The sequence below is a fragment of the Terribacillus sp. FSL K6-0262 genome (assembly GCF_037977385.1).
Lineage (GTDB): Bacteria > Bacillota > Bacilli > Bacillales > Amphibacillaceae > Terribacillus.
On the sequence record NZ_CP150277.1, the window covers coordinates 807,402 to 922,744 of the forward strand.

Consider the following 115,343-nt stretch of genomic DNA (forward strand, 5'->3'; position numbering starts at 1 on the left):
CAAAGCACTCAAGTTATAGCTGCCAAGATCCGTCACCTTTGCCATCAGGCGGTATTCTGTCGGGGTACAGCAGAGCACATTGATTTTATAATCCTCCAAAAGGGAAAGATACGTTTTGGCATCAAAACGCCCCATGTAGACAAAGCCAGTTGCCCCTGTGCCCAATACGGATAGGAATGGGCTCCATACCCATTTCTGCCAGCCCGGTGCTGCTGTTGCCCACACGATATCCCCTTTGGAAGCGGATAGCCAGTTCTCAGCTGCTGTACGCAAGTGTGCGTAGCCCCAGCCATGTGTATGAACCACACCCTTTGGATTCCCTGTTGTACCGCTCGTATAAGACAGCAGCGCTAAGTCGTCTCTTGATGTCCGCACTGTTTCCAGCTCATCCGATGCTGCCGCTTTAAGCACTTGGAGTTCCTGCCATCCTTCAGCCGGCCCTCCGACAGAAAGCTTGATCAAACTCTCTTGGTTTTCGATTGCGTCGAATTGCTCTGTGAATTTATGAAAGCTGATGATCCCCTTCACTTTCCCATGATCGATACGGTATTGTAAATCCTTCGTTTTCAGCATTTCGGAGCTAGGGATGATCACAATTCCAAGCTTCAAGGCTGCAGCATAAATATGATATGCCTCCACGATACGCGGTACCATCACCAAAATGGAATCGCCTTTTTCCAAGCCCAGTTGTTTCAGAACATTACCTGTGCGGTTGACATCCTGGAATAACGCCTTGTACGTCACTTCCTTCTTATTGCCCGCATCATCCATCCAAATGAGCGCTTTACGATCTTCGTCTGTAACATGTCGCTCCATTTCATCAACGATGTTGTATTGCTCTGGTGCAATCAAATCTTTTCTATCCATACTTTCGCCTCCTAAATGGCTGCCTGATTTAACTAATGGACTTATTATAGCAGACTGAAGCACGACTTCCCAGCAATAATTGTTACCAAATTATAAAACTTGATATTAGTATCAGGTCTCAATACTTCTCCAAAGCGTAACAGCCGCATAACTACGGTAAGGAGCCCATCTTTCTCCCCGCTCATGTATTGCTGCTGGCGTCGGCTTTTCGGCGAGGTTATCGTAGAGCTTCAATGCTTTTTGTATCCCGATATCAGCAGCTGGTAATAAATCAGCTCGCCCTAAACCGGACAGCATCCAGTTCTGTGCCGACCAGCTGCCAAGCCCCCGGATTTTCGTCAATTCTGCAGCTATTTCCTCATCGGATGCCGAAGCAAGCTGCATGAGATCCAATTTCCCCTCTGCAATCAGGCGGCTGGTATCGATTACATACTCTGCCTTCCGCTGCGAAAACTGCAGTTTGCGTAAGGCATCATAGGATAAAGAAGCAATCTCCCCAGGCGACGGATAGAACCAGATGTCTTCTACTTTTGTCCCGAAATTCTCCACAAATCGGTTCGTCAGCGTGTAGGCAAACTTCAAATTCAATTGCTGGTGGATGATTGTTTTCATCAAGCTATAATAGACGTCCGTATCTTTTACGATCGGGGTTCCCGCATGTGCGTAAAACAGCTGTTCCAAATCCGAACCGGCAAAATGTGCAGCTACATCGGCAAGATCAACCTCCCACTGCAGCCACTTCTCCACCCAAGAAATTATTTCCGCCTGCCTGGAAGGATCCGCCGAAGAAACTTTAACGGAAGGAGATGTGATTGGTCCGCTGAACTGCAACCGAACGATATGCCGGGCCCCATCCCCTGAAACAACCGGAAGCTTCACTGTTTGACTTTCCGGATCAACCGAATTCAATTGATCCATACTCCATCTTTTCATTAAATAATGATAATCGTATGTATGTGTTCCTGTAAGCTCTGTTTCCCACATGATCAGTCTCTCCTATTCCATATGCTTCCTGGCAAATTCAATGACATCCTGTATCACCTTCGTCATTCGCTTGTCTTTATGCCAAAGCAATTTCGTTGTAGGCTGTTTGATTGGTACATCCAGTCTGACTGCCTTTAATTCCCCTGATTCCAATTCGTTTTGAACCGTCATAAGCGGCAAATAAGAAAAGCCCAGCCCCGCTTTCACGCATTGCTTGATTGCTTCAATGCTGCCGAATTCGATGATGTTTTCTGCATATAGATTCTGTTCCTCCAGAACTTGCTCCAATTCCATCCTGTAGGAACAACCTTTTTCGGTCAGTATCAAGGGATGTTGCATCACCTCATCCAAGCCAGCAGTGGATTGAACGGATAATGGATGGTTCGGGGAGCCGATCAGGACGATATCCTCCTCAAATAGGGAAACGGATTCCAAAGAACCATATTCCCGATCCCGATCCATGATAAATGCCACATCCAATTCGCCTTCCTGCAGCATCTGTTCCGAAGTTTTACTGGATGGCACAGGCTTCAGGATGACTTGCACCTGCGGATATCGAGAACGGATGAAACGAAGCAATGCAGGCAGACGGTAAATGCATTGACTCTCACAGGCGCCGATCAGGATCGTGCCTTTTTCCTCCATCCCTTCCTCGAACTCCTGTCTCATCTCATCATGCAATGTCAATATCCTCTTGGCATAGCTCTGCATCTTTATTCCCGCTTCAGTCAAATAAATCCTCTTTCCAAGACGCTGGAATAATTCGATGCCATATTCCTTTTCCAAAGCCTTTATTTGGGCCGTGACACTGGATTGGGCATAATCAAGCCGCTGAGCTGTCTTCGTGAAATTCAGTGTGTCTGCCGCCACAGCAAACGTCTTTAAATGATTGATATGCATATCCACCCACTCCTAAATCGCATTTTCCGATCATTATAATCAAATAATTCAGCTTTTCCTATGCATGAGTGCAGTATACACTTTTTTTATGAATATTGGAAAGGTCGTGAGAGATTGTCTATTGGATTGATTCTTGGCAGCAGCCGCATAAACAGCAACAGCAAAATACCGGCAGAAGCTCTTACAGAAAACATGGAGCATGGAACGATGGATAGCAGCGAGTTATCCTTGACGGATGTTGAGGATTTCCGCCATGAAGCTGCCCCCGCTCCCTTGGATGGCCGAAATAGCATGGCTGCGGAGTTAGCTGCAGGAGGAGGGCTATCATGAAGAATACAGCGGATAAAACATGGCAGGATTACTTCTTGGAAATCGTCCATGCAGTCATCCAAACAAAATAAAAAAGCTGATCCGAATGAAGATCAGCTTTAGAACTGCGTAATCGCCTGTGGCAGGATATCCTGTTTGACCAAGTCATCCAATGTCCGGAATGAATATCCCTGTTTCTTCAATTCAATGATCAGTTTTTCCAGTGCGATGGCATTATCTTCAGAAACGGCATGCAGCAAGACGACTGCTCCCGGATGCATCTGGGCCATTACTTGATCATACGCATACTGCCATCCTTTTTGTTCACCCGTCCTCCAATCCGCATAGGCGAGTGACCAGAAAACATTCGTATAACCAAGCTCTTCCGACCATTTAAGCGAGCGGGCGCTGAAAGTACCGCGGGGAGCTCGCAAATAATGCATCTCGTCCTGGTCCGTCAAATCAGCTACAGCATCCTCCAGCATCTCCAGCTCTTGCTTCATCTTCTCTTTGGAGACCTTGGTCAAATCAGGATGATGATAGGAATGATTGCCGACGATATGCCCTTCATCCACCATTCTTTTCACCAGGTCAGGTGCTGATGAGACATAATGACCCGTGATAAAAAAAGCAGCTGGGACATCATGCTTCTTCAATACATCCAGGATATCCCCGGTATAACCTTGCTCATATCCATTGTCAAAAGTGATATAGACTGTTTTCTCCCCTGAATCATCCAGATAATAGCTGTTGTATTCATCCAATAGCTGCTGGTATTTGCCGATCTCCGGGATACTGCCATCCTTGCTTTTTACAAATCCCCATCCATAGCTGACAGAGCTTTCAGCCCATACAAATGATGGTGCTGCGATAAGCAATAAAGCAAGCAGGGGCATGATTGTTTTCCATCGCATATGACACACTCTCCTTACCGATAGATTGCGCCAAATCCCATCCCTCTATGCGACGAAAACATAGAAAAGACCATGCCAAAAGCATGGTCTTCAGGCTGTCGAGAAAGTCTCGACAGCCTTTTTATTTTGAGTTCACTTCTTTTTCTTACTTTTTTATAATAGAAGAAACGACTAAAAGGCGGTGCCAAGATGTTAAATTCCAGAGAGAATGACCAAACAGCTCTTGAAATCGTAACTATAGAAGAACTTGTCCCTGAAAACCACCTATTGCGTAAGATAGAAACCCACATAGATTTCTCCTTCATCCGTGAAAAAGTTCGTCCTTATTATTCGGCGGACAATGGCCGTCCTTCCCTAGATCCTCTTGTCCTCTTTAAAATGATCTTTATCGGCTACCTTTTCGGTATCCGTTCCGAAAGGCAATTAGAGAAAGAAATCCAGACAAACATTGCTTACCGTTGGTTTTTAGGACTTAAACTCACGGACCCAGTCCCTCACCACTCTACAATAAGCTGGAATCGTTGTAATCGATTCAAGGGCACAGATATCTTCCAACAAATCTTTGATGAAATTGTAGAACAGGCAATGAAGCATCGTATGGTTGGAGGACGCGTCTTATTCACTGATTCCACCCACTTAAAAGCCAATGCGAATAAAAGAAAGTTCATCAAGAAGGAAGTACAGGAAGCTACTCGTTCATATCAGGAAGAATTGGATAAAGCAATCCAAGAAGAACGTACAAAACAAGGAAAAAAGCTTTAAAGTCACGAGAGGAGGTGACAGAAACGAAAGTAGTGAAAGAAAGCACGACTGATCCAGAGAGTGGCTATATGTATCGAGAAGGAAAGCCTGAAGGCTTTTTCTACTTAGATCATAGAACTACGGATATGAAATATAATATTATTACCGATGTCCATGTCACGGCCGGAAATGTGCACGATTCACGGCCTTATTTGGAGCGCCTTGAACGACAGAAGGAACGCTTTAATTTTGATGTGGAAGCTGTCGCTCTGGACTCCGGTTATCTCACTACGCCAATCTGTCACGCCTTGAATGAACAGAATATTTTCGCTGTCATCGGTCACCGACGTTTTCATCCTACTAAAGGATTAATGCCTAAATGGAAGTTCAAGTATGTCCCAGAGAAAGATCATTATGTTTGTCCAAACGGACAAACATTACCTCTGCGAACAACAAATCGAGAAGGGTATAAAGAATACGCATCTGACCCTAAACAATGTACTGCTTGCCCACTGTTGGCCACATGTACGAAATCAAGAAATCATCGAAAAGTTATCACAAGGCATGTTTGGGAAGGTAGTAAAGATTGGGTGCGGGAAAATCGCCTGAGCCACTCAGGAAAGTTATTATATAAATTGCGAAAAGAAACGATAGAGCGAAGCTTTGCGGATGCGAAACAACTCCACGGGCTTCGCTATTGTAGGTTACGAGGAAGAGAAAAAGTGCAGGAACAGGCGCTGATGACAGCGACCTGTCAGAACATAAAAAAGATAGCCAACCACCTAGCAAAGCTAGGATAGGTAGGTGGCTGGCTATCTTTTTTATAAAACAGCCCTTTAAAGAAAGCAGAAGAGTATCGAATAAAAAAAGATTGTAGAGAAACTGGGATTTCTCTACAATCTGAAGACCATGCCAAAAGCATGGTCTTACTTTAATTTATTTTCCATTTCATCAAGCATTCGGAGCATTTCATCGATTTCATCCAAGGACGTCTCTTCTGGTTCGATACTATCCAAATAATCCATGAATGCAGCCAGACGCTGCTTCAAATCATCCACTTTACTTGCTGCCAACTGTAAAACCCCTTTACCGCTTCATCTGGCTCTTAGTATATCACAGCCTCGTTCGTTATTGAACGTTGAAGGTGAAGGACAGATGGTCTTGAATCGGGATCCAGGCCCCGATTCCCTGTTTGGTCACATTCCTGACAACAATCTGTTTTCTGGAGCCCTTCAATTCCAGATAGACTTCCCCGAACGTGATCGTTCCCTTCTCATTGACTGCCGGTGCATAAGCAGTAAGGATCCCGGACTTATTCAAAGGAACACCATAGGCATTTTCCTTATTCGTTCCTTTTCCGATGACTGTCTGGAAGGATAGCGGAAGCTTCGTGTTCTTCTGTGCCTGCTGGAGCATCATTAGCTTGATGTCCTTCGGATTTTCGATCTCAGCTGTCAGTCCGCCTTTTACGTAGCGTTCTTCCTGCTGCTCGTAATTCATCTGCTTGGCTGATTCGCCGCCGGCATTGCTCAGCTGATTCGTATTCACTTTTTGATACTGCCAGTTGATATTCGTTTCGGCAGACTGGTATTCCAGCGGCCAATGCCCCATATAGATCATGCCGCGGTATCCGATTGCAAGCGGTGAAGGTTTCAGCGTCGATTCATTGAGAATGCGGATCAGTTCGGGATTTTGGATGATAATATCACTTTCTTCCGTCAGCTCCCTGACAAGTTCACTGGGCTCTAGCACAATCTGATCCTTATTTGAATTCGGATAAGTATTTTCCTTGGATATATTCAAAACATGATTCGGGATTTCAGTATCCTTCTTCTGTACTTTCTCCGCTTTCCCAGCTGCGGAGAAAGGAAAAGTCAGCAAAGTCAGTGCCATGATTGTTATGAGGATTCTAGCGAATTTCATAAAGAAAAGCCCCTGCCTTTCAGATTTTTTTCTAGTATCTGAAGTCAGGAGCCATCCTATACATCTCAATAATGATTCAAATGATTCAGATGGACTAGGTCCAATCGCTCTTCGATTTCAATGCTATCCTTCACCGTCTGCACCATGGAACAGTTTTTTCGGGCAAGCTCCAGATTCTTCTCCAGCTGCCCTCTATCCAAATGATAGCCGCGCACAATGAAAGTCAATGTGATTTTGGTAATGCGATTAGCTGCCAATTCATCGCGTTCCACTTCAGCCTCCACTTCCAAATCAGCTATTTCAAGACTTTGTTTCTTTCCGGAGGCACTGCATCCTGCTATCGAGGAAACCATCAGCTGATAGGGCGGAATACCAAAAAGCTCATTTCCGTCGATATCCAATGTTTGATGGGGCAATTCGGTACGGAAACCATGCTGTTTCATTGTAAGCCTCAATTCCTTCACCTCTCCTTGCTGGATCTTTAAAGGTATATATTCCCGGCCCGTGCAGATTTTAACCCTGAACCTTGATTGACCAAATCCAGGAAAAACTATAGAGTAGGATTGGGAAATCATCTTACATACAGGGGTAATGACATTATGAGAAATGCATATAGTTTTTGGATTCTTGTCAGTATTGTGGCAGTTTCCGGTTTCAGCCAAGGATTGCTGCTCCCGCTCATTGCCATCATATTTGAGCAAGACGGCCTTTCCTCCTCGATGAACGGATTGAATGCTGTCGCTATTTATATCGGAATTCTGCTTGTATCCCCCTTCATGGAAGCCCCTCTGCGTAAATACGGATACCGACCAGTCATCATGGGAGGCGGGCTGATCGTTGTTGTGGCATTGCTGGCCTTCCCGCTTTGGAAATCCTTTTGGTTCTGGTTTGTCCTGCGGTTATTGATCGGTATCGGGGATAATGCGCTTCATTTCGGCACGCAGACATGGATTACATCGTCATCACCGGAAGCAGTCCGCGGACGGAACATTTCCATCTATGGACTCTTCTTCGGGATTGGGTTCGCTGCAGGTCCGCTCATGACATCGCTCGTCAAGGTTTCGGAGTCCTTGCCATTCATCTTATCCGGCGGACTTTGCTTGATTGCTTGGTTCACTCTTTTCCAGCTGCGCAATGAATTTCCGGTCGAAGAAAATAACCAAGCAGTCCAGCAGCAAGGATTGATACAGCGCTTCGGCTCGACTTTGAAATATGCTTGGGTTGCTTTTTTGCCGCCGCTGGGATATGGCTTTTTGGAATCCTCTTTGAACGGAAGCTTTCCTATATATGGATTGCGTCAGGATATCGGTGTATCGGAAGTGTCCATATTGCTTACCGGCTTCGCCCTCGGTGGTATTGTTTTTCAGATTCCGCTTGGTATGCTCAGTGATAAATTCGGCCGTAAATATACGCTGCTGACCGTCATGCTGCTCGGTACGGTGTGTTTCGGGACAGCTGCATTGACAGAACAGCATTATATTGCCTTGCTCATCTGTTTATTCGCAGCGGGCATGCTGCTTGGTTCGACCTTCTCGCTCGGCATAAGCTATATGACCGATTTGACACCGCGGCACTTGCTGCCCACCGGAAACCTGCTTTGCAGCATCACCTTCAGCATCGGGAGCCTTGGCGGTCCTTATCTCAGCGGTGTATTTATCGAAAAGATGCCCGATGTCAGTTTCTTTCTTATCATGACAGTCATCTTCGCTGGCATATTCACAACCTTGCTCCTCCATGCAGTTTTCACCAAACATACAATAGCTGCAGGACAGCATTAAAAGGGATGCACCCAGGCAGGCGCATCCCTTCTTTAATTGATATAACGGGAGAATCGCTTCTCCAGCCGTTCCTGGAAATAAGAAATGATGATACATAGCGGCCAATATACAAGCGCCACTGTAATATACATCGTCATCGAATCAAAAGTCCGGCCAGCCACTATTTGGGCCTTCTGGAACATTTCCGGCACTGTAATGACCGCTGCGAGGCTGGTTGCCTTCACTAAATCAAGAAATACATTTGTAAGCGGCGGCATCGCCACCCGAGCTGCCTGCGGGACGATGACCCTGGTCAAGGTCTGCCAATAATTGAGACCAAGCGCATAGGAAGATTCCCACTGGCCATACGGAATACTGTTCAATGCCCCTCTATTCACTTCTGCAATATAGGCTGCACTATTCAAACCGAAGGCAAGGACAGCACAGGTGAACGCATCCAATCGGATTTGGACAACCGGCAGCCCTTGATACAGGATGAATAAAAAAACGAGTATCGGCGTCCCGCGCATAAACGAAATATAAAAGCGCGAGGGCCATCTGAGGAAAAAGAATCGGGAACTGCGGCCGATCGCCAGGAAAAAACCGAGGATCAGCCCCATCCCCATACCGGCGAAAGCAACAGCTATCGTCATCGGCAATCCTTCCAATATGAAAGGCAGGTTCTCCCATGCCAGCTCCACATCAAAGAATTTCCCAATGTTCACCGCATCGAATGGTATCATTTTTCTTCTTCCTGCTGCTGTTTCAATACTTCATCGATCGTCGGGATATCCTCATCCGGTTGTTTGGAAACGTCCGCTCCGCCGAAGAACTCCTCGGAAAGCTTCGTCAGTGTACCATCTTCGCGCATCTCATCCAAAGCCTTGTCCACTTGTTTTTTCAATTCCGGGGCATCTTTTGGCATAATGGCAGCATTGGCTGTTTCATCGAATTTGAAATCCGGGTGGATGGTGATATTAAAGTCCGGGAAAGCTTGCAGTGCCAATGACTGCAAATAATAATCATTGATGATCAAATCAGTGCGGCCATTATCGACATCACGCAAATAGACATCGTTGGTGGTATTGCCATATGCCACTACCTCGGCACCAAGCTCTTCTGCGATCTTGCTGTACCCCGTTGTCGCCTCACCGCCAGCCTTCTTGCCTTTTAAGTCTTCCAGTGAATGGATCCCGGAAAGGTCATCCTTGCGTACGATCATCGTTGTATATGAATATTTATACGGGTTGCTATAGGCGAACTTCTCTTTACGCTCATCCGTCACACCGATATCATTTGCTGCCATATCGACTCGTCCATTCTGGACGGACGCAAGCATATTATTGAAATCGGAGGTTTTGAACTCCACTTCCAAATCAAGTCGCTTCGCAATTTCCTTCACCACTTCCACATCGTATCCAGTAATTTCGTCCGAACCTTCCGGATAGTAGCTTGCCGGATACAATGTACCTGAAGTGCCAACGGTAAGCTTTCCAGAATCCTGAATGGCTTCCCACACTTTATCCTCTGGCGCTTTCCCGGCACTGTCATTATCAGGAGAACCGCAAGCACTCAAGATAAGGACGACCAGCAAACTGCATAATACAAGCATTCGTTTCTTCATGATGATGTTTCTCCTTTATCGATTCACTTATTTCCTTCTTGTTCCATTAGCTCATCCACTGTCGGCAATTCTTCCTCCGGCTTTTGGGAGACATCCGCCCCGCCATAGAACTCCTCCGACAGCTTAGTCAACGTACCGTCTTCTTTCATTTCATCAAGTGCTTTGTCCATTTGTTTCTTAAGCTCAGGGGCATCCTTGGAAATGATGGCACCTTGCTCAATCTGATCGAACTTGAAATCTGGATGGATCATGATGCTGAAATCAGGAAAAGCCTGCAAAGCCAATGATTGTAAGTAATAGTCATTGATGATGAGGTCTGTCCTTCCATTATCGACATCCCGCAAGTACACATCATTAGTTGCATTGCTGTATGTGACAACCTCTGCCCCAAGCCGTTCTGCAACCTTGCTGTGGTTCGTCGAAGCTTCCCCGCCGGCACGTTTTCCTTTAATATCCGCCAGACTGTGGATGCCAGACAAATCGTCTTTACGTACAATCATGGAAGTATAGGAATACTTATAGGGTTCCGTGAAAGCGAATTGCTCTTTTCTTTCATCGGTGATTTCGATATCATTTGCCGCTACATCTATTCTGCCATTTTGTACAGATGCAAGCATATTATTAAAGTCAGATGTCCTGAATTCCACTTCCAAATCCAGACGCTTCGCAATCTCCTTGATTACTTCCACATCATAACCTGTCAGCTCATCGGATCCATCTGGATAATAAGATGCCGCAAAGAGAGTACCGGATGTACCGACTACAAGCTTGCCGGACTCCTGGATCCTCTCCCATGTTTTATCATTGCCAGCGCTTTCAGAATCTTGATCTCCACCGCTGCCGCAAGCCCCTAGAAGCAGCAGCATCAAAAATAAACTACATATAATACCTAATCCCTTCCCCATGAAGCTATACACTCTCCCCTTGTTATATTTTCATATATCCTAAAAGATAACAGGTAACCTCCACTATTTCAATATTTTTATTAACTGTTTCATTTTTATTTTCTATCTGTTATACATACCGGTAAAAATAATTCCTATTTTATATTGATTTTAAACTAATCCTATAATATAGTGTAATTACTATTACATTATAATTATTATAAACAAGCTATATTTGAATTGGAGGTTTTAACCGAATGAAGAAACACTTTGAACTGCTTGCCGCGTTAGTTAGTGGTGCAATCATCATCATTACCTATTTCCTGTTCCGCGACACCGAAGCTGCCCCTTTCCTTTATAGCGCCGCATATTTGATTGGGGGATACTGCAAAGCGAAAGAAGGAATTACCGAAACGATCCTGGAGCGGAAACTGAATGTAGAGATGCTGATGATTTTTGCCGCTATCGGAGCTGCTATAATCGGTCATTGGCTGGAGGGCGCTTTGCTCATATTCATCTTCGCCCTTTCCGGAGCCCTGGAAACCTACACCGAGAACCGAAGCAGTCAGGAATTACGCGCTCTGCTGTCACTTCAGCCCGATGAAGCGACCCGAGTGACCGATACCGGAAAAGAAACCATCCCTATCGGCCAGCTTCGAGTGGATGATCGAGTACTGGTACTGCCTGGGGAACGTATCCCAGCTGATGGCATCATCTTAAAGGGAACAACGAGCATCGATGAAAGTGCCATCACCGGCGAAGGGATACCAGTGACCAAATCAGAAGGACATGAAGTATTCGCCAGTACCGTCAATAGCAGCGCCGTCTTGGAAATCCGTGTCTCAAAGCCCGCGGAAGATACATTGTTTCAGCGAATCATCACAATGGTGCAAACTGCCCAAGCACAAAAATCACCGGCTCAGCACTTCATCGAACGTTTCGAAGGACCTTATGTCAAAATCGTCCTGTTGCTAGTATTGCTATTATTCCTGGTTCCTCCTATCCTTACGACCTGGTCCTTCACCGAATCATTTTACCGGGCGATGATCCTGCTTGTTGTCGCCTCTCCATGTGCCCTTGTTGCCTCAGTGATGCCGGCGACCCTATCCGCTATTTCCAAAGGCGCAAGAAATGGGATCCTGGTCAAAGGCGGCGTGCACCTGGAAGCGATTGGACAAGTGAAAGCGGTCGCCTTTGATAAAACTGGCAGCCTGACTGCCGGAAAACCATCCGTAACAGATTTTCTTGTCAGTGAATCGGCAGACGCTTCCCTGGTGCAAAAGGCGGCTCATGCCATTCAGTCCCAATCCTCACACCCCCTTGCCAAAGCAGTGGCAGCATATACAGAAGCTGACTCTATCGAACCAGCCAAGCAAGTGACAGATGCTGCAGGACACGGCATGGAAGGGATATGGCAGGGACAGAAATGGCGGATCGGCAAAGCAGCTTATATGAATAATACGGCTGATCAAGAATTCGCAGAGCAAGCCGACGCATTGGCTGCTGAAGGGAAATCGCTGGTTTATATAGAAAATGAAGCTGGAGTTGCCGGGGTATTTGCTCTTCAGGATACATTGCGACCAGAAGCCAAAGCAGCCATCCGTTCTTTGACGAAGCTAGGTATATCGACTATCATGCTGACAGGTGATAATGATCAAACCGCAAAAGCAATAGCCGCTCAAGCAGGCATCACCACTTATCGCGCCAATTGCCTGCCAGAAGAGAAAGTTGCCGAAATCAAGGATCTCGAAAGGAATTATGGAATGATCGCCATGGTAGGAGATGGGATCAACGATGCTCCTGCCATTGCTACGGCAGAAGTCGGGATAGCTATGGGGAATGGGACAGATGCAGCACTGGAAACAGCGGATATGATCCTGATCAAGAACGATTTGGGAAAACTGGCCGATGCCATCAAGCTCTCGAAGCGGATGCGCCGAATCATCAAGCAGAACGTCGTTTTTTCCGTCACTGTCATACTGCTGCTGATTTTTGCAAACATCAGTCAATATCTTGGATTACCACTCGGTGTGGTGGGACACGAAGGCAGTACGATTCTTGTGATTTTGAATGGATTGCGTTTATTGAAATGATGAATTGTAATATTAAGTGCGACACCTTTTGAAAATAGAAAAGCCCATGTTTCCTCGTGTAAGATGAAGTTACCATACCTAATCTTAAACGGAGGAAAACATGAGCTATTCCCATCTTACTACAATTGAACGAGGAAAACTAGAAACACTATACAAGCTTGGCTGGTCTGCACGTCGTATCGCAAAGGAGTTAGGGAGACACCATTCGACTATTTCCAGAGAATTGGAGCGTAACAGTGAGGGCAGCTATAAAGCTGACTCTGCTGACAGAATGTATCAAAAACGACGGGAATTTTGTATTCCTAAAGGTAAATGGAAAGAAGAGCTTAGAGTGGTTATTGAGGAGAAATTAAAGCTCACTTGGTCACCTGAACAAATTCAAGGAAGGCTGGGTATCATCAGCTTCAAAACCATCTATCGTTGGATGAATCAAAGACGATTCTCTGTCGATCATCAGGTCTTCCGTCAAAAAGGAAAAAGGCAAAAACCCCGGGAAACGAGAGGTCGATTCAATATTGGTACGTCGATAAAGGAGCGTCCAAAAGATGTGAAGGACCGAAAATCGGCAGGCCATTGGGAACTAGATACAGTAGTATCAAGCCGTGGAAAAAGTAAAGGATGCTTCGGAACGTTTGCCGAACGCAAAACGCGTTTCTTTCTCGCAGTTAAAATGAACGATCGAAGTGCACGCTCTATGAAGGAAGCTATCTCACAAGTGGCAGCTTCTATGCCTAAGGAAATATTTAAGACAGCGACCACAGATCGAGGGAAAGAATTTGCTTGTTATCAAGAAATCGAAAATGAAATGGATATCTCGGTTTACTTTGCCGATCCGTATGCCCCATGGCAGCGAGGAACCAATGAAAACAGTAACGGGCTGCTTCGGGAGTTCTTCCCAAAGAAAACAGACTTAGCCTCTGTTTCAGAAGATGAAATCCACCAAGCACTATACCTAATTAATCATCGCCCGCGAAAAATATTAGGATGGAAAACTCCTTACGAGGCTTTCCAGGAGGAACTGTCGCATTTAGATTGACAAACTATCAAATAAAAAAGGCTTCCTTGAATCAGGAAGCCTTTTTCGCTTTCTTCCGCTCCTCCAGCATGGCATTGATTTCACCGCCGGTAATGATGATGATACCGGAAAGGTAGAACCAAATCATCAAGACGATGACTGCACCAAGGGATCCATATGTTGCGGAATAATTGCCAAAGTTATCTACATAAAAGGAAAATAACAGGGATGCGATCATCCAGCCGACGGCCGCAAACGCTGCACCGACCATCGATTCTTTGATTGAAAGTCTCTTACTTGGGGCAAGCACATACAATGCAAGCAGTACGATGAAGAATATGACAAAGGAGATCACCCAGCGCAAAGCTCCCCAAACAGTCAGGAAGCCTTCATCCAATCCGAAAATCGAAAAGATATAAAGTCCAATCGATTTACCGAAAATCGGGAGCAGGAATGCGACTGCGATGACGAGTACCATCGCGATTGTCAGCACGACGGCTACTCCCCTGGCTACAATGAAAGATCGGTTTTCATTGACACCGTATGCCTTATTCAAAGCACGGATGATGGCATTGACGCCATTCGATGCAGACCAAAGCGTTGCCAAAATACCAATGGACAATAGTCCGCCATTCCGGTTGTTGACAAGACCCGTTATATTTTCTTCCAATAAATCCATGGTAGATTCAGGTGCAAATGTCGATAATGTATTCATGATATCTTGCTGACTGATCGGTAAAAAGGCGACCAATGATAAAAGAAAAATGATAAATGGAAATAGCGATAGTAATAAAAAATAAGCCAGCTGGGCAGACAGACCAGTCACTTCATCATTGCCGATCCGCTGCCCCAGCTGTTTCAGAAAGCTCCCCATGGCTTCTCCTCCTTCTCTCTCTATACAGCTTTTTCTTTATCTAGCTGCAGTCGTTCCAGTGCCTGCCAATTGTTTCGGACTCTCTCCGGCAGGCAATTCGATCTGATCATCCAGCCTACTCACTTTTTGCAATGCATGCTGGACTTCCTCCAATCCTTTCAGGCCCTTATCAGCCGAGGTGGATAAACTAGTCGCCACTCGCGCATAAGATGTTTTTACATCATCCACGAAAACGCCAGGATTGCGGAGATAGAAAACCGCTTCAGATCCTGCACGCATCAAGTTGCCGCGTACATGCGTCCTTGTCTGTGCATCACATAACGAAACCAAGCCGCCGACAGTAGCACCAATCGTTAAACCTAACGTGAACTTACTTTTCATCAAATCGGCTCCTTCCATCGTATCTGTTGTTTTATTGTCTCGCACAATTCCGCACACCCAGCATCCAGCTGTTCAAATACAGCTTCAAATTCACCAGTGAAGAACGGATCTGCGATATCCTCGCCTTCCCGTCCATTGATGAATTCCGAGAAAAGCCGATAACGGGACGAATAGGCAGGTATCATAGCTGATAAATCCTGCAAATTAAGCCGATCCATCACAATGATGTGATCATACGCATCCAGCTGTTCCAATTGTACTTGCTTCGCTGTTTTTTCGACAATCGGAATGCCCTTTTGACCCAGAAGCTCACGAGCGGAAGGATGTATCTTTTTTCCTTCATGCCAGTGACCGATTCCGGCAGAGTCCACAGCAACAAGCCCTGATAGGCCTGCTTCCTCTATTCGTTTGCAGAATATCGCCTCTGCCATCGGTGAGCGGCAGATGTTGCCTAAACAAATAAACAACACGTTTATCATTCACCCAACTCCCTCGTTTTATAAATGCGATTACAGATATCTGCTATTCCATTCCCCGCTCAACATTTGTTCAAACTGTGGTGCTCCCATGCTATAATATGGAAAAGAAAGGGTGATGCTGATGCCGATCATCTATCCACATGCTCTCACAGCCGACTCCACCTTTGCAATCACTGCACCATCCAGCGGGGTTCCCGCTTCCTTGCATCCCCGGATACATAAAGCAAAAAAGCAGCTGGAGAAGCTGGGAAACCGCGTGATCATAGGCGAGACAGTCTGGACCCAGGAAGCTGCCAGAAGCAGCTCTGCCGAAATCCGGGCAGCTGAACTGATGAGCTTCCTTACCGATCCTGAAATCGATGCCCTCATGCCGCCATGGGGCGGGGAATTGCTTATTCAAGTATTGCCAAGACTGGATTGGGACAAGCTAGCTTCAAGCAATCCAAAATGGCTGATCGGTTATTCTGATACAAGCACACTTCTTTGTTCCTATACGCTCCGGACAAATATCGCTACAGCCCATACAACCAACTTCTTCGATCTGCATATGGCATCACTCGATGGAACGACAAGGCAGTGGCATAAGGTTTTATCTGCACCATCACGCAAAAACTTTATCCAGCATGCTTCGGCCATGTATCAGTCTTCTTGGGATGCACTTTTCGAACAAGACGATGCAGCGGGATTTGATCTGGACAGCGAAACGGAATGGAAATCCACTACTGGTAAACCTGTTTCCTTTACTGGCCGATTGATTGGCGGCTGCCTGAATACATTGACGGTCATTGCCGGGACAAAGTATGCCCCGATCAAGAAATGGCAAGAGTCTTTTGAAGAAGATACAATCGTCTATCTCGAATGGAGCGATTGGAGTACAGCAGAAGCCTACCGGAATCTTTGGCACCTGAAGGAGCTCGGCTGGTTCGATCGGGCAAGCGGTGTATTATTCGGCAGACCCGCTCGAAGCACACCTTCAGAGGATTACACAGACGAGCAAATGATCCGGGAATTCGCCGATGAAATCGGATTGCCGATCATCTTCGACACTGATATAGGACATATGCCGCCGCAATTGACATTGATCAACGGTGCTTTGACAACGGTTTCGTATCAGGATGGGACTGGCACATTGACTTATCTGGAATAGGAAAGAGGAGCTGATGGTTCAGCTCCTCTTTCCTTGTTTTGCCGGATGCGTCCCGGGGAGATGCGGATGTCCGAATAATTTCTCCCGGAATGTACCTCCTGCATAGTCCTTTTTATACAATCCCCGCTCTTGCAGGATTGGCACAACCAATTCGACGAAGTCCTCCAAGTCCCTCGGCGTAATATAATGGGTCAGGTTAAAGCCATCCACTCCGCTCCTCACAAAAAAGTCCTCGATCCTGTCGGCCACCTGTTCAGGGCTGCCGATGATGATCTCCATTTCAGCTGGTTTGCTGAATTTCTCTTGTATCTCTTTGACCGTGAATGGCCTGGCAGCGTCCTTGGTCAAATATGCAGCTCGTGATTGCCCTTGTTCCGTATGCTTGTACGTGAACAGTTCATCCTCATCTTCATAGGATGCCAAGTCATAACCAGTCGATCCACCATACTGGGCCTTTGCTGCATCTGCACTCCAATATTTCTTGATTTCTTCATATTTCGCATATGCTTCCTCTTCCGTTTCAGCAACGACTACATTCAGGAAAGTGAATGCTTTGATTTCATCACGGCTTCTGCCGTATGCTTCTGCACGCGTTTTGATATCCTCGATATAGTAGTTGATTTTTTCCGGTGTCGGTCCGCCGACAAACACACATTCAGCATGTCTGGCTGCGAAATCGCGCCCTTTTTCAGAGGTTCCCGCTTGGTAAAGCACTGGCGTACGCTGCGGGGATGGCTCACTGACATGAGGCCCTTCAACGGAGAAGTATTTCCCCTTGTGCTTGATGCGATGTACCTTATCCGGGTCCACCAGAACGCCTCTTTCCGGATCTGAAACAACCGCATCCTCTTCCCAGCTGTCTTCAAGCAGCTTATAAGAAACCTCCAGGAATTCCTCTGCTATCCGGTAACGTTCATCATGCTTGACCATTTTTTCCAGCCCGAAATTCCGGGCCGCATTCGGTAAGTAGGATGTAACGATATTCCAAGCGACACGCCCCTTGGTCAAGTGGTCGAGAGTCGAGAATTTACGCGCATTATGGAATGGCTGCTCGTAGGATGTACTGACCGTGACAGCGAAGGAAAGGTTCTCCGTCACAGCTGCCATTGCCGGGATGGCAAAGGCAGGGTCATTCAGCGGCACTTGGACTCCGTCGCGCAAAGCAGCCTTTTCATCCCCGCCATAGACATCATAAACGCCGAGTACATCAGCGAAGAACACCGCATCGAACTTGCCTTTTTCCAGCAGGCGCGCATGCCCGATCCAGTAGTCAAGCGACTTATACTCGCGATGCCTTCTGCTCTCGGGATGCTTCCATAAGCCGTGGGAATTGTGCATAGCTGCAGTCATATCGAAAGCTTGCAGGATGATTTGTTTCGTCATTATCTCTCACTCCTTTAAAATATGTAAAAAAGCCTCTTCCGTTTTACAGAAGAGGCTCCTTATCCAAGGCGAAAAGCTCCTCTTATCTGTCAGACCATCGTCTGCTGGAATTGGCACAGTGCATCATTGCCTGTTGCCGAGGCTTCCAAGGGCCAGTCCCTCCACCTCTCTTGATAAGAAAATACTATTTGATTATGTTAAATTGCGCTCGATTTGTTCCCGGTATTGACCCAAGGTGCTTGGCGAATGCTTCTTGAGCTTTTGCAGCAATGCTTCGTATTGAATCTCCTTTTCGCTGATCCGTTTCCGATAAGCCGCCCGCTCTGAATCATCCGTACAAACACGCAGTAAATCACGTAAGGCCACAATCTCTTTTTGCAGCTCCATTTCGGGCGGGACATAGCCGGCATTCTTCAGGATCTTATAGCTCATCCGCATATCCTCTGGTACGCCGGATAAATCCTCCAGTTCCAGAGGTTTCCCTGCACCGGGAAGGTTGCGGAATTCTCCACTTTCTTCCGCCTTCTTGATCCGTTCTTCGGCAAGCAGCGAAATCAGATCCATACAATCCCTCCCAAAAATCAAAAAAGCAACCGATTCCGCATCGGTTGCTTTTCATTATACAATAATCTGAATTATTTACCAATGAATTGCTGTGTCCAATAGTTACCGTTTTCCACGTACCCTACACCGATGTTTGTATAATCAGGGTTAAGGATGTTTTCACGGTGACCTTGGCTGTTCATCCAAGCTTCCACAACTTCTTCCGGAGTCTTTTGACCTTGGGCGATGTTTTCACCTGCAGTCTGATAGGAGATACCGAAAGATTTCATCATGTCGAATGGAGAACCGTAAGTCGGGCTGTTGTGGTCGAAGTAACCATTGTCAGCCATGTCCTGGGATTTAGCGCGTGCTACTTTGCTTAGCTCAGCATCTGCTTTCAATGGCTTGAGACCAGCTTTTTCACGCTCTTGGTTAGTCAAGTCCACTACTTGCTGTTCAAATGCGCTCAGCCCTTCTGCAGCTTGCTTGTCTTCTGTCTGCTTGCTGTCAGAAGCAGTTTCTTGTTTTTGTGCTGGAGCTTGTGCTTTTTGTTCAGTTGCTTGCTCTTCAGCTTTTTCTTCTTTTTGCGGAGCAGCTTTTTGCTCTTCTTTATTAGAAGCAGGTGCTTTTGCTTCCTCCTGCTTAGGTTGAGCTTGTACAGGAGTCTGTGCTGTTTCTTGTTGTGCTGGCTGTTGAACATTGTATTTCGCTAGCAAGCTATCAACATCGATGTGAATGTTATAAGCTGATAGATAATCATTCACCCATTTATTCAAATCTTCGATAGAAGAGAAAGATCCGCTTTTCACTACATGTGCTACGTGCACTTGAACTTCTTCTTTAGTTGGCTGTGCCGGTGCAGCGTTTGCTGTGCCTGCCAAAGCGCCTCCTGCCAGGATAGCTGTGGATAGTGTTGTTACTAATACTTTCTTGAACATGATGTTGCTCCTTTCGGGATGTATGTGTTTTCTTGATGCAGCAACATCATAGCATGCGTTTTTATGTAATATTGCAGCCTGGATTTTCCAATTGGCTCTCCTTCCCGAAGTCTCATGCTAAAAGTCGGTTCCTATGCGAAATCGCACCCGCTCATCTTGCTTTGAAACTAGCAATAAACAGCCACCCTGCTATATATTGGATGAAAATCAGGATTGACACCTTTTTTCCTTCCTAGTTTTTGTAACAATCCCTCATTATTTGTAATCTATCTGTAAATTGACTTTGCGTTTGTCTCTTCATATAATACTATCTTCCTAAACTTATTAGTTTATTCTGCCAAATTAGGATAAAGGTATCTCTTTAACACCTCTATACCAGGTGATAGAATGAACTATGTCGAAATTAGGAGCTTTTCGGCTCTTTGACGCATCCACCCCCATAAAGTAAATATCGGGGGAGAATGAATATAGTAGAAATATGTCATCATTGGAGGAAATATAATGTTTGCTAATCCTGAAATCGGAATAGACCTTGGCACTGCAAATATACTTGTGTATACAAAACAAAAAGGAATCGTATTGAATGAACCTTCCGTCGTAGCGATCGATTTGGAAACAAAAAATGTTGTGGCGGTTGGAGCCGAGGCAAAGGAAATGGTCGGTAAGACTCCCCAGAATATCGTACCGATCCGTCCATTGAAAGATGGCGTAATCGCTGACTATGACGTAACAGCTCAATTATTGAAAGAAATTCTGAAAAAAGTAAGCAAGGTGATGGGCGCTTCCCTTCGCAAGCCTACCATTGTTGTCTGCACACCGTCCGGCAGTACTTCCGTTGAAAGACGCGCCATACATAACGCAGTCAAATCCTATGGTGCCAAAAATGTTCATTTGATTGAAGAACCGATTGCCGCAGCTATTGGAGCGGACCTTCCTGTTGATGAGCCAGTGGCCAATGTGATCGTCGATATCGGCGGCGGTACAAGCGAAGTTGGCATCATCTCTTTCGGCGGCGTGGTATCCTGCCGTTCCGTGCGTATCGGCGGGGATTCCATGGATGAAGAAATTGTCCAATATATCCGCAAGCACTACAACATCTTGATCGGGGAAAGAACTGCAGAACAAATCAAGATGGAGATCGGTCATGCTTTGATCGAGCACGACGAGCTGATGATGGATGTCCGCGGCCGCGATATGGTAACTGGACTGCCTAAAACTGTCGGGATTTCCTCTAAGGAAGTACAGGTGGCACTGAAGGAATCATTGGAACAGATCCTGGAGACAATCCGCATGACATTGGAAGATTGCCCGCCGGAACTAAGCGGGGATATCGTTGACCATGGTGTCATCTTGACTGGAGGAGGAGCATTGCTCAAAGGCATGCAGCAGTGGCTTGCTTCTGAAATTTCCGTACCCGTGCACCTGGCTCCGAACCCATTGGAATCCGTTGCAATCGGTACAGGCCGTGCCTTGCAAATGATTACAAAACTGCAAAAAGCAGCAAAATAAAAACAGGCGTATCAGTCAGCTGATACGCCTGTTTTTTTTTATGGAAGGACAGCTTGAAAATGGAGAATTTTATCGCTTAAGCTGCTGTTTCTGATCATTGGAGCCAGACTGTACCAATCCAATGCCGATTCCGGCCGGGTCGTCCAAATAAGCAAGATAGAAAGAACCAGAACGACAATTGCCCTTCTGCTTTGGCCGCTTGGATAGCTTTATCCAAATCCTCCAATTCAATCTGAATTCTGGTTCCATGCGGAAAATCATGCGGTCCCTTACGGATGCCGCCATCGATTCCTCCATCCGTCTTCACCTCATGATAGCCCCAATTCGGCGTCCCGATCTTCCAGCGAAAACATTGGCGTAGAAACTTGCTGCTTTGTCAGGGTCTTGACTATTCAGCTCAAATCCAAGACTTTGCCACGGATGTTCTCCATGCTCCCTCTCCTTATCTATGCAAAAGCTCGCGAATCTTATATGCATGCTCCTCGATCACCGGCCGCAATCCTGGATTATAAAACACAGATGCAGGATGATATGTCGGGAATATACGATATATTTTCTCCGAAAAAATGAAGGAATCCTCCCCCAAGCTTTTTAATTGCTGAATGGGTTGTTCTACTAGCTTTCCGGCAGCTTCCGTTATTTTCTCTTTCGAACCGGTTACCCTTTCCCAGCCTATTTTCCCTAATGTCACAAGGATATCCGGCTCTGCATGAGCAATTTCATAATCGAGCACGGGCGCATGCGCAAGTATCTCGGCCTTAGTCGGTGTCCGATTATATTTCTTGGTGACCGTCTTTCCGCGGATCTGCTTTGTCTTATATTGATAAGGTCTGCTTCTGACTGAGCTGGAGATGAATACTTCTGACCTGTTGACCCCTGCCCGTTCCAAAAATCAAAACCACCAGTGTGAACTGGTGGTTTGTTCTGCGGCTAAAAGCCTTTGTTACCGGCCTAGGCCTCAAAGGCCCGCTGAATGGGTTCCCTCTTGCACCACATCTACTCACCAATTCTAAAGAATTTCTTTATTTCTTCCGATTTTTTTCTCCTGTAAATGGATCGTACTCTTCGAATAATGTCAATTGATCGCCCATATAGTCCTCTTTTAGCTGATTCCTAATATATTCTTGTATTTGTTTCTTATTTCTCCCGACTGTATCAACATAGAATCCTCGACACCAAAATTTTCGATTTCCATATCTATATTTTAAATTGGCATGACGATCGAATATCATTAAACTACTTTTCCCTTTTAAGTATCCCATAAATTGTGACACACTTAATTTCGGCGGGATACTTATCAACATATGAATGTGATCCGGACAAGCATTTGCTTCATGGATAATCACACCTTTCCGTTCACATAAATCCCTAATAATTTGTCCGATACTCTTTTTGTATTTTCCGTAAATAACCTGCCTTCTGTACTTTGGCGCAAATACTACGTGATACTTACAATTCCATGTTGTATGTGCTAAACTGTTCATGTCCTTCATAGGGCACTCCTCCTTCTATGGCGAGATAAAGTGGTCGGGAAACCAACTTTATCCTACCATGAAGTGAGGTTTTTTTATTACCACGCTTGAAGCTTTCTGGAACCCCCGGCATAGCCAGGGGTTTTCTAATACATATAATAAATCAAGCTCCTTGCCAGCTCGCCCGCTGAATGGGACCAAATTATGTATTTCTGTCTCACCCGGAGCTTCCCCAACAAAGAAAAGGACAGGGTGCTTCGGCCCTCTTCCAGGCAAGAAACCCTCACAAGGATAGGGAGCCATCCTTTCTTTGGCTAGCCGAACCAATTCTTCCGGCAGCATGTCAATCAAGCCTCTGCAGCAGATCGCGCAATTCACTGACTTCTTCAGCTGACAAAGTGATTCCTTTCCCCATCTTTTCGTGATCCGGGGCCCAGTCCCTGATATCATACTTCGGCTCACGGCCATTCCAGCTAATCAGATTCAGCTCCTTCCGCCATCCCTTCGGAGATACAGATAATACCCCTATTTCCTTGACTATTTCATAAGATAATTCAGCCATACATACTCCCACCTTTTCCCTTTTCTAAAGTCTAGCAGAATTATTTGTTATAATGAAACGAAATATGCAATGGAGGGAAAACAGATGCAACAGCCGATTGAATTGAATGAAAGCCAGCGCAGCGAAATGATCCGTTCCTTGCAACATTATTTTGAGCAAGAAAAAGACGAGCAGCTAGGCGACCTGGCCGCAGGTCTGCTGCTCGAATTCATCGTCAGGGAACTGGGTCCCGTTTTTTATAATGCCGGAATCGAAGCATCCTATCAGTTTATGAATGAGAAGATGGAGGATTTATTCGGCTTACAGGTGAGGGAGCGTTGAGTGCTCCTCAACTCTCCAGTAAATCATCCATTTCTTTTTTGACAGTCGCTGCCTGCGATCCAATGATGATTTGCAGATTATGCTGATCTACTTTGACAATCCCATGTACCCCCATTTGCTTGATTTTGGCTTGATTCACTTCATTCAAGTCTTTTATTTCAAGCCGCAGCCGCGTCATGCAATTATCATTGATGAGGATGTTCTGTTTTCCACCGAGATTTTCAATCAGCTTCTGTGCCATGTATCTGTAATTATTATGGGAAAGTGCCAGATCCTTCTCTTCCTCTCCTGCTACTGCTTCATATACCTTATCTTCTATCTGTCCGATTATGGCTACTTGACGTTTTTTGATGACATAATAAAAGGTGAAATAATACAGCAGGAAGAAAACGATACCCACCGGCAGGATAATAAGCCCTCCATCGCTCAGCCCCAAGTTCACGACATAATCGATTAGTCCAGCTCCCCACGAAAAACCATGCCTGATATGCAAAACGTATAAAACTGCACCTGCTAATCCTGTATAGACAGAGTGGATGAAATACAGCAATGGCGAGGTAAACAAAAATGTGAATTCAATTGGCTCTGTTATGCCTGTTACAACTGATGTGGCAGCACCGGATGACATCAGGGTTTTTGTTTCCTGCTTTTTATACTTAGCTGTTCTTGCTATTGCCAAAGCGATAGCTGGTATCCCGAAAAGCATGGTGATATAAAATCCGCCAATGAAAAATCCAGCCAACGGATCTCCACTTAGGAATCTGGTGATTTCGCCAGTGACCACTTCACCAGAAGGAGTCGTGTACTCACCGAGCCCAAAATAAACATACGTGTTTAATACATGGTGCAAGCCGAATGGCAGCAGGAATCGATTCAGGAAGCCGAAGATGAACACACCTATTGCCCCCAAGCCCATCAGCATCTTACTGAAAGCATCAATGCCCATCTGAGCATACGGCCATAACCAGCTCATCAAACCCGCCACTAGTACCATTGTGAAAATAATGACCGTAATCGGAAACTTTTCTCCGCTGAAGAAGGCAAACATATTTGGCAGTTTCGTATTTTTGAATCTGTTATAGATGAAAGCAGCTATTAAACCGGCAAGCACTCCACCGAACACACTCATGTTCAGTTCCGGATTCATTAATGCAAGGCCTTCTTTCAGCACGATTATTGCAAGGAATCCAGTCAACGCCGGTATACCTTTATCCTTCGTTTTAGAAAGTCCCATAGCTATACCAATTGCAATCAACGCATCCATCTGTGTCAATATGACACCAGCTGCTTGGAATAGAGGGATATCCAGCAAGTCTTCAGCAGTGAGCCTATAAAGAATCCCAGCAATCGGTAAAGCTACAATCGGAATGAGCAATGATTTCCCTAACCTCTGCAAGAAATTGCGCATGCTTCCTCATCTCCCGGTATTATATACTTTTGAAAGTAGCGAGCTTCACATCCTTACAGTTGCTTAAAACTTGTTTTACTTTATCCGAGGTTAATAACTCCAATTCATCCAATCTCGGATACACATAGGAAGACCCTTCTGTGACACTCTTATCTATATATCCCGGATGACACATCACTTCCACTGTATCCGCATTGCTGAATGCTTTAGCAATACTTACTTCATCCTGCAGAATTTGCTCTACATAGTATTCGAAACGGTCAGGATGCCGAAGACGAATTGAATATTCCATATTTTTCCTTACTGGCAACCTATATTCTTCTGCAAGACGTACAAAAACTTCCCGTATTCCCTCATACGTGTTGATATGGTGATGACTATCAAGATGCGTCGGTTTGATACCGAACGCTAGAAAGCGCTCGATTTGCGCCTTCCATTCATCATAGACCTCATCCAACTCTATATTAAAAGCGCTTTCATAAAAGGACAGCTTTCTGAATTTCCCATCGACATCCACAATCGTCCTATGATTTTTTAAAATGGGGTTCCCGCATGTCAAGACTAGATGCACTCCCACTCCTAAATCCTGATTTTGCTTTGCTAGTTCGGCAGCATGGGCTGCTCCAGGCATATTCGTCATCAGCGTAGCTGAACTTAGAACACCATGCTGGAAACAATCGATGATACCAAAATTGATTGCCCTTGAATAACCGAAATCATCTGCATTGATAATAAGCTTCTTCATTTGATTTCCCCCTATTGAAAAGTTGGCCAATATTCATGGTTTGCTTCTTGAAGATCATGCAGGATACGCTTTGCTTTATCTGCGTCTATAACCGTACGATTCAATGTCATCGCTTGTAATAACTTATGATAATCTTGTTCAAAGTAAGCTTCACAAACCAGCCGCTCATATGCATATTGCCCCTCTATCAAACCTTTATGAAATACAGGTATCTCTCCTACGGCAAATGCTTGTATACCATTTGCCGTGAGTGATGCAGGTACTTCCACGATTGCATCCGAGGGCAAATTTGGAATGATTCCATCATTCTCCACCATCACGATATATCGTTCTTTTAAGTTGTATGCAAGGGAAGCAGCAGCCCTTATTATGAAAATGCCATGAATGTCGGCTTTTAAATTCTCCGCAGCAGCTGACCCTGCTGCTGCTATCCGTTTGCACATATCATGTACACGCTTTTGTCTCCCTTCCATGACCTGTCTAGCACGTGTATAATCCGGATTCGACTTTTCCACAATCTTATCCGGATAAAGATAATATTGTAAGTAAGTATTCGGTAAATAATCGGGGAAATCCAATAAAGTCTGACGTGCTTGAGCAAAAGTCTCCTGCCAGGAAGCATCATTGGCAATCTCTTCATCTTCTGGCCTGAAGCCTTCCTTAATGATCCGTTCTTTCAGAAGCTCTGTATAATCAGTCCCGTCTGTATGTTCTATTTTGGTAAACCACCCGAAGTGATTCAATCCAAAATAGTCTGCGGCCAAGTCCCAGATTTCCACTCCCAGTAATTTCGCATAACTAATCATGATCGCAATCGGCATATCACAGATATTCAATATTCGGTTATCTTCAGGGAATTGCTGTTTCAACGCATAAGCAACAATGGCAGCAGGATTTGTATAATTCAATATCCATGCATCCTTTGAGATGGATCTGATGCTTTTAACCAGTTCTGTCATATCCTTTATAGATCGAATTCCATAAGCCATACCTCCGGGTCCACAGGTTTCTTGACCTACAACACCATGAGATAATGGAATTTTTTCATCCAACTCCCTCATTTCCAAACCGCCTGTGCGTATTTGTACAAATACAAAGTCAGCATCTGTACAAGCTAGTTCTAAATTGGTTGTGCTTTTGAATGTGAGATCATCGGCATATTGCTCTTTCAGCAAGATAGCAGCAGCATCAGCTATGACTGATTGTCTCTGTTTATCCAGATCATACAGTACCAGTTCTTTTAATGGAAAAGATTCTTTTTCGGCAATTAGACTCTTAATCATACCCAGTGTATAAGTACTTCCTCCACCTATGATTGCAATTTTCAGTTTTTCACGCACCCAGCTCACCCCCTACCAAATTAATACAACTATAATACAAATATGAAAACCAATCAATATAATGTATGGTAGTTGTATGTTTTTTTATGATTCATTACAATACAACTCAGAGAGATGCAAAGGATAGGTGATGTCTGGAAATGAAAAGTATGCCCCTTTATCGTCAGATAGCGAACGAAATCAAAAAAGATATTGCAAGAGGTCATATAAAAAAAGATGAAGCCATTCCTACAGAAATGGAACTGGCTGCTTCATTCAAGGCAAGCAGGGTAACAGTACGACAAGCATTACAGCTATTGGTGAAAGAAGACCTGCTTTATAAAGTGCACGGAAGCGGTACCTATGTGAAACAGCAGAAAATCGAACATGATATTTATCGATTACAGAGCTTTACAGAAGAAATCCTCAAACTTGGAAAAGTTCCTTCGAATAAGTTATTGACTTTTACCATCATGCATCCGGATGAGGAAATCAGGCAGCGTTTACAATTATCATCTGAAGCTCAAGTTTTCTATGTAAAACGACTGCGGTATGCTGATGATGATCCAATTATCCTAGAAGAGACCTTCATGCCGATTGCCATGTTTCCCGACTTGACAGAAGAAATCATGATGAACTCTAAATATGCCTACTTAGAAAGCAAAGGATTCCTTATAAAAGAAAGAGTGGGAGAGATCATTCCGGCAATGCCTTCACCGGATCTTATGAAGCTTCTCAAAATCGAAGAAACAGTGCCTATACTATCCATGCAGCTATGGGCTTATCTGGAGAATGATGTTCCATTTGAATATACTCGATTATATTATCGCAGTGATCGCTACACATTCAAATTCAGTTCCAGGCGGTACTGAAAGAGCACATCTGCCTTTTAAGATGCGCTCTTTCTATCCCAATGGCATTCCCCACAGCATCCCCTCGCACAATCCGCAAAACCGCTCCGGCAGTTGCTTCATCATTACACTTTTTTATGCAGATTCCTTTTTACCATGCATTTTAAAATATGCTGCTGCGCAACTTAAGAAAAGGTTTTTGCATACTCATATACACCGCACTGAAAGAACCGAAACATGAAGGCATTCGTCCGACCCTAAAATAAATTGCACAGCCTGATGACAGATGAAGCGTCACTTTTTACATAATGACATTTCTCCAAACCCTCCCACCATCCCTTTCCAATCATGACAATCTCGTCATTTAAAAATAAAAGACCGAGCGTTTCGCTCGGTCTTGTCAATTTGGGATATAGGCTGTATTGGACGCTGATTCCGATTCGTCTAGTTCCTTCAATTCTTCTGTCAGCTGCAAGAACCAGTCCTTGTCACCGGAAATAAGGGATAAATCGATCAGGTTCAAAATATGTGCCCTGCTCGGCTCTGCACTTGGCGGGAAATACTTGATTTTGCTCTGGAAAGTTTCGATCGTTTTGCCGATCGTATTTTTATGATCACTTTCTGTAACGTATACTTTCACCGTATTCAGTTTTGCATTCACCGCTTCCACGAAGCCGGTGAATAATTCATCATTTATCGATTGTCCTGTTACCCAGTCACCAACAGTTACAAAGCTTTGATTATCAGACATATCGTTGTCCTCCTTCAGCTTAACCGGCTGGCTAAGCAATGGTGATTGTTGTAGGTTGTTGAATACTATAAAAGATTCAATCCAAAAGCGCAATACTTTTGCATATAAAGTTTTAAAATATTCAGACAAATACTTCTTCAGCACTTTCACAGCAGTTACAAATATTGGCTGTCTATTCATTTTATACCCCGTGGCCCTTTTCTTTAATCCAAATTCCTGCAGCTGCCATTTTCTCTCTGTCTGCGAATACGTTATAATGTGGCTATATATTGCAGGAGGTTGTACCATGATACGCAGCATAGCGATGACACGTGACAAGAAAATACGAAAAGATCTGCCGTATCGTGAATTGAATGATCCGGATATAGAATGGTACTGGGTTGATTTCAGCGTACCGACAAAGTCTGAATCGGATAAACTTGGCGAGGTATTTCAATTTCATCCATTGGCAATCGAGGACTGCTTTCATTTCCTTCAGCGGCCGAAGCTTGATGAATATGATGGGTATCACTTCCTCGTCCTCCATGAACTGAATCATGAAACCTTTGTCTCGGATGAGTTGGATATTTTCTTGTCCGATCGCTATGTCGTCACTTTCCATCTGGAAGAATCGATGGCGGCAGATCATGTCTGGGAACAGGTTTCCAAAGAAGATCCATCTGCTCATTCCCCTTCCAATATTGTCTATCGATTGATTGATAAGCTTGTGGATGATTACTTCCCACCTCTTTATAAGATGGAGGATCGATTGAACGAAATCGAAGATGAGGAAAGTCATAAATCACCGCAGACTCTCATTAATGAAGTCTTTGATATTCGCAGCGATTTGCTCAGGGCACGCCGGACGATTGCACCTATGCGGGATTTGATTTATCGGTTGCTCAGCTTGCAGAAATTCGATTTCGTACAGGAGCAAAAAGCTTATTTCAATGATATTTATGATCATCTGCTGAAGCTTACGGAAATTGTCGACTCCAATCGGGAGCTGACATCGGATATGCGGGATAGTTACGAGTCCATCAACTCCAATCGAATGAATGCCATCATGATGACCTTGACTATCGTCTCGACCATTTTCATTCCGCTCACTTTCATCGCCGGCGTATATGGGATGAATTTCACGCATATGCCAGAGCTTGACTGGAAATATGGGTATCTCGCAGTGATTCTATTGATGGCTGCCATTGCATTGGGGATGCTATGGCGCTTTAAACGAAAAGGCTGGTTCAATATATTCAAATAAGAAAATGCGTGCAGAAAATCTGCACGCATTTTCTTATTGGTCGTCCACTACTTCTTTTAACAGCGACATAGCTTTCAGCGAAGGAGGGAACCCATTCAATAATGCACAATGTTGGATTGTCTCCATTATCTCTTGGACCGAGATGCCGGATAGGAGAGCCACTTCGAATTGCTGCCGAAGTGCACGCTCATCTCCATTCGTAACGAAAACGGCGATGGTGAGCAATGCCCTGAACCTACCGTTCAGTCCGGTATATCCCTTCTCCCCACTGTCTGCAGCAAGGTTCTCTTCTTCCTTCATCAGCTTGGCCACCAACGCCCAACCTTGATCTTTCGCTTCCTTCATCGACGACCCTCCGCATAATCCTTCCGCAAAACTAGATCTATTTTCCTAGTTCTGCATTTTTATTATCGGTTGAATCCATCACTTATGAACCGTTTGGAAGAAAAAAATCAATTTGGGAAGTGCAGCATCAAAATCACGGCCTGGCACTCCATGGCTGGACAGTTCCGACGATATAGCGGGGCTGCCGCTGTTTGACTGCTTCCCTGACACCAGCTGCTATTTCCTGATTGGTTAGCCATCTGGAATTTTCTCCTCTTATCCGAAAACCAAGGATGACTTCATGATAATCGATATTTTCGGCAACTGCAGGAATATAGTTATGCTTGGAATCATGCGCTCCGCTTCCTTTTATATGGAAAAATGATATATGCTTCTGATGTTCTCCATAAAGATCGCACATGGCTTGTGTCGCTTCATTGCCGCTATTATGAATCCAGCCGATAATGATATCAGGACTCGGTATTTTTTTCAGCTCGTTTTGGAAACTTGCCGGCTGAAGATAATCCGCTTGTATCGTATGCAGATGCTCTGGATGGGCAGCTTGCCTGGATAATCGCAGGAGGCTCTCACTCGTTCGGGCAACCACAGTCACCTCATGGCCCTCCTCGTTCCAGTCGAGGACAGCTGCCTGCAGCATGCCCGTTCCCCCGATAACCAAATAATGCGTCATATTATCTCCTTTCGAGAGCCAAAAGCCTGCCCTTGGCAAACTCTGAACCCATTCATTTCCAAGACTCAGGATACACATTCAGGTCGAGTCCCCATAATGGTCCAACCAATGCAAAGACACCCAATATGAGAAGGATGAGGGTGAAGATGTTCAGAGTAAAACCTGTCTTCACCATTTCGGCAATCGTTATTTTTCCAGATGCGAATATGATAGCGTTCGGCGGAGTTCCCACTGGCAGCATGAAAGCACAGTTGGCTGCCATCGCTGCAGGCACCATGATCGCATAAGGATGAACATCCAAAGCCAAAGCCAATGATGCCATCACCGGCAGAATCATCGTAGCGGTTGCTGTATTGGATGTAATTTCTGTCAAGAACAATACCAATGTCGTCGAAATGATGATGATCAGGAAAATATTCAAGCCTTCCAAGACTGTGAGCTGATCGCCGATCCATTGAGAAAGTCCGGAACTAGTGAAGCCTGCCGCAATCGCAAGACCTCCGCCGAATAACAGCAGCACCCCCCATGGCAACTCTTTCGAAACGTCCCAATCGAGGATTCTTTGTCCTTTTTTATTTATACTAGGAATCAAGAATAATAACACCCCTGCCAACACCGCAATGAATGTATCGCTGATACCAGGTATGGCGATGATCTCCAGCACGGCATCCGCTTCCCAAAGGAATGTGCGGCTTACCCACATAAAAGCGGCAAAAGTGAATACAGCAAGCACTGCTTTTTCCTCGAAGGACATCTTACCAAGATCCCTTTTTTGTTTGAGGATCAGATCCTTTCCTCCTGGCAGCTCCTTCATTTTCACGCGGAAGACAACCTTGGTGAGGTAAATCCATGACGAAAACAAAAGAACGACTACAATCGGTACCGCAATCAGCATCCAGCCGCCAAAGGAGATTTCCACTCCGAACAAACTGCTTGCCATTGCCGCCAGGATGATGTTCGGAGGTGTTCCGATCAGTGTCCCCAAACCGCCGATCGTCCCCGCATAACCGATTGCGAAGACAAGTGATTTTTCGAATTTCCGATTATCCTCTCCGATTTCCTGTTTGCTTGCTTTGGCTGCTTGAGCGGCTTGATAAATGATTGCGCTGCCAATAGGAAGCATCATCATGACAGCTGCCGTGTTGGAGACCCACATCGAAAGGAAGCCGGTCGCAATCATAAAACCAAGCACAATACGAGATGTACTCGTACCGACAACACTGATGATATTCAGTGCGATACGTTTATGCAGATTCCATTTCTCCATTGCCATTGCAATCAGGAAGCCTCCAAGGAAGAGGAACACGATTGGATCCCCATAGCTTGAGGCAGCGGTATCCCCATCCAGTCCTTGGGTAACGGGCAAAAGGATGAGCGGCAGCAAGGAAGTCGCTGGTATCGGAATTGCTTCCGTGATCCACCATGTCGCGACCCACAATGTAGTAGCCAATACCATGCGCCCTTCATAGCTTAAACCTTCGGGGTAATAAAACAAAATGACAGTGAGAAACAAGAGAGGACCTAAAAACAATCCTATCAACTGAGGACGCTTATACGTTCGAGGTGCTTTGTTCGCAGGGCCAGATTGTTCAGAGATTTGATTTCGCTCCGTATTTTTTGAAGTTGGTACGGCAAATGACAGTAATCGTTTTGTCTTGTCATGCGCATGCCATAAACCATTCCATACCGATGAGATACTGGATTTCATCCCGTCGCCTCCTTTGGTTAAGCGCTTACAAAATGCTGTAAGCAGATAAAGATAATTACATGATAAGCCTATTCGACCACAGGTCGTCCTGTCAAATGTTTGTACAAAAAAACAGCAGGCATTTGCCCGCTGTCATGTTGTCAGCTTGGAATTCGAGTCTCGACGGAAAGCTGCTTCTTCAACTCCCCGCCTTGGATGACTGTATGAATATTATCCGTATTCGCAAGCGAAGCAATGTTTTCCAACGGATTATCCTTCACGATAATCAAGTCTGCCAATTTCCCTTCGGCTATCGTACCGATCCTCTCTTCCCAGCCCAAGCATTCCGCAGCGACCTTGGTGGATGCCAAAATGGACTCCATCGGACTCATGCCGATATCGCACATCAGCTCCAGTTCACGAAGATTCGTACCATGAGCCATCACTCCTGCATCAGTACCCATTGCAATTTTGACACCTGCTTCATATGCTTTCGCCACACTCCGCTGATGGATTTCCATGACTTCTTTTGCTTTATCGACCGCATAAGCAGGCATGCTTTCATTTGCTTCACTTGCTTCGACGACACTGACAGGAGCAAGCAATGTCGGGACGAGGTATGTCCCATGCTCGAGCATCAGCTCGATTGCTTCATCATCGAGGAAAATGCCATGCTCGATGGAGTGGATACCAGCCCGTACTGCTTGTTTCACTCCTTCAGCTCCCTGTGCATGTGCCATCACTTTCCGTCCTTTTCGGTAGGCAGCTTCTTCTACGATGATACGCAGCTCCTCCATGGAGAATTGCGTGAATTCCGGATGGTCGGTCGGACTCATGACACCGCCTGTCGCATGCACTTTAATGATATCGGCACCTGTCCGCAGCATTTCCCGAACCTTTTGCCGAACCTGCTCCGGTCCATCACAAATACCTGATGGAAAGCCAGGATAAGCTTTATTGGTCAGATCCATATCGGACACCATCCAATTATCTCCATGTCCTCCCGTAATCGTGAGCGGATTGACGCTGATTTGCATACGCGGTCCGCTGATAAGACCTTTTTCGATGGCCTGTTTGACCCCCAAGTCTGCGTAGCCGGCATCCCTTACGGTTGTAATGCCGGCCTCAAGTGTTCTTTTCATATACGTCAAAGCTTCATAGAACCTCATGGAAAAAGGGGTGACCAGCGTTTCACGCATATCCTTTATCTCCATCATCATATGCACATGCGTATCGATCAAACCCGGCAAGATATAACTGCCTTGGGCGTCTATGACTTCCTTGGCATCGATCCCGATAAAATCAGAAGCTGACCCGAGTGCGGCGATACGATCATCTTTGATAGCAATGACGGCATCCTTTATCATTTCTCCTGTTCCATCGATGACGACACCGTTGCGTATAAACTTGTCCATTTTCATCCCCCTTAAAGTGTTTGTATAAGAATGCTGGCTATGACCACCGATCCAATGGATACCGAAGCAAATCCGCCCATAAGCATCGGCGGAAGCAGCTGATTCATAATCATTGCCTCTTCTTCCTTATTCCTGCCGACACTTCTGCCAACTTCCTGGGTTATCAAATAGTCCCCGGGGAATCCATACATCGCTGTCAGCACGACTGGTATCCCTTTGTTATAGTCCCACTTGAACAGCTTCGAACCAAGGAACCCACCTAGCAGCAAACCAATGGTACCGATGATCAGAATCACCGAAACTGCTGGCAATACTGCCAGGATATCCGCTACGGTCACATCGACGAGTGATTCCATCACGACAAAGATCAATCCGATCATTGCGATACTGAAACCGTTGGAACGCTCCAAAGCTTTTTCCGGGAAAAAACCGATGGCAGATCCAAGGATTCCGATTGCCAAGCCGAATAGACTGTAGCTTATCCCAGTAAGCTCACCCAGCCAGACAGCCAAAGCAGAACCGATGAACAACAGGAATAAAACGAAGAAGTGACTATCCATCAGTTTTTCTGGAAATAAGCTTTTTCGTTTGGCTGGTTCCTCCTCATCCCTGTTTGCATCTTCTACCGTCGCAGCCACAAAGACCTTGTTTTCGTCCATGTCTTTGAGAAGCTTCATCCCATGGCGGCGTAGCATCCAAGAGCTTAATGGCATTCCGATCAACTGCTGCAAAGAGAGGATGATGGCAGGAATCGCAACCAAAGCTGTCAGACCCTGTGCCTGTAACCCTTCTGCTGTAACAAGATAGGCAATGATACCGCCCGTGAGCGGTCCTGCCCCAGCGACTGCAGTTTCATAATCAAAAAAGATCGATACTGCAGCCAGCATCATGATACAGGAGATTGTGATTCCGATCAGTGTGATGATGACGGCTTTATACTGCTGTTTCATGACCTTCAAAGGAATCAGCGTTCCCATATGCACGAGGATGGCCGGCTGCAGAACAGCCCCGATCACAGTAAAAGTGGAAGCTGCCAGTATATCTTTCGGCAGTACACCGATTTGCAACAGGGTAAAGAATACCACCACGACCACAAGCAAAGTTGGAATCTTTGCCCGGGAAATAATCGAAAAAACTTCTCCCAGGGCGATGATCGCCAAGATGATCAGCGTCGCCATTACAGCACTCATGAGAACTCCCTCCTATTCCAGCACCAAGTCTTCCGCAATGGCGAGGAACATATTGGCTCCATCGGCCAAGGCCGCTTCGTCGATGGTGAATTTCGGATGATGATGCGGTGCCGGTGACTGGTTATCGGGGGAACAAGCGCCAACGAAAACAAAGCAGCCTGGAACATCATTGGAAAAGGCAGAGAAATCCTCGCCTCCCATGATGGCTTGCCCTTCAACTGCTGCCTCGTCGCCCAATTTTCTCCGGATGGCGTCAAATGCAATAGCAGTTGCTTTCGAATCATTGATGACAGAATCATAGCCATACGTGTAGTTCAATTCGTACTGGCAGCCATTCGCTGCGGAAACGCCTTTGATGATCTGCTCGATCGCTTCGACTGCCCGTTTCCGTACATCCTGGCTGAAGGAACGGACAGATGCCCCGATCTTCACTTCTTCAGGGATGACATTGACTGCATCTCCTGCTTGTAAGGTCGTGACAGATACAACCAATTCATCCTTCGGGCTGGTGATACGCGAAACGACTGTCTGCAGGCTGGTGATGATCTGCGCACTCGTAACGACCGGATCGATCGTATTCTCCGGCTGCGAGGAGTGACCGCCTTTTCCTTTGATCGTGACATGGAACATGTCCGAATTGGAAGTAGCCGCTCCCGGTGTAATCGTCAGCTGGCCCAATGGTGTAAGAGAAGAAAGATGCAAACCGAATACATAATCCAATCCTTCCGTCACGCCAGCTGCAACCATTTCCCTGGCTCCTCCCGGAAGCAGCTCTTCTGCGTGCTGGAAGAAAAAGCGGATCTCGCCATGGATTTTCTCCTGCTGTGCACTTAATGCTTTGGCGACACCAAGCAAAATAGCTGTATGTCCGTCATGCCCACAAGCATGCATGACACCTTCATTTTCGGATGCAAAAGGAAGAGCGGTTTCTTCCTGGATCGGCAAGGCATCGATATCAGCCCGGAATCCGATTGTCTTTCCTGGTTGCGCCCCCTTGAGGACAGCCATCACGCTTGTTTCTGTTGGTCTTGTCACTTCCAAATTAGGGAAAGTGCTTAATGTTTCATAAAGGAAGGCAGCTGTCTTATGCTCCTGGAACGACAATTCAGGATGCTGGTGCAGATACCTCCTCCAGCTGACTATTTCTTCCATCTGTTCATTGGACAATTCAATTTCGGTCTGTTTCGTTAGCATATGATCTCCCCTTCGTATATTGAATAATTAAATATTTCAGAAAATTATATGCTCACTATGATAGCACTCCTGCTTTTCCCTTAAAACCCCATAAACTAATATTCATTCAACAATCCTAATAAACAAGCAGATGGAAACCAGTTGTTTTTATGTCAGGAACAGATGACAAAAAATCCATGAACTGCAAGAGCATCTGACAGCATTCCTCTCTAGAAATCCGCAAAAAAAAGAGGAGTGCAATGACTCCTCTTTAAAAAACAAGCTCCTCCGCGATACCAAGAAAGTATTGGACACCATCCTGCATCGCATCTTCCTCGATACGGAATTGCGGATGATGATGGGGAGCCGGGGATGGATTATCTTTTTCCTTTGCACCAACAAAGACAAAGCAGCCAGGGACGGCATTGGCAAAGGCAGCAAAGTCCTCTCCCCCCATGATTGCACTGCCATGAAGCACAGCGTCCTCTCCAAGTTTTCGCTTAAGGGCACGTTCTGCTATGGCAGTAGCATCCTCGTCGTTGATGACCGAATCATAACCGTATGTAATATCCAGTTCATATTCAGCCCCGTTAGCTTCGGTTATGCCTTTCACCATGCGCTCCAATGCATCCATCGCATTTTTCCGTACATCTTGCGTAAGCGAACGCACGGATGCTCCAATACGCACTTCATTCGGTATGACATTGACCGCCTCACCTGCATGCAGTGTCGTAACGGAAACAACCAGCTCTTCTTTCGGACTGGTCATCCGGGAAACTATCGTTTGCAAGTTGGTAATGATCTGAGCACTGATGACAACTGGATCCACTGTCTTATCAGGCTGTGAGGAGTGCCCGCCTTTTCCCTTTATCGTTAATTGAAACTGATCGGAATTGGATGTAGCCGGTCCATAAATGACACCAACCTTGCCTTGCGGGAGCTGGGATGCCACATGCAGTCCGAATACCATATCCACGCCATCAGTGACGCCAGCTTCCACCATTTCCTTAGCACCGCCTGGGAACAATTCTTCTGCGTGCTGGAAATAAAAGCGTATTTCCCCGCTCAGTTCTTCCTGCTTGGCACTCAGGATTTCTGCTACAGTCAGCAGGATTGCGGTATGGGCATCATGGCCGCACGCGTGCATCACACCATCAACCTTTGAAGCGAAGGGCAAGTCTGTTTCCTCCTGTATCGGCAGTGCATCCATATCTGCACGGAAACCAATCACTTTACCAGGTTTCGCCCCCTTCAGCTTCGCCATGACACTTGTCTTCGTCGGTCTGCTCAGTTCCAGATTGCCGAATGACGCCAGTTTATCGTAGACAAATTGAGATGTACGCTCCTCCTGGAACGAAAGCTCCGGATTGGCATGCAAATGTCTCCTCCACTCTATTAAGTGCTGTTTGTTGCTTTCATTGACTATCAAGTCCTTCTTGCTCATCATGATCCTCCCTTTATTACTCTCTCTTTTATTTAACTCAAGTGAATTATTTAATTGTATAAATTATATAAGCAAACTACAAGAGACAAAGGATCGAGTACTGCCGCCTAGATTTTTCCCATTAATTTCCTCGATGATTCCTTGCGATTCTCCCCTCACCTAAAAATGGAATGGAAAAAAGCAGAGCAATGTTTGCTCTGCTTTTCGAATTATCTTGATTTAGATGTGAATAGCTTCGGAATATCCGATACGAATCTAAGCGGCATACCATTGACTGGATGTTCAAAATTCAGCTTGCGTGCATGGAGGCAAAGTCGTTTTATCGTACGATCCTGCGCGCCATACTTCTTGTCTCCCGCTATCGGATGCCCGATATCCTGCATATGGACACGAATCTGGTTTTTGCGTCCTGTTTCCAGGCTTATCTCCATCAATGTAAAGTCCTTGTTCCCCTGAAGCACCTGATAATGGGTCACTGCCTTCTGACCGTCGTTTTCAAATTTGCTGGAATACATCTTATGCGTACTCGTTTCCTTCAGCCAGGAAGTAATGGTTCCTTCCGATTTGGAGACATCTCCTTCCACGAGTGCAACATAAGCTCGTTCCTTCGTCGTTTTCCACGATTCCTGCATTCTTTGTTTGATTTTCTCCGATCGGGCGAACACCATCACACCGGATGTATCGCGGTCCAGCCGATGGACGACAAAAATCTTATTATCACTATGCTGTGCCTTTACATAATCAGATAATTGGCGGTAGGCTGTATTCGTTTTTTCATTATCGGAAGCGATTGACAGCAGGCCTGATGCTTTCTCGATAACGATGATCGCATCATCTTCATACATGATCGTGATGCCTTGAAGCGGAGCTGCTTCCGTTACCATATCTGTCCTGATTGTCACTTCCTGGCCTGGCTTCAGCTTGTCGTTGAATTGCGTGGAAACTCGTCCATTGATTGATACCTGGCCGCGAGCCAAGATGGATTTGACTGAGTTACGGCTCTTGCCGACCACCTTCAATAAGAAAGGCAATAATTCTTCTGCTTCTGACACTTTATATACTTTCGGCTTCTGAGGTCGGAACCCTCTGGAGCGCGGACGTTTATTTTTCATGATTGGATCCTTTCTGTACCATTCGTCATGGCGTCATTCGTGCATCCTTTCATCTTAATTGTTCTCGATTGGAAATACAAGCTCTGTTCTTCTAGATAAAGGAATTTCTCAAAGATTCCTATACATTTTGTGTAAAAAAATATAAGATGGACAAGTATAGAACGGCAGGAGTGAAGGAACATGAATATTGACGGTCTGGAGTCGTTTTTGGCAGTAGTCTCCAATAAAAGTATATCCAAAGCATCAAAAGCCTTACACATTACACAGCCTACATTGAGTACACGAATACGGAAATTGGAAGAGGAACTCGACTTTGTCTTATTGAATCGAAGCTGGGATGGCATCGAGCTGACGGAAGAAGGATACTTTTTCCTTCCCTATGCCATTGAACTGCTGGGGGAGCTGCAAGATGCGTCATTTGCACTCACCGGGGATAACAAATTAAGTTATCAGCTGCTCAGCAAAATCAATGCCGGGAAAAATGAATTCAGGATTGGAATAAATATATGGTTGGCACCGGTATTCAACCATATCATCATCCCCTACATGCGGGAACACTTTCCGCATATTCCGTTCAAATTCATAACGAGACCGACGAATGTTTTGAAGAAACTATTGGAATATGGCAGCATTCAGTTTTCCGTCCATTATGAGAATATGGCAAAGGCTCCTTTTCACTGTGAACCGCTGCTTCAGGATGAATTTGTCATCTTTTGTCATAAGGACGATGTACCGGTACTGGATGGCAAGCTTTCAAATGCCAGCAAGCTGGATAAGAAATTGATTGTCTTCGAGCATGCGGCATTGACGAATAATCTTGAAAAAATCAGTTCACTTTTAGGGTTATTACAGGCCAAGGATTATCAAATGGTTGATGATGTGCAGAACATGCTTTCTTTTATCGAAAGCGGCTATGGATACACAGCACTTCCGCGCTCCATCCTATACCACATAAGCGAGCAAAGAATGCCCAACATCACCATCCTCCCCATAAAAGATCTGGATCTCACAGCTTCGATAGCACTTGAGTATAAGGATAACAGCCGATTCCAGGATGCCATCGGCGGCTTGAAGAATGAACTCAAGCATTTCGTCCAAGTCATGTACAAAGAAAAAGAGCTAAGCGAATGACTCGCTTAGCTCTTTGTTTTGGACTGTCCTTAGTGATACACCGCGGCATTATTGCATGCAAAATCCCCGTACATCTCTTCGCTTCTCCAATGAATGAGCTTTTATAATACCTCAAGCGCTAATGGATTTTTTTGTTTTTAATTGATGGTATGTTGACAATTTTCTGAATATGGTTTAATTTTTACTAATATTCTTACATAGAAACTGGAGGAGGATGTACATGTGGAGTGAGATCGGTAACAACCCCGTCATGATCACCTTATTATTGATCGCTATATTAGGTTTAGGAGAGCTCATCTCCATTTGGACGAAAGCACGCATCCCGATGCTGCTGGCTGCTTTGCTGCTTTACGTTGCACTCCTGTGGATGGGCATCATCCCGAATGGTCTTATGTCTGATTCCATCATCACCGCATTTGGATCACTTATTGTCGCTCCATTCATCGTCCACCTTGGTACACTTGTTCCTTTCTCTTTGATCAAAGGGCAGCTCAAGCCCATCCTGATTGCCTTGATTGGTTCTCTCACTGCTGTGGCACTCGTACTAGCCATTGTTCCATTATTTTTTGATTACGAAACGGCAGTGGCGGGAGCCGGTCCTGTGGTCGGCGGTATCGTGGCTTATCTTGTCACAAGCGAAAAGCTTACCGAATTAGGATTATCCAGCCTTGTCATCATTCCGGCGCTTGTGCTGAGCATCCACAAGCTATTCGGTATCCCGCTTGCCTCCTATTTCCTGAAAAAGCACGCCATCATCGTGAAACAGCAGGTACAGACACGTCTGCAAAGCGGTGCTGCGCTGGAAAAAGAAGAAGCTGCCGAAGCACAGCCCAATAACGTAGTCAAAGCTCAGAATGCACGAAAACCGCTCCTGCCGGAGAAATACCAGACATCCCTGATTTTCATCCTGCAGCTTTATTTGGGCAGCGGTATCGCCGTCATCCTTGATGCCCTGACCGGCATCAACTACACCATCTTCTGTCTGATCATCGGGGTCATCGGCGCCTATATCGGCTTCTATCCAGCGAAAACGATGGAGAAAGCCAATGCAACCGGATTTGCCATGATTGCGGTGATCTTCATCGTCATCTCTTCCATGGATGATGTGACACCAGCTGCCCTGGCTAGCTATATCCCGGAAATCCTGTTGATCTGTGTGCTTGGTACAGCAGGTGTGACGATCGGTGGATTATTAGCTTCCAAATTGTTCGGCGTCGGCAAATACCTTGGCATGCCCGTCGCATTGACGGCACTTTTCGGCTTCCCTGCGGATTATATCCTGTGCGAGGAAATCAGCCGGGAAGTCGGGGAGACAGAAGAAGAACGGGAAGCAATCATGAATGAGATTGTCACACCGATGCTCATGGGCGGATTTACAACCGTGACTACTTGTTCGATTCTAATTGCCACCGTATTGATTGGCACACTTAATTAAGATATAAAGGAGAATTCGATGGACACGATTGCACTAAAGGACTATATCCAAACAAATAAACAGGATTTCCTTGATCAGCTTTTCATCCTGCTCAGACAGCGCAGCATCAGCACACAGAACGACGGAATCGAGGAATGCGCGGAGCTTTTGAAGAGCATGATGCAGGAGCTGGGAATCGAGACAAAAATCATCCCTACCGCCGGGCATCCCGTCGTCTATGGGGAAATGATCAAAGACTCCAGCGCATTCACTTTGCTCATTTACGGCCATTATGATGTACAGCCGCCAGAGCCTTATGAAGCCTGGGACTCTCCGCCATTCGAACCGGAAATCCGCAACGGCAGAATCTATGCCCGAGGTGTCGGCGATAATAAGGGACAGCTGGTGGCCCAGCTCTTTGGCGTGAAAAGTTATCTGGATACAGTCGGCGAACTGCCGATCAATATCAAATTCGTCTTTGAAGGAGAAGAAGAAAAAGGTAGTACGAATCTAGCCGCATTTGTGGAGGAACACAAAGATTTGCTCAAGGCCGATCTCGTCTACACTTCCGATGGCCCTTCCCATAACAGCTCTTCCCCCCTCGTACTGCTTGGGGTGCGCGGTATGCTGTCGATTCAATTTGATGCCAAAGGAGCTGATCGGGATAACCATTCCGGCAACACAGGGAATATCGTTCCTAATCCTGCCTGGAAACTGATCGAACTTATGCACACCATGCGCGATGCGGACGGACATGTAAAAATAGAAGGGTTCTATGATGCGATTCGCCCGTTTACAGCCTATGAGGAGCAGCTGCTCACAAAGCTTCCTTATGACCGACAGACCTTGGGCGAAAAGATCGGCTATCCAGCTCTGTCCCTTGACGGACCATTCTACTATCGGAAGATGACGGGCGAACCCACTTTCAATATCTTTGGAATGGAAAGCGGCTATACAGGAGAAGGAACAAAAACGATCATTCCTTCGACAGCCAGACTAAAAATGGATATTCGTCTTGTCGTCGATCAAGATCCCCAAGATATTTTCAATAAAATCAAAAAGCACGTCCAGATCCATGCACCGGATGTAGAAGTCACTTATCTGGGCAGTATGCAGCCATCCCGTACCAAAGCTGAACTTCCAATCGTTCAAAAGGTCGTCAGCGCTGTAGAGGCCGCTTACGAAACAGATCCACTCATCCAGCCGAGCATGGGCGGTTCCCTGCCGGATTATGTGTGGACAGGAATTTTGGGCTTGCCGTCCGTCATTGTTCCCTATGCGAACTTCGATCAGCATAATCATTCCCCCAACGAGAATCTGGATGTGGATTATTTCCTGAACGGTATCCTATGTACAGCCCATGTGATTCACACATTGGGAACCTCTAAATAGCCATGTAACTGATGAAGCCATGCCCATTCCGGCATGGCTTTCAAAATATTTACAACCATATTTGAGAATGCCCAGCCCTGTCTAATAAGAATCAACCTCTCCCTTGCATTAAAATGAAAGCGCTTTAATAAAAAGGAGAGGAATGGTTATCTTGAAAAAATGTCTGCTATTGCTGCTCGTCCTGCTTCTGACATTCGCAATCCCCTTCTCTGCCGATGCCAAGAAACTGCCTAAAAGGCAAATGGAATACTTGGAACGTGGCGCTGTTGCCGTCCAAACAGAGGATGGTATCTTCTTAAGCTGGAGATTCCTTGGGAATGATACGAAAAAAACCTCCTTCCACATTTATCGTGACGGTAAGAAAATAACTCGGAAACCTGTGAAACACAGCACGAATTTCCTCGACAAAGACGGTTCTGCAAATAGTGTCTATCGTGTAGAAGCAATCGGAAAAGGCGCAGATCAGGATAATATCAAGGTATGGCGAGACAATCAGCTGCATATCCCCCTCCAAAAGCCAGCTGATGGCAAAACTCCAGATGGCAAGTCTTATACTTACAATGCCAATGACGCCAGTGTCGGCGACTTGGATGGTGACGGCGAATGGGAAATCATCCTGAAATGGGATCCATCAAACGCACAAGATAACTCCCGATCCGGGTACACAGGCAATGTATTGATAGATGCTTATGAATTGGATGGAACCCATAAATGGCGGATCGACCTCGGCCACAATATCCGGGCAGGCGCTCATTATACGCAAATGCTGGTCTATGACTTCGACGGTAACGGAAAATCCGAACTCGTAGTCAAAACAGCTGATGGCACGACAGATTCGAAAGGAAACATCATTGGGGATAAGGACGCCGATCATCGGAATGCATCAGGCTATATCCTCGAAGGACCGGAATACCTGACCGTATTCGAAGGCAGCACCGGAGAAATCAAGGAAACCATCGATTATGAGCCTGCCCGAGGCAATATTTGCGATTGGGGCGACTGCTACGGAAACCGGGGCGACCGTTTCCTTGCCGGGGTCGCATACCTGGATGGCAAAACACCTAGCATCATCGAAGCAAGGGGCTATTATGAAAAAACAGTAATTGCCGCTTATACCTTTAAAGATGGCAAATTGAATAAGCAATGGATGTTCGATAGCGAGACACCGGGGAACGAAGCTTATGCACAGCAGGGGAATCATAATTTGAGTATCGGAGATGTGGATGAAGATGGCAAGGATGAAATCATCTATGGCGCCATGGCCCTCGATGATGATGGAACCGGACTATACTCAACCGGACTTGGTCATGGCGATGCCATGCATCTCAGTGATTTGGATCCTGCCCGGCCAGGCCTGGAAGTATTCCAAGTTCATGAATCGTATCCGAATGAAGCCGGTATCGAATTTCGAGATGCCCGTACAGGAGAACTGATCTGGGGCATCCCGACAAATATAGATGTAGGACGCGGGCTTGCGGCTGACATCGATCCTCGCTATCCCGGGGCCGAAATGTGGGCAATCGACGGCGCATGGAACAGTCCGACAGGCGGTCTTTATACTGCCTCCGGGGAGAAAATATCCACCAATATCCCTCCTGCCAACTTTGCTATCTGGTGGGACGGCGACTTGACTCGCGAAATCCTGGATCATACTTTCGATGAAAGCATCCAGACTGGCATTGGCTTGATCGGAAAATGGAACCCGGAAACAGAAAAACTGGATACGCTGCTGAATGCCGAAGGAACTTACTCCAATAATGGAACAAAAGGGAACCCCACACTGCAAGCGGATTTGATCGGCGACTGGCGGGAGGAAGCCATCTGGCGCACAGAAGACAGCAGCGCTCTTATCCTTTATACAACAACAGACATAACCGAAGAAAAACTCCCTACCTTGATGCACGATCCGGTATACCGCTTAGGCGTTGCTTGGCAGAATGTCGCTTATAACCAGCCGCCACACACAAGCTATTTCTTGGGAAATGATATGGAACAGCCCGAGATGCCGCGGATTGACGTGATAAAGGCTAAATGATTCAGAGTGAAGCAATTTGCTTTTCCGGCAAGAACGTACAATAGGCATCGGCATAGGATAATGTATATCAGCATCAAAGGAGAAGAAAAGATGTATTATAAAGATCCACGCTATCCTTATCATCCAGCTTCAGGGCCCTGGCGCAATCCACAGTGGCCGCAACATGACTACAATCAGCAGCCAGCCCATGATTACGGGAATTCCCCATATGTCGTCGATATCGAACAAGCAACAGAGCAAAACCACTTTTTCCGTACAGCACTGTGGACAGGAAAACACCTTCAATTGACATTGATGAGCATCCGTCCTGGAGAAGATATCGGATTGGAAAGACATCCGGATATTGATCAGTTCCTCCGTATCGAATCCGGTCACGGACTAGTACAGATGGGTGTCAGGAAAGAAAACTTAGATCATCAGCAATACGTCCAGGATGATTTTGCCATTTTCGTTCCAGCCGGCACATGGCATAACATAATCAATACCGGTCATACACCTTTGAAGTTATATACTATCTATGCACCGCCAGAGCATCCATATGGGACTGTCCATCGAACCAAACAGGAAGCCTTGGCTGATGAATGACAGAAGACCCACAGCCTTCCATGCTGTGGGTCTTTTGCTCTTTAGCTGTAAGGATATTGTCTGCGATCATGCTGGATGCTGATCCATTTTGTTGTTGTGAACGCATCAAGGCTCCAGTCACCATTCAGACGACCAAGACCGGAATTCTTCACGCCGCCGAATGCGACAGTTGGTTCGTCATTGATGGTCCCATCATTGATGTGGATCATGCCTGTATCCATTTGCTTCGCCAGTTCTGCGCCGCGCTCCACATCTTTCGTGTGGATTGCACCGCTCAAGCCATAATCACTGTTATTGGCATAAGCCAGCACTTCTTCATCATTTTTGACTTTCATGATGGAGACGACTGGTGCGAATAATTCTTCATTCGCCAGTGTCATATCCGGCGTCACATCCCCGAACACGACCGGCTCGACCACATTTCCTTCCACTTTCCCTTTGATGAGCGGCGTGGCACCTTCTTCGATACCTTTTTCAATCAACGCAACGGTCGTTTTCACCTGCTGTTCATTGATAAGCGGTCCGATGATTGTGCTTGGATCTTTTGGATCGCCGCAGGTAAGCGTGGAAACCTTCGCCAAGTATTTCTCCACAAACTCCTCATACACATCTTCATGCACAATCAGTCGGTTGGCAGACATACAAATCTGACCTTGGTGAGTGAATCGGCTGAAAACGGCCGCACTTACCGCAAGCTCCATATCCGCGTCTTCCAAAACGACCAAGGCACTGTTGCCGCCAAGCTCCAAATGCGCCTCTTTCAGATTCTTACCGGCCACCATGCCGATATGCTTACCGACTTTAGTGGAACCCGTGAAGGAAACCGCACGCGGAATCGGATGCTCAACGAAGTTATCCCCGATTTCACTGATTTCCGTCACGATGACATTCAAAAGACCCTTCGGCAGTCCAGCTTCTTCAAATAGCTTTGCAATCATTGTACCGCCAGTGATCGGCGTATGCTCATGCGGCTTCAGCACGACTCCATTACCAGCTGCCAATGCAGTCGCAACGGATTTCATCGATAGGAAGAATGGGAAGTTGAACGGGCTGATGACACCTACCACACCTACTGGCACGCGATAGACACGATTCTCCTTGCCATCGATCGGAGACGGCAGAATCTGACCGTTCATGCGGAATGGGAATGTAGATGCTTCCTTGATGATATTTGTCACAAGACCGATTTCAAATTCAGCTTTTAGTCTGGTGCCGCCGATTTCTTCCACGATAGTCTCCACAAACGCTTCATGGTTGGCTTCAAGATACGCAACCGCTTTTTCGAAGACAGCACGCTGTGCCACCGGGTTGGTATTCGCCCATTCCTTCTGAACGCGTGCAGACGCTTCATACGCTTCATTCAAATCAGCCAAATTCGCAGCTTGGTAAGTCGCGATGAGTTCCCCGTTATACGGATTGCGATTCTCCATCTTCACGCTGCTTTGACCTTCCCGCCATTCTCCGTTGATATACTGACTATTCAAATGCTTGAAATTTTCCATGTCGGTCACCTCTATTAGTCTTTGATCGTGATATTCTCTTTTGCTAGTTGTGCCAGAGTTTGCACATTGGCATTTATTTCTTCCATCGTTGCTGTCAGCTCTTCAATGGCAGCAGATTGTGTATCCGATTCTGCATTGGCTTCCTGAATGGAATTACTCAGTTTGCCGATAACAGCCTTTATTTTTTCTGTGATTTGATGAATTTCGGTAACCTGTTCCTTGGAACCAGCTGCCATTTTTCGAATTTCGTCCGCCACCACACTGAAGCCGCGCCCATGTTCCCCTGCGCGAGCCGATTCGATCGCAGCATTCAGCCCAAGTAGATTGCTTTGATCTGCAATCCCTTTTACAACATTGGATACTTCCTCGATTGTATCCACGCTTTCCGTTACTTCCGAGGCCTTCTTGGATATGTAAGACATGCCTTCTGCCAAACCGGAAATCGATTGTGCCATATCCTGGATCGTTGCCGTAACGTCACCAATGACCCCAGAAAGATTGGAAGCAATAGTGGATAACTGATTGGCACTTTCAATGCTCAGCCCTACACCGACACCGCCAATGACATTCCCTGCTTCATCGTGCAGCGGAATTGCCCTGGCAATGATACTGACACCGAAAAGCTCCTCTGGCACTACTGCATACTGATTCTTATTCTGACGGATAGCTGCTGTTACGATATCCCCTTCCATCAATGGGTCCCCCGGTGTCACATTCAGCGAGAAGGTTTTAGCCGGAAAATTGATGATCAGCTTTTCTGTATTATAAATACCGATTGTGACATCATCATTGATTAAATCCTGGAGAAAAGGCCCTGCCTTTACAAAGGCCTCCAGCATCGGATGCAATGCCTGTTCTGTTTCCTGTACTTGCATGCTCATCAGATCAAGCCCCTATTCATAAAATTTCATTCCATTACTATATATCGGCAAATTCCCATATTTGTGAAGATTTTCGGGATAAATGAAATTCCCGCAATATTCCCGATTTGGTATTATGGTATGAAAAATCAACCAGAGCCAAATCATCAAACTAAATCTTAAGACCTAAACCCAAACAGGAAACACCAGGTAATATTTTCCTGCACATCTTCAGCACAGCAGAATGACATATCCACTGAAGTTATAAATAGGTAAAACAAAAAAAGCCTCAGCAGGCTTCTTTCATCTTCCGGTATGTCCTCTTTTTTTGCGTTCCTTCACAATACGCCAATACCCCATCTGGAACAATACTATCCCAATTACGATGATCACTATCCCTATGATGATGGCAAGCATGTCATCAACTCGCCAGAATATAATCAATAGAATACCGATCGCTTCCAACAATAGGCCGGCTATAAGCAGCCATTTATTCATCATTAACCCTCCCCTTTACATGAGGTCCCGAGGGTTAATGATAGCAAGAGTTTGATGATCCTGCCACTTTCCATTGATTTTGACGTTTTGCTTGGCGATACCTTCCTTATGGAACCCTGCCTTCAGCAATACCTTGATCGAGCCGAGATTATGCGGCATGACACCTGCCTCCAACCGATGGAATTCCAATTCGTCAAAAGCAATATCCACTACCTTGCGGACAGCCTCTGTCATATAACCTTTACCGTTCTGTTCCTTATCCAAAAAATAACCGATCCAGCAGCTTTGCAGATTCCCGCGCACCACTTCAGACAGCATGACAATACCGATGATTTTATTGTCCAAAAGAATCACATAATGATAGCCAGTATCCTCGCCGGCTGATGCAATTGCCCGATTGATACGCTCGCTTTGCCCGGCCAGTGTGTAGAAATTCCCTTCACGCTTACCTGTATAAAGCTGAAAGAATTCTTTATTACGCAGTTCCAGCGATAAGAGCTCCGCTGCATCCTTTTCTTCGACTAACCGTACTTCAATCATGCCCGCCACCTCCTGACACCTCATCCCAATCTTCTCATGCCCCTTGAAACCCGAATGTGCAATAAAGTGATCTAGCTCGATAATTCTGATTCGCCACCACGAGATAAAGCCGATGCATGGCCTTGTCGAAACAATGCTTGTTCACCATGCTGAATCAAAGCGACAGCTACACCTTTCCCTTGTCATTCCGGACATGTCGCCACATAGGCCAGTAAAGGAACATTTTGGTACAGCGTCACCATCGTGACACCGATTATTCCTTCCTTGTATTCGAATGAAAAAGAACAAGAAGGAATGAATACAATATACTTCCCTTCCATCACTCTATTAATATAATGCCATCAGTGGCGTTGAATCGTTTCATTGTGCTTATCTCCCCATCAATACTCTTTTTTCCGTCCGAAGCGAAGCACATAAGCAGCCAGCGACAGCACAATCGCTGCACAAATCAACAGATCCGGTATCCACAGGACATATCCATCCAGATTTGACCGGATTCCAATCAAATAGATAACCGTAAATACCCAAAAACCGATTTCCTTCAGTACTTGGATTGTCCGCACCTTGCAACTCCTCCCGTGATCTTATATGTCTGATACGGAAAGTAAATGGAAATAGTTTCAAAAATCACACTGTTTAAAATCACTATTCCGGCATTTAGCTATATGAGATACTAGAAAGGCAAAAAAGGGGGAGTTTCATGTACGCTTATTTCAATTTTGCTGATGCAGACGGGCAGACACAGCATCGCCGATTCACGGGACAGCATGCATTGCTGACTGCTCACACGATGGAAGAAGTCATACCCTGCCTTGAGCAGGTGCAAGCATATACAAAAAAAGGATTTTATGCAGCCGGCTATCTATCCTACGAAGCTGCAGGAGCATTCGATCCAAACTATGTCACTGCAGAAGGGGCAAATCTGCCGCTGCTGCAATTCGGCATCTATAAAAATCATTGTAAAGAACAGCCAGCAGCAATTGGCACAGCACCAGAAAAACTGAATTGGGAGCCAGCCATCCGAAAAAAAGAGTATGAGCAGGCTATCCGGACGATCAAAGAGGAGATTGCTTCCGGAAACACCTATCAAACAAATTATACGATGCGTCTGCGCACACATTATGCCGATGATCCCGCCGCCCTTTTCCGCCAGATGCAGCAAGCGCAGCGTGCAGATTACACTGCCTATCTTGATTGGGAAGATACAGCAGTATTGTCTGCTTCTCCAGAGTTATTTTTCCGCTGGGACGGGAAACGCATCATCACGAAGCCAATGAAAGGCACAACCAAACGCGGGGATACATACGAGCAGGATCTTAAACAGCGGGAAACCCTCGCAGCATCCGCGAAGGATCGTGCTGAAAATGTCATGATCGTCGACCTTTTGCGAAATGATATCAGCCGGGTCGCCAAGCTGGGGACTGTCCAGGTCCCAGCTTTGTATACAGTCGAGAAATACCCGACCGTCTACCAGATGACCTCGACCGTCGAAGCGGAAACCGTCCCGGGCACAACGATCATTGACATCATGCGCGCACTTTTTCCATGCGGATCGATCACAGGTGCTCCCAAAGCCAGTACGATGCAAATCATCTCCAATCTTGAGCCGGAACCACGGGAAGTCTACTGCGGTGCCATCGGCTATATCGAGCCAAATGGCGAAGCTGTCTTTAATGTACCCATCCGTACGGCGATAGTCGATAAAACGAAACAGCAGGCTACGTACAGCGTCGGAGGAGGCATCACCTGGGACTCCACTGCCGATGGGGAGTACGAAGAAGCAATCGCCAAATCATCCGTGCTGCAGGAACAGCTTCCTGAGTTTGAACTGCTTGAAACAATAGCGTATGAAGATGGTGCTTACGTGCTGGAGGATGAGCACCTGCAGCGACTAATGCAATCTGCCGATTATTTCAGCATTCCAATCGAGGAAGCAGATATCCGTGATCTCCTGCGTCAGCATCAAGCAGCGTATCCGGGACAATCCCATCGATTACGCCTTTTAGCTGATCAACGCGGAAAGCTTGCGCTTTTTCATAGTGAGCTGCCAGCTCCAATGAAAGGTAAGCAAAAATTCGCACTTGCTGACACACCTATCGACAAGACAAATCGATATTATTACCATAAGACGACTTATCGCCAAATATACGACGACTACAAGCTCAAGGAACCGGATATTTTTGATACGCTGCTTTGGAATGAAGCAGGTGAGCTGACAGAATTCACGATCGGCAATCTAGTCATGGAGCAGGATGGTGAACTGCTGACACCTCCAGTATCAAGCGGCTTGCTGCCAGGCACATTGCGGGAAGTTTTAGTGAAAAAAGGTACGATAAAAGAAACCATCTTGACGAAAGCCTACCTCCAAACCGCCTCCCGTATATGGCTGATCAATAGTGTTCGCGGCTGGGTGGAAATGGAGCCCGTCCATTAAGGACGGGCTGTTTTTCTCGCCTTCAAAATCAAAAAAGACGGCCGGCGCAGCTCATGCTCTATCCGCGGAAGCTTGGCAATGGCAGCTCCATCCGGAACTGGTTCGATTACTTCTTCCAGGCTGAAACCGTTCCGGATAAGCCCATTGCACAAAGCCGCAAACGATCGATGGTAATAAATCACTCCATCCACATACCATTTGGTCTCGCGTCTGTCTTGCTCGTGGTAGTTATCAACGGCGAAATGGAGCCAGTTCCCTTCTGTATCCGTGATCCATTTCTTCCCTTCCTTTCTGGCAGTGACAATTGGATGCTCAGTGGAGAATAATAGGACAGCCCCTTCTTTCAAGGCCGCATGGATGGATCGGATGACTGCTTCATAGTCTGCAACGTAATGCATCACAAGCGAACTGACCGCAACATCATAGCTTCCGCTGGCAAACACTGCATCCTCCAACGCTGTTTGAACGTATTCTATTGCAGGATGGGCATTTCTGTTTTTTGCTTCCCGCAGCATATTACCGGATGGATCAATCGCTGTCACACGTAATGCTCCCTGTTCGGCACAATACCTTGCCAAATCCCCCATGCCACAGCCAATATCCAAGACACGCTTGCCCTCTAAATCAGGCAGCATCCGTTTGATTTCCGGCTGCTCCAGCAGTTCATTGTAATTCACCGGATTTTCCCGGAGAGCCTTGTAATTTTCAAAAAATAACTCGTTGTCATAAATATTCTGCTTCATGATAACGCCTCCTAATCTATAATCGAATACAATTCCATTTTGGCATCAATTTAATAAAATACTAGACTTATAATTCTGATTTTTGTATCATTTAGATTGAGGCGTATCTTCTTTAAGATAATAAAAAAGATCACCATCGTGACCTTTTCATGATTTATCCCTCAGCTTTTCCATCTCTTTTTTCATCTGTTTCTTCAGCTGCTTGAACAGCTTTTCCCGCTCTTTCTTCACTGCTTTTTTCACTGCATGCGAGATGAGCTTCTCCAGTTCCTCAGAGGTCATGACCAGTTTTTTTGTGTCCGGCTCATACTCTTTGGTCTTGCTTTGCCCAGTCAGCTGCTGGATTGCATCAGCAAATGACAGTTTTTCTCCAAGTAATCTCTTTAATTCCTCCAAAGTGGCAATGTCTTGTTCCGTATATATCCGTTGTCCTTTCTCATTTCGTTCAAATGGATAATGGGCACCTTCCAATGCGATAGCCCATCTTCTAAGCGTCGAGGTCGTTACATCCAATGAAGCAGCCAGATCCTTTGCCATGTACTGCGTTTCTTGCCCGGACAAATACATTCCCCCTTGCCGTATGTATACTGGAAACACTTTCCTAAAGTATACTATAGGAATGGCAGAATCCAAAGCCCGGATAGTCTAAAATGACTCGATCCACTGCCGGAGTGCGCAAGCCTGATGCTGGTGAAACAAATGATTCACTGCTTCCTCCGGTTTCAGCCAGATCAATTCATGGTCTTCCTCCGCTGGTTCCATCTCTTTTAAACCAATCGAGCAGCTATAAAAACTTGCTACATTCTGTATGTATCGAGCATCCCTGGACTGGAAAAATTGTGTCCCGGTACATAGAAATGATGGCTTGTTTATCAAATAGCCTGTTTCCTCCAAAACCTCCCTTCGCAGGGTTTCCACTTCATCCTCGCCATGCTCCATTCCTCCCCCAGGCAGGAAAAGCAGTTGATCATATGTCAGCCTTATCACTCCTATTCTTTTGGATTTGTCGTGGATTATCCCATAGACCGCCCGCCTTTCTTTATATTCCTGGCCGGGCTCTTTGCTACCGAATACATGCATCGTCTACCTCCTTATCATTGGTAAACATTAGTATACAAGAAAAAAGAAAAGCCCATGAGGGACTTTTCTCAGGATTGGGATAGACGAATCGTCTTTATCTCATATGGAGTGAAGGATAACTCTATCGTTCCTTCCTGCGGGCTTTTATCTATAACTCTTTCCCGCAGATCACATTCCTGCCAGCTCGTATACGCAAAGACAGGCTGGATCGTCACCTCCTGTGTCCCCCCTGTGTATTCATGCAGACGGATGACGATATCGTCATTATCTTCTGCTTTTTTCATTGCATCCAGCTGCACATGAGGATTATCAATGACAAATAGCTTATCTGTGTTTTTCTCTTTACCTCCGCAGCATACTCGGAACGGCTGATTGAGCTTCCAGGCTTCCTGTACCGTATTTGCTTCCACCCATCCTTTTTCATGCGGGTAAAGGGAGTACGTAAAGAAATGACGGCCCTGATCTTGCTCGATATCCGGTGCAATCGCGGACTTAATCAAAGACAATCGAATCGTATGATCTTTGATATCGTGTCCATACTTGCAATCATTCAGCAGGCTGACGCCATAATTACGCTCGGAGAAATCCACCCATTGATGGGCAACCGATTCGAATCTGGCTGCATCCCAGGAAGTATTCCAATGCGTCGGCCGCTTGACGTTGCCATATTGGATATCATATGTTGCTTCCGTAGCACGGATACGAACCGGAAAGGCTACTTTCAATAATTGCTGACGTTCATGCCAATCCACTTCTGTCTTAAAATCGATCACTTTCCGCTTGCGGTAAAAAATGATGTCCTGATGAATCGTCGAACTGCCATAATGCCAGTTTGCTTCGATGACAAGCTGCAGCGGTCCTGCTTCCTTCAGAGTGAGATCAAGAAGATTCGTAATCTCTCTCTTTTTCTCCTGATAGAACAAATCAATATCCCAAGCATCATAATCCAGCGGCTTATCCTCAAAAACCTGGAACACATTCACCGTCTCTGCCTGTGCTACTACCTGCCGTTTCGCCTTTTTATCATATAGGGATTCGATTTGTCCAACTTCATTGAATTTCACTTCATAAAATGGAGTCACAAGCTCCCGACCCTTCCATTCGAACCACCCTTCCCCTGGTTCGGTGTCTGCCTTTTCCGTATTCAGATAGATTTGTTTACATCCCGTCCCTGGAACATCCGGTACATCGACCAGCCAGCCGTCCTTGCCCTTTTGGGCCAGTAAAACCTCACCGTCTTCATCCTCCCATACACCTTCATCCTCTGTCTTTATCTTGACGATGCCATCCAAATTCCAGGATGAGGAATTGACGATACTCCATGCTTGCTTCTTATCTGCAGCCAGGCTGTCTGCCGCTTCTTTTTGTAAGATTTGCAGTTTTGCACGGGCTTCCTCATATTCCTTCTTGCTGTCTTCATATACTTCCCGAATGGAAGAACCCGGAATTATATCGTGAAATTGATTCCGCAGTACGGTCCTCCACACCTCTTCCAGGGTATCGGATGGATAATTCAGAAAATCATTTGCCTGTATTGCTTTCCATACTTGGATGAATTCCGTTTCACGCAGCTCCAATTCCATTTTGCGATTCATTTTTTTATTGTAAGCCTGACTTGTATACGTACCGCGGTGATACTCCAAGTATAGCTCCCCATCCCAAACCGGCATGAATTCCGATGTATGCCGGGTTTGATGATGCAGCGATTCAAAGTAACTTTTCACATCGCCTGTTTTGACATTGGGGAGTCCTGGTATACGATCGAGTCTCCGTCTCATCTCGAGCATCGTGCGGTTTACGCCGCCCCCGCCGTCTCCGTATCCATAGGAAAGGAGGAGCTCCTTCGTCAGTGCTTTGTTTTTATAGTTATCCCACGTACCAGTTACGGTATCCGGCAGGATTTGACCATTATAAGTAGCGAACCAGGTATTTTCCCTTGGAGAAGGATCCGGTGTGGTGATGAATTGGGTCAGTACTTCACTTCCATCCAATCCCCGCCAAGTGAATGTATCATTCGGCATCCTATTGAATTGGTTCCAGCTGATTTTTGATGTCAGAAAAGTATTGATTCCGGCTTTGGTAAGGATTTGAGGCAATGCCCAGGAGTAACCGAACACATCCGGCAGCCACAGATAATGCACATCTTTTCCGAATTCTTCCTGGATGAACTTTGCTCCTTGCAGGATCTGACGCACCAAGGATTCACCAGAAGGCAAATTGCAATCGGCCTCCAGCCACATTGCTCCATCCACTTCCCATTGCCCTTCAGCGATTCTCTCTTTGATCTGGGCATACAATTCCGGAAAGTCTTGTTTTACATAGCTATAGAGCTGTGGCTGTGTTTGCAGGAATTTATAGTCTGGGTATCTCTCCATCAGACGCAAAGCCGTGGAGAAGGAGCGCCCCGCCTTCTCCCTTGTATGTTTAAGACGCCACAGCCAAGCCACATCGATATGGGTATGGCCGATACAGCGAATAGTCACCGGGGAAGAACTGTCCATGGCATCCAGCCGGTCCTGAAGATGGTCATTTGCCTCATAGACAGACTGATAGAACGCATCGCTGCCCGGTGAGCTCCAGTCTATCAATCGGATGGTATGGTCCAGCAGTGATAGAAGCTGTACCCGCTCCGCAGCATTCTCGTCCAGTATTCGTATCGTTTCTAAAATGGCAAAGGACGTATAATAGAAATCATCGGTTCGTTCATCGAAAACCGCTAGTTCAGCCTGCTTCAACTGATGCTCTTGATCTATCCTTTTACCGCCTCCTTCCAAGCCAGACCACAAACGAAATGCCAGATAGATAGGCTTACCATGCCAGTCATCCTCGAAAAATAATTCCTGGTGATTGGAATCCACCGCTTGATACATCACTTTGTTCACATAGCATTGCGATTCAAAACCCGAATTCCCTCCGCCGCCTGTCTTGCCGAAATCAAATAATCCAACAACCTGCTTACCCGCCCATTCTTTGGGAAGATGGATTTCTTTTGCCAGCCAAACATAACGATCCCGGCCCTTCCAATGGTCACCTATATGAAGCTTCTCCTCGAAGACTTCCAGTGCCGGAACTTCCGGTGCAACCCTTTTCTCTTCATCCTCCAGCGCGAGAAAATGCTGCAGATCAAGTCGATCCCGATAACGATATTTCTCTAGTTCCTCTATTCTTCTTTCGAGCTGTCGTTCTTTCAAATTGAACATACTGACACTCCTTTATCCCTTGGAGGCTCCGCCGAGGCTGAAGCCCTTGGACATATATTTTTGTGCAAAGATATAAAGAATGATGGATGGCATTGTATACAGCATCGAGAACGCGGCCAATTTGCCATACTCGATAATTCCGTAATTACCGAAGAATTGATACAGCGTCACGGATGCCGGAAGTTTTTCCTGAGTCTGCAGCAAAATATACGGAACGAAGAAGTTCCCCCAGCTGCCAGTGAAGGTAAAGATGGCAATCGTGAAAATCCCTGGCAGCATCAATGGTCCAACCACTTTCCGCATACTTGTCAAAACAGATGCCCCATCCACCCATGCGGATTCCTCCAGTTCGACCGGCACTGCATCCATGAAATTCTTCATCATCCAGATTGCATAGGGCAGCCCTGAGGCGGCAAGGAAAATCGTCGTGAAAATGATCGAATCCTGGATGTTCAAGAAAAGGAACAGCTGATAGACAGGCACCATGACAGCAGTGATCGGCAAAGACGTCATAAATAATATGGTCAAAAGGAAGGAGCGCTTATAACGCAGCCGATAGCGGGAAAGCGGGTAGGCAGCCAATCCGGCAACAATCACGACTATCGTTGCCTGCCCAAGTGAAATGAACAAGCCAATCGCAAAAGAGCGGATATTACCCGGATCCGAAAGAATGGCGGTAAAGTTATCCAATGTCCATTTCCCCGGCAGCTTGATGGCTTGTGTCGCCTGCTGGTCAAAAGAGGCGAAAACAAGCCATAAAAAAGGCAGCAAGAAGCAGATGGCCAAAAAGACCAGCGCCAGATAGTGGATCACTAATTCTTTTTTCGATATCTTCATTCTGCATCCCTCCTCCTCATAGTTTCACTTTCATAAAACGCATGTACAGCAGACTGGCAATCGTCCCGATGACGAGTAATACGAGGGATATAGCCGTGCCGTATCCGAACTGATAGTTAACGAATGCTTGATTGTACATGAAGATAGGGAGTATCTGCGTAGCGTTGCCGGGTCCTCCGCCCGTCATCGTATAAATCAGCGTGAATACACCTAATGTCTGCAAAGTCACAAGCATCATATTGGTCACAATCGACCCTTTGACGATCGGGAGCGTCACACGGAAAAATATCTGCCAGCGTGAAGCGCCATCCATCACTGCAGCTTCTTGTACTGATTTTGGCACATCATCCAGTGCCGCTTGGAAGACCATCATCGAAAAAGCCGTTCCATGCCAGATATTGGCGATGATGACACTAACCATCGGGAAGGTGAACAACCAGGTGATTGGTTCAAACCCGATTCCCTGCAGGATTGCATTGAATGTACCTGCATCACTCAGGAAAGCCACCCAGCAAAAGGCAACGACAATTTCAGGCGTCACCCAGCCGGCAATCACAATGACACCGATGAAGCGTCTAAAACTGCGTCGTTTTTCTTTCATCAGCAATGCGATGATCAATCCCAATACAACCTGTCCGATTACAGCTGAGAAAAGCAAGAAGACAAGCGTCCGGAATACACTGATCCGAAATTCGGGATCCTGGAACATATGGGCGAAATTTTGAAATCCGATGAACTGAATATTGGCTGCATCCGTTCCGGTCAATGACAAATTCGTAAAAGCAAAGCCGAAAGTCAATAACATCGGCGTAATGAAAAACAACAATAGAAGGATCCAAGATGGAGACAAAAAAAGTATCGCTTTCCTATGCATACATATTCGTCACCTTTCTTCTGCCCGATCAGAAGGAGCTGGTAAAAGATAGTCAAAGTCAAAACGTGACACTTGACCAATTGAATCCAGCACCTCTTGATCGGATGGTTTCCTATTCAGCTACCTTCGTATTTTCCTTGCCTACCACTCGTTCCACGCCGGCTTTATATTGTTCCACTGCAGCTTCAGGAGATAATTTGCCAGTGGCAACTGCTTCCACTACTGTCTGCAGCTGCGTGGAAACTGCCGGATATTTATCATTGGCTGGTCTGAACTGCGCATTTTCAAGAAAGGCTTGCGCTTCCTTGGCGTATGGTCGATTCACATATTCTTCCACTTCAACTGCATCTATACGGGTATTCAAGTTACCATCCGTCAACGATCGATTGATGCTGTTATCTTTCTCCATCAGGAATTGAATGAATTCCCATGCTTCCTCCTTCATATCTGCTTTGGATGGAATTGCCCAAGCCCAGCCTCCGCTCATCGTGATCGTTCCAGGATCTTGCCCTTCTTGAGTGGGCATCGGAGCGAAGCCAATCTTCTCTTCTACATTTTCAATTGGCGCAGCTCCGTTCTCTGCCCAGTTCCGGGCATTCCAGCTGCCGTCCAGTGCTATTGCCAGTTTCTTTTGCGGGAATAGCTGCTGAAACGCCACATTTCCGGATTGACCGCTCATGACGACAGAGAAATCTGGCCCAATCTTTTCTTTGTTGTATACCTGTTCAATGAAGCGGAATGAATCCAGCAATCCCGGACTATCCACGACCCATTTCTTATCAGATTCGTCATAAAGTGTATCGCCGGTGCCATACAGCAGCATCTCCAGCGTCTGCATGGAAACCGCTTCTCCGTTTGCCTTGCCTACTTGCATGAACAGGGGCGTCACGCCATCGGTCTTTTCTTTGATCGTTATGGCCGCTTCCAGTACATCCTCCCAAGTTTTCGGTTCCCAAGGGACTGGAAGTCCAGCCTCCTGGAATAGCTCCTTGCTGTACCAAAGTCCACGTGAGTCGGAAGTCGATGGCACGCCATACACCTTACCGTCTTCCGCCGTAACACCTGATTTCAGATTTTCAATGATATTATCCCACTCGTCCCAGCCGGCAATCCGGTCATCCAAGGGCTCCAAATATCCGGCATTCGCATCGGAGTTCAGCATGAAAGTATCCTCTGACACTACGTCCGGAGCCGTTTCTTCCGACTTCATCTGAAGTGCAACCTTTGAAAAGTAATCCCCCTCGCTTGCCGTAATAGGCGCTATCTTCACGTCGATATCAGGATGTTCCTTTTCAAATTCCTCGACGACTCCCGACTCAAAAAACTTCTTAAGTGAATCCACTGAGCCAGGAGATCGATATACGACTGTGAGTTCTTTCTTTCCACTTTCCGGGTCACTGCTGCCGGAGCATGCTGTCATCATGACAAGAACAAGCATTAGCATGAATAACCCCCAGCTCTTCACCCTTTGTTGCATTCGAAATTCCCCCTTTTGGTTTCCGACCATTTTTTGTAAGCGCATACATTTAAAAGTAAAACAAATAAAGATGTGTAACAGTGCTCATAACAGATTATATGTATGGGAAATTGACTTATACCGAATTTAACTTGACAAATTCTATTAAAAAAGCTGTCAGCCTCATAGGCAAACAGCATTCTAGTTATATAAAGAACTTAATCGCGATGCTTTATTGGGAACAGTCATATGGGAAGTGCACCCTACAATTCAATAGATGGCGACCTGCCTTTTCTGTTGAATTCTTCTCAATCCTTCCATCGTATTTTTATTCATAAATCGATCAATGCTCTCAAACATCTGATACAGGAAATACATCAAGCTCAAGATTATCCTTGCATACCATACTGTATCTGCAAAGTCTGCTTCAAATGATCGATTTTCTTACAGCTGCAATCCATCTGGTTTTACACCCTATTCCTCAGCATCCAGCAGATAATCAAGCAGCTGGTACAGTACTGCTGCATTCCCTGCCGGAATTTCCGCTGCTTTCATTTCCCCCTCGCTTTGGACAAACGCCCCATCATCAAGATAATCCTTATCATGAGTGATCAATTTTTCCATACTGTCTTTTGTCGTTTCAAAATGAAATTGCAATCCAATGACATTATCTCGGTATAGGAAGCCTTGATTCTCACAGACTTCATTTGTGAAAAGTCTTACGGCACCATCCGGTAAGGTGAATTGCTCACCGTGCCAATGGAAAACCATCATTTCATCCGGAATAAAAGAAAATTGCTTTGTTACTGTTTGAATCGGGTGCCAGCCTGCTTCCTTATGCTCACCCTGGAAAACAGTGCCCCCAAGCGCTTTCGCAATTTGCTGTGCACCAAGACAGATACCGAATACAGGCTTTTGGCGCTCGATAAGCTGTGAAATTAATTCACGCTCTGCCAATATCCAGTCTTCGGGATCATTGGCACTCATCGGTCCCCCAAGGACGATGAGCATGGTAATATCCTTTGCGTCAGGAAATACAGCTGCTTCATAGAGAGGATGGATGCGGAAGCGATGCCCGCGTCTTTCTCCCCAATCATATATGGCAGCAAGGTCCTCAAACGGCACATGCTGCAAAACATCGATAATCATACTCCATCACCCTCTCTGCAGGCTGAGTGCATAATGATAGAACTGTTCGTCACGCTCGTAACCTTTCCTTTCATACAAGCGCTGTGCTTTGTCATTATCAGGAGCCGTACTGAGCGCAATGCTGCCTGCCCCGGTTTCCCTTGCAAACGCCTCGGCAGTATCAAGCAATTTTTCTCCGACACCTTGTTTCCTGGCACCTTCAGCCACATACAAATCATTCAAAATCCAGGCTTTTTTCATACCTATCGATGAGAAAGTGGGATAAAGCTGCATGAAGCCAATGCAATCATCCCCTTCTTTTGCGAGGAAAATGACAGAATCCCCTCGCTTCAGCCTTTCTGCTATGTACGCCTCCGCCCCATCTAAATCATGGTCTTGTTGATAGAACCGACGATATCGATTGAATAAATCTGCAGCTTGCTTTACGTCTTGCAATGTCGCTTTCATGATATCCATATCTTCACCTCAGGATCCTTCTATTTATTATTCAATCCCTTGCCATCAAGAATGTGCTTTACATACTTTTCCACCCTTGACTGTCGGGCTTTGGCTTGTTTAGCCTGGGAAAAATATAGGATGTACGCCCTTTGCCGTCCTGGGGTCAACGCTTCAAAAGCAGCCTTCAATGCAGGGATTTCCTGGAATTTATCGTGTAGCTCTTCAGGAATTATGTAATCTGTTTCCTTCTTGAATGCTACTTCCAAACCCGCTTTTTCAACTTCGACGGCCTGATGGATATAGTCTTTGAGGATAGCTTCCTTGTCCGTGATTTCCTGAACATTGGTGAAACGGATTTGGCGTGCCGCCTGTACATTCTCCGTTTGCTGAATCAGGATCCCATGTGTATCTTTCAACAAGGCGCCCTTGTGAAACAAAAGCGCACAATACTCTTTGAATCCATGGATCAATACAATATTTTTCCCTTCGAAAGTGTAACACGGATGCTTCCACTTGAACTCTTCTGTCAGCTCACAGTCTCGTACAATATTTCTCAGAGCGATATATTCTTCCTTCCACTGATCAGCCTTGCTTAAGAACTCGTCAACCTTGGGATGCATGTCATTTTTCATTTCAGGAAATTACTCCTCCCTTGTAATAAATTAATCATATTCAGATGTAATCAACGAAAGCCTCTTCTCATCACTTCTGGAATAAATGATGCAGCAGTCTGTCCCTGTCTTCGAAAAACTGTTTCATGACACTATAATGCTGTGTCTCTTCAAGCTGGACTTCTTCCATCCCTCCAGCATCCAGCTGGAGAATCTTTGCATCCGGATAAGCCATCAGCAGCGGGGCATGTGTCGAGATGATGAATTGTGAGCCTCTTTCCACCAGCTCATCAATCCGAGCGAGCATCGACAGCTGACGAATCGGGGATAAAGCTGCCTCCGGCTCATCGAGAATATATAATCCATTTCCGGCGAAACGCTCCATGAAAGCTGCAAAAAAGGCCTCTCCATGGGATTGTTCGTGCAAAGAAGTCCCGCCATAGGAATCAATGATCTTCCGTCCAAATCCTCCTTGATCCAGTTCTTCGATATGCGTCGCTACATTATAGAAAGTCTCAGCCCGGAAGAAATAGCCATCTTGCGGACGGTTCCCGCCGCGGACAACTCGTACCAGTTCATGCAAATCGGAATGCGACTCGTAGCTGGAAAAGGAGAAGTTCTTCGATCCTCCTTCAGGATTGAAACCGAGCGCCACCGCAAGCGCTTCTAATAAAGTCGACTTACCCATCCCATTTTCCCCGATGATATACGTAACATTCGGGTGAAAGGAAATATGCCCTGAATTTTGAATGACCGGCAGCGAAAATGGGAAATGATGAGGGAGTGATGAAGATTCTTCGATAAGGCTCATCTGCCTCACATATTGATTTGCTGCAGTTAATTTCACATTATCATTCCTATCTTGATATGTCAGCTTGAGGAGGATTAATCATGCAGGAATATATTCTGCTAGTGATACTGCTTGTCCTGTTTTTAGCAGTCATCATTTTCACTCGGTATTTGAACAAACCAGTGAAAAGTCTATTTTCCATTTATTATCTGGCACTCGGAACTCTGTTCATTGTCGTCAAGGAGCGCATTGACAACGCCGAAGAAGGAGCAGCGATGACCCCCAATGCCAATTGGATCGTGAATAACGAATGGGTTGCGGATACTCGGCATCTACTGTTCGTCCCAATGATCGGGTTATTGATATACCTGCTTTACAAAGGCTATCAGGATCCAAAGGGGCCGTGGAAACGCACCAACATCCTGGGCGTCACAATTCCATTAGCTGCCCTTCTGGCCGTGTTTTATTTTCTATTTACGTATGTATATGACTATCATGGTTGAACGCGCTTGAGTGTGCTGTAAATCAATGAATGAATTACCAGTTTTCTGATAAGCAGCACGCACTTCCAATATCACAGCAGGAGATGAGATTACCCTTATGGAAATAATATACTATATATATAACAGAGGATGATAGGGTATGGATTTCAAAGCACCACAAAATAAATATTCTTACACGTCCAGGGAAGCAGCTCCGGTATGGATGGATCTTGTGAGGAATATATTGGAGATTCAGCAAATCAACCAAGCACTCGATATCGGCTGCGGCGGCGGGATTTATACGAAAGCCCTTGCTGCAATGGGTATACCGTCTGTGACTGGAGTAGATTCATCAGAAATCATGCTCGAGGCCGCTGCCGAGAATTGCCACGGTCGGCAAGGGATTCAATTCCACAAGGGCGATGCGCAAGAAACTGGGTTGGAAGCAGCGAATTGCGATCTCATCCTGGAGCGCGCCTTGATTCATCACTTACAGGAGCTCAAGCCTTGTTTCTCCGAAGCGTATCGCTTACTCCGTCCCGGCGGCATCTTGGTCATCCAGGATCGAACACCCGAAGACTGCCTGCTGCCTGGCAGTCCAGAGCACATCAGAGGATACTTCTTCTCCTGTTTTCCAAGACTTGCAGAAACGGAGATCAACAGAAGACATACCTCTCCTCAAATCATGCTAAATCTAGAAGATTGCGGCTTTCAGGACTTAGAGAAGCATACATTATGGGAAGTTCGTCACGTACATGAATCGAAAGATAAACTACTGGCAGACATTCGCGCCAGAGCGGGGAGAAGCATCCTTCATGCTTTAGAGGATGACGAACTGGAAAAGCTGATTCTGTATATGGATGATTGTATCACACAGGAAAGGTATATTGTGGAAATGGATCGGTGGACGATTTGGAAGGCTGTTAAATGAAAAAAGCCAAGCTCTTGCATGCTTGGCTTCTTTCCACTTACATAACTTTGGATAATCCGATTGTTTTTTCAATGATGATCAGCGCAATGACAGACAAGGCAATGAAAATCACGGCAATGGCATTGACGCTCGGATCAAAGGTTTGGTCGATATATCCGAAGGTCCGAACCGGAATGGTGATCGTTTCCGGTGTACTGACGAACAGACTCACAGAGATTTCACCGAATGACGTGACTGCTGCAAATACGGCTCCGGCGATGATCCCCGGTCTGATCAATGGCAGCGTCACACGATAAAATGTCTGCCATGGCGTCGAACCAAGATTCATGGAAGCAAGCTCCAGTCTGCTGTCCAGGTTCGTGATGCTGACAGAAACAGTCCGGACCACATATGGAAAACAGATGACGATGTGACCGATGATGAGGCCTAGTGTGGATCCGAATAATCCCAAAGAGGAGAACAGGTACAATAACGCAACTCCCAACACGACTTGCGGAATCATCAAAGGCGACATGATGAAGGACTGGATCAATCCTTTACCTGGGAAAGACAATCGTGCCAATGCATAAGATGACATCGTCCCGAGCAGCACAGTCAGCGGCGTCACGATGACCATGACAAGCGTACTGGACCATAGCGACTGCATCCACTGCTCGCTTTGGAATAAGCGCACGGAAAAGAGGAACACTCCATATGGAATATTCCTCTACTTTTCGTTTTTGGCGCTTCGATGTTATAAGATTGTACTGTAATAAAGATATCAATGTATACAAGGCAGATTGCATTATCTATTTCCTAGCTTCCGTTCTTGATAAAGCTTTTTCAGCTTTGTCACTCTGCCTCAAACTATCTGACTAAATGCATGAAATAGGCCTGTATATAACGGTCTATCTAATTAGAATGAAAATATCACGATGTATGCTGAAATAGTATCTTTGCCATCGCAATGGAATACTCTGCTGCTTTATCTGCACCAATCAAGGTAGTCATAGAAGTTGTCCCTTCAAGAAGCAGCGTCAGCTGGTTGGCCAGGTCCTGTGGGTTATTATCCCAATTTTCCTGTGCCAGCTGCTGAAAATATTGCAGCAACTTTGTTTTATGCTCCCTGGCGATGTTTTCGATTTCTTTGTCTATACCTGTATAATCTTCTATCGCTCTCAAAAACATATCCCCTTTATAGGAATGTTCCTTCAGCCAGCGGCAGTGCGCTTCCACAGCAAGAATAAAAGGAGAACTCGAACCTCTTTCTATATAAGAATCCAGATAAGACCAATAGCGTTCTTCCCTTCTCTTGAGTACTTCTTCCACCAATTTATTTTTGGAAGGAAAATGGTTATACAGCGTCATTGTAGCGACATTTGCCTCCCTGATGATTTGCTTAAGGCCTACACCGCGAAATCCATGTTCATAAAACAATCGTTCTGCCACTTGTAGTAACATATCTTTTTTTGTAGATCGACTCATTTGATCAACTGCTCCTTTAATTAGATAGACCTAAAATACAAATTACAACCTACGGTAATTACAAGTCAAACAATTTTCTTCTATCTTTCCTAAAATTTCTTCACTCTCATCATCGCTATTCGAATTCACAGGATGACAAGTGATAATACCGGGCTTTCTGGCTCATTTATTATATAGCAAAAAATAATTTATTAAAGGTCTTATGTGATATGGATAAGCTCAATCGGTTGATTGGAAGAGAATCTTATGTTAAATATAGAAAGGTCGTTCTATATAGTTCCGTTAAGCTTCTGTATTTTATATTGCAAGTGTTTTAAAAAGATATGATTAGCATCACTCATATAAATCCACAAGCTATGCAGCAGTTGTCAGCGGAAATTTTGAAAGGGGAATAAATTTTATGAATAAAGTAGGCAATGTTTTTTGGATATCATTAATCATTTGCGCTATTTTTGTTCTATGGGGTGTATTAGCACCAGAAAATATGGATTATATCACTACCGAGACACAATCCTTTTTGACCTCGAAGTTTGGTTGGTTCTATATTCTTTCAGTAGCTATCTTCCTGATCTTTTCCATATATTTGATTTTCAGTCGTTTTGGTTCTTTGAGATTGGGAAAAGAAGGGGATAAACCCGAATTTAAACGCATTACATGGTTTGCCATGCTATTCAGTGCCGGAATGGGTATCGGACTCGTTTTCTGGGGTACTGCCGAGCCGCTGGCCCACTATGCCGCACCGCCCAATGCAGACCCGGAGAGTATCGAAGCGGCTAAGAATGCACTGCGGTATTCTGTATTCCACTGGGGATTGCAGACTTGGGGCGTATACACCGTCATTGGTTTGGCCATCGCTTACTTCAAGTTCCGCAAAGGGGCCCCTGGACTTATCAGCTCCACTTTCCAGCCATTGATCGGGGACAGAACAAATGGGTGGATCGGTAAACTGATTGATATCATTGCTGTATTCGCCACCATCTTCGGTGTGGCTACATCGCTCGGATTGGGTGCTTCCCAAATCGCCGGTGGATTGTCATTCATCTCCGATATAAAGAATAATTTCAGCACGCAGTTCATCATTATCATCATTGTCACCATTCTATTTATGGCATCTGCTTGGTCCGGCCTTGGCAAAGGAATCAAATGGCTGAGCAACGCTAATATCATATTGGCAGTATTATTGCTTTTGCTGACTTTATTCCTTGGACCAACGCAGTTCATCCTTAACACGTTCATCTCGACAATGGGATCGTACGTGCAATCCCTGCCTTCACTTAGTTTCCAGACAGGCTCATTTAATGATGATTTCAATGGCTGGGTCCAAAGCTGGACCATATTCTATTGGGCATGGTTCATTGCATGGTCACCTTTCGTAGGTACGTTCATTGCGCGTGTATCCAAAGGACGGACGATCCGTGAATTTGTAATAGGTGTCTTGTTCATTCCGTCCATCTTCTGCGCGTTTTGGTTTGTAGTCTTTGGCGGTACTGGTTTGTTCCAAGAAATTCATGGAATCAATACAGGCCTTACTGATCTTGCACAGGAACAATCATTATTTGGTGTATTCGAAGGATTGCCGATGTCCACCCTGCTCTCCGTCGTTGCCTTGTTCCTGATCGGCACGTTCTTCATTACATCTGCCGACTCCGCGACATTCGTACTGGGTATGCAAACTGCTGGAGGAAGTCTCAATCCATCAAATAAAATCAAGTTGACCTGGGGAATCATCCAAGCAGCAATTGCTTCTGTATTGCTGGCAACCGGCGGGCTTAACGCACTGCAGACAGCATCCATTGTTGCTGCGTTTCCTTTCGCCTTCATCCTCCTGTTCATGGTTTGGTCACTCTTGAAGGCCATGAACGAGGATTGGAAGAAGGAAAAAGGTAAACCTAAATCAAACAATAAATAGCAAAAAATCCGTCTTCAGCTTATGGGACTTCATTTTCAAAGTCCCTCATGCAGTAATGAAAATAGACCTCCGGGAAGGTATCTCCACCTCCAGAGGTCTATTTATTTTTTACAGCTCTTCCCCATTCGATGCAATCACTTGCTTATACCAATCAAACGAATCCTTTTTCGATCGTTTCATCGAGCCATTTCCTTCATTATCTCGATCGACATAAATCATGCCATAGCGTTTCTTCATTTCGCCGGTAGTGAAGGATACTATATCGATGATCCCCCAAGGGGTGTAGCCAAGCAGGTCGACGCCATCATAGGCTACAGCTTTTTTGAGTTCCTCGATATGGGAGCGCAGATAATCGATGCGCTGCGGATCATGGATGGAACCATCTGCTTCGACGGTATCGACTGCGCCGAAGCCGTTTTCGACGATGAACAGCGGGATCTGATAGCGATCATAGAAGCGGTTCAATGTATAGCGCAAACCGGTCGGATCGATCGACCAGCCCCAATCGCTCGCTTTGATATATGGGTTCTCCACACTATATGCCAACCCGCCGTTGGTGATATTGGTATTATGCTCGACTTGTTTATCACTTTTGACGGTTGTGCTCATGTAATAGCTGAAACCAAGATAATCGACGGTTCCATTGCGAAGGATTTCTTCATCCCCATCCTCAAATACAATGTTATACCCTTCTCTTTCGAATTCCTTCCATACATAGGCAGGATAATAGCCGCGTACCTGTACATCCGGGAAGAAGTAGCGTTCCCGCATCAGCTCTTCTGCAAGCATCACATCTGCAGGATTGGAGGAATACGGATAAATGGGGACATGGGATACCATGGCACCAATTTGGAATTCTGGATTGATTTCCTTACCTTTCGTTACAGCCAGTGCACTGGCAAGCAGTTCATGATGACCGGCCTGATACATCACTTCGCGTGCATTCTCGCCATCGTTGACTGTCACCCCGGAATTCGTCCAAAGGAATAACGGATTATCGGTATCCATCTTGTTATTGATTTCGTTGAACGTCATCCAGTATTTGACCTTGTCTTTATATCGATTGAAGCAGACTTCGGCGAATCGGACAAAATGATGAACTGCTTCCCGGCTGCGGAAACCGCCGTATTCGCGTGCCAAATGCAGCGGCATTTCAAAGTGGGACAAAGTGATGACCGGCTCGATGCCATGCTTCAACAATTCATCGAAAAGATCATCATAAAACTTCAGCCCCGCTTCGTTCGGCTCTGCTTCATCGCCTTTCGGGAAAATACGGGTCCAGCCGATGGACGTGCGCAAGCATTTGAGACCCATCTCCGCAAACAGCGCCACATCCTCCTTATAACGATTATAGAAATCGATTGCTTCATGGTTGGGATAAAATTTATCCGGTTCGACCGTTTCCGTTAATTCACGCGGCACACCATGCGCTCCAGCCGTCAGAACATCAATGACGCTCGGCCCTTTGCCATCCTGGTTCCAGCCGCCCTCAAATTGGTGGGCAGCAAGTGCGCCGCCCCATAAGAAATCCTTCGGTAATGTCGTCATCCCTATCTCCTCCTATTTCACGATCGTCAGCAAGTCATCGCCTTGTGTCGCTGTCTCTGTTTCATCGATGATGATTTCTGTATAATTTGCCGGATTGGTCACAATGATCGGCGTGATCGTCTGTACACCAGCAGCTTCAATTGCACCAGCGTCAAACTCGCTAAGCACATCCCCTTGTTTCACGCTGTCGCCCTCCTTCACATGCAGGGTGAATGGCTCCCCATTAAGCTTCACTGTATCAAGCCCTACATGGATCAATACTTCCGCCCCGGCCTTGGAGCGTAATCCGATGGCATGCTTTGTCGGGGCGAGCATGACAATATTTCCGTCAAATGGCGCATACACCTTATTATCGGTTGGCGCAATTGCCAAGCCCTTCCCCATAGCACCTGAACGGAATACTTCATCCGACACTTCTTCCAATGCAAGCAACTTACCTGTCAGCGGCGCATGGATCACTTCTTCATTGTTTGCTGCTGCAGAAGCTTCTGCTTCAGCAACTCCCTGACCTGCTTCCGCACTGCTGTCTGCTTGTTCAGCAGTATCTTCGCCGAAACCGAAAATTTGGATCAGGATGATCGGCAAGACAATGGCAATGACAACCCCGATCAGAATACCCCAGATACTCATCGGGAAATCTTCATTGATACCATTGACGATCGTCAATGGACCTGGCAAGCCTGCATATGCGAAATAGTATGGGTGGAAGAAGCTTGCAACAATGGCACCCACAGCACCCGAGATACAGCCGAAGATGAACGGCTTCTTGAATCGCAGGGTCACTCCGTAAATCGCAGGCTCCGTGATGCCGAACATACCAGTCGTCCCGGCAGAAATACCGATTCTTTTTACTTCTTTGCTCTTCGCTTTCAAGATGACACCGATGACGGCCCCAACTTGAGCTATGACGGCAATCGTTTGATATGCTTGGAATGAATCGCGACCGTACAGGTCATAGTTGGCCAATGCCAGCGGTGTGATCCCCCAGTGTACACCGAAGATTACGATGACCTGCCAAAAGGCACCGATGATTGCTCCGGCAAGCCAAGGAACATACTCTGCCAAGAAATTGTATCCGCTTGCAATTCCATTTGCACCTAATGTCGTGATCGGTCCGATCACCACCAATGTCAGCGGAACCATGACCAAGATACTTATCAATGGGACAATGATCGGACGCACAACTTCATTTATGGATTTGTTCAAGAAGCGTTCCAAGTAAGAAAGAATCCAAACAAGGAATAGCGGCGGCAAGACAGACGATGTATATGTTGTCTCTGTAAGCGGCAAGCCTAAGAAATTCGCACTGTCTCCGTTTGCAATGCTATCAGCCATGGCTGTCCATTCCGGACTTACCAGTGCCGCAACTGCAGCGACAGCAATATACGTATTTGTCTTGAAATGCTTGGATGCCGTAATTGCTATGAAGATAGGCAGAAACGTAAATGGCGCCCAGGATATGAAATCCAAAACTCCAAAAGTGCTTGTTTCTTCAAAATTCGGAAACGCCAATTTCAGCAAGATAAGAGCACCTTGCAATATACCAGCTGCGGCCAGTATATAAACAAATGGGGCAAATACAGCCGACATGGTGGCAATGATCCTATTCAGGATCGAACCTTTGGGCTTATTTTCATCATTTTCGGATGTATCCAGATTCACAAGCTTGGCAAATTCATCATATACCTCGCCAACATGCTGCCCGATGACAACCTGGAACTGACCGCTGTTTTCCACTACTGTTATGACACCCGGCAGGCTGCTTACCTCTTGTTTAGCAGAAGGCTTGGAGCGTTTCAGCACGATGCGCAATCGTGTCGCACAACGGGTAGCGTTCACGATATTCCCTTCCCCGCCGACAGCTGCCAAAATATCCCCGGCAAGCTTTGGATAATCCCTCACTTTTTCAGCCACTTGAAACACCTCTTTTTCATTTAGTATACGCTTACATTATAATTATACCGGTATAATTTATCAAGTCCAAACTAATAAAATTAACAGAGTATGATGAAAATGTAGGGTTTTCGTTGAAGCCCCACTGTGCTAAAATCTCCCTATCTTATCAAATAAGGACTGTTTCCATGCTTAAATATCAGCAAATCGCAAATGAAATCCAACAAGATATCGAAAAGAACGATCTGCCGCAGGGCACCAAGCTGCCTGTACTCGAAACGTTCATGTCGCAATACAAAACGAGTAAAAGCACTGTCATCAAGGCACTCAGCCTGCTTGAACGAAAGGGACTTGTCTACCAAGTCCGCGGCAGCGGCATTTTTGTGCGCCGCCGCAGCCGAAAAGGCTACATAAGTTTCTCCAATCATGGCTTCAGTGATGAACTGAGTGAATTCGATATCACTGCGAAAGTATTGGAACTCGACATCCGTAAACCGACGGAAGAAGTCGCCTTCAACCTGAAAATCGATCCGAAAGATGACGTTTATTATGTAAAACGGATCCGCTATATCAATGGCCAGACACTTTGTCTCGAAGAATCCTATTATAATAAGCAGATTGTCACCTATCTCAATAACGAAATTGCCTCCGGCTCCATCTTCGACTACATCAGCAATGCCTTGGGGGCTAAAATCGGTTTTTCCGATTTGTATTTGCACATCCAAAAACTGAAGGAAGAAGAGGCACAGCATCTTGGGCTGCAAAAAGGAGATCCGAAACTGTTTGTCGAGACGATTTTCTATTTGAATAATGGCCTGCCATTCGACTTCTCGCGAATCTCCTATCATTACGAGCAGTCACAGTTCTTTTTCCAGTCAACTGGGTATTCGCTGTGAAGACAAGCCTTGATGGCAGCTTTCAAATTGGAAGGATGGGAGCATATACAGCAGCACATCCAACGCCTTGGCAACAGCTATAGCCCAGGACCTTGGGAGGAACTGAAAAGGAGACTGCGCATAATCTAACGCCATTCCCATAAAAAAAGCAACCAAGCACGTTAAAAGCTTGGTTGCTTCTTTCTTGGATCAAATATTCGGCTTCACCATTTCCTCGGGCTTCACCATCTCATCAAACTGCGCTTCTGTCAGCAATTCGAGTTTGACAGCAGCCTCTTTGAGCGTCAAACCTTCCTTATGTGCAAGCTTAGCAATCTTCGCGGCATTTTCGTAGCCGATATGCGGATTCAGTGCCGTCACCAGCATTAGGGAATTCGCGACATTATCCTGGATTGTTTCTTCATTCGGTTCGATTCCCGCTGCACAATTATCATGGAAGGACACCATACTGTCACTTAGCAGTTGCACGGATTGCAGGAAGTTGTAAATGATCACCGGCTTGAATACATTCAGTTCAAAATTACCCTGGCTTGCAGCAAATCCGATTGTTGCATCATTCCCCATGACTTGGGCTGCCACCATCGTCACCGCTTCACATTGAGTAGGGTTTACTTTCCCAGGCATGATCGAGCTGCCTGGCTCATTTGCAGGAATGATGATCTCGCCAATACCACAGCGCGGTCCGCTTGCCAGCCAGCGTACATCATTGGCAATCTTCATCAAGTCGGCAGCAAGTGCCTTCAATGCCCCATGGGCATAGGCCATTTCATCATGGCTGGTCAAGGCATGGAACTTATTCGGCGAGCTGGTGAATGCTTGTCCGGTGAACTTGGTTATTTCCTCGGCCACTGTTTCACCAAATTGCGGATGTGCATTGATACCAGTGCCCACCGCAGTACCACCAATGGCCAAAGCACGCAGCTTCTCCGTAGCTTCCGAGATCATTTCCCTGGAACGGTCCAGCATATGCACCCAGCCGCTTATCTCCTGGCCCAGCGTCAATGGCGTCGCATCCTGGAGATGTGTGCGTCCGATCTTCACGATGCCATTGTACTTCTCCGCTTTTTCATGCAGGGTGTGACGCAGCTGATCCAATGCAGGAAGCAGCTGTTCATAAACTGCCAGCACTCCTGCAACATGCATGGCTGTCGGGAATGTATCATTCGAGCTCTGACTGCGGTTGACATCATCATTTGGATGTATCACGGCCGCAGAACCTTTTTCCTTCAGAAAAGCATTTGCAAGATTTGCCACGACTTCGTTCATGTTCATATTACTTTGCGTACCGCTTCCTGTCTGCCATACGACAAGCGGAAAATTATCATCATATTTGCCAGTAAGGATGTCATCACAAACGGCTGCGATCGCCTCTGCTTTTTCACTGTCCAAATTACCAAGGCGCTGATTGGCTGCTGCCGTACTGCGCTTCAATATAGCGAAAGCCTTCACGACGCGCTCCGGCATTTTTTCCAAACCTATCTTGAAATTCTCCTTGCTTCGCTGTGTCTGTGCGCCCCAGAATTTATCAGCGGGTACTTTCACTTCACCTAAAGTATCTCTTTCGATTCTATAATCCATTGTAATCCTCCTTACACCTATTTCTAGCATCATAAAAATCGTATCACGCTCATTGCATAATGTATAATGCATAATAAATATATTTTTAATTACTATATGTAATATAGGAATGGAGGATCGATTCATGGAATGGGAACAACTCGAATATTTTCAGACGCTTGCACGCGAACAGCATGTTACAAGGGCCGCTCAAATTTTATCCATTACCCAGCCAGCCCTCTCGCGCTCGATTGCTCGTCTGGAAAGCCAGATCGGTACGCCGCTGTTTGATCGCCAAGGCCGGACAATCAAATTGAATAAGTATGGAGAATTATTATTGAAGCGTGTGGATATCATTTTAAAAGAATTCGAGGAGGGAAAAAACGAGATCCAATCGCTGCTCGATCCAGATAAAGGAGAAATATCGCTCGGCTTTCTGCACACACTAGGTACGGCGATAGTGCCGAAAATCATTGGGGCATTTAAAGAGAAGTATCCACAGGTCCGCTTTCATTTAAAGCAAAACCACTCCAACTGGCTGCTGGATAATCTCCAGTTAGGTGATTTGGATCTTTGCTTGCTCTCTTCCTTCCCATTGGAATCCAACCTTGCTTGGACACCGCTATGGCAAGAAGAATTGTATCTGTTCTTTCCAAAGAATCATCCATTGGCAAACCAAGAATCGATCACCTTGGAAGAAGTGGCAGAAGAACCTTTTATCCTGATGGAGGAAGGCTATGCTCTTCGGGTCACCATCGATTCCATCTTTGACCAAGTCGGTATCCAGCCTAATATCATGTTTGAAGGGGAAGAAGTGACAACGATAGCCGGGTTCGTCGGGGCTGGCATGGGAATCTCCATCCTGCCAGACGTCAAAAGCCTGGATCAAATGAAGATTGCAAAGGTGCGAATCAGCTCACCGAAATGCGAACGGACCATTGGGATCGCCAGTATGGAAGGGAAGTTTTTATCGCCTATTGCGGAGAAATTCATGCAGCATATCGTGGATCATTTTCGTTGAAATAAAAAAGAAGAAGCATGTGCTTCTTCTTTCGGTCAATTGGCAGCTATTCGCTCCACACATATCTATAAGGCGTAATTTCTTCCTCTTTTCCCGGTACATATAAGGAGATTGTCGGTCCGCTGACCGAGCCCTCGGAAGGAGGGTAAATCTCTCCGTCTCTTGTCACATACTGCAGATTCTCAGGAAGCGCCCAATCTCGCACCCCTTTATACATAATTGCGTTATGTTTCTCGCCTGTCCGCTCGACGACTTCCTGTACCGGAATATATTGCATCATGTCCAGCACGTACTTCAGGTCATTTTCCGGTATATATGGATACTGATCATCATCCCATTCCTGTTTGTCGACAACCACACTATCGCCGCCGTCATTATTATAGATTAAATAATTATGCCGATGGACTTTGTCCTCGTCATATCCGTTCACAAACGCATAAATACTTGTCATCGTTCCATCTTCATCAAATTCTATTTCCAGATTGTCCGTCATCAAATAAGGCTCCATCCCCACTTTGTCATCTGCAGCGTCGATGATACCTTGAATCCCCACTTCATAGAAATTATCGCTGCCAAGCTTCGCCTTTTCCTCCGAAGCCATGCGTTCCAATCTCCAGCTGAGTGCGCCGTGGAAATCCGTTGCATTGTAATAGACTTTATAGGCCCCTGCTACCGTGATGAGTAAAAACACAGCTAATGCCAACAGCCATAGCCCGGGTATCTTTGGCTTTTCTTTCAGCGGTGAAATATTCAGATTCCGAGAAACCGGGATCTGCATATTATCCTTCATATGAAAAACAAAGCCCTTCTTATACGTCCGGATATACTTCAAATTTGCTAATGGAAATTCCTTTTCGCCAATTACCAGATGCTCATCCGTCAGCTTTATGGATTGATTTGATTCAAACAAGCATTTCTGTTGCAACTGTTTGCGATATATCCAAATGATCCGGCATAGAAGTATCAGGATAACGATGACGCATAAAGACAGCAAGGGAAGATTTGCCCGCAGCTGGCCAATATATGTAATGGTATCTATCAACCGCCAAGACAGCCAGTAAAACAATAGCAGCAAAATAGTATAGATACTATCGAAAAATAGATTCTTCCATACAAGTGACGAGTACATCTTCTTAGTGTGATTCCTTTGTTTTGGCAAGTTATGACTCCTCTTACAAGAAATATTATATTACTTAGAAATCATACCATTTCAACAGTAGTTTAAGAAGGAAAAATCAAGATGCACCCTCTTCGCGTTCCATACAAAAGCCGGAATTCCTTGCTATTTTCAGGAAAACCATTGCTGCCTCTTCCTACACTAAAAAACTGCATCTTATAAGATGCAGTTTTTTAGATTCAAGCTGTTTCATTTTTAATATTTATCTTGATTGGTTCTCCTGCTTTTCTTCTTTCTTTGAAATCAGCAGCAGCCGTGAACAGCACATCAGTGGAAGAATTAAGTGCTGTTTCTGCCGAATCTTGCACGACCCCTATGATAAATCCTACTCCAACCACTTGCATGGCAACGTCCGCCGGAATACCGAACAAGCTGCTTGCGAGCGGGATCAAAAGCAAGGAACCGCCTGCGACACCGGATGCACCGCATGCACTGACTGCCGCCAAAACACTGAGCAGAATCGCCGAAATGATGTCAACCTCGATATGCATTGTATGGACAGCAGCGAGTGTCAGTACGGTGATCGTAACTGCCGCTCCGCCCATATTGATTGTCGCACCCAGCGGGATGGATACGGAGTAGCTATCCTTATTTAAACCAAGCCTTTCGCTAAGCTTCATATTCACTGGTATATTCGCTGCGGAACTGCGCGTGAAGAATGCTGTCACACCACTCTCTTTCAAGCAAGTGAACACAAGCGGATATGGATTCTGCCTGATCAATACATAGACAATAAGAGGGTTGACAACAAGCGCCACGAAGAACATACATCCGAGCAGCACTGCCAATAGTTTTCCGTAACTTGCTAAAGATGATAGACCATTATCGGATATGGATGTGAATACAAGCCCCATGATTCCAAGCGGCGCAAGCTTGATCACCCATGTAACCACCTTGGACACGGCATCCGAGCAGTTAGAAATGACAGACTTGGTTGTATCGGAGGTGTTCCGGAGCGCCAAGCCGAATAGGATTGCCCAAGCCAGGATACCGATATAATTTGCATTCACGATTGCATTGACCGGGTTATCCACCATGTTCATCAACAATGTCTGCAGTACTTCACCGATTCCTCCCGGAGGTGCCGCCGCATCCTCAGGACTATCGACAAGTGACAAGCTGATTGGAAAAATGAAACTGGCAGCTACTGCTACGACCGCAGCTGCAAAAGTCCCGATAAGATAAAGGACAACGACCGACTTCATGTTCGTCTGCTTGCCTTTTTGATGCCGGGCGATGGCAGCCATGACCAAGAACAGCACAAGCACTGGCGCAATCGCTTTTAAAGCACCTACGAATAATGTACCTAAAATGGTAACGGGCTGTGCAGCATCCGGAACAGCAACCCCAAGAATAACACCAATAATAAGACCAAGAATGATTTGCTGCACCAAGCTTAGCCGATTCCACAATTTTAAAGCATTTCTCATGAAAATCCCCTCACTATCTTATGCTGTACCAAGGGAGAAGTAAGTTCAGTCCACCCTAACAGGACAACTGTCTTTATAATAAGAACAATTATAGTGGTATTTAAATGGGATTACAAGATGCTTTGCTCATCTTTCATATATTGTCAGTCTGCTGACTCTATCCTGCTTTTAAAAGGACTGCTTATTTAAGCATTTGAATCCCGATTTATCAGCTTGTTTCTTTAGCAGGACAGTATAAATGTTCCATAAATCAATAGATATCCACTCTACTTTTACTTAGTTTATTTAAAAAAAGTAAACTTTCCCTGCTTATTACCGAAATTAAAATGGAGGGATTAAGCTGCCAAAGGAAAGCAAACAGAGAGAAGGAATTCAAATAATGAAGAGCATCACACTCAGCATCAAAAACAAACTTATCATTGCTTTTATTGCAATACTCATCATCCCGAGTATACTCGTTGGGACGCTGTCTTATATAAGCGCCAAAAACGAACTTTCGGATCAGCTTATCGGAAGTGCAAGTGAAAACGTCAAAATTTTAAATGGAATCATCGATGATACCATTCAGCCCAAAATACATGACACACAATTCTTTGCCGCCAATATAAATCAGTCGATGTATGATGGCATGGAAAGCCCTGAAATAAGAACCAAGCTGGATCAATTCATCGAATTACATCCGGAACTTGAAAGTGTATATGTCGGTACCGCCGACGGACTCATGATTCAGTCCCCGAATAACGATAGAGATGATGACTACGATCCAAGAGAGCGACCATGGTATAAGGAAGCGATGGAAAATAAGGGGAATGTCATCATTACCGAACCCTATGAATCCAGCTCGACAAAGAACACAGTGGTGACCATTGCAGCGACCACAACGGATAATTCCGGTGTCGTGGCCATGAATGTCGATTTGAAACAGCTGCAGGAGACTGTCAGCGGAATCAATATTGGTAAAAATGGGTTTGCAGTAGTGCTGGATAAAAACCAGAATGTCATCATCCACCCAAATGAAGCGTCTGGGACCAAAGCAGAAGGTTCTTATTATGACAAGCAATATAAGAGCGCTTCAGGCGGATTCGAATACGAAAAAGATGGCGAGGCGCGCGAATTAGTCTTTATGACGAATGAAACGACTGGCTGGAAAGTATCCGGGATCATGTCACGGACCGAGATTGCCGATGCCACGGCTCCTATCCTTATCACCGGAATCGTTGTTATCGTCATATCCCTGCTGATCGGGGCTTTGATCATTTTCTCTGTCATCCGCTCGATCATCAAACCTTTGAATATATTGAAAAATACTGCTGAAAAAGTCAGTGAAGGAGATCTTACAGAAAAAGTCGACGTAAAATCAAAAGATGAGCTAGGACTTGTTTCCAATGCCTTCAATAAGATGATCGACAGCCTCGGTAATTTAATCAGAAAAGTAGAAGATGAATCCGGTCATGTAGCTGCATCTTCAGAGGAATTATTGGCAAGTGCGGAACAGACTGCCTCCGCGACCGAGCAGGTAGCTGCAGGGGTACAGGAAATTACGAACGGCGCCGAAGTACAAAAGAAAAATGTGGAAGATACCGCCCAAGCCTTGAACGAAATCGCAGCCGGCATCAATAAAGTGGCGGAAAGTGTGCAATCCGTAACCGATCTCACTGCTGAGGCAGCTGATCAAGCCAAAGACGGCGGAGAATCCGTCAGCAAAACCGTCCAGCAAATGAACACCATTTACGAATCCGTGAAAGAATCGAATAAAAACATCCATTCTTTGCAAGAGCGTTCAAAAGAGATCGGCAGTATCGTGAATGTCATCGTCGGCATCGCCGATCAAACGAATCTTCTGGCATTGAATGCTGCAATCGAAGCCGCTAGTGCCGGCGAACATGGCAAAGGCTTTGCCGTTGTCGCCAACGAGGTAAGGAAATTAGCCGAACAATCCCAAGCGTCAGCCACACAAATCGAAAAACTTATCCAGTCCATCCAGGAAGATACACGTGTATCCGTCAAAGTGATGGAATCTGCGACGCAGAGTGTGGAGAGCGGCATTGCTGCATCCAATGAAACAACAGAAAAATTCGAAAAAATCATCCAAAGCGTCTATGATATCTCACCTAAAATGGAAGACGTGGCAGCCATCTCCGAACAAATAGCTGCGAGCATTCAGGAAGTGGCAGCACGCGCAAATGAACTATCATCCATCGCCAAAGAAAGCGCATCTGCTTCCGAAACGATGGCAAATTCCACCGAAGAGCAATTGGCTTCCATGGAAGAAATCGCCGCAGCTGCGAACGCCTTGTCATCACTGGCAGAAGAACTGCAAGCTTCCTTGCGGATATTTAGATTATAGGAATCGGGGCTGGGACATAACCAATTCCCCAGTGCTTAAAACCGAATCTTATTCTTGAGCGCCGCTTCGGTAGAACACTCCGCTGGAATAGATAACTAATCAAAAAACCGAACTTATGCAAATTTTCGTATGAAGATTTGCAATATAGTTCGGTTTTTTATTTGGCTAAAACACTTTTGTCCCAGCCTCTTTTTCTATAGTGGACCATTCCCTTCCACTCTTTTACATAATGGGTTGTACTGCCCTTTCCAAATACCATAAAATAGAATGATAGAAGGGATGCGAAAAATGCGATACATATCAGGTATCTGTCTTTGTTTATTATTGTTGGCCGGCTGTCAGGAAGAAACAGCCCCTGTATCGATCGAACCACCATCACAAGCACGAAGCGTTCCAGCTATATCCTATGCAATCAATCAATCAGGATTGCAGGTCACGACGAACAGCGGGGAGGATTGGATGCAGGTTCCTGTGGAAGTCGACGAGCTTTTTAGAGGAGAATACCAAGGCTCCAAAACGGAACTGATCGATCAAAGTTATAGCTTATCCGAAGGAAGACTAGCTTTTATCATCGGCGGCATGGGGCACACAGCTGTTTTATCATCCACGGACCAAGGCAGGACTTGGGAGACAGCGGAACTTCCTGATGCAATCGAAGGTGTCCGCTTACGTATCATCGGCTTTACTAGTGAACAGGATGGCTTCGTCATTCTGTCAGGCGGCAGAACCATGTCGGCGGAAGGCAACCAAATTTACCAAACAGCAGACGGCGGCAGGACATGGACTCTGACAGGCAGTGCACCCAGCGAACGGATTGTCCAGAGCGGCACATTCGTCTCCAAGGATATAGGCTTCATGACTTTCGGCTTAACAGGTCCTGCAGAATACTATCGTACAACTGACGGCGGAGCAAATTGGGGAGCATTTGAAGTTGAATTGCCCGGCATATACGATGAGATCTTTACGGTAATGGAATCAGCAGAATTCGAAGGCGACCAGCTCATCATGACAATGGGACAAGGATCAAACGGCGATTATTACGGCGGGAATGTGAAAGCCACACTTGTCTCAGACGACTATGGTGCCACATTCGACATGACTGGATTGATTGACCCCGACGATGTCATGACAGAGGAAGAAGAAGCAAATTGGCGGGAGAATGATTCTTACTATTAAGATATAAATAAGGCTTCAGCTCTTTGTTTTGAGAGCTGAAGCCTTTGATATTCACGACATGAATTAAATACTTTACTTATAGAATCAATTATAGTTTAGCATAGGAAAGTCATGCATTTTCACTGTCATTCTCTTTAGCAGGCTGCTAGGCTTACTTTCACTGTTCGATAAACATCCCATATCCCCAAACGCTAAAAAGCTGTCTTTGGCGCGAGATACGGCTACGTTCAATAAGCTTTTATTCGCATCAATAAAGAAACATCCGTCATTGTGACCATAAACAGTTGACATGATGATGATTTTTCTTTCTCCACCTTGAAAAGTATGGACAGTTCCAACATCCACAAGCGTCCGTAGCTCTTTCGAAAGCTTGTTCTTGATAACAGAGACTTGTGCCTTGAATGGAGTAATGATACCTACTAGCATTTTCTCCTCCTCACCCTGATAGCTTTCCTTGATTGCTGAGAAATTCTCATTTAACCATTCAGCAATTTTACTTGCTTCTTTTTCATTATATCTGCTTCCAGCTCTTTTTTGAGAATGCGCAGTAGTGACTTGTACGTGCCCTAAAGGCTTTATGGACAAGCTAGCTATCTTATTATCATCATCTAGTGCAGCTTTTCCTCTTTTAGGCTTTAAATTCCCCTTGTATACCAACCGGTTGCAGTATTCAATTATCTCATCATAACAGCGTCTATGTTCACTTAAGAATAATCCCCTATCGCTGTATTTTTCATATCTGCAGCTCTTGCATGCCACTTTCATAACACTGGATTCTGATGTATTCAAACCAAGATCACTGAGTTTGTCAAACTCTTCAATTGAATTGATGACTCCACTGGAAAGGGCCAAAGAAATATCCAAAGATTTATTAATATTCCATACCGGTTCGATTTGATGGACATCACCAACCACTACAGCTCGTTTGGCCAAAGAGAAAGAACATGCTGCAATCTCCGGTGAGACCTGCCCCGCTTCATCTACGATCAATAAATCGATGTAATCATATAGATAATGTTCTTTTCCGTTATCATATGCCAATAACATTTTAGGGAGCTGGTAAAAAGTCATAACGAAACATGGAGATACCATACTCAAGTTCTCATACATCCTTTGAAGAACGTTTGGAAAGTTTTTTCCTTTCTGATTGTCCGTCAGTCTCCTTGCCTGCAGCCATCGACATTCATAGTAATGGACTGCCAGCCAGAAAGAAGCATACTTAGCAGTGGTATCCAAGAACTCATTGAGACCACATAATGAATTCATATTTACATCATTTGAACTTACAATCTTTAAATCGACTAACTTTCTAATATAATCCTTATATTTTGTTGTAAGATCAATTACTTTGCTCTCCAGGCTCTTTAGATTTTCCATTTCATTTCTTATATCCTGTGTTTTTTTACTATATATAGAAATAATCTCATCTTCATTCATTGACTCATTTATATATGTTTCCTCCGGTTGAATGAAGTATCGGATACGATCTTCCTTTCTCTTTTTAAAGTTCGGCAAAAAACCAAACCATCGAATCATTTTTGGCAGCTTATTAAAATGAGCTATCCATTCATCGATTCTGGCGCTGATTGCATTATACTGCTCCTCTAACTGAACACGCTGCCTTCCTAAAATCTCAATGTATGTCTCCATATCGTATTCACTGGTGAATTGTTGATTAAATTCCTCCATTACAGACAAAAGGCTCTCTCTTATTCCGTTAACTTCTGTAAGTCTCTCCCAAATAGCTGACTCGCATTCCAAAATATCAGTAAACGCTTGTCCGAAATAATCCTTGCAAGCATTCAGCATTTTAGCAGTAGATTCTTTTATGTTATCTTCACTTTCCAATTTATCGAAAAAATGTTTACCACGCGGATTAGTGAACTGAAATCCCTTTCTTTTTGCTTCTTCCTCCTTACTTATAGAGGGGAAGTACACAGCAAAGCTATCAACTCCTGTTATCCATCTTGTTTCCAAATCACTTTCCGTCCATTGTTTCTCCATTTTTCCGAACGACTCAATAATATTTGTTACTGCTTGATTATTCGTTGACGATGCAACTATCACTGGTGCGGTTTCTTTCTTAATTGCTCGTTCAACAAAAAGATTTGCAACTAATGATTGAAGCAATGTTGTTTTCCCTGTACCAGGTGGCCCATTTACAGCAAGAATTTCCCCTTCGTCCATTGCATTAAAGTGATGAAGGCATTCCCTTTGTGATGGGGATAAAGGGTACTCTCCCCCCATTTGCCCCAGGTGCTTTTTCATATTTGAGGAATTGTCTGCGAGCAAAGGGGTCAATGGAGTTACTTCTTGCTTCATAAAATTCTGATATAATATGTGCTGACTGAGATCACTTGTCAATAAATGATCATATAGCTTCAGCAGGGCCGCTGTAGAGTTTATCGTTTCATCTCTGATAATATATATTTTTTCATCCAGTTCCATACCGTTGACCAGATTGGCAGTGATTTTGGTTTTAGTGACTTGTTCATACATATCACAGACAAATGTATAGTATTCTTCCCAACTCGACATTTTTTTGAGTCTATAAAAATTATCACTGAAAAATTCATCGAAGTCGTTCAGTGATCCAACAGCGATGTCTTGGTCTATTATCGGAGTAAGATGTTCCCTTGCTATCCAAGGATATTTATTATCAGATGGTTCCAATACCCCCTCAGAAGTAAGCGTTGCTGGAACATAATAGATACCATTTAAATCGTCCAGTTCATGTTTGTCATACTTTTTTTCCTGGCCATCAAAGATTGTTTTTATAGACTTAACTATAAGTATGACAGGAAGAGTTTGCTGACTGAATTTCTTTTTATTTTGTAATCTGTCAAAGTGCTTTTTGTCTGTCTTGCCATATTGAATTTCATTGATGGACGCAACTGCAAATTCATTATTTTTAAAATCAATTCTTAGTTTAGAAGCAATACTATCCCTGAAATACTTTGTCATGTTAAACGTCATGTTGTTTGAACCCTCCAATGGAACCCGTACATTCCTAAGTGGTAAATCTATACATATATATACTATCGGAAAATTATATCATCTTTTTAATACAAATTATTCCTGACTCATGAATTCAGAAAAAGATACGTTGTTCATCCACTTTATTTAATACTGTCTTCATCTAAAAAGAGATATTCCTTATCTGCCTCTTCATAGAAATATGACCCCTATGATGCAAATAAAAAAGAAGCTGTGGCTTCCCTTCAATAAGTGGAAGTCATCAGCTTCTGACAAAGCTATTTATTAATTTAGAGATAACACTGCCACGCACTCCACATGTGTAGAGTGCCGACGGTAGGAAATTAACACTATGAGATGTAGTAGTTTACCTTTTATATCTTTAACATTTCATCCCAGATTAACTTGTTTACTCAAAACGTTCATTTCTTTGCCTTTCCATTTTCAATTCATTTTCTCTTTCCAAACGAATAGTTTCTTTAAATTTTTCTTCTTCTTCAGTTGCCCATTCTGCAATTAGCAAATTACTATGGTTTTTTAATGCTGTAATTAAACACAGGCAACTTTGTAACCTATCTGCAAGGGAACCCCACCATGTTCTTGGGTAAAATGATTTTCTAAATATATTTAATATCACCACTGGATCATAATAATTATCCATTATCCACAAAGCTAAAGGGGTCCACTCCAAGATATTGTCCTTCTCAACTTGTTGATAAGGCCTTATAGCAGATGCAATAACAGGATAACGTGTTTTGGGATTGACTTCACACCATTTTTTAATAATTTCCTCATTTATATAGGAAAGAGCTTTCCCTTCTCTAGAAAGTGCTTCGATTAACCAACCATCCACTTTTTGCTCCCTACCTAAAAATTCATTAAGGAATACTTCAGGCTGTGTCTTAGATAAAGAAGACAGAACACTTTGATAATCCGATGGGAAAATTTCAAAGTTTATGTATCCACCTGCAAGCTTTTCACACAATATCTTAGCGCTTTCTTTTCCAGATTCCCCCTTAAAACAAATTTGAACAATTTCTGATAATTCATAATCTAATTGGTCTTTCTTATTATTTTCTCTTGAAAATTGATATTTTAACAATAGGTCTTGGCTGACATATGATATACAATCACTAATTATCGTGTCTTTAGAAATACCATGTATTCTCATATTTAATATCTCAATGGCTACTTCTAGTCCATTTTCTTTTAGTGATATTAACCCTAATAATTCTGCAAGATCTTCATCACTTATAGTTTCATGAACTCTACCGTATGCAATATTTTGATATTGCCATATAGGAGCTTCTCCATACTCAAGTGATTTTCTTAATCTGGTTACACCAAGAGAATTAATTTTTATACTTATTTGTAATAATGGAAATATAGAAGCTAGAATTGGATCCGTTACGGATTGATCCAGTATTTTTTCTGTAAGGGCTAAATCAATTTCCGCTAATCTATTTAAAAAACCACGGAGTACTTGATAGTTACGTTTCGAATCATCTATATAGGATAACTTATCATAAAAATCAATCCATGTTTCCTCATGATTGATAGATCCGTCTGCTATTCCTTGTCCAAGACTAAATAGTCCAGGACCATCATTTCCCAAAATTTCAGGCAATAATTCACTTAAAATTTCTTCTTGGGAACCAACCTCTCTCCCAAGTAATTGAATTTTCTGCTCTACAGTTGTATATCCATCATTATCTATATCACTAACAGCATCAACCAAATCATAAATGCTTCTTCCTGACAATGAATAAAATTTCGCTTGTCCAATTAAAGAGTTCGGCTCCAATTGCAATTTTAAATCATTTAACCTTTCGTATATCTCTGGCTCCATTTCCTTGCCATCAAATCTCATGGTTGTTCTTACGGCTAACCATCCTTCTTTCCAAGATCCTTTTGAAGAAATTATTTCTGAGGCTTTTTCAAGTTCATCATACATTCCTGCATTTACCCAAAGTTCTCTAAACTTTGATGCTATTAATTCTTTTACTTTAAAAGCAAACGGGCTTTCCGATATTGCCACCTTAAGTGAGTAGTCAATAAACAATTTGTACCATGTATGTATTTCGGATTTGTTTTTGGGTCTATACCCAAAATTCCTAGGTCGAGCTCCAAATTCAAAGCTGTATGAGGAGCTAAAATGAGTTGATTTTAGAGCTGCATCTAACAAAGAAATTCCTAAATCCACTTCAGCTTCTATATGTGATTCTACTAATTTCTTAATAATACTTAATCTTTGGTCTGCTGTTGCATGTGTTCCGGAAAGATAAATATAAAAAAGAGATTTTAGTAAATTTCTTATTGAATTTACATTTTCATTTGGTTTCTCTGATAGCGCAAATTTAGAAAGTAAATTCGTTGATCGAATAAATAAATGTTTATCATAGGCTAATGATCTAAGAAGACTTGTATATTCATTATAAAAAACATTATCTCGAGTAAAAAATGTATTAGCTCTACTGGTTTCAAGAACTCTTTCCATAGCAGAAAGTGTTAGTTCAGGAGTTAAGGGAGCAACATTTCTAAACAGTGTTACTCCCAATTCATTAAGATTACTTACATCTCCAAATAGCCCATCTTCCTTCAACCATCTTTTAGAAATTTCTATAGCTTCTTCACTTTCATGTAAATAACTTAATCTTCTTGAAAATGATTTTAAAAGTCTTTCAGACCCACCATTTTCAAATACACTACATATTTTTTCAATCGGTATGTTTTCAAGAGCTCTCCGAGCCAGTTTATTAGCAATTGCATGAGGTAGAACTGCTCGCCACACACTACGCTTTTGAACAAGATCCCGTCGCATTAACTCACTTACATTACGATACATTTCTTGAACATTCATACCAACTAAATCACTTAGCAGTTCTAATTCTTCATTCTCTGAGAGTTGTATATTAAATGAGTAAACCAATGAGCAGGCCTCTGCTGCTCTTAATAGTGACTTACTTGGCTCATTTCGTTGTTGGAATAGTCGAATAAATAAGTCACTATCTTTTAACTGCGATAAATTATCTCCACGTTTTACTGTGTTCCCTAAGGCAATTGCAATTCTAGCATTTCCTCCAGAAAAATTTGCAATACTCCGTGCATCTATTTCTGTTATATGACTAAATCTTTTTAATATGACTTTTTCAATTAATTCGGTTGACGCTGGTTCTAAACGAAAAACTTCGGTCTCTTCTGGTTGGTCATCTTTAACATCATATTCAATAGTTATTAAACTTACTAAGCTATTTGGTTTCGAACATATAAGCCCCAATCGCCTATGCAAATCTGGCGGACAATTATCTACCGCAAGAATAAATCGAGATTTTAGAGCAACTAGTCTCTCAGCAAAATTAATAGGGTCTGGGTTAGGACTGTCACTAATATCTGTATAAATTACTATTGATTTATTTAAAGGGTTCTCCCCTATTCGTTCATCAAATAATGCTTGTAGCAATCTTGTTTTTCCTACTCCTGAAAGACCTACTAAACGAACTGAGGATGCAGATCTCTGAAGAATGCTTCGTATTTCGTTTATTCCATCACATGCTGATAATCCTTCTGAATAGGATTTTGGTTCGCAAAATAAGCGAACATGTTTATCTAACATATACTCCTCTTCAATTCCCAATGGGCAATTTGCCCAATTCTCATATGTTCTCCATCCCTGAATTGGTCTTCCTATTTTTTCTCTTACCCAAAGAACCAAGGCCGGGTGGCTACGAACCCAACCAGCAATCCGTTCTCGATCATAGAAATCTACTTTAATGTCAGTATAATTCGGGTAGTCAGACAATGCATCTAACATTGCTTCCTTTCGATCTCTAAGAGCAGAATCAGCAGTTGAGCCTTGGCTACTAACAATAATATAAGCCCCCTTGGAATCTACTAAATCTTTTATTACCTGTCTAATCTTACCCTTGGGTCGCATTTCATTTATAATTTCCGCTCTTGGCATATCCGGTTTTTTTACTTGAAAGCCTGTTTTAGATCTTGGAATAAAACTATCAGTATGTAGAGGAGATAAAAGGTCAACCCTGACATCAATACCGCCATCTTTTGCGTTTTGATGTCCTCCCCATGTTATACCTGCTGTTGGTAAACCATAAGTACGTAGTTCAGATTCACAGAGAAGACCGATTAGAGCCCTTAAATCGCTATCACTTAATTCGCTTATATCTTTACCATTAATTTCCAGCATATTACCTACAGCCTCCTTCACCTAAATAAAAAGGAAATTCGCCTATAAATATTTTACAATAATAACAAAAAAAACCTATCTTTTTGTTGAAAGAAACGGGGTTGCCTAATTGAGCTAAGTTAATATTAACTAAAATATATCAATTATTAATTTTATCGATTCGTTCTGTATCTACCTTCAAACTATATCTCAACTAACTAGTTTTACAAATTATCTCTTAACTCCATTTAACAACTACACTACTTAAGAGAGAATAAAATTATCTAAGGTTAGCATAAAATGTATTTTCTTAATTTACTGGCGGGGATAGAAATTTTTCTTCTCCTAATTGTTCGATTATGTAGTCCTTTGTTAAATCACCTTTTTAAGTCTAATTATAATAATCTTTCCTTATCAAGCAGGTTATAAGTGGCCTTATCCAGATACATTACATTCTAATTACCCAATCAATTTTAGCTCAAAGATAACTTGTGATTAAAAGGAGAGATCAATTCGATAAAATGAAAACAGACCCCTTTAAAGTAAGGAGTCTGTTTCTATGGTGAAGAGCCACCACACTTCTTGGAAGATAATTATACCATTGTGTATCTTTTATTAAAAGTAAAATTTATACAAATAAAATTATATTTATTACCATAAAATATTTTCGAACATTTTCTCCTTTTAGTGATTTATAAAATTGTAATGTCTTTCATATAAATTGAATAAAAGTACTATTTCATGTATAAATACACAGAGTAAATCCTTTTATAACAGGGTAAATACGTGTGTAAAAGTAATAGAAATTCTTGTTCAATGTAATGTACTACTCTTTTATACTAATTTATATATGACATTATAACACTTACATCATTACAACAATTATTTAATAAGGATTTGAAAATAAGAATAAAACCTTAGGAGGTTAGAACATGAAAAACCAAAAGCAAAAATCTAAAGAATCAGTTCTAAATTTGATTTATAATTTTAAAAACTTACATGATAAAATAAGAGCACCTATTTATAAAAATAGTGCTTCAACTCTATCGGACAAAGATTACCTAACGTGGCACAACCTTATAGTAGAAATTACCAGCCTTAATAGAATAGGTCTCTTCGAAAAATTTGATTTTTTAACAAATAAAATAGATATAAATAATATTATTAAATTAGCTAAAGAATTTGGAGGTACTCGATCATTTCTACTTTTAACACATAAGGGAATAAAATAATGAATAAGTAATTTTAGCGAGCCATTCCTCTACTCAGGAGTGGTTTTTCACTGTTTAGACACTTTACACCTATATAAAATAATCTTAATTATCAAATAAATCATTTTACTAAAGATAATTGGAGGAATTTGAAGGAATAATCCAATCACTTCTAGGTAACAACTCCGTAATTTCTGTTATCGTTTCTATCCTTAATTTAGAGCTCCACAGTTGAATTGTCTACAAAACTTCCTCAAAGATAAAATATAATTACGAACTATAACACCGGTGTACTAAAGTTCATAAAAGATATCTTAAACAAATTAACTTGATAAATAGTGATTAATTTGACGAAAAACCTTAACTTTCAACCGGAGGAAATTCTTATGAGCAAGTATTTTAAAGTAGTTATTAGTAACAAATACGTTGAAATCATAAAGCAAGCAAATTCCCCTATTACTAAAAGAACCTCTTCAGGTGGGCGAAAATCTTACTCAAGTCTAAATAGTGAAAATTATGATGTCAATGTCAAGATCAGCATTACACGAGCTCGTAGAAAAATTCGTAGATTGCTAGAATGTAACTTTACAGATAAATATGCTTTTGTAACACTCACTTTTGCCGCCTCAGAAGCAGTAGATATCACGAACATTAATAGCTGCAACAAAATATTTGCAGACTTTAAAAAACGTTTAGCCTACTATTTAGAGAAGAATCAATTACCAAAGTTCAAATATTTAGGTGTAATTGAATTTCAGGATAAGCTTCGGCAAGGAGCCATTCATTATCATATTGTTTGCAATTTAACAGAGATTCCTAACGAAATATTACAAGGTCTTTGGCAACATGGCTTTTTGCACAAGATAAATATTTCTTCCGGAGCAACTGAAAATGAAAAAATTGCTTTCTATCTAAAAAAAGGGATCACTGACCTAAGGCTTAACGGCCGTAAAAGATACTTTCATTCACATGGTTTAAAACAACCAATTACCTTAGAATTTAATAACCCAGATGAGTTTTATAAATATCTCGATGAGTGTAACTCCACCCTTTTAGAGGGTGGAACCTACCTAACACCTTTTACTGGTGAGACAAAATATGAAAATTACTATGTTGAAAATGTAAAGGAGTTAATGGAATATGTACAAGACTTACGATAATTACCCAGATGTTTTAAATGTTACAGACGTTCAAGAAATACTTGGAATCGGCAGAAAACAGGCTTATGAATTGGTAAATTCAGGGTCTTTCCATGTAACTAAAATTGGAAAGCGCATCAAGATTTCGAAGAAGGTTTTAATTGATTGGATTGAAGGAGGTAAAACTTATGGAAAAGCAAACTAAATTAGTTGAGTGCGGATCTACAGTTTTTATTTATGATTTTAAAAAACGTCCTGACATCAAAAATTTGTATTTTGAAAGGAATAATCCAACTGGGGAACTAACCCAATTAAAAAGGTTAATCCTTACCAATTTCGTTGACGGTAGATATCTTGCTACATTTACTCTTAAAATGCTGTGACCGTCAAGTAGAATGAAACAATTTTTGCTCGTTATTTTGAAACACTTTGTTCCCCAAATATGGTAGAACGATGCTTCATACGATAACTATCTTCATTTAAATGAATGATTTCTACTCGGTGAAGAATCCTATCTAGAATTGCTGTTGTTATAGCTTGATCACCCAATAATTCTCCCCATTCTTTTGGTGCCTTATTAGAGGTCAAGATAATGGAAGACTGATTATACAAGTCATTAATTAAATGAAAGAACATATTAGCTTCTTGTTGATCCATTGCCATAAACATTAAGTCATCTATTATGACTAAATCAGCCTCTCTAATTCTTTTCATTCTTGCTTTTGACTTTCGTGTGATTTCTTCTGTTTTCAGGTTATGAATTAAATCTCCCATTGATGTGAATATCGCTTTATACCCTTGGTTAATAGCCTCTATTCCTAGGCCTACGGCCAGGTGAGTTTTACCTACACCTGGTGGCCCTAATAAAATCAAATTGTACAGCTGTTCTATCCAAGTTAAATCTTTTAATCTATTTAGTTGTTTGTTGCTTAAAGACTTTTGTTCTTTTAAATTAAACTCCTCAAGTGTTTTGCTGAAAGGAAAAGTTGCCCACTTTAATCGGTTGTTTAGTTGCTTTTCTTCTCTTCGAGTTTGCTCATAAGAAGTGACATCTAACAGGAATTGAGTAAATGAAAGGTCTTTTTGCTCAGCTTCTCTGATCAAATGGGGGAGATGCTTGGCAGTTTCAACGAGTCTTAACCCTTTCATTATGTCTTGTAATTGTTGGATTTGGCTCATCGCTATTCAACCTCCATTAAAACCGTGTAAGTATCTACTTTTCTTTTGTATGCTTCTGTTTCTAAAACCCATTCTGATAGCCTGTTCAAAGTCTTAACTTCTTTCTTTTTATCAATAACTGTTTCATGTACCTGGCGCTGACGTTTCACATATGCAATGATATCGCCAAAATCAGTTGCACTGTATAATTTCCTTTTTAAACACTCTGCTAACGCTTTAGTCCGTACTTCGTTATCGATACCTTTTGTTTCGCGCAAGATGATTTGCAACTGGTCTTTATGTAACGAGGATTTTTTTCCCTAACCTTCTCTAAATATTTAAAGGCTAGTTCTTTATCTTCAAATCTCTCAGCCACTGTATTAATGAATGCTCCAACACCTTTTGTACGATCCCTACTATGTTTTTTATCTTTTATTAACATCCCTTTCCCTTCGGGAATTGAATGTTTTGCAATAATTTCGCCAGTATCAGGTATATAAATAACTAATTCTTTAGTCTCCGTTTCCTTGATACATACTTTTTCATATTTGTTATAAGTTCCAAGTGGAAGAGAGTACCGATTAGATTGGTAACGAATAGTATTGTCCTTATGAACACATCTTGCTATACTTATCTCATAGTTATTTTGAATATCTATATTTTGGGAGACTGGTTTTAAGTGTTGCTTTTCCAGGAGGAACACTTCGAATGGTCTCTTTTTTGTTGTATTGTGTATTTTATAGTTACCCGTTCTGTTCAGCCATTCCCATCCTTGCTCATTCCAAGAGTCGATGTTATGAAACACTCTATGTTTGGCATAGTTTTGTTTGATAAATCCAACTACATTTTCTATTCTTCCCTTACTCTCAGGGTCAGCTTTTCTACAAACCCGAAGGTTTATTCCTCTGGATTCTCTATACTGCTGAAATTCTTTAGTTAAAATTAGATCTCCACCATTTTCGCTAACAACAATTAAACTATCTTGGTCATAAACGATCTCATTGGTCATTCCTCCATACCATTTAAACGCGTTCTCATGGGCTTGTATAACATCCCGTGTTGTAAATGGTCTATCCAACCACTCTTTATACTTTTGTCTAGAATGTGATAAGACAAAAGCTATAAAGTTGAGTTTGGCTTCCTTATTATCAACAGTTTTTTGTCTCGTATGACCAAAATCTACTTGCATTTGTTCTCCCATTGGGGGATCAGGAATTGCCTCATACATTCGAGGAGATGTTTCCTTATTTATTTTGTATTCTTCTCTTAATGCTTTTACATATGTTCTTACTGTACTTTCTCCAACAGTTAGATCTTTATATTTCTCTAAAAGCCAATCATAAACTTGTGCTGCTGACATATCCGGATGCATTCTCAACCAAGATAAAATCAGTTCTTTATATGGATCTAATTTTTTCTTTTTATACTGAAGAGAATCAACCCATTCCGCCATCTCCGAAGGAGATCTCTTTAAGTGCCTGTAAACAGTTGTTCGAGAAACCCCTAACTTTTCAGCTATCTTTGTCTGACTAAATCCTTGCTTTAATAATTGCTTTATCTCCATGTACATTTCCCACTTATCCACCTTCGCTAACCTCCACTGCAAGTATGAACTATGATCATTTTACAGTGATAGGTTGATATTTTTTGCTGGTATATTTGGGTAAATAAGCGTTTCATCTTATCAAGCAAAAACTGTACACTTTATTCTAGCAGTCACAAATGCAATTGAGCGACTTTGAAACTGCTGAATTTAAAATACGATCTTTTATTAAAGAGCTAAAAAAATCTAGTAGTCAATCAATTATCAAATACTTAGCAGTAGCAGAACTTCCAGAAGACAAGGAAGACTCGATTGTGAAAATTCACCTCATGACAGATATTCAATTCTCTTCATTAACTTGTACTGTAAATGATTTTGTAGAGAATGAGGAAGAATACTTTAGTAACTTGTGGGGAGCTCCTGTTGAAATTGATATTTTCCCCCAAGAAATATTATTACCTATGGTTGATAACGCCTATCGCCAATCATCCATGAGTACCCATTATACCTTATTTCCAAAGATTGTTTTCAAAAGCCGTTTAAAAAAAGCAAATATTCTTTGGAATGAAGAGGCCGACTCATATATAAAAACGATAAAAATATTTGATTATCCCCACCATAGAGGAGCAGAAATATTTGATAAAGTTGGCGGTTTTGTCAATGTAAATATCTATTCCCTTTATGACACCAGCTTCTTTACAGAAGAAATGAAATTACATGGTTTCTAACTCTTGCAATATTTCCCCAAGTTGAAACAAGGAACTCTGTATTGAGTTCCTTGTCCTTGTTTTAATGTTATTTCTTTTATTTTACATATACCCTATTTACCACAAAATTCGCTGTATCTGAAGAATATCATAGTTTTGTTTCTAAATCTCTAGCTCACACCTAAAGCCTTAAACACCGCATCTATTGGATCAGAATAAAACACAGGCTGCACTTTTACCAATAAATCTGGTGGAACTGTCTGTAAGTCCATAACTGACGCTGCAGGTATTAACACTTTTTTAGCCCCTGCATCTACACATACTTGTAAAGTATTTGCAAATTCCTCCACTTTGGAAATAGTGCCACCGACAGTCATATTGCCTATGACGACCAAACTCTCTTGTGTTGGCTTTCCTAATGCACCAGAGCAAAGGCCAATTAATTCAGCAACGGCCAGTTCATCAGTTAAGCCAATACCTTGTAAATCACTTATGTGCATGAGATAGTCTTTTGTTTTGGTGCTAATGGTATTACTAATGCTTTTGCTATTAGCCGTAAAGAAACGAAAAGCTGTGTCTAGGCTTTCTTTTGCTTCACGGTTAGAACCAACACCTGATTTATCAAATTTACCTGTTCCACTAACAACTTGATTTTCGAGCTTATATATACCAATCATGCCAGAATGACCATGTCCAGCAACATAAACATGCCCCGGCTTACCCATACCTTCTGGTATTAATTTGCCTCCACCTTGCTCTGGAACTGACACATAATGTTCTTCAAGTGTTTCCTTATCAATATAAGAGAACATTACATCGTAGAACTCCATACCGCCAATCTTCTTCAACTGTTCTTTAACCCTACGGCGACCTTCAAGAGCGTATTCCAATACCTCGCTGACTTCTTCCTTTGTAAATTCGCCATGAGGATACAGGAGCTTTAACATACCAGAAACCGTTTTTCGGATTGCATTTGTATCACGTTGGTTTAGATTGTTTCCAAGTTTGAAATAGCGATCAATCGCATCACTGAACGTTCGCTTTCGCATTTCTCGGAAGAACTCAGCAATGTAATCCACTATAAAGCCATATTTTTCGGTAATAAGATCTGGACGCATCTTTGGAATTTCCCAACCAGGCAGATAATAGTGCATCCGATCAAAGAATGCCGAATCATTTGCCATCTCTTCTGGGAATGGTGCAAACAAGTGTGATGTTTTAATTAAGGTATCCACACTTTGATTGATATTGCCGACAAATACCATAGCAGCAGAGGCATTCTTCTCTTCTTTTCCTCTAGCAAAAGAACCTGATGCCATGTAGTCCTTCATAATTTGAATGCCGTCTTTATCTTTAAAGCGAATTCCCGCCACTTCATCAAAGGTAACACAGTCCCACATCCCGACAAGACCTACTTTTCTCGTAGACATATTATAAAATAGATTTGCTACGGTTGTTTGTCCACCCGAAACGAGAATAGAATTCGGTGATAGTTCCTTATAGACATGCGATTTCCCGGTACCACGTGGCCCGAGTTCACACATATTGTAATTGTTTTCTACAAGGGGAACCAAACGTAGCAATAAATGCCACTTCACCCGCTCTTCTAATTGTGTAGGTTCCATTCCTATAGAGCGTATTAATACATCAATCCATTCGTCTTTTGTAAAGCTCTTTCTCCCTTCAAATACCTCATCTATATCCATATTTGGCATTTGAATCGGCTGTAAGCTACTAACATTAAAGGGATTAGAATTCCGTACCTCTTCGTCATAAAAATAATCAATTTTGACCATGCACCATATGCCGCCGACAAGGAGCTTATCAAATTCCTTCACATACATGGATGAAATAGGGACACCTTTTAATCCTAGGTTGGAGAACTCGGCTTCGTAAGTATCAATCTTCGGATTTAACGCCACTGTTACCTTATCTATAACAGAGTATTGACCATATTCTCGTATACGTGATTTAATCTTCTCTGCCTCATCAGGACGAACGAAATTTTCGGAAAGAATCTTCTTCACTCGCCCTAGCCCTTCACGAATACTGTCCTCATCATCAGTTGCAGCATACATTCCGAGTAAATATTCGAGTACGTAAATAGGGACGTTTGCTCCCTCTTTAATAAGATTGGTTAAATCTTTACGTACAACTCTTCCGGCAAAAACGTCATTCAGTTTTTTATCTAAATCAACAGTTAATCCTTCATTTTTATTTTCTTCCACTCACGGTCCTCCTCCCTCTTAAAAGTCGAAATCACTGATAATCCCCAAGTTGATGTTAAACGGTATTTTCTCCACTACAACACTTGTCTCTGTATCCCTAATAGTCAGGTAATACGTTTTATTTCTATCATAAGGAACGTTCTTCAATACAAACCTTATTTTGAAAGTACGATCAGCAGGATTATCAAACGGGCGATCTCCTATTATCGTTTCCTCATTAGATATTACGTTTCCTTCCTCATCAGTCATATAGATGACAACAGTTCGAGGAGTTGTCTTGTCTTCCACCTTTTCGGTTTGGAAAAACTCAAGATTAAAAATGCTATTGGTTATCTTACGAGTAGTATTCGTAAGTTTAATATCTACTTTTTTAATAGCCTTAGCACCTTTTTGCCCAGTACGTTTGTTTTTAAACGTTAATAGTGGGACAACAATCTCATGCAGACTTGCACCACCATGAACAAAATTAATACCTGATCCTTGCATTTTGTATCTGAGCGTTGCCTTTGGCAAATACGCTGTTAATTGCTGTTCATTTTTTATAACAGTTGACAGATTAACAGCCAATTGTCCTGGCACTTCACGCTGCTCTTGTGAAAGTATATAGCGACGTTTAACTTCAATACTACTACCTGCATCTTGTCCAATCTTATCACTTTCTTCTAATTCATCCCTTTGGTATAAGAAACCGTGATCAGCCGTAATATACACATTCGTTCCGCTTAAATCATCCCGAATTATTTTAACTAAGTCATACAATTGATTTAATGAAGTTTCTACTGCATTAAATGTATAGACTTCTGTTGATGCCTTATCTCCCATTGCATCAATCGTATCGTGATAGATATATATGAGCTTTTTACCCTTAAAGGTTTCTCTTCGCCCTGCTTTATTCATTGCTAGTACATCTTGAAAATGAACAGCAATGCTTTCATCCACTTTAGATTCAATAATCTTTTTCCGATTTTCCAAACCAGAGGAATCTTTTCCATCAACAAATACCCTTGCATTTGAATCTATGTCTATTTCTTTGTGTGGTAGGAGTGAAGGCATCCCAAGTTTTGTAATAGAAGGCACTACTCCAAGTAATGTTTCCACATCACAAACACCCATTGTCTCGGTATTAAGGCGGTCGGCCAACTCAACACCTATTTCATAACGCATCGCATCTGAAACAATAACAAAAACTCGTTCCCCATTTCTAACTTTAGAATCAATGAATGAAGAATAAAAGTCTTGTTGATTTTTGATACCGGGTAATGACCAGTCCTGCGTCATTTCGGACTCAACCGCTTGGGACCAATGGGAACTTAACTCACCCATATACCAGTTTGTATATAGATTTTCTACCAGCATTTTTAACTTTTTCAATAGATCATGATTACTTTCTTCATCATAAGCCACATAAAACTTACGGTAATATGTATCCATTGAATGATATTCATTTACATATGCTTGATACAAATCAATAGCCCGGCCTTGTGGGATACCTTGACGATGTTCTTTATAAAACTCATGAATTTTAACAGTATAGTAAAGTGCCTCATATATTGAAGCAAATTTATCATAGTAATGCTTAGCTCTTCTCAATTTAATAAGTTTCGTGTATTCTTCATAATCCTCAAGCTGTGTAACCAACCCATTAGCTATGTAAATGATGATTGCTCGATCGAGATATGGGAAAGTATCCGCCTGTTTGAATGCTTCAATAGGCAAATTATTCACTAAGTTCGAAAGGTGGATTTCCTGCTCAGCCATTTCAGCATATTCATCGAATACCATATAGTCAGTCTTATGGTGCATCCAATGGTCAATAAACACAACAGCATTTGTTTTATTTCGATTGGATATAAAATCACCAAGCTCATTTAGATTTTCTTCTCCAACCGATTGACTGAATGCCGTTACTACAAGATGGATGAATAATGTTTTTAGACTCTTCTTCTCCCGTTCATAACCATAGTGATTAGAAACATAATTCCAGAACACTTCAATATCAAAAAACTTCTCCAAAAGGGAAAGGTATTTATTCTCATTGTCATCCAGAGTATCTATTAGCACAGCCTTTAATACCTCTTCAAAATCGGGTGTTCTAACGTTACATAAAACACTCATAATAGAAAGTTCAATGATTCCCTCTGAATAGGTTTCTATATTTAATGCTGAAAACTTTCTAAAACGCTCCTTATTATTAAAGAAACGTTCATACTTTTTGATTACCGCTCGAAGTGATGGGTCTATATTCAATTCACTTAATATAAGTGATATTCGATCTGCATAGAATGTTTTTGAATAAAAAACTGTATCTGCTAACCAGTTGTCTTCCACACCCAATTCCATATTTGTATAAATCAAGTAAGAAGACGCAGGATCTTCTTCTTCTAGCAAATACTTAGTCTGAAACTGGTTACGGTCCGTAAGCGTATGAACCTTTACTTTATTAACGGTAAGCTGTTCAATGTCCTCAGTAAACTCATTATCTTTATCCACCCAGAACACAATCTTCCGTTGTTCCCCATCTTTTAATGGCTCATTGAATATATCAGATAATGCAGCTTCGATTTGATTTATGTTCATTCCCTTCACCTACTTTCTATTTACATTATAGTGCAAAGATACACCAGCAAAACACTGATGTATCTCCGTTAGAGTTAATTAAATTTTTGCTACAAGTCCCTTAAATTTTTCATAATTCACTTTAACACCATCATCTAAATCAATTTCAATTTGCATGTCTGCCATATGATGTAACAACTCATCATATGCTTTTAATTCATCAATTTTCTTTTCAAGAGATTTCAGTTCTTTATTAGCATTACTAATTTCCTTTTGTGTTGAATCCCCTTCAATGATATTAAGTAAATCATTCTTTTCTGCATCTAGGCGAATCTGATAGTCATGTAAATAATCTGTTCGGATACGAGACAAAGTCGTTTTGTCATAACGGTGCATATATATTAGACAATTAAACGCCTTCTCTTTGCCTGAGGTAAACAACCAATAAATTGGTTGCTTATTGTAGCTTTTTACATGTTCTTGATAGAAGTCTTCCAAAAAGTAACGTCGTAACGTTTCTTTAGCCGTTTCGCCCTTCTTTCTGCCAAGTGCATTCGCTACAAAATCCAAATTCTCATTAAGAGTTTTCTCACCAAAAGAAATACGAACAAATTCTACAAATCTAGTTACAATATCGTCATCAAAATATGCTCCTGAAAGTATCGGAAGTATATTGTCCTTGTCAGCAGAAAATGTCTTGTATTGTGAAGTGTCAAATTCACCACCAGCATAAATAAGACCTTCTTTGTCTAACGAATAACGACCAAATGTGCATCCAATTACATACGAGATGAAACTCTTTATATCACGTTCCAAATCTGCTTTTTGTACGCTAATATCCTTTTCCTCAACTTCAGGAGTAACTTCATCATTTAATCCATATACATTAATAAAAATTCTATTTATTTCTTCCTCGTTATATTTTAATTTTGTAAATATCTCATCGGTTAGGTAATTCCATTGTTTGAAAGACTCCTCTATACTCCCAGTTTCTTTGTAAGTAATTAGAGGGTGTTGTTTAAATCCCCATGAACTCTCATAAGAATTCCAATCTCTTTCCGCAATTTTAATATTTTCTGCTACTAACTTTTCTACTTGTTGTTTATGAGACGGGTCAACTTTATATGGAATTAGACCAATTACGCCACAACTATAGTTAATAGTAGGATTGATAACATTTAAAATTTCTTGAACCACTTTTGTATTTAACAGTCCTAATACATATAATCCTGATTCATCATCTTCTTTAAAGTACAAGCAATTAGAAGCAGTATCTAATATGAATCCCTTCTCAAAATATCTTGCAGAGAATTTATATGAAGTAACTAATGTCCATGAGATATGAGGTTGAAAGAAATACTGGGGGCTCCTTACAGCCGACTTCGGATTCTCCTTTATTTCCTTTCCATCATCTTCCCACAAAACAATTTGGTTTTTATTTCCATACCACCTTCTAAAAGTTCCACCCTTATCAAGAACTCCCCATTTTTTATTGCTTTCTATGAAGTCTTGAGAACTCGAAGCGTCGAATTTGATTTTATTAATATTTACCTCATACCAATCTCTAATATACCTCTTCCCATCTCCTGAGGACATTCCGAATTTTGGAATAAACTCTTCAGATATACCATCGTTCTCAAGAAATATATCAGTAAATTTATTAGTTACCCAATATGCAATAGGGTTCCCAGGAATTTTACAGAAATCTTTTTGCTTAGCAGTATGATGTCCAAGATTTTCAAAAAACCATTTTTCTTTTTGTTCAATACTATCTACCGCACCTTGTTTTATAAATAGTCTTCTATAAACACCTTGGTAATTATCAATATGGGCCTTTGAGATAACAAAAGTGGTTGTTCCAAAATCAGACCCAAATACGCCTCTTCCCAGATGTATCATATTTATAAAAGTATTATTACTTATTAAATTTTCCCGTAACTTTTCATAACTTTGAATGAACATCCAAACCGGAATGTTAATCATAGATATATAACCTGTATTTTTACATAATGAAAGTGATTTTTCCATCAATACCGTACTCAAATCAGACTTTGTATTTGGATAGTTACTTTTTAGATACTTTGTAAGTTTTGTGTTCATTCCTTTACTTCCCATATACGGGGGATTTGTACAAACAACGTCAAATTTATGACTTAAAATTAATGATTGCTTTAGTAATGAAGGCAAATTCATCTCAACTTTTTGTTTATCAATCATTTCAACTAGGTCTACCTGTTCATTAACATACTCATTAAATCGGTGTTCAAGTAAATCATATTCAAAGAGATCTATTTCCAATATCGAACCATATTCTTTAGCATCTATGAAGGCATCACGAATGGAAAAAAGGTTATCTCTAATTTGATAATTATCTCTAGCAACATTTAAAATCATTTCGTCTGTTAACCAATTACTTTCTTGAATTGCATAAACATTTGGTTGAATTGACTTTCTAAATATCCTTCTTGATTTTCCCCTAGCTTTCATCATTACTGCAAAAGAAGCCAATTGTGCTGCTCGATTGTCCACGTCCAACCCAAATAAATTTTTTTCTATAATTAATTGTGGAATTTCACTTTCCACATATCCTTTTTCAAGGTACATATCATAAAAAACATCGAAAGCATATACAAGTATGTGTCCACTACCGCAGCATGGATCAAGAAAGGTTATTTCTTCAGGATTAACATTCTTATAACGGATTTCTTCTAGTTGTTTAATTACATTATCTTCTTGTTCTGCATCATCCAAATAATGCCTCCATTCTGTTCTTAGATGACTACCAGGATAACTCTCTATCCAAATACGTCCCAGAGAGTTCTCGACCATGTATCGGACAATCCAATTAGGAGTAAACAACTGAGTTGCAGCAGGAAGTGTGTCCTTTGTTATTTTGATATTTTTTTTAAGATTAGCAAAAACTTGGTCCTTCTCCTCCGCAATATAATACTGATAAAGCCATCCAATCACTTCAATTTCCTTCCAGTTATCTTCAGGTATAACTTCAGTATTTGTCATATGTCGAACAAATGAATCCGTAGCAAGAAGACCTTCTGGAAACAGGATTTCTGTATAATCATCAATTGTTTCAAACATAAATGGCATATAACGATTTAGGTCATTACAATGTTTTATTATAAGATATTTAAACAATTCCTCTGAACTGTTATTCATTTTTAAATCATATATATATTCCTTGTCCAAATCTAAATCTAATGACAGTGCTTCTTTCAGCATATCTGGCTCTATACTGTCTGCATTAGTAGATGAAAGCACCCTTACTTTCGTTGGTAAATAATCATTTACCTCCATATAGCGTAAGGCAGTGAAACGGTTAAACCAAGTATAGGCAACCTCCTCCATAACTCGCTTGAATCCAATTTGACCAATGCGATCAATCAACCTATCTCTTTGAATCTTTTCTTCCTTTGAAAGCTGTCTGCCATCTATAAAGATGGCATCTGAGCTTTCAATGTCTGCTTTTTTTATGTTATCTTCTGTAATTCCTATCTTCATTGCTCTTGCTTCGACCTTTTTCAATAGCTCTCTTCGTGCATTCGTAGCAAAAGTCTTGAGTGCAGTTTTATTCATCCATTTCACCCCATTACTCAACAAACTCAATTTGTTTATTTTCTTTAATAATCTGTTTTAGCTTACTGGATAAAGCATTGATGTACTTATCGACATCATCTTCTGTAGTTAATGTTTTAACATTAACCAGCTTTGTTACTTTTACTGGTTGCTTTTGAATGGTCGGCTCTACAGGCGATATAGGAGGATCAACTACTTCACCATCAGGACGTTTTCTTTGTTCTTCTTCCTTTTTACGTTTCCATTCGGCAATTTCCCGCTCGATATGCCCCTCCATTTTTTCCTTGAAGCTGGTGCTTTGAGAAACTGTTGCGTCAACTTTATAAATATCTGTAAATGTATTTACATTAGCATTAAGTTCTTGATAGTAACGAGTTACTCGTTCTTTCGTTTCATTGGATACACCATATTGTGATGTCAATAATGATAAGTAATCACTATCATCTTTTAGTTTTTTATGAGCATTTTCTCTCTTCTCATTAAGGACATTATTAATTTGTTCATCCATTGCATGAATAAGCTCTGGAATGTCCTTTATCTTTTTGTAAGGTATAGGATCCTGAAGAATAGACTGGAGCTTATTAATAAATCCTTCTACCTCTGCACCCATCAAATAAGATTTACTTTCATCATATTTTCGTAAGGCTGCCAATCCATCATCAAAGATCTTTTTCTGATCAGTACCGAAGAAACTTTTGACATAGACGATGTCCTCTTCCCAATCAAGTAAGTCATCTTCTAACTCCTTCAATTTATTGAAATAAGATACATTGTCTAAGCCACTGTGGAACTGCTCAAAGTATTCTAATCCTTTGTCAAGTAAGCTCATACCAGGATACTTTCTACCCTCATAACGGGCTTTGTACCCCTTGATTTCGTCTATCTGTTTTTCAACAAGTAGTCGAATGTCCTTCAATAGTCCATCTTCATCATCAGCTAAATCTGTTTTATTAAAAACATCCTTACAAATACTTTTAGCTGTTTTAATTAATTTTTCGTCAACTTTTACCCTCTTCAACACAATAGCTTTGTCGGCTTCCTGTGTCTTTGTAAAAATCGTTACAAGCGTATTAACATTATCTTCAGGTTCCAAGTATTCTGCATTATACCGAATTCGAATACGTTGTTCTTTTAATAAATGTGCAATCATTCCTGCTATATCAAGCGTCTTCCAACCATATGGCTTATCTCCGAAACGGTCGAATAAAATTTTAATTCGTACCTGCTTTTTCAAGTCGTCTTGTAAGCTGATAAAATCAGACACTTCACGCTTTGCCAGCTCATTTGGATTTACCTTCAAAGTTTCTTCAAAAGACAATTGTTCATCATCTGAAGCAAGGATTGAAATTAAGGCCCTCTCATTATCTAAGTGTTCCTTTACATAACTGAGTTTTGTATAGACATTATCGACTAACATCGTAAAGGCAACATTTATTTTCTCACGAACAGTCGCTCCTTTAATTTCTACCTTATCCCCATTAATAAAGAAGGCACTATCTTTAATTGCATCCTCTAAAAGCTCACGAACCCTTCTTCTACGTTCACGAACTTCCGCTTGTTTATTATTCAAGATATTTTGAATGTTCTCAGGAAGTTGCGTAATATTCGTTTTCTTACGGAATTCCTCAATACGCAACGCTTCCCCAATTTCCTCGATATAGGCCTCATTACCACCAAGTTTAATGATCATTTCCCCATTACCCGAAGTCATCATCATTAATTCTTGCTCGGACTTTTGGTAATGATCTGATAGTGGAGAAAGAATTTGCATTCCTATATTGGATGTTTGGTTTCCATAGTTTTTCTCATCCATTTTCTGATTGTAGGCAAATGAGTATTCACTGTTGTAACGGAAACGCTTTTCATCATATACGTCTTGGAAAATATAGTTTGCTAACTCCCGCTTAACAATGTCCTCATCTATATTTAGGGATTTGATTTCTCTGTTAATGTCTTGCTCGTCATCTGTTAAAAAGATAAAATTATCCCCATTTTTCTGTACCAACGTTTGGGAAATTAGCTTACGTAAAGAAACTTTAATTTTCTCTTTAAGCTGTAACTTATCCTCATCAATATGAGTAACCATTAGAGTAGCAATATTATCGAGATTTGCTGGCAGTTCTTTTACATATTTAATCATGAATAGAACCTTTAATAGATCAATGTTAAAATCATCATCTTTTAGGGCTGGATTTTCATAGGCACCTTCGATAACTCTTGAAATGGATGGATTCAAAAATTCCTTTATCGTGTCATAAAAGGCATAGAAAGGTATAAGTGTACCTTCTTCAGAATTCTTATATTGAAGACCAGCTTCTTTAAATGCTGATAACATGGAGCGTTCCCCTTCAGATAAATGCTTACCAGAAGAACCATGTTTCCTTACTTGCTCAAAAACGTTTTGTAACAACTTAAATTGATAAGGCATGAAAGGATACACATCTGCGAATTCCTGTTCATTATCAAACCCACGTAAATCCGCTGTGCTTTCTCTGAAACTAATTAGATTCTTTAAAATAGCACTTTTTTCAGGATAAAGAACCTTCAATTTGTCATTAGCAAAATCCTTTTTCAAAAGGATACGCTTTTTGATAACTTCATCAACCGAGATGGATGATAGAGAGAGTCTTGTATCGAATCGCCCTTGGATACGGGAGAAGTCATCACCTTTAACTTTAATTATGCTATCAATACTCTCTTGAGAAGTAACCATAATCCAAACCTTACCCTTACAGTGGGTTCCAAGGTCTTCAGCCACTGTCTGCAAATTCAACATCAAACTACGGTTATCACCGATGTATTGGCCGATCTCATCCACTAGGAAAATAAGGTGAAAGTTTTTCCCCTTACTATTGATGTAATCATTTACGTCTTTCGCAAACTTTTCGATACTAATTTCGAAATTATTTACACCATTCTCAAACCAATTTCGAGCAGACTCTTCCGTCATATCAGTTACTTTCGTTAAGGCACCAATGACAAAATCTGCATCAAAGTAAAAACTATTACGACGTTCTTCCCATGCTTCACCAGCCAAAGACTTAAATTCCGCTTTAAATTCCTCATAGACTCCCTGTTTATCTAGGTACTTCTCCATCTCAGCTACTCCAGGTATATCTCCGAAGTAGCCACGATGCTCATAAAAAACCTTCATGAAGACACGGAGAATTGCGTCTTCTTTTGATTTGTTATCGAGTGAACCTTTTGAATCTATGTTGAACAGAATGACTTCTGTTTCCACATCAGCCGTTCTTTGCATATTCGCATATACAAGAGGGTCTTGTACTTTTTCTTGAAAGAAATCTATTGCTTGTTTACCTTTCACCTTCTTATTTTCAAGTAAGTAAGCAAGGATCTTTAGAAAGTGTGATTTACCAGAACCAAAGAATCCAGAAATCCAAACACCCATCTTATCTGTTACACCATTAATCCCTTTTTGATAATTCTCATAAAACTTAGAAAGGTGTTTTTGCAGCTCACGGGTAACAACATACTCGTCCAATTCCTGATAAATATTATCTTCATCTTGTTGAGCTACTTTAATGACTCCACGAATATCACGTTCAATGTCTTTTTGAAACATATCTTTAATAATCATCTAATTTCCCCCTATCACTTTTAATCGACTAATCGAAAAGCTCGGTAATAATTATCATCCTTAAATTTTCCAAACAATTGTAATGATTGCCCATCATATTTTCCAGGAAAAAACATGATAACAGGAACATTGTCCAACACTTCTTGTAAGTTATTTAAAATATTGTGGGAACGAACAAATGGATAAACCTTACCTATTCCAGTGAGGAACACCACATTATAGTCTCCCATTTGTTCCTTAATTTTTCCTAGAAACACTTCTGGCTTAGCAAATGTCGTCATCGCTTTAAACAATTGATCTTTTCCTTGACGTTCTTCCATTTCAAAGATTCGGTCAAAGATCCTTTTATCCTTTGTAATTTCTAACAGCATCTTATACAAATCAAACTCAATAATTCTACGGTTCGATCCTTCATAACCAAATTCTTTCTTAATATGCTTAATATAATCCCTTACCACAAGTTCATCTTGCGGCTCGTAGTCAAATACGTAAAAGCTAATTTCATTGCCAAGGCCACGTCCCTCTATGAACTTATCCTCTTTAATTTTCGGTATTATCTGATCCAATCTTGCATTCAAATTTGCCACATATTTACCCCCTACTCACCCATTGCACGTATATAACGAGCATCACCAATTTGAGTGAGATGATTCTTTATCTGTTCATCAATGATTAGCCTGTCTAACTCTTTACCTTTTCTGGTTCTTAACATTCCGCTTTCATACAATACTTGCATGTAAGCCCTTTTTAACTTTTCAATATTAATATCGCTCCAACTGGCTACCTTTTCACTTTGTTCCGCCTTAGAGGTGAAGAAGAGATTAATGTCCTTCTTTTCTATTAGATAGTCATTATTATGTAGCTTTTCCCCTATTACCTCATCCATGAATTCAAAGAATAGCAAATCAGTCTTCATAATGGCATATAGGTTAAGGGTTTTTCCCGTTTCAATGGAACCTTCTAACATTAAAGCAGCAAGTGTTTCATCAATAGCTTCTGCCCTTTTCATAACGGAAGATAAAGCTCTGTTGATTCTCCCTTGATTATTAAATTGAAACAGATTTTCTTCTTTTATTTTTTTTCTTATTTCATCTTTAGCTAAGCCCTGTTGTTTCAACTTTATAACCTGTTTCAACTCAAAAAGTAAAAAGGATGCCCCATTCAAACTTGAAGAATATTCTAATTCCATTGTCATTCAATCAAACCTTTCAGACAAGACTATTTTCCTATTTATTTCCAGTATCTTACCTACCACAGCTAACCGCCTTTTACCACATTGCTGCTGTACTACTTTTGTGAACTCATTGTCCTTTATTAGTTTTTCTTGATTATGTTGATATAAATTTTTAATTCCATCTATTAGCTCATTCTCTTTTATCTCTTCCTGCCAATAGGAATCCACTAACCTATTCAAATCAACAGCCAAATCTCTCTGCGTACGGTAGAACAACTTCAATTCCACAGATTTCACCTCTACGATAAATCTTACTTAATTTTTATTTTAGTCTTATTCTACTTGGAACTCAACGGAAAAGGTAGGCTTGTTTCACTATTTAAACTTTCTGTTAACATGTTCCCTTCAACTAAATAGAGAAAATATCCTTTTCAGTTTAGTACCACTAGAACAGCATATTATTGAAACATGAATTAGCCTCAAACAATAAGAATATGTATACCCAGGTTAAATCCCCCCTTACTGACATCTGTTACTTTCATAATAAAGTATTACGGGGTAGAGAAGGGGTGGGGCGCAAAACCCAAATAACCGAAGGGAGGTCAAATGCTACACCTCCCCAGAATTTTTTTAAAAAAATTTCACCTATATTAAGGACTTTTATACTAGTTATGTAGATTATTAAAGAATAATAGAGAAAAATTGAATATGTATTCGAATAGTGTTACTTCATTTCTTGATAAAATTGCAGAGCCCTTGACACATTGTTTCATCACTTCTAAGCGAAATAGTGTCTATTTCTACTCTTAATTATAATTAATATTAGAAATCAGCTGAGATCACTACAAATCATTTACGAGATATTGTAGAAGAAACAAGGGTCTAGACCTCAAATAATATTTGGGGGAATTATCAATGAATATCGAGCGAATTTTCAAAGAAGATACAAACATCACAATTCAAGATACTTTAAAATCCATGGTCAACGATATGATTGACAGTTTAATCAGCATTTACTATTCTCAAGATAAGGTGAACACTACTACATCTCATGTAGAAAGGAAAGATGTGGCATGAGATGTGCAGTATATGTAAGGGTTTCAACAGATAAAGAAGAACAGAAATCCTCTCTTGGAAATCAAAAGGATCTTTTCATTAGATATATTTCTGATCGAGGTTGGGATATCCATAACTTTTATGTTGATGTGGAAAGCGGAACAACAGAAAAGCGTCCACAGTTACAACAATTAATAGCGGATGCAAGAGCTAAGAAATTCGATGTGATACTGGCTAAGGAACTTTCACGTCTGGCACGTAATGGTCGCCTATCCTATGAGATTCGTGATATTGCTGAACAAAGCAAGATCCATATCATTACCTTAGATAATGCCATAAACACATTAGAAGGTAATGGGCAAATGTTTGGTATTTATGCCTGGATGTATGAACAGGAATCACAAAGGACAAGTGAGCGAGTCAAAGCAGCTTTAAGGAGCAGTGCACAAAAGGGATTATTCAAAGGATCCAATCCTCCTTATGGTTACATTTTAGAAGATAGGAAACTTCGGATAAGCCCTGATGAAACACCAAACATCGTTAGACGTATCTTTAGAGACTATCTTTCAGGTAAGGGCTTTGATCGCATCGCAAAGGAATTGTATGAAGAGGGATTTCCAACACCTGGACAAGTAGCCGGAAAGAAAAACGCCAGTGATAAGTGGCATGGTTCAACGGTTAGGACAATTCTAGAGAATCCACATTACACTGGGGATTTGGTTCAAGGACGGACCACGACTAGAAGTGTCACAAATAAAAATCGGGACCAAGTTGATTCAGGAAAGTTTATTATTGTCCCTAATACTCATGAGGCAATTATATCGAAAAACGATTTTGAAGCCGTCCAGCAATTAATAAAGAGTAGAAAAAGAACACGTCCTCAGGCAGAAATGCATCTATTTACTAATACTGCTTACTGTGCAGATTGCGGACGTGGAATGCATTATAAAAAGAACTGTAAGGGTTATTTGTGCGGGAATTACAACAAACATGGTATAAAAGCATGTAGTGATCATTTAATTAGAGAAGCTGATTTAAAACTAGCTATTCTAAATGACTTAAAAAATCTCGCCTCGGTTTTGGACAATCAGGAAATTTTGCAAACCCTTGAAGCCAAACTGAATCAACAGAAAAAGAATTCAGAAAAGCAAATTAGAGACTTTGAGAGGGAATTAGACCGACTGAAACAAAAGAAAAAGAAGTCTCTCAATTTATTTATTGACGAAAAAATCTCCAAAGCAGACTATGATGATTTCATAAATGATATTAATAACCAGATGAATAGTATCAATTCTAGGATTAAGCAATTGAAATGTTCTCTTGAAGCCAATAATGATGAATTAGCATTCAATGAAGTTAAACAACAGTTAGATGCATTTATTGAATTTCAAGAATTAACTCCGGAAATACTTCACCGCTTTATTGAGAGAATTGAAATAAAAGCAGATGGTAGTCCGAGGATCTTTTACCGATTCTCGAACCCATCTGCTCTTTATTTAATTAATTCTATCAACGCACAGCACTCCACATGCATCGTATGCGGGAACAAATCAACCGGCTGCACTTGGTCCAATGTATAACCGAATTGTTCGAGTTCCTTGACATCGACTGCAAATGATTCTGGGTTGCAGGAAACATAAACGATCCGCTTCGGCTGGGATCGGCCGATCTTTCGCATTACTTTACCGCCTGCGCCGGAGCGCGGCGGATCCAGCAATAGCAAATCAGGAGTTCCCAGCTGGTCCAGTACACGATCAATGCCATATCTTGCGTTTTCAGCCAGGAAGTATGTGTTGTCAATGCCGTTATCTGCTGCATTTCGTTTCGCAGATTCAATGGAGCTTTCCACGATTTCGATGCCGGCAAGCTTTTCCACCCTGCTGGCAAATGGAAGGGAGAAGGTCCCCACTCCGCAGAACAGCTCCAGCATTTTTTCATCTTTCTTCGGCTGGGCCATTTCAAGGGCAAGGTCGATCAGTTTCTGAGCCTGTACCGGATTCGTCTGGAAGAATGTATCGAACCAAAGACGATAGCGATAGCCTCCGATTTCATCATAAATGAAATCACGTCCCGCCAAGACATGTGTATCCTCTGACTGTGTACGGTCAGCCCAATCCGTATTGACAAGCCATAGCAGACTTTTCACCTTTGGATGTTTTTCCTCGATTCGCTGCTTTAAATCCTCTACCGCTTGTGCCAATTCCCCATCAGGAGTTTCTGTCGCAAACAGCCCCAGCATGATTTCGCCCGTGATGAACGACTGCCTTACCATCAAATGACGAAGCAGACCTTCGTGTTTCTCTTTGTTATAGCCGCTCAATCCATGATCTTTGGCCCATGCCGCCACTTCCATGACGGCATCCTTCATATCGCCGCCAGCGATCAGACATGTTTCAAGCGGGATGATATTGCGGAAATTCCCCTGTTCATGCAAGCCCATCGAACCATCCGCAGCAAATGTGAACTCCATCTTATTGCGGTAATGCCATGGATTGTCCATGCCGATGGTGTCCTTCACCAGTGCAGGATCAAAGCCCTGACCGATCAATGATTCCTTCACATGAGCTGTTTTTTGTCTTAACTGTCCTTCGTATTGCCAGTGCTGCCATGCACAGCCGCCGCAAAGATCAAAATGAGGGCATGGTGCCGGAACACGTTCCGGACTGGCCTCCATTACTTCCTCCAAAGCAGCTTTTGATCTTTTCGCATGCGGCCAAGCTACCGTTGCCCGCACTTTTTCGCCTGGCAATGTTTTGGGGATTGTCAGTTTCACCTTACGCGGCTTATCCTGTCCTCTATCGATCCATACTGCGGCCTGGCCAGACCCTTTATTGTCTAAATGGCTGATTTCTGTTTCCATGACTCTTGGTTCCATGATTTCACGTGCCATCTTCATTTTACTTTTCCTCCTTTCTTACGGAATCGATTAATCTATCATATAATGAAAGGTAATTTCTTAAAATGATTCCTATACTTTTTTATCATGTTTTGCCGCTGGATGCCAGATAAATATTTCAACGGCTTTCCTAGGAAGTATCGTCAAAATATCGGCTTATAAAAAGATGCAGCTCAAAAAATATCTTAAAATAAAAAAAGACTCGATCCGGATTAAGGAATCGAGCCCTTTCAAGTGAAGGATCAAGGATATTCAATCGGGGTGCCAGGTCCGATCGGCAGCCCAATCCACATCCAAATCAGCATCATCACCACCCAGCCGAGGCTGAAGACAATGGAGTACGGAAGCATCGTCGAGACCAGCGTCCCGATTCCGACCTTCTTATCATATTTTTGAGCGAAAGCGATGACGATGGCAAAGTATGGCATCAATGGGGAGATGACATTTGTGGTTGAATCCGCTATTCTGTACACCAGCTGTGTGAATTCAGGTGAATAGCCTGACAGCATCATCATCGGGACGAACACAGGGGCCATGATCGCCCATTTAGCAGAAGCGCTGCCGATGAACAGATTGATGAAGCCAGAAACGACAACGAAGGTCAGGATCAGGGGAACTCCTGTAAAACCAGTAGCATCAATGAAAGCTGCACCTCTTACTGCCAAGACAGTACCAAGGTTCGATTCATTGAAATAAGAAACGAATTGAGCCGCAGCAAAGGCTAAGACGATGTACGACCCCATCGTTGCCATTGTTTCCGATAATTGATCTGCGACATCCTTATCATTTTTGATTTCTTTTGTGAGCAGCCCATAAACAAGACCCGGGATAAAGAATACGATCAGGATGACCGGAACCAGCGTATTCAAAAATGGTGCGTCGATGATATTGGCTTCTCCCGCCCGCAATGGTCCCCATGAAGGAATGACAAGCAAGGCAATCCCTATAAGGGTAAGGAGAAATGCAATTAGTGCTCCCCATAGACCCTTCTTCTCTTGCGACCTGAGGTAATTGACATCTTCATTTACACTGCCTTTATAAGTGCCTAAACGAGGTTCCACGATTTTATCGGTGACCCATGTACCTAAAATTGTGAGCAGGAAAACAGACGCGAACATGAAGTAAAAGTTCATCGCATAATTGATACCCTCCGCATATTCCGGGCTGATAATCGCCGCCGCGTCCTGCGTCATGCCTCCAAGCAGCGGATCAAGCGAAGTCAGCAGGAGGTTTGCACTATAGCCGCCGGATACCCCGGCAAATGCCGCAGCCAGACCAGCCAATGGATGGCGCCCAAGCCCTGCGAACAACACCGCTCCCAACGGAGTCAGCACCACATATCCTGCGTCAGCTGCCATACTGGACATGACACCGCCGAATACCAAAGCTGCCGTCATCAATGTACGCGGAACAGATGTCACAAGCCCGCGCAAAGCCGCACTGATCAATCCAGAGCGTTCTGCAATCCCGATACCAAGCATCGTTACCAGCACAGTCCCAAGCGGTGCGAAATCGGTAAAATTTGTTACCGCACTTTCGAACAGATAGAGAATCCCTTCTGCGTTCAGCAGATTTTTGACCGCGATTGTTTCCCCTTCATTGACCGGGTCTTCTACACTGACCCCGATGGCAGAAAAAACCGCGGATAAAACAACAACAATCGCCGCAAAGATGAAAAACAATGTTACCGGATGAGGAAGTTTATTCCCGACACGTTCGATACCATTCAAAGCACGCATGACGAAACCATTCTTTTGTGACTGTTCCACGTTTTAATCCCCCTATTCAGACTAGATTAAAAATTCAAACAATCGTATGAAAATAACACCCTAAGTATAGACAAGAGCTCCCATGAATGAAATAGGCAAAATAGCCAGTTGTAGGAGCTGCAGCTATACATGAAAAAGACCTAGCATCCGGAAAGATCACTTCACGAACACCAGGTCTAAATCAGGATATTCATTTACTTTGCATATCTGTGCTGAGCCAGCTTAATTCCTTCCGCCGCGCGTGTTGGATCTTGCCTTTCCTCTTCTTTGTTCATCCGGCTTCTTACCCTCGCCATTCTTTTTCTCCCTCGGAGCATAGGAGTCTTTTACCATGGAATACCCCTCCTCATTGAATTGGTACAGGGTTAGGATTACCGTAATAGAGCGTGTTATACAGGCTGCAGGTCCGGGCGGCCGGTGCTTTTTTGCACGTATTCCGCCCGGCATCCATAGATCATATCACCTTCCTTCAAAAGGACAAATATCCCCATTTGGTTGACTCCCTACTCCCGTCTCCTTATTACCAGCAATGAAGCAGCAGGTAAAATAAACAAAACTAACGGAATAGCCCATATCAGGGATTTCTTGATAAACAAATTCCGTTCATAATCACTGGCTAAGAATGGCTTCTCAACTTGGTATCCCCCGTCTTTAGTTTGGATTCGAATGTCCTTTACCTGGACCAAGTTATCTTTTTGTTTTAAATCAAGCCAATCCCCATTGACCTCATTCAGACTTTTGACGACTTCTTTTAAACCATCAAGTCCAAGATAAGGATGGTAAAAAGCGGATAAATATGATTGGCTGTATTTTGATCCAGTTTCTATTTTAGCGTTCAATTTCTCCATGGCTTTGGCATCGCCTTGCTCGATATAACCCAAAGTCTCTGGATACAAAATCATACCATGCAGGAAATCGGGTTTCGATTCATGCATGGGGGCATACTCGCTTTGCCATGTTGAATCAGTAAGCTGCAATTGCCCGACATAAGAAGAGAAATGTTTAGAGACTATACGATATCCTTGCTGGGAGATTGCATAGTGCGGCGCCTCAAAAGCAATCGGATATAAATCATGTGCAACCAGCTCCTCCACACCGCTTCTGATTGCATTTTCCATATATCCCTTCTCGTATTTTTCTCCTTTCTTTACAAATTCATCATACTCCTCAGCAGTTGAAAAATCCGATCTTTGCTTCGCTTTATCTTTGGCTGGTTGATAAATGGGCCGATCATTCTCCGCATCCCAAAATTCAAATCCCTCTCCTGTCTCTGAGCTGCGGTATTGGTGCTTGTAACCATGCATGATGATACTTGCGCCGTTTTCTTGCATATACCGCAATGTATCCACTAATTTCGGCGAATCAGAGAGATGAACAATTTTGTCTTTATTTTCATATACAGGAATCACCGCAACCATATACGGGATATTTTCCTTCTTCAAATATTCAGCTTGTTCCCGCAATAATTCCGGATCTGCCATTGGATGCACATCCTCCAGTCTCAGATATTTGACGGTCCCCTTGCTCCCGTCATTCAGAAAAAGACGAAACGACTCCGTGACTACCTCCCCGAAAGGGTTATACAGATTCTGCCCGGAAAAGTAATAATCATCTTCCGCATTCACCACAAGAGGCAATGATCCGCTGCCATCCGCTTTATATCCAAACCCCGAGACCTCTGCATCGTCTGCAGATACCTCATAAACAATGCGATCTTCAGAAAGATCCTGAACTAAATCATTTTTTGGCAACGCAACTTGGTTGACCAGGGCCTCCCCCCTTACATCCAACCATGGCAGCCTCTCCTTGAATTGCTCTGCATTATGTCCGATGGCATAGAATGCTCCTTTGTAATCATCGATGGCACTTTTCATATGGTGCGATAATGTCTTCTTCCCCGCCCCTAAATAGATAACATATTCATAATCATTCAAATTCGCTTGATCTGCTTCTTCATCTTCCATCATTTTATAATCATTTTTGAATTGACCAACCATTGTTTCCAAAATACGTATGTCTTTCATTTGTTCTTCAATTGTTTTGCTGTATAGGACCAGTACAGTATTTTCATTCCCACTAGCAAAAGAAATACCAGGAAAATCAAATGCAAAAACTGTAACGAAAACAAAAACCAGTGATACGGCAAACCCTCTTTTCAAGAACATCGCCTCTTCCCCCTGAAATATACCACCCCTAAATTTTACCATATAATTGGATGATAGATGGAAAAATCAAGCATGACTCATTTCCGCCAGATCCCCGCCTCTGATATGTTCGTATTTCTTTCGGAATACGTGTAACGGTCCTGATAAAAACGAATTGTTGGACATCTGCTTCATCCATTTATATCCTTATAAAGTCTTCTATGCTTAAACATTTATAAATCGCATAAATCAGGATGCGCTCCGATTTGTGCGGTTTTCTTTTCTGTGTTATAACCTAATTTAGTGTTTATGTTCTCGATATGGTATATATTCATTTCGGCATGCACGGAGCTAGTCAGAACGATATTTGCATGTGCACCCATATATTTAAAGATAGGGAGTGTCGATCACCTTGGTGCAACAGGATTTCACAAAAGGCCGGATCATGCAGCAGCTCATCACATTTGCCGGTCCTATCATGCTTACGAACTTGCTGCAAGTTTCCTATCAATTCATCGATAGTCTGTGGGTCGGGAATCTTCTCGGAGCGAATGCACTCGGTGCGGTGACCGTCTCTTCCACCGTTTTGTTGACGATATTGGCATTCATCCTCGGAATCAATAATACCACCTTGACGGTTTTATCCCAGCAAAGGGGCAGAGGCGACAAAAAAGGATTAAGGGACTATTTGAATGCCTTTGTTGTCGTACTCTGTTCATTATCGATATTTGTCGGTATCATCGGTCTGCTTTTCTCCCATCAAATTGTCGTCATGCTCAGCACGCCCGCCGATATGATAGACGAGGCAAAGGTTTATTTGCAAATCAACTTCCTGGGAATTTTATTTTTGATGGGCTATAACTTTATCGGCACCGTTTTAAGGGCTTTGGGAGATAGTAAAACGCCATTGAAGTTTGTTGTCATCGCCGTTCTCCTGAATACGATTCTGGATCCATTATTCATTTCCGGGTTTGGCTGGGGCATCCAAGGAGCAGCCTATGCCACTGTCTTATCGCAGGCAGTCGCTTTCCTTTTGGGTAT

97 protein-coding genes, 2 pseudogenes and 1 riboswitch (2 of these 100 cut by a window edge) are annotated in these 115,343 nt (G+C 43.0%); of the genes and pseudogenes, 30 read left to right on the forward strand and 69 right to left on the reverse strand.

The annotated features are described in order from the left end of the window. From MHI54_RS04190 to MHI54_RS04200, 3 genes are all read right to left on the reverse strand, one after another. A protein-coding gene (locus MHI54_RS04190) for an acyl--CoA ligase (protein ID WP_095214904.1) crosses the window boundary here: on the reverse strand, positions 1 to 867 show its 5' portion. The gene continues 714 nt to the left of window position 1, outside the view; 867 of the gene's 1,581 nt are visible here — the first part of the coding sequence; its start codon is at positions 865 to 867; its stop codon lies off the left edge, out of view. A gap of 111 nt (positions 868 to 978) precedes the next feature. After that, positions 979 to 1,851 carry a DNA-3-methyladenine glycosylase gene (locus MHI54_RS04195; RefSeq protein ID WP_340082346.1) on the reverse strand — a complete coding sequence of 291 codons (873 nt, stop codon included), beginning with the start codon at positions 1,849 to 1,851 and terminating at the stop codon, positions 979 to 981. A 12-nt stretch (positions 1,852 to 1,863) separates the two neighbouring features. Next, positions 1,864 to 2,751 carry a LysR family transcriptional regulator gene (locus MHI54_RS04200; protein WP_340082347.1) on the reverse strand — a complete coding sequence of 296 codons (888 nt, stop codon included), beginning with the start codon at positions 2,749 to 2,751 and terminating at the stop codon, positions 1,864 to 1,866. Between the two features lie 114 nt (positions 2,752 to 2,865). Here MHI54_RS04200 and MHI54_RS04205 point away from each other — a divergent pair, with 114 nt between their 5' ends. Next, a complete protein-coding gene (locus MHI54_RS04205) occupies positions 2,866 to 3,081 on the forward strand; it encodes a hypothetical protein (RefSeq protein ID WP_340082348.1) in 216 nt (71 codons plus the stop codon). A gap of 98 nt (positions 3,082 to 3,179) precedes the next feature. On the opposite strand, the gene pdaA is transcribed toward MHI54_RS04205, so the two are convergent. Then, a complete protein-coding gene (gene pdaA / locus MHI54_RS04210) occupies positions 3,180 to 3,974 on the reverse strand; it encodes a delta-lactam-biosynthetic de-N-acetylase (protein ID WP_340082350.1) in 795 nt (264 codons plus the stop codon). Between the two features lie 189 nt (positions 3,975 to 4,163). On the opposite strand from pdaA, the gene MHI54_RS04215 reads away from it, so the two are divergent. Beyond that, positions 4,164 to 5,515 (forward strand): IS1182 family transposase gene (locus MHI54_RS04215; RefSeq protein WP_340081544.1). Its coding sequence is split into 2 segments (ribosomal slippage): positions 4,164 to 4,731 and positions 4,731 to 5,515, totalling 1,353 coding nucleotides; the frame shifts between segments, so codons are not numbered across the junction. Positions 5,516 to 5,641: 126 nt separating this feature from the next. On the opposite strand, the gene MHI54_RS04220 is transcribed toward MHI54_RS04215, so the two are convergent. The 3 genes from MHI54_RS04220 to MHI54_RS04230 all read right to left on the reverse strand — a co-directional run bounded on the left by MHI54_RS04220 (position 5,642) and on the right by MHI54_RS04230 (position 7,081). Beyond that, positions 5,642 to 5,788: an SE1561 family protein gene (locus MHI54_RS04220; RefSeq protein WP_198946021.1), complete on the reverse strand. Its 147-nt coding sequence runs from the start codon at positions 5,786 to 5,788 to the stop codon at positions 5,642 to 5,644. A gap of 55 nt (positions 5,789 to 5,843) precedes the next feature. After that, positions 5,844 to 6,638, reverse strand: a complete 795-nt coding sequence (locus tag MHI54_RS04225; RefSeq protein ID WP_095214907.1) for a YfkD famly protein — start codon at positions 6,636 to 6,638, stop codon at positions 5,844 to 5,846. 65 nt (positions 6,639 to 6,703) lie between these two features. Next, on the reverse strand, positions 6,704 to 7,081 hold the full coding sequence (locus MHI54_RS04230) for an OsmC family protein (RefSeq protein WP_340082351.1): 378 nt from the start codon (positions 7,079 to 7,081) through the stop codon (positions 6,704 to 6,706). A 156-nt stretch (positions 7,082 to 7,237) separates the two neighbouring features. Between MHI54_RS04230 and MHI54_RS04235 the strand changes: the two genes are divergently transcribed. Then, on the forward strand, positions 7,238 to 8,416 hold the full coding sequence (locus MHI54_RS04235) for an MFS transporter (protein WP_340082352.1): 1,179 nt from the start codon (positions 7,238 to 7,240) through the stop codon (positions 8,414 to 8,416). Positions 8,417 to 8,448: 32 nt separating this feature from the next. Here MHI54_RS04235 and MHI54_RS04240 read toward each other — a convergent pair whose 3' ends face one another. The 3 genes from MHI54_RS04240 to MHI54_RS04250 are packed head-to-tail and all read right to left on the reverse strand — an operon-like array spanning position 8,449 to position 10,924. Beyond that, entirely contained in the window at positions 8,449 to 9,138 is a 690-nt protein-coding gene (locus MHI54_RS04240; RefSeq protein ID WP_095214910.1) for an amino acid ABC transporter permease, read from the reverse strand. Beyond that, positions 9,135 to 10,019: a transporter substrate-binding domain-containing protein gene (locus MHI54_RS04245; protein ID WP_340082353.1), complete on the reverse strand. Its 885-nt coding sequence runs from the start codon at positions 10,017 to 10,019 to the stop codon at positions 9,135 to 9,137. The genes MHI54_RS04240 and MHI54_RS04245 overlap by 4 nt, the downstream gene beginning before the upstream one ends. A 23-nt stretch (positions 10,020 to 10,042) precedes the next feature. Next, complete coding sequence (locus MHI54_RS04250; protein WP_095214912.1) at positions 10,043 to 10,924, reverse strand: transporter substrate-binding domain-containing protein; 882 nt, start codon at positions 10,922 to 10,924, stop codon at positions 10,043 to 10,045. A 218-nt stretch (positions 10,925 to 11,142) separates the two neighbouring features. Between MHI54_RS04250 and MHI54_RS04255 the strand changes: the two genes are divergently transcribed. Together MHI54_RS04255 and MHI54_RS04260 are read left to right on the forward strand one after the other, a co-directional pair. Continuing rightward, the gene (locus MHI54_RS04255; RefSeq protein ID WP_340082920.1) at positions 11,143 to 12,996 is read left to right on the forward strand and encodes a heavy metal translocating P-type ATPase; all 1,854 of its coding nucleotides are present in this window, start codon (positions 11,143 to 11,145) and stop codon (positions 12,994 to 12,996) included. 100 nt (positions 12,997 to 13,096) lie between these two features. Continuing rightward, positions 13,097 to 14,032 carry an IS30 family transposase gene (locus tag MHI54_RS04260; RefSeq protein WP_340081424.1) on the forward strand — a complete coding sequence of 312 codons (936 nt, stop codon included), beginning with the start codon at positions 13,097 to 13,099 and terminating at the stop codon, positions 14,030 to 14,032. Positions 14,033 to 14,063: 31 nt separating this feature from the next. On the opposite strand, the gene MHI54_RS04265 is transcribed toward MHI54_RS04260, so the two are convergent. From MHI54_RS04265 to MHI54_RS04275, 3 genes are read right to left on the reverse strand one after another with little or no spacing between them, the layout of a single operon-like run. Next, positions 14,064 to 14,885, reverse strand: coding sequence for a YihY/virulence factor BrkB family protein (locus MHI54_RS04265; protein ID WP_095214914.1), 822 nt, complete (start codon positions 14,883 to 14,885; stop codon positions 14,064 to 14,066). Positions 14,886 to 14,921: 36 nt separating this feature from the next. Then, positions 14,922 to 15,266, reverse strand: coding sequence for a hypothetical protein (locus MHI54_RS04270; protein ID WP_095214915.1), 345 nt, complete (start codon positions 15,264 to 15,266; stop codon positions 14,922 to 14,924). Then, positions 15,266 to 15,745, reverse strand: coding sequence for a low molecular weight protein-tyrosine-phosphatase (locus MHI54_RS04275; protein ID WP_095214916.1), 480 nt, complete (start codon positions 15,743 to 15,745; stop codon positions 15,266 to 15,268). Before MHI54_RS04275 ends, MHI54_RS04270 begins: the two co-directional genes overlap by 1 nt. Positions 15,746 to 15,866: 121 nt before the next feature. On the opposite strand from MHI54_RS04275, the gene MHI54_RS04280 reads away from it, so the two are divergent. Further along, a complete protein-coding gene (locus tag MHI54_RS04280) occupies positions 15,867 to 16,892 on the forward strand; it encodes a S66 peptidase family protein (RefSeq protein ID WP_158221480.1) in 1,026 nt (341 codons plus the stop codon). Between the two features lie 18 nt (positions 16,893 to 16,910). On the opposite strand, the gene MHI54_RS04285 is transcribed toward MHI54_RS04280, so the two are convergent. From MHI54_RS04285 to MHI54_RS04295, 3 genes are all read right to left on the reverse strand, one after another. Beyond that, positions 16,911 to 18,275, reverse strand: coding sequence for an LLM class flavin-dependent oxidoreductase (locus tag MHI54_RS04285; protein WP_340082357.1), 1,365 nt, complete (start codon positions 18,273 to 18,275; stop codon positions 16,911 to 16,913). A gap of 79 nt (positions 18,276 to 18,354) precedes the next feature. Then, positions 18,355 to 18,455, reverse strand: a riboswitch (SAM riboswitch). Between the two features lie 12 nt (positions 18,456 to 18,467). After that, positions 18,468 to 18,839 carry a DUF1992 domain-containing protein gene (locus MHI54_RS04290; RefSeq protein WP_095214919.1) on the reverse strand — a complete coding sequence of 124 codons (372 nt, stop codon included), beginning with the start codon at positions 18,837 to 18,839 and terminating at the stop codon, positions 18,468 to 18,470. A 71-nt stretch (positions 18,840 to 18,910) separates the two neighbouring features. Next, positions 18,911 to 19,756, reverse strand: a complete 846-nt coding sequence (locus MHI54_RS04295) for a CAP domain-containing protein (protein ID WP_095214920.1) — start codon at positions 19,754 to 19,756, stop codon at positions 18,911 to 18,913. Positions 19,757 to 20,257: 501 nt separating this feature from the next. Here MHI54_RS04295 and mreBH point away from each other — a divergent pair. After that, positions 20,258 to 21,265 carry a rod-share determining protein MreBH gene (mreBH, locus tag MHI54_RS04300; protein ID WP_095214921.1) on the forward strand — a complete coding sequence of 336 codons (1,008 nt, stop codon included), beginning with the start codon at positions 20,258 to 20,260 and terminating at the stop codon, positions 21,263 to 21,265. A 94-nt stretch (positions 21,266 to 21,359) separates the two neighbouring features. Here mreBH and MHI54_RS04305 read toward each other — a convergent pair whose 3' ends face one another. The 4 genes from MHI54_RS04305 to MHI54_RS04320 form a co-directional block, all read right to left on the reverse strand. Continuing rightward, entirely contained in the window at positions 21,360 to 21,572 is a 213-nt protein-coding gene (locus MHI54_RS04305) for a hypothetical protein (protein WP_340082360.1), read from the reverse strand. A 135-nt stretch (positions 21,573 to 21,707) separates the two neighbouring features. After that, complete coding sequence (locus MHI54_RS04310; RefSeq protein WP_340082361.1) at positions 21,708 to 22,154, reverse strand: uracil-DNA glycosylase family protein; 447 nt, start codon at positions 22,152 to 22,154, stop codon at positions 21,708 to 21,710. A gap of 133 nt (positions 22,155 to 22,287) precedes the next feature. Beyond that, positions 22,288 to 22,758: an IS200/IS605 family transposase gene (gene tnpA, locus MHI54_RS04315; protein WP_093727170.1), complete on the reverse strand. Its 471-nt coding sequence runs from the start codon at positions 22,756 to 22,758 to the stop codon at positions 22,288 to 22,290. Positions 22,759 to 23,080: 322 nt separating this feature from the next. Continuing rightward, complete coding sequence (locus tag MHI54_RS04320; RefSeq protein WP_095214923.1) at positions 23,081 to 23,299, reverse strand: YdbC family protein; 219 nt, start codon at positions 23,297 to 23,299, stop codon at positions 23,081 to 23,083. 84 nt (positions 23,300 to 23,383) lie between these two features. Between MHI54_RS04320 and MHI54_RS04325 the strand changes: the two genes are divergently transcribed. After that, entirely contained in the window at positions 23,384 to 23,620 is a 237-nt protein-coding gene (locus MHI54_RS04325) for a DUF2164 family protein (RefSeq protein ID WP_095214924.1), read from the forward strand. A gap of 7 nt (positions 23,621 to 23,627) precedes the next feature. Here the strand turns inward: MHI54_RS04325 and MHI54_RS04330 are convergent, their stop codons facing one another. Genes MHI54_RS04330 through MHI54_RS04340 form a run of 3 tightly spaced genes read right to left on the reverse strand, consistent with a single transcriptional unit; the run spans position 23,628 to position 27,113 of the window. After that, positions 23,628 to 25,028: a PTS transporter subunit EIIC gene (locus MHI54_RS04330; protein WP_340082362.1), complete on the reverse strand. Its 1,401-nt coding sequence runs from the start codon at positions 25,026 to 25,028 to the stop codon at positions 23,628 to 23,630. A 19-nt stretch (positions 25,029 to 25,047) separates the two neighbouring features. Next, positions 25,048 to 25,773 (reverse strand): chitin disaccharide deacetylase, encoded by a 726-nt coding sequence (gene chbG / locus MHI54_RS04335; protein ID WP_340082364.1) that lies wholly within the window; start codon positions 25,771 to 25,773, stop codon positions 25,048 to 25,050. An 11-nt stretch (positions 25,774 to 25,784) separates the two neighbouring features. Beyond that, positions 25,785 to 27,113 carry a 6-phospho-alpha-glucosidase gene (locus tag MHI54_RS04340; RefSeq protein ID WP_340082366.1) on the reverse strand — a complete coding sequence of 443 codons (1,329 nt, stop codon included), beginning with the start codon at positions 27,111 to 27,113 and terminating at the stop codon, positions 25,785 to 25,787. A gap of 140 nt (positions 27,114 to 27,253) precedes the next feature. Here MHI54_RS04340 and MHI54_RS04345 point away from each other — a divergent pair, with 140 nt between their 5' ends. Then, the gene (locus MHI54_RS04345; RefSeq protein WP_340082368.1) at positions 27,254 to 27,964 is read left to right on the forward strand and encodes a GntR family transcriptional regulator; all 711 of its coding nucleotides are present in this window, start codon (positions 27,254 to 27,256) and stop codon (positions 27,962 to 27,964) included. A 379-nt stretch (positions 27,965 to 28,343) separates the two neighbouring features. On the opposite strand, the gene MHI54_RS04350 is transcribed toward MHI54_RS04345, so the two are convergent. After that, entirely contained in the window at positions 28,344 to 28,694 is a 351-nt protein-coding gene (locus MHI54_RS04350) for an IDEAL domain-containing protein (RefSeq protein WP_340082369.1), read from the reverse strand. 286 nt (positions 28,695 to 28,980) lie between these two features. Between MHI54_RS04350 and corA the strand changes: the two genes are divergently transcribed. Then, positions 28,981 to 29,937, forward strand: a complete 957-nt coding sequence (gene corA / locus MHI54_RS04355; RefSeq protein WP_095214927.1) for a magnesium/cobalt transporter CorA — start codon at positions 28,981 to 28,983, stop codon at positions 29,935 to 29,937. 33 nt (positions 29,938 to 29,970) lie between these two features. Here the strand turns inward: corA and MHI54_RS04360 are convergent, their stop codons facing one another. From MHI54_RS04360 to MHI54_RS04395, 8 genes are all read right to left on the reverse strand, one after another. Beyond that, positions 29,971 to 30,282 carry a carboxymuconolactone decarboxylase family protein gene (locus MHI54_RS04360; RefSeq protein WP_340082371.1) on the reverse strand — a complete coding sequence of 104 codons (312 nt, stop codon included), beginning with the start codon at positions 30,280 to 30,282 and terminating at the stop codon, positions 29,971 to 29,973. A 133-nt stretch (positions 30,283 to 30,415) separates the two neighbouring features. Continuing rightward, positions 30,416 to 30,952 (reverse strand): hypothetical protein, encoded by a 537-nt coding sequence (locus tag MHI54_RS04365; RefSeq protein ID WP_095214929.1) that lies wholly within the window; start codon positions 30,950 to 30,952, stop codon positions 30,416 to 30,418. Positions 30,953 to 31,004: 52 nt separating this feature from the next. Beyond that, positions 31,005 to 32,660 (reverse strand): DASS family sodium-coupled anion symporter, encoded by a 1,656-nt coding sequence (locus MHI54_RS04370; protein ID WP_340082372.1) that lies wholly within the window; start codon positions 32,658 to 32,660, stop codon positions 31,005 to 31,007. A 140-nt stretch (positions 32,661 to 32,800) separates the two neighbouring features. Further along, complete coding sequence (locus MHI54_RS04375) at positions 32,801 to 34,054, reverse strand: amidohydrolase family protein (protein WP_340082374.1); 1,254 nt, start codon at positions 34,052 to 34,054, stop codon at positions 32,801 to 32,803. A gap of 11 nt (positions 34,055 to 34,065) precedes the next feature. Beyond that, the gene (locus MHI54_RS04380; protein ID WP_340082376.1) at positions 34,066 to 35,244 is read right to left on the reverse strand and encodes a hypothetical protein; all 1,179 of its coding nucleotides are present in this window, start codon (positions 35,242 to 35,244) and stop codon (positions 34,066 to 34,068) included. A 12-nt stretch (positions 35,245 to 35,256) separates the two neighbouring features. Next, positions 35,257 to 36,438 (reverse strand): amidohydrolase, encoded by a 1,182-nt coding sequence (locus tag MHI54_RS04385; RefSeq protein WP_095214933.1) that lies wholly within the window; start codon positions 36,436 to 36,438, stop codon positions 35,257 to 35,259. Positions 36,439 to 36,688: 250 nt separating this feature from the next. Continuing rightward, entirely contained in the window at positions 36,689 to 37,861 is a 1,173-nt protein-coding gene (locus MHI54_RS04390; protein ID WP_095214934.1) for an amidohydrolase, read from the reverse strand. Positions 37,862 to 38,070: 209 nt separating this feature from the next. Beyond that, positions 38,071 to 38,973 (reverse strand): RluA family pseudouridine synthase, encoded by a 903-nt coding sequence (locus MHI54_RS04395; RefSeq protein WP_095214935.1) that lies wholly within the window; start codon positions 38,971 to 38,973, stop codon positions 38,071 to 38,073. 180 nt (positions 38,974 to 39,153) lie between these two features. Between MHI54_RS04395 and MHI54_RS04400 the strand changes: the two genes are divergently transcribed. The 5 genes from MHI54_RS04400 to MHI54_RS04420 all read left to right on the forward strand — a co-directional run bounded on the left by MHI54_RS04400 (position 39,154) and on the right by MHI54_RS04420 (position 45,530). Further along, a complete protein-coding gene (locus MHI54_RS04400; protein WP_095214936.1) occupies positions 39,154 to 40,104 on the forward strand; it encodes a LysR family transcriptional regulator in 951 nt (316 codons plus the stop codon). Between the two features lie 220 nt (positions 40,105 to 40,324). After that, complete coding sequence (locus MHI54_RS04405; RefSeq protein ID WP_340082379.1) at positions 40,325 to 41,539, forward strand: hypothetical protein; 1,215 nt, start codon at positions 40,325 to 40,327, stop codon at positions 41,537 to 41,539. 18 nt (positions 41,540 to 41,557) lie between these two features. After that, a complete protein-coding gene (locus tag MHI54_RS04410) occupies positions 41,558 to 42,910 on the forward strand; it encodes a M20/M25/M40 family metallo-hydrolase (RefSeq protein ID WP_340082380.1) in 1,353 nt (450 codons plus the stop codon). Between the two features lie 241 nt (positions 42,911 to 43,151). Further along, entirely contained in the window at positions 43,152 to 44,945 is a 1,794-nt protein-coding gene (locus MHI54_RS04415; protein ID WP_340082921.1) for a rhamnogalacturonan lyase, read from the forward strand. 90 nt (positions 44,946 to 45,035) lie between these two features. After that, entirely contained in the window at positions 45,036 to 45,530 is a 495-nt protein-coding gene (locus tag MHI54_RS04420; RefSeq protein ID WP_095214939.1) for a cupin domain-containing protein, read from the forward strand. Between the two features lie 41 nt (positions 45,531 to 45,571). On the opposite strand, the gene MHI54_RS04425 is transcribed toward MHI54_RS04420, so the two are convergent. The 5 genes and pseudogenes from MHI54_RS04425 to MHI54_RS04445 form a co-directional block, all read right to left on the reverse strand. After that, entirely contained in the window at positions 45,572 to 47,032 is a 1,461-nt protein-coding gene (locus MHI54_RS04425) for an aldehyde dehydrogenase family protein (RefSeq protein ID WP_095214940.1), read from the reverse strand. A gap of 14 nt (positions 47,033 to 47,046) precedes the next feature. Continuing rightward, positions 47,047 to 47,907, reverse strand: coding sequence for a methyl-accepting chemotaxis protein (locus MHI54_RS04430; protein WP_095214970.1), 861 nt, complete (start codon positions 47,905 to 47,907; stop codon positions 47,047 to 47,049). A gap of 288 nt (positions 47,908 to 48,195) precedes the next feature. Beyond that, on the reverse strand, positions 48,196 to 48,393 hold the full coding sequence (locus tag MHI54_RS04435; protein WP_158221482.1) for a hypothetical protein: 198 nt from the start codon (positions 48,391 to 48,393) through the stop codon (positions 48,196 to 48,198). A 33-nt stretch (positions 48,394 to 48,426) separates the two neighbouring features. Next, a pseudogene (locus tag MHI54_RS04440) lies at positions 48,427 to 48,930 on the reverse strand (GNAT family protein); the annotation flags it as partial. A 380-nt stretch (positions 48,931 to 49,310) separates the two neighbouring features. Continuing rightward, positions 49,311 to 49,493 (reverse strand): hypothetical protein, encoded by a 183-nt coding sequence (locus MHI54_RS04445; protein WP_095214943.1) that lies wholly within the window; start codon positions 49,491 to 49,493, stop codon positions 49,311 to 49,313. 137 nt (positions 49,494 to 49,630) lie between these two features. Between MHI54_RS04445 and pabB the strand changes: the two genes are divergently transcribed. Then, positions 49,631 to 51,364 carry an aminodeoxychorismate synthase component I gene (pabB, locus tag MHI54_RS04450; protein WP_340082382.1) on the forward strand — a complete coding sequence of 578 codons (1,734 nt, stop codon included), beginning with the start codon at positions 49,631 to 49,633 and terminating at the stop codon, positions 51,362 to 51,364. On the opposite strand, the gene MHI54_RS04455 is transcribed toward pabB, so the two are convergent. The 11 genes from MHI54_RS04455 to MHI54_RS04505 form a co-directional block, all read right to left on the reverse strand. Further along, positions 51,361 to 52,107: a class I SAM-dependent methyltransferase gene (locus MHI54_RS04455; protein ID WP_095214945.1), complete on the reverse strand. Its 747-nt coding sequence runs from the start codon at positions 52,105 to 52,107 to the stop codon at positions 51,361 to 51,363. The genes pabB and MHI54_RS04455 overlap by 4 nt on opposite strands. Positions 52,108 to 52,254: 147 nt before the next feature. After that, positions 52,255 to 52,668, reverse strand: a complete 414-nt coding sequence (locus MHI54_RS04460) for a helix-turn-helix domain-containing protein (protein ID WP_340082383.1) — start codon at positions 52,666 to 52,668, stop codon at positions 52,255 to 52,257. 84 nt (positions 52,669 to 52,752) lie between these two features. Beyond that, positions 52,753 to 53,187, reverse strand: coding sequence for an NUDIX domain-containing protein (locus MHI54_RS04465; RefSeq protein ID WP_095214947.1), 435 nt, complete (start codon positions 53,185 to 53,187; stop codon positions 52,753 to 52,755). Positions 53,188 to 53,255: 68 nt separating this feature from the next. Continuing rightward, the gene (locus MHI54_RS04470) at positions 53,256 to 56,387 is read right to left on the reverse strand and encodes an alpha-mannosidase (RefSeq protein ID WP_340082384.1); all 3,132 of its coding nucleotides are present in this window, start codon (positions 56,385 to 56,387) and stop codon (positions 53,256 to 53,258) included. A gap of 12 nt (positions 56,388 to 56,399) precedes the next feature. Then, positions 56,400 to 57,224 carry a carbohydrate ABC transporter permease gene (locus MHI54_RS04475; protein ID WP_095214949.1) on the reverse strand — a complete coding sequence of 275 codons (825 nt, stop codon included), beginning with the start codon at positions 57,222 to 57,224 and terminating at the stop codon, positions 56,400 to 56,402. A gap of 16 nt (positions 57,225 to 57,240) precedes the next feature. Beyond that, positions 57,241 to 58,098, reverse strand: a complete 858-nt coding sequence (locus tag MHI54_RS04480) for a sugar ABC transporter permease (RefSeq protein ID WP_340082386.1) — start codon at positions 58,096 to 58,098, stop codon at positions 57,241 to 57,243. 112 nt (positions 58,099 to 58,210) lie between these two features. Further along, positions 58,211 to 59,542, reverse strand: coding sequence for an extracellular solute-binding protein (locus MHI54_RS04485; protein WP_198946023.1), 1,332 nt, complete (start codon positions 59,540 to 59,542; stop codon positions 58,211 to 58,213). A 486-nt stretch (positions 59,543 to 60,028) separates the two neighbouring features. After that, positions 60,029 to 60,703, reverse strand: a complete 675-nt coding sequence (locus MHI54_RS04490; protein ID WP_340082388.1) for a type 1 glutamine amidotransferase — start codon at positions 60,701 to 60,703, stop codon at positions 60,029 to 60,031. Positions 60,704 to 60,709: 6 nt separating this feature from the next. Continuing rightward, positions 60,710 to 61,159 carry a GNAT family N-acetyltransferase gene (locus tag MHI54_RS04495; protein WP_095214953.1) on the reverse strand — a complete coding sequence of 150 codons (450 nt, stop codon included), beginning with the start codon at positions 61,157 to 61,159 and terminating at the stop codon, positions 60,710 to 60,712. A 20-nt stretch (positions 61,160 to 61,179) separates the two neighbouring features. Beyond that, positions 61,180 to 61,773: a YdeI family protein gene (locus MHI54_RS04500; RefSeq protein ID WP_340082390.1), complete on the reverse strand. Its 594-nt coding sequence runs from the start codon at positions 61,771 to 61,773 to the stop codon at positions 61,180 to 61,182. 70 nt (positions 61,774 to 61,843) lie between these two features. Next, complete coding sequence (locus MHI54_RS04505) at positions 61,844 to 62,563, reverse strand: AAA family ATPase (protein WP_340082922.1); 720 nt, start codon at positions 62,561 to 62,563, stop codon at positions 61,844 to 61,846. Between the two features lie 80 nt (positions 62,564 to 62,643). Between MHI54_RS04505 and MHI54_RS04510 the strand changes: the two genes are divergently transcribed. After that, positions 62,644 to 63,045 carry a hypothetical protein gene (locus MHI54_RS04510; RefSeq protein WP_340082391.1) on the forward strand — a complete coding sequence of 134 codons (402 nt, stop codon included), beginning with the start codon at positions 62,644 to 62,646 and terminating at the stop codon, positions 63,043 to 63,045. Positions 63,046 to 63,184: 139 nt separating this feature from the next. After that, entirely contained in the window at positions 63,185 to 63,955 is a 771-nt protein-coding gene (locus MHI54_RS04515) for a class I SAM-dependent methyltransferase (RefSeq protein ID WP_340082392.1), read from the forward strand. Between the two features lie 37 nt (positions 63,956 to 63,992). Here the strand turns inward: MHI54_RS04515 and MHI54_RS04520 are convergent. Both MHI54_RS04520 and MHI54_RS04525 read right to left on the reverse strand, forming a co-directional pair. Further along, positions 63,993 to 64,634, reverse strand: a pseudogene (locus tag MHI54_RS04520) (ABC transporter permease); the annotation flags it as partial. A 230-nt stretch (positions 64,635 to 64,864) separates the two neighbouring features. Next, on the reverse strand, positions 64,865 to 65,419 hold the full coding sequence (locus MHI54_RS04525) for a TetR/AcrR family transcriptional regulator (RefSeq protein ID WP_095214957.1): 555 nt from the start codon (positions 65,417 to 65,419) through the stop codon (positions 64,865 to 64,867). 400 nt (positions 65,420 to 65,819) lie between these two features. Here MHI54_RS04525 and MHI54_RS04530 point away from each other — a divergent pair, with 400 nt between their 5' ends. Then, entirely contained in the window at positions 65,820 to 67,328 is a 1,509-nt protein-coding gene (locus tag MHI54_RS04530; RefSeq protein ID WP_095214958.1) for a BCCT family transporter, read from the forward strand. Positions 67,329 to 67,436: 108 nt separating this feature from the next. On the opposite strand, the gene bglA is transcribed toward MHI54_RS04530, so the two are convergent. Both bglA and MHI54_RS04540 read right to left on the reverse strand, forming a co-directional pair. Then, positions 67,437 to 68,876, reverse strand: coding sequence for a 6-phospho-beta-glucosidase BglA (bglA, locus tag MHI54_RS04535; protein WP_340082394.1), 1,440 nt, complete (start codon positions 68,874 to 68,876; stop codon positions 67,437 to 67,439). 12 nt (positions 68,877 to 68,888) lie between these two features. Next, positions 68,889 to 70,790: a beta-glucoside-specific PTS transporter subunit IIABC gene (locus MHI54_RS04540; RefSeq protein WP_340082395.1), complete on the reverse strand. Its 1,902-nt coding sequence runs from the start codon at positions 70,788 to 70,790 to the stop codon at positions 68,889 to 68,891. Positions 70,791 to 70,957: 167 nt separating this feature from the next. On the opposite strand from MHI54_RS04540, the gene MHI54_RS04545 reads away from it, so the two are divergent. Next, a complete protein-coding gene (locus MHI54_RS04545; RefSeq protein WP_340082396.1) occupies positions 70,958 to 71,665 on the forward strand; it encodes a GntR family transcriptional regulator in 708 nt (235 codons plus the stop codon). A gap of 189 nt (positions 71,666 to 71,854) precedes the next feature. On the opposite strand, the gene fumC is transcribed toward MHI54_RS04545, so the two are convergent. Continuing rightward, entirely contained in the window at positions 71,855 to 73,243 is a 1,389-nt protein-coding gene (gene fumC / locus MHI54_RS04550) for a class II fumarate hydratase (RefSeq protein WP_340082398.1), read from the reverse strand. A gap of 124 nt (positions 73,244 to 73,367) precedes the next feature. On the opposite strand from fumC, the gene MHI54_RS04555 reads away from it, so the two are divergent. Continuing rightward, positions 73,368 to 74,243, forward strand: a complete 876-nt coding sequence (locus tag MHI54_RS04555) for a LysR family transcriptional regulator (RefSeq protein ID WP_340082400.1) — start codon at positions 73,368 to 73,370, stop codon at positions 74,241 to 74,243. A 46-nt stretch (positions 74,244 to 74,289) separates the two neighbouring features. Here the strand turns inward: MHI54_RS04555 and MHI54_RS04560 are convergent, their stop codons facing one another. Further along, a complete protein-coding gene (locus MHI54_RS04560) occupies positions 74,290 to 75,402 on the reverse strand; it encodes a hypothetical protein (RefSeq protein WP_143594464.1) in 1,113 nt (370 codons plus the stop codon). 197 nt (positions 75,403 to 75,599) lie between these two features. Beyond that, on the reverse strand, positions 75,600 to 76,850 hold the full coding sequence (gene sstT, locus MHI54_RS04565; protein ID WP_340082404.1) for a serine/threonine transporter SstT: 1,251 nt from the start codon (positions 76,848 to 76,850) through the stop codon (positions 75,600 to 75,602). A gap of 379 nt (positions 76,851 to 77,229) precedes the next feature. On the opposite strand from sstT, the gene MHI54_RS04570 reads away from it, so the two are divergent. Together MHI54_RS04570 and MHI54_RS04575 are read left to right on the forward strand one after the other, a co-directional pair. Next, a complete protein-coding gene (locus MHI54_RS04570) occupies positions 77,230 to 79,197 on the forward strand; it encodes a methyl-accepting chemotaxis protein (RefSeq protein ID WP_340082406.1) in 1,968 nt (655 codons plus the stop codon). Positions 79,198 to 79,485: 288 nt separating this feature from the next. Next, the gene (locus tag MHI54_RS04575; protein ID WP_340082407.1) at positions 79,486 to 80,373 is read left to right on the forward strand and encodes a hypothetical protein; all 888 of its coding nucleotides are present in this window, start codon (positions 79,486 to 79,488) and stop codon (positions 80,371 to 80,373) included. 84 nt (positions 80,374 to 80,457) lie between these two features. Here the strand turns inward: MHI54_RS04575 and MHI54_RS04580 are convergent, their stop codons facing one another. Together MHI54_RS04580 and MHI54_RS04585 are read right to left on the reverse strand one after the other, a co-directional pair. Beyond that, a complete protein-coding gene (locus tag MHI54_RS04580; RefSeq protein WP_340082408.1) occupies positions 80,458 to 83,349 on the reverse strand; it encodes an AAA domain-containing protein in 2,892 nt (963 codons plus the stop codon). Positions 83,350 to 83,758: 409 nt separating this feature from the next. Beyond that, on the reverse strand, positions 83,759 to 87,553 hold the full coding sequence (locus tag MHI54_RS04585) for a hypothetical protein (protein ID WP_340082409.1): 3,795 nt from the start codon (positions 87,551 to 87,553) through the stop codon (positions 83,759 to 83,761). Between the two features lie 911 nt (positions 87,554 to 88,464). On the opposite strand from MHI54_RS04585, the gene MHI54_RS04590 reads away from it, so the two are divergent. The 4 genes from MHI54_RS04590 to MHI54_RS04605 all read left to right on the forward strand — a co-directional run bounded on the left by MHI54_RS04590 (position 88,465) and on the right by MHI54_RS04605 (position 90,265). Then, on the forward strand, positions 88,465 to 88,764 hold the full coding sequence (locus MHI54_RS04590) for a hypothetical protein (RefSeq protein ID WP_340082411.1): 300 nt from the start codon (positions 88,465 to 88,467) through the stop codon (positions 88,762 to 88,764). Positions 88,765 to 89,129: 365 nt separating this feature from the next. Further along, positions 89,130 to 89,903, forward strand: coding sequence for a hypothetical protein (locus MHI54_RS04595; protein WP_340082412.1), 774 nt, complete (start codon positions 89,130 to 89,132; stop codon positions 89,901 to 89,903). Then, positions 89,884 to 90,087, forward strand: coding sequence for a helix-turn-helix domain-containing protein (locus MHI54_RS04600; protein WP_075979950.1), 204 nt, complete (start codon positions 89,884 to 89,886; stop codon positions 90,085 to 90,087). Before MHI54_RS04595 ends, MHI54_RS04600 begins: the two co-directional genes overlap by 20 nt. Next, complete coding sequence (locus tag MHI54_RS04605; RefSeq protein WP_340082415.1) at positions 90,071 to 90,265, forward strand: hypothetical protein; 195 nt, start codon at positions 90,071 to 90,073, stop codon at positions 90,263 to 90,265. The genes MHI54_RS04600 and MHI54_RS04605 overlap by 17 nt, the downstream gene beginning before the upstream one ends. A gap of 31 nt (positions 90,266 to 90,296) precedes the next feature. Here the strand turns inward: MHI54_RS04605 and istB are convergent, their stop codons facing one another. Both istB and istA read right to left on the reverse strand, forming a co-directional pair. Next, positions 90,297 to 91,061, reverse strand: a complete 765-nt coding sequence (gene istB, locus MHI54_RS04610) for an IS21-like element helper ATPase IstB (RefSeq protein WP_025909801.1) — start codon at positions 91,059 to 91,061, stop codon at positions 90,297 to 90,299. Between the two features lie 208 nt (positions 91,062 to 91,269). Further along, on the reverse strand, positions 91,270 to 92,625 hold the full coding sequence (gene istA / locus MHI54_RS04615) for an IS21 family transposase (protein WP_340082418.1): 1,356 nt from the start codon (positions 92,623 to 92,625) through the stop codon (positions 91,270 to 91,272). Between the two features lie 137 nt (positions 92,626 to 92,762). Here istA and MHI54_RS04620 point away from each other — a divergent pair, with 137 nt between their 5' ends. After that, entirely contained in the window at positions 92,763 to 93,311 is a 549-nt protein-coding gene (locus MHI54_RS04620) for a hypothetical protein (RefSeq protein WP_340082420.1), read from the forward strand. 149 nt (positions 93,312 to 93,460) lie between these two features. On the opposite strand, the gene brxL is transcribed toward MHI54_RS04620, so the two are convergent. The 7 genes from brxL to MHI54_RS04655 all read right to left on the reverse strand — a co-directional run bounded on the left by brxL (position 93,461) and on the right by MHI54_RS04655 (position 106,725). Beyond that, a complete protein-coding gene (brxL, locus tag MHI54_RS04625) occupies positions 93,461 to 95,518 on the reverse strand; it encodes a protease Lon-related BREX system protein BrxL (RefSeq protein WP_340082422.1) in 2,058 nt (685 codons plus the stop codon). A gap of 18 nt (positions 95,519 to 95,536) precedes the next feature. Next, on the reverse strand, positions 95,537 to 98,095 hold the full coding sequence (gene pglZ / locus MHI54_RS04630) for a BREX-1 system phosphatase PglZ type A (RefSeq protein WP_340082425.1): 2,559 nt from the start codon (positions 98,093 to 98,095) through the stop codon (positions 95,537 to 95,539). Between the two features lie 78 nt (positions 98,096 to 98,173). Further along, a complete protein-coding gene (gene pglX, locus MHI54_RS04635; RefSeq protein WP_340082426.1) occupies positions 98,174 to 101,665 on the reverse strand; it encodes a BREX-1 system adenine-specific DNA-methyltransferase PglX in 3,492 nt (1,163 codons plus the stop codon). A gap of 13 nt (positions 101,666 to 101,678) precedes the next feature. Continuing rightward, positions 101,679 to 105,263: a BREX system P-loop protein BrxC gene (brxC, locus tag MHI54_RS04640; protein WP_340082428.1), complete on the reverse strand. Its 3,585-nt coding sequence runs from the start codon at positions 105,261 to 105,263 to the stop codon at positions 101,679 to 101,681. Positions 105,264 to 105,283: 20 nt separating this feature from the next. Beyond that, positions 105,284 to 105,850, reverse strand: a complete 567-nt coding sequence (locus MHI54_RS04645; RefSeq protein ID WP_340082429.1) for a DUF1788 domain-containing protein — start codon at positions 105,848 to 105,850, stop codon at positions 105,284 to 105,286. Between the two features lie 11 nt (positions 105,851 to 105,861). Further along, complete coding sequence (locus MHI54_RS04650; protein WP_340082430.1) at positions 105,862 to 106,458, reverse strand: DUF1819 family protein; 597 nt, start codon at positions 106,456 to 106,458, stop codon at positions 105,862 to 105,864. After that, positions 106,459 to 106,725: a TIGR04540 family protein gene (locus MHI54_RS04655; protein WP_340082432.1), complete on the reverse strand. Its 267-nt coding sequence runs from the start codon at positions 106,723 to 106,725 to the stop codon at positions 106,459 to 106,461. A gap of 785 nt (positions 106,726 to 107,510) precedes the next feature. On the opposite strand from MHI54_RS04655, the gene MHI54_RS04660 reads away from it, so the two are divergent. Further along, a complete protein-coding gene (locus tag MHI54_RS04660; protein WP_340082433.1) occupies positions 107,511 to 109,073 on the forward strand; it encodes a recombinase family protein in 1,563 nt (520 codons plus the stop codon). Here MHI54_RS04660 and rlmD read toward each other — a convergent pair. The 3 genes from rlmD to MHI54_RS04675 all read right to left on the reverse strand — a co-directional run bounded on the left by rlmD (position 108,986) and on the right by MHI54_RS04675 (position 114,323). Continuing rightward, entirely contained in the window at positions 108,986 to 110,389 is a 1,404-nt protein-coding gene (rlmD, locus tag MHI54_RS04665) for a 23S rRNA (uracil(1939)-C(5))-methyltransferase RlmD (protein WP_340082434.1), read from the reverse strand. The genes MHI54_RS04660 and rlmD overlap by 88 nt on opposite strands. A 242-nt stretch (positions 110,390 to 110,631) precedes the next feature. Further along, entirely contained in the window at positions 110,632 to 112,158 is a 1,527-nt protein-coding gene (locus MHI54_RS04670; protein ID WP_340082435.1) for an AbgT family transporter, read from the reverse strand. A 503-nt stretch (positions 112,159 to 112,661) separates the two neighbouring features. Beyond that, positions 112,662 to 114,323, reverse strand: a complete 1,662-nt coding sequence (locus MHI54_RS04675; protein ID WP_340082437.1) for a polysaccharide deacetylase family protein — start codon at positions 114,321 to 114,323, stop codon at positions 112,662 to 112,664. Between the two features lie 391 nt (positions 114,324 to 114,714). Here MHI54_RS04675 and MHI54_RS04680 point away from each other — a divergent pair, with 391 nt between their 5' ends. Next, positions 114,715 to 115,343, forward strand: the beginning of a protein-coding gene (locus tag MHI54_RS04680; RefSeq protein ID WP_340082439.1) for an MATE family efflux transporter. It continues 715 nt past the right edge of the window; the window shows 629 of its 1,344 coding nt (coding positions 1-629); the start codon lies at positions 114,715 to 114,717; the stop codon falls past the right edge of the window.

Bases quoted from the DNA above. Each gene is read 5' to 3' on its own strand.
- MHI54_RS04195 (WP_340082346.1), bottom strand. From the start codon at position 1,851: ATGTGGGAAACAGAGCTTACAGGAACACATACATACGATTATCATTAT.
- MHI54_RS04200 (WP_340082347.1), bottom strand. From the start codon at position 2,751: ATGCATATCAATCATTTAAAGACGTTTGCTGTGGCGGCAGACACACTG.
- pdaA (WP_340082350.1), bottom strand. From the start codon at position 3,974: ATGCGATGGAAAACAATCATGCCCCTGCTTGCTTTATTGCTTATCGCA.
- MHI54_RS04225 (WP_095214907.1), bottom strand. From the start codon at position 6,638: ATGAAATTCGCTAGAATCCTCATAACAATCATGGCACTGACTTTGCTG.
- MHI54_RS04230 (WP_340082351.1), bottom strand. From the start codon at position 7,081: ATGAAACAGCATGGTTTCCGTACCGAATTGCCCCATCAAACATTGGAT.
- MHI54_RS04235 (WP_340082352.1), top strand. From the start codon at position 7,238: ATGAGAAATGCATATAGTTTTTGGATTCTTGTCAGTATTGTGGCAGTT.
- MHI54_RS04240 (WP_095214910.1), bottom strand. From the start codon at position 9,138: ATGATACCATTCGATGCGGTGAACATTGGGAAATTCTTTGATGTGGAG.
- MHI54_RS04245 (WP_340082353.1), bottom strand. From the start codon at position 10,019: ATGAAGAAACGAATGCTTGTATTATGCAGTTTGCTGGTCGTCCTTATC.
- MHI54_RS04250 (WP_095214912.1), bottom strand. From the start codon at position 10,924: ATGGGGAAGGGATTAGGTATTATATGTAGTTTATTTTTGATGCTGCTG.
- MHI54_RS04260 (WP_340081424.1), top strand. From the start codon at position 13,097: ATGAGCTATTCCCATCTTACTACAATTGAACGAGGAAAACTAGAAACA.
- MHI54_RS04265 (WP_095214914.1), bottom strand. From the start codon at position 14,885: ATGGGGAGCTTTCTGAAACAGCTGGGGCAGCGGATCGGCAATGATGAA.
- MHI54_RS04270 (WP_095214915.1), bottom strand. From the start codon at position 15,266: ATGAAAAGTAAGTTCACGTTAGGTTTAACGATTGGTGCTACTGTCGGC.
- MHI54_RS04275 (WP_095214916.1), bottom strand. From the start codon at position 15,745: ATGATAAACGTGTTGTTTATTTGTTTAGGCAACATCTGCCGCTCACCG.
- MHI54_RS04280 (WP_158221480.1), top strand. From the start codon at position 15,867: ATGCCGATCATCTATCCACATGCTCTCACAGCCGACTCCACCTTTGCA.
- MHI54_RS04285 (WP_340082357.1), bottom strand. From the start codon at position 18,275: ATGACGAAACAAATCATCCTGCAAGCTTTCGATATGACTGCAGCTATG.
- MHI54_RS04290 (WP_095214919.1), bottom strand. From the start codon at position 18,839: ATGGATCTGATTTCGCTGCTTGCCGAAGAACGGATCAAGAAGGCGGAA.
- MHI54_RS04295 (WP_095214920.1), bottom strand. From the start codon at position 19,756: ATGTTCAAGAAAGTATTAGTAACAACACTATCCACAGCTATCCTGGCA.
- mreBH (WP_095214921.1), top strand. From the start codon at position 20,258: ATGTTTGCTAATCCTGAAATCGGAATAGACCTTGGCACTGCAAATATA.
- tnpA (WP_093727170.1), bottom strand. From the start codon at position 22,758: ATGAAGGACATGAACAGTTTAGCACATACAACATGGAATTGTAAGTAT.
- MHI54_RS04320 (WP_095214923.1), bottom strand. From the start codon at position 23,299: ATGGCTGAATTATCTTATGAAATAGTCAAGGAAATAGGGGTATTATCT.
- MHI54_RS04325 (WP_095214924.1), top strand. From the start codon at position 23,384: ATGCAACAGCCGATTGAATTGAATGAAAGCCAGCGCAGCGAAATGATC.
- MHI54_RS04330 (WP_340082362.1), bottom strand. From the start codon at position 25,028: ATGCGCAATTTCTTGCAGAGGTTAGGGAAATCATTGCTCATTCCGATT.
- chbG (WP_340082364.1), bottom strand. From the start codon at position 25,773: ATGAAGAAGCTTATTATCAATGCAGATGATTTCGGTTATTCAAGGGCA.
- MHI54_RS04345 (WP_340082368.1), top strand. From the start codon at position 27,254: ATGAAAAGTATGCCCCTTTATCGTCAGATAGCGAACGAAATCAAAAAA.
- MHI54_RS04350 (WP_340082369.1), bottom strand. From the start codon at position 28,694: ATGTCTGATAATCAAAGCTTTGTAACTGTTGGTGACTGGGTAACAGGA.
- corA (WP_095214927.1), top strand. From the start codon at position 28,981: ATGATACGCAGCATAGCGATGACACGTGACAAGAAAATACGAAAAGAT.
- MHI54_RS04360 (WP_340082371.1), bottom strand. From the start codon at position 30,282: ATGAAGGAAGCGAAAGATCAAGGTTGGGCGTTGGTGGCCAAGCTGATG.
- MHI54_RS04365 (WP_095214929.1), bottom strand. From the start codon at position 30,952: ATGACGCATTATTTGGTTATCGGGGGAACGGGCATGCTGCAGGCAGCT.
- MHI54_RS04370 (WP_340082372.1), bottom strand. From the start codon at position 32,660: ATGAAATCCAGTATCTCATCGGTATGGAATGGTTTATGGCATGCGCAT.
- MHI54_RS04375 (WP_340082374.1), bottom strand. From the start codon at position 34,054: ATGGACAAGTTTATACGCAACGGTGTCGTCATCGATGGAACAGGAGAA.
- MHI54_RS04380 (WP_340082376.1), bottom strand. From the start codon at position 35,244: ATGAGTGCTGTAATGGCGACGCTGATCATCTTGGCGATCATCGCCCTG.
- MHI54_RS04385 (WP_095214933.1), bottom strand. From the start codon at position 36,438: ATGCTAACGAAACAGACCGAAATTGAATTGTCCAATGAACAGATGGAA.
- MHI54_RS04390 (WP_095214934.1), bottom strand. From the start codon at position 37,861: ATGAGCAAGAAGGACTTGATAGTCAATGAAAGCAACAAACAGCACTTA.
- MHI54_RS04395 (WP_095214935.1), bottom strand. From the start codon at position 38,973: ATGAAAAATAAACGTCCGCGCTCCAGAGGGTTCCGACCTCAGAAGCCG.
- MHI54_RS04400 (WP_095214936.1), top strand. From the start codon at position 39,154: ATGAATATTGACGGTCTGGAGTCGTTTTTGGCAGTAGTCTCCAATAAA.
- MHI54_RS04405 (WP_340082379.1), top strand. From the start codon at position 40,325: ATGTGGAGTGAGATCGGTAACAACCCCGTCATGATCACCTTATTATTG.
- MHI54_RS04410 (WP_340082380.1), top strand. From the start codon at position 41,558: ATGGACACGATTGCACTAAAGGACTATATCCAAACAAATAAACAGGAT.
- MHI54_RS04415 (WP_340082921.1), top strand. From the start codon at position 43,152: ATGGAATACTTGGAACGTGGCGCTGTTGCCGTCCAAACAGAGGATGGT.
- MHI54_RS04420 (WP_095214939.1), top strand. From the start codon at position 45,036: ATGTATTATAAAGATCCACGCTATCCTTATCATCCAGCTTCAGGGCCC.
- MHI54_RS04425 (WP_095214940.1), bottom strand. From the start codon at position 47,032: ATGGAAAATTTCAAGCATTTGAATAGTCAGTATATCAACGGAGAATGG.
- MHI54_RS04430 (WP_095214970.1), bottom strand. From the start codon at position 47,907: ATGCAAGTACAGGAAACAGAACAGGCATTGCATCCGATGCTGGAGGCC.
- MHI54_RS04435 (WP_158221482.1), bottom strand. From the start codon at position 48,393: ATGATGAATAAATGGCTGCTTATAGCCGGCCTATTGTTGGAAGCGATC.
- pabB (WP_340082382.1), top strand. From the start codon at position 49,631: ATGTACGCTTATTTCAATTTTGCTGATGCAGACGGGCAGACACAGCAT.
- MHI54_RS04455 (WP_095214945.1), bottom strand. From the start codon at position 52,107: ATGAAGCAGAATATTTATGACAACGAGTTATTTTTTGAAAATTACAAG.
- MHI54_RS04465 (WP_095214947.1), bottom strand. From the start codon at position 53,187: ATGCATGTATTCGGTAGCAAAGAGCCCGGCCAGGAATATAAAGAAAGG.
- MHI54_RS04470 (WP_340082384.1), bottom strand. From the start codon at position 56,387: ATGTTCAATTTGAAAGAACGACAGCTCGAAAGAAGAATAGAGGAACTA.
- MHI54_RS04475 (WP_095214949.1), bottom strand. From the start codon at position 57,224: ATGAAGATATCGAAAAAAGAATTAGTGATCCACTATCTGGCGCTGGTC.
- MHI54_RS04480 (WP_340082386.1), bottom strand. From the start codon at position 58,098: ATGCATAGGAAAGCGATACTTTTTTTGTCTCCATCTTGGATCCTTCTA.
- MHI54_RS04485 (WP_198946023.1), bottom strand. From the start codon at position 59,542: ATGCTAATGCTTGTTCTTGTCATGATGACAGCATGCTCCGGCAGCAGT.
- MHI54_RS04490 (WP_340082388.1), bottom strand. From the start codon at position 60,703: ATGATTATCGATGTTTTGCAGCATGTGCCGTTTGAGGACCTTGCTGCC.
- MHI54_RS04495 (WP_095214953.1), bottom strand. From the start codon at position 61,159: ATGGATATCATGAAAGCGACATTGCAAGACGTAAAGCAAGCTGCAGAT.
- MHI54_RS04500 (WP_340082390.1), bottom strand. From the start codon at position 61,773: ATGAAAAATGACATGCATCCCAAGGTTGACGAGTTCTTAAGCAAGGCT.
- MHI54_RS04505 (WP_340082922.1), bottom strand. From the start codon at position 62,563: ATGAGCCTTATCGAAGAATCTTCATCACTCCCTCATCATTTCCCATTT.
- MHI54_RS04510 (WP_340082391.1), top strand. From the start codon at position 62,644: ATGCAGGAATATATTCTGCTAGTGATACTGCTTGTCCTGTTTTTAGCA.
- MHI54_RS04515 (WP_340082392.1), top strand. From the start codon at position 63,185: ATGGATTTCAAAGCACCACAAAATAAATATTCTTACACGTCCAGGGAA.
- MHI54_RS04525 (WP_095214957.1), bottom strand. From the start codon at position 65,419: ATGAGTCGATCTACAAAAAAAGATATGTTACTACAAGTGGCAGAACGA.
- MHI54_RS04530 (WP_095214958.1), top strand. From the start codon at position 65,820: ATGAATAAAGTAGGCAATGTTTTTTGGATATCATTAATCATTTGCGCT.
- bglA (WP_340082394.1), bottom strand. From the start codon at position 68,876: ATGACGACATTACCGAAGGATTTCTTATGGGGCGGCGCACTTGCTGCC.
- MHI54_RS04545 (WP_340082396.1), top strand. From the start codon at position 70,958: ATGCTTAAATATCAGCAAATCGCAAATGAAATCCAACAAGATATCGAA.
- fumC (WP_340082398.1), bottom strand. From the start codon at position 73,243: ATGGATTATAGAATCGAAAGAGATACTTTAGGTGAAGTGAAAGTACCC.
- MHI54_RS04555 (WP_340082400.1), top strand. From the start codon at position 73,368: ATGGAATGGGAACAACTCGAATATTTTCAGACGCTTGCACGCGAACAG.
- sstT (WP_340082404.1), bottom strand. From the start codon at position 76,850: ATGAGAAATGCTTTAAAATTGTGGAATCGGCTAAGCTTGGTGCAGCAA.
- MHI54_RS04570 (WP_340082406.1), top strand. From the start codon at position 77,230: ATGAAGAGCATCACACTCAGCATCAAAAACAAACTTATCATTGCTTTT.
- MHI54_RS04575 (WP_340082407.1), top strand. From the start codon at position 79,486: ATGCGATACATATCAGGTATCTGTCTTTGTTTATTATTGTTGGCCGGC.
- MHI54_RS04580 (WP_340082408.1), bottom strand. From the start codon at position 83,349: ATGACGTTTAACATGACAAAGTATTTCAGGGATAGTATTGCTTCTAAA.
- MHI54_RS04585 (WP_340082409.1), bottom strand. From the start codon at position 87,553: ATGCTGGAAATTAATGGTAAAGATATAAGCGAATTAAGTGATAGCGAT.
- MHI54_RS04590 (WP_340082411.1), top strand. From the start codon at position 88,465: ATGAAAAACCAAAAGCAAAAATCTAAAGAATCAGTTCTAAATTTGATT.
- MHI54_RS04595 (WP_340082412.1), top strand. From the start codon at position 89,130: ATGAGCAAGTATTTTAAAGTAGTTATTAGTAACAAATACGTTGAAATC.
- MHI54_RS04600 (WP_075979950.1), top strand. From the start codon at position 89,884: ATGTACAAGACTTACGATAATTACCCAGATGTTTTAAATGTTACAGAC.
- MHI54_RS04605 (WP_340082415.1), top strand. From the start codon at position 90,071: ATGGAAAAGCAAACTAAATTAGTTGAGTGCGGATCTACAGTTTTTATT.
- istB (WP_025909801.1), bottom strand. From the start codon at position 91,061: ATGAGCCAAATCCAACAATTACAAGACATAATGAAAGGGTTAAGACTC.
- MHI54_RS04620 (WP_340082420.1), top strand. From the start codon at position 92,763: ATGCAATTGAGCGACTTTGAAACTGCTGAATTTAAAATACGATCTTTT.
- pglZ (WP_340082425.1), bottom strand. From the start codon at position 98,095: ATGAACATAAATCAAATCGAAGCTGCATTATCTGATATATTCAATGAG.
- pglX (WP_340082426.1), bottom strand. From the start codon at position 101,665: ATGAATAAAACTGCACTCAAGACTTTTGCTACGAATGCACGAAGAGAG.
- brxC (WP_340082428.1), bottom strand. From the start codon at position 105,263: ATGATTATTAAAGATATGTTTCAAAAAGACATTGAACGTGATATTCGT.
- MHI54_RS04650 (WP_340082430.1), bottom strand. From the start codon at position 106,458: ATGACAATGGAATTAGAATATTCTTCAAGTTTGAATGGGGCATCCTTT.
- MHI54_RS04660 (WP_340082433.1), top strand. From the start codon at position 107,511: ATGAGATGTGCAGTATATGTAAGGGTTTCAACAGATAAAGAAGAACAG.
- rlmD (WP_340082434.1), bottom strand. From the start codon at position 110,389: ATGAAGATGGCACGTGAAATCATGGAACCAAGAGTCATGGAAACAGAA.
- MHI54_RS04675 (WP_340082437.1), bottom strand. From the start codon at position 114,323: ATGTTCTTGAAAAGAGGGTTTGCCGTATCACTGGTTTTTGTTTTCGTT.